Source organism: Gimesia fumaroli (genome assembly GCF_007754425.1).
In the GTDB taxonomy this organism is placed as follows: Bacteria; Planctomycetota; Planctomycetia; order Planctomycetales; family Planctomycetaceae; genus Gimesia; species Gimesia fumaroli.
In genome coordinates this window covers 6170506-6285848 of sequence record NZ_CP037452.1, presented here as the reverse complement: position 1 = coordinate 6285848, position 115343 = coordinate 6170506, and the positions used below count along the sequence as shown (strand labels likewise).

97 protein-coding genes and 1 tRNA gene (1 of these 98 running past the window's edge) are annotated in these 115343 nt (G+C 50.5%); 43 read left to right on the top strand and 55 right to left on the bottom strand.

Features of this window, described 5'->3' with window-relative positions; all coding sequences use genetic code 11:
- Positions 1 to 322: 322 nt before the first annotated feature.
- The gene (locus tag Enr17x_RS23845) at positions 323 to 1648 is read right to left on the bottom strand and encodes an acetylxylan esterase (protein WP_145312179.1); all 1326 of its coding nucleotides are present in this window, start codon (positions 1646 to 1648) and stop codon (positions 323 to 325) included.
- Positions 1649 to 1844: 196 nt separating this feature from the next.
- Here Enr17x_RS23845 and Enr17x_RS23840 point away from each other — a divergent pair, with 196 nt between their 5' ends.
- Both Enr17x_RS23840 and Enr17x_RS23835 read left to right on the top strand, forming a co-directional pair.
- Positions 1845 to 2609, top strand: coding sequence for a DUF4396 domain-containing protein (locus Enr17x_RS23840; protein WP_145312178.1), 765 nt, complete (start codon positions 1845 to 1847; stop codon positions 2607 to 2609).
- A gap of 323 nt (positions 2610 to 2932) precedes the next feature.
- Entirely contained in the window at positions 2933 to 3391 is a 459-nt protein-coding gene (locus Enr17x_RS23835) for a hypothetical protein (protein WP_145312177.1), read from the top strand.
- Positions 3392 to 3425: 34 nt separating this feature from the next.
- Here Enr17x_RS23835 and Enr17x_RS23830 read toward each other — a convergent pair whose 3' ends face one another.
- The 7 genes from Enr17x_RS23830 to Enr17x_RS23800 form a co-directional block, all read right to left on the bottom strand.
- On the bottom strand, positions 3426 to 5153 hold the full coding sequence (locus Enr17x_RS23830; protein WP_145312176.1) for a CocE/NonD family hydrolase: 1728 nt from the start codon (positions 5151 to 5153) through the stop codon (positions 3426 to 3428).
- 63 nt (positions 5154 to 5216) lie between these two features.
- Positions 5217 to 5765 carry a formaldehyde-activating enzyme gene (gene fae, locus Enr17x_RS23825; protein WP_145220514.1) on the bottom strand — a complete coding sequence of 183 codons (549 nt, stop codon included), beginning with the start codon at positions 5763 to 5765 and terminating at the stop codon, positions 5217 to 5219.
- A gap of 357 nt (positions 5766 to 6122) precedes the next feature.
- A complete protein-coding gene (locus tag Enr17x_RS23820; protein ID WP_145312175.1) occupies positions 6123 to 7325 on the bottom strand; it encodes a hypothetical protein in 1203 nt (400 codons plus the stop codon).
- A 310-nt stretch (positions 7326 to 7635) separates the two neighbouring features.
- On the bottom strand, positions 7636 to 8205 hold the full coding sequence (locus Enr17x_RS23815) for a hypothetical protein (protein WP_145312174.1): 570 nt from the start codon (positions 8203 to 8205) through the stop codon (positions 7636 to 7638).
- 253 nt (positions 8206 to 8458) lie between these two features.
- Positions 8459 to 9784 (bottom strand): Gfo/Idh/MocA family protein, encoded by a 1326-nt coding sequence (locus Enr17x_RS23810; RefSeq protein WP_145312173.1) that lies wholly within the window; start codon positions 9782 to 9784, stop codon positions 8459 to 8461.
- A gap of 258 nt (positions 9785 to 10042) precedes the next feature.
- A complete protein-coding gene (locus Enr17x_RS23805) occupies positions 10043 to 10531 on the bottom strand; it encodes a GNAT family N-acetyltransferase (RefSeq protein ID WP_232100833.1) in 489 nt (162 codons plus the stop codon).
- Positions 10532 to 10724: 193 nt separating this feature from the next.
- Positions 10725 to 11462: a class I SAM-dependent methyltransferase gene (locus Enr17x_RS23800; protein WP_145312172.1), complete on the bottom strand. Its 738-nt coding sequence runs from the start codon at positions 11460 to 11462 to the stop codon at positions 10725 to 10727.
- Positions 11463 to 11712: 250 nt separating this feature from the next.
- On the opposite strand from Enr17x_RS23800, the gene Enr17x_RS23795 reads away from it, so the two are divergent.
- On the top strand, positions 11713 to 13311 hold the full coding sequence (locus Enr17x_RS23795; protein WP_198000763.1) for a mechanosensitive ion channel family protein: 1599 nt from the start codon (positions 11713 to 11715) through the stop codon (positions 13309 to 13311).
- Between the two features lie 13 nt (positions 13312 to 13324).
- Here Enr17x_RS23795 and Enr17x_RS23790 read toward each other — a convergent pair whose 3' ends face one another.
- The 3 genes from Enr17x_RS23790 to Enr17x_RS23780 all read right to left on the bottom strand — a co-directional run bounded on the left by Enr17x_RS23790 (position 13325) and on the right by Enr17x_RS23780 (position 15716).
- Positions 13325 to 14344 (bottom strand): carbon-nitrogen hydrolase family protein, encoded by a 1020-nt coding sequence (locus Enr17x_RS23790; protein WP_145312171.1) that lies wholly within the window; start codon positions 14342 to 14344, stop codon positions 13325 to 13327.
- A gap of 68 nt (positions 14345 to 14412) precedes the next feature.
- Positions 14413 to 15177 (bottom strand): DUF3050 domain-containing protein, encoded by a 765-nt coding sequence (locus tag Enr17x_RS23785; RefSeq protein WP_145312170.1) that lies wholly within the window; start codon positions 15175 to 15177, stop codon positions 14413 to 14415.
- Positions 15178 to 15332: 155 nt separating this feature from the next.
- On the bottom strand, positions 15333 to 15716 hold the full coding sequence (locus Enr17x_RS23780; RefSeq protein WP_145312169.1) for a VOC family protein: 384 nt from the start codon (positions 15714 to 15716) through the stop codon (positions 15333 to 15335).
- A gap of 322 nt (positions 15717 to 16038) precedes the next feature.
- On the opposite strand from Enr17x_RS23780, the gene gntH reads away from it, so the two are divergent.
- Together gntH and Enr17x_RS23770 are read left to right on the top strand one after the other, a co-directional pair.
- Positions 16039 to 17487 (top strand): guanitoxin biosynthesis MBL fold metallo-hydrolase GntH, encoded by a 1449-nt coding sequence (gene gntH, locus Enr17x_RS23775; RefSeq protein ID WP_145312168.1) that lies wholly within the window; start codon positions 16039 to 16041, stop codon positions 17485 to 17487.
- Between the two features lie 68 nt (positions 17488 to 17555).
- Complete coding sequence (locus Enr17x_RS23770; protein ID WP_145312167.1) at positions 17556 to 18593, top strand: CobW family GTP-binding protein; 1038 nt, start codon at positions 17556 to 17558, stop codon at positions 18591 to 18593.
- Between the two features lie 15 nt (positions 18594 to 18608).
- On the opposite strand, the gene Enr17x_RS23765 is transcribed toward Enr17x_RS23770, so the two are convergent.
- A complete protein-coding gene (locus Enr17x_RS23765; RefSeq protein WP_145312166.1) occupies positions 18609 to 19850 on the bottom strand; it encodes a hypothetical protein in 1242 nt (413 codons plus the stop codon).
- A 356-nt stretch (positions 19851 to 20206) separates the two neighbouring features.
- Between Enr17x_RS23765 and Enr17x_RS23760 the strand changes: the two genes are divergently transcribed.
- The 3 genes from Enr17x_RS23760 to Enr17x_RS23750 all read left to right on the top strand — a co-directional run bounded on the left by Enr17x_RS23760 (position 20207) and on the right by Enr17x_RS23750 (position 22766).
- Positions 20207 to 20656, top strand: coding sequence for a beta-lactamase hydrolase domain-containing protein (locus tag Enr17x_RS23760; protein ID WP_145312165.1), 450 nt, complete (start codon positions 20207 to 20209; stop codon positions 20654 to 20656).
- A gap of 27 nt (positions 20657 to 20683) precedes the next feature.
- Positions 20684 to 22090, top strand: coding sequence for an MBL fold metallo-hydrolase (locus tag Enr17x_RS23755; RefSeq protein ID WP_145312164.1), 1407 nt, complete (start codon positions 20684 to 20686; stop codon positions 22088 to 22090).
- 64 nt (positions 22091 to 22154) lie between these two features.
- Positions 22155 to 22766 carry a class I SAM-dependent methyltransferase gene (locus tag Enr17x_RS23750; RefSeq protein WP_145312163.1) on the top strand — a complete coding sequence of 204 codons (612 nt, stop codon included), beginning with the start codon at positions 22155 to 22157 and terminating at the stop codon, positions 22764 to 22766.
- A gap of 61 nt (positions 22767 to 22827) precedes the next feature.
- Here Enr17x_RS23750 and Enr17x_RS23745 read toward each other — a convergent pair whose 3' ends face one another.
- On the bottom strand, positions 22828 to 23391 hold the full coding sequence (locus Enr17x_RS23745) for a protein-tyrosine phosphatase family protein (RefSeq protein ID WP_145312162.1): 564 nt from the start codon (positions 23389 to 23391) through the stop codon (positions 22828 to 22830).
- 596 nt (positions 23392 to 23987) lie between these two features.
- Here Enr17x_RS23745 and Enr17x_RS23740 point away from each other — a divergent pair.
- The 5 genes from Enr17x_RS23740 to Enr17x_RS23720 all read left to right on the top strand — a co-directional run bounded on the left by Enr17x_RS23740 (position 23988) and on the right by Enr17x_RS23720 (position 29241).
- Positions 23988 to 24731, top strand: a complete 744-nt coding sequence (locus tag Enr17x_RS23740; protein ID WP_145312161.1) for a type 1 glutamine amidotransferase — start codon at positions 23988 to 23990, stop codon at positions 24729 to 24731.
- A 31-nt stretch (positions 24732 to 24762) separates the two neighbouring features.
- A complete protein-coding gene (locus Enr17x_RS23735; RefSeq protein WP_145312160.1) occupies positions 24763 to 26112 on the top strand; it encodes a glycosyltransferase family 4 protein in 1350 nt (449 codons plus the stop codon).
- Positions 26113 to 26242: 130 nt separating this feature from the next.
- Positions 26243 to 27451: a 2,3-bisphosphoglycerate-independent phosphoglycerate mutase gene (locus tag Enr17x_RS23730; RefSeq protein ID WP_145312159.1), complete on the top strand. Its 1209-nt coding sequence runs from the start codon at positions 26243 to 26245 to the stop codon at positions 27449 to 27451.
- A gap of 261 nt (positions 27452 to 27712) precedes the next feature.
- Entirely contained in the window at positions 27713 to 28369 is a 657-nt protein-coding gene (locus Enr17x_RS23725) for a MotA/TolQ/ExbB proton channel family protein (protein ID WP_145312158.1), read from the top strand.
- Positions 28366 to 29241 (top strand): coiled-coil domain-containing protein, encoded by an 876-nt coding sequence (locus Enr17x_RS23720; protein WP_145312157.1) that lies wholly within the window; start codon positions 28366 to 28368, stop codon positions 29239 to 29241. Before Enr17x_RS23725 ends, Enr17x_RS23720 begins: the two co-directional genes overlap by 4 nt.
- 20 nt (positions 29242 to 29261) lie before the next feature.
- Here Enr17x_RS23720 and Enr17x_RS23715 read toward each other — a convergent pair whose 3' ends face one another.
- On the bottom strand, positions 29262 to 30446 hold the full coding sequence (locus Enr17x_RS23715; RefSeq protein ID WP_145312156.1) for a glycine C-acetyltransferase: 1185 nt from the start codon (positions 30444 to 30446) through the stop codon (positions 29262 to 29264).
- 55 nt (positions 30447 to 30501) lie between these two features.
- On the bottom strand, positions 30502 to 31533 hold the full coding sequence (tdh, locus tag Enr17x_RS23710; protein ID WP_145312155.1) for an L-threonine 3-dehydrogenase: 1032 nt from the start codon (positions 31531 to 31533) through the stop codon (positions 30502 to 30504).
- Positions 31534 to 31664: 131 nt separating this feature from the next.
- Here tdh and Enr17x_RS23705 point away from each other — a divergent pair, with 131 nt between their 5' ends.
- On the top strand, positions 31665 to 32282 hold the full coding sequence (locus tag Enr17x_RS23705; protein WP_145312154.1) for a helix-turn-helix domain-containing protein: 618 nt from the start codon (positions 31665 to 31667) through the stop codon (positions 32280 to 32282).
- A 9-nt stretch (positions 32283 to 32291) separates the two neighbouring features.
- Here Enr17x_RS23705 and Enr17x_RS23700 read toward each other — a convergent pair whose 3' ends face one another.
- From Enr17x_RS23700 to Enr17x_RS23680, 5 genes are all read right to left on the bottom strand, one after another.
- Positions 32292 to 33326 (bottom strand): hypothetical protein, encoded by a 1035-nt coding sequence (locus Enr17x_RS23700; protein ID WP_145312153.1) that lies wholly within the window; start codon positions 33324 to 33326, stop codon positions 32292 to 32294.
- Positions 33327 to 33441: 115 nt separating this feature from the next.
- Positions 33442 to 34482, bottom strand: coding sequence for a bile acid:sodium symporter family protein (locus Enr17x_RS23695; protein ID WP_145312152.1), 1041 nt, complete (start codon positions 34480 to 34482; stop codon positions 33442 to 33444).
- A gap of 37 nt (positions 34483 to 34519) precedes the next feature.
- Positions 34520 to 36205 carry a hypothetical protein gene (locus tag Enr17x_RS23690; protein ID WP_145312151.1) on the bottom strand — a complete coding sequence of 562 codons (1686 nt, stop codon included), beginning with the start codon at positions 36203 to 36205 and terminating at the stop codon, positions 34520 to 34522.
- Between the two features lie 160 nt (positions 36206 to 36365).
- Positions 36366 to 37202, bottom strand: coding sequence for a 3-deoxy-8-phosphooctulonate synthase (gene kdsA, locus Enr17x_RS23685; protein WP_145312150.1), 837 nt, complete (start codon positions 37200 to 37202; stop codon positions 36366 to 36368).
- A 47-nt stretch (positions 37203 to 37249) separates the two neighbouring features.
- A complete protein-coding gene (locus Enr17x_RS23680) occupies positions 37250 to 38146 on the bottom strand; it encodes a diacylglycerol/lipid kinase family protein (RefSeq protein ID WP_145312149.1) in 897 nt (298 codons plus the stop codon).
- Between the two features lie 414 nt (positions 38147 to 38560).
- Between Enr17x_RS23680 and Enr17x_RS23675 the strand changes: the two genes are divergently transcribed.
- Both Enr17x_RS23675 and Enr17x_RS23670 read left to right on the top strand, forming a co-directional pair.
- Positions 38561 to 40285, top strand: a complete 1725-nt coding sequence (locus tag Enr17x_RS23675) for a hybrid sensor histidine kinase/response regulator (RefSeq protein ID WP_145312148.1) — start codon at positions 38561 to 38563, stop codon at positions 40283 to 40285.
- Between the two features lie 244 nt (positions 40286 to 40529).
- Positions 40530 to 41837: a Gfo/Idh/MocA family protein gene (locus Enr17x_RS23670; protein WP_145312147.1), complete on the top strand. Its 1308-nt coding sequence runs from the start codon at positions 40530 to 40532 to the stop codon at positions 41835 to 41837.
- Positions 41838 to 42028: 191 nt separating this feature from the next.
- Here the strand turns inward: Enr17x_RS23670 and Enr17x_RS23665 are convergent, their stop codons facing one another.
- The gene (locus tag Enr17x_RS23665) at positions 42029 to 42412 is read right to left on the bottom strand and encodes a hypothetical protein (protein WP_145312146.1); all 384 of its coding nucleotides are present in this window, start codon (positions 42410 to 42412) and stop codon (positions 42029 to 42031) included.
- A gap of 291 nt (positions 42413 to 42703) precedes the next feature.
- Positions 42704 to 43660 (bottom strand): mannonate dehydratase, encoded by a 957-nt coding sequence (locus Enr17x_RS23660; RefSeq protein ID WP_145312145.1) that lies wholly within the window; start codon positions 43658 to 43660, stop codon positions 42704 to 42706.
- Between the two features lie 233 nt (positions 43661 to 43893).
- Between Enr17x_RS23660 and Enr17x_RS23655 the strand changes: the two genes are divergently transcribed.
- Entirely contained in the window at positions 43894 to 45591 is a 1698-nt protein-coding gene (locus Enr17x_RS23655; protein WP_145312144.1) for a formate--tetrahydrofolate ligase, read from the top strand.
- A 16-nt stretch (positions 45592 to 45607) separates the two neighbouring features.
- On the opposite strand, the gene Enr17x_RS23650 is transcribed toward Enr17x_RS23655, so the two are convergent.
- Positions 45608 to 46825, bottom strand: a complete 1218-nt coding sequence (locus Enr17x_RS23650) for a mandelate racemase/muconate lactonizing enzyme family protein (protein WP_145312143.1) — start codon at positions 46823 to 46825, stop codon at positions 45608 to 45610.
- A 31-nt stretch (positions 46826 to 46856) separates the two neighbouring features.
- A complete protein-coding gene (locus Enr17x_RS23645) occupies positions 46857 to 48329 on the bottom strand; it encodes a M81 family metallopeptidase (RefSeq protein WP_145312142.1) in 1473 nt (490 codons plus the stop codon).
- A 147-nt stretch (positions 48330 to 48476) separates the two neighbouring features.
- Here Enr17x_RS23645 and Enr17x_RS23640 point away from each other — a divergent pair, with 147 nt between their 5' ends.
- A complete protein-coding gene (locus Enr17x_RS23640) occupies positions 48477 to 49223 on the top strand; it encodes an IclR family transcriptional regulator (RefSeq protein ID WP_232100832.1) in 747 nt (248 codons plus the stop codon).
- Between the two features lie 17 nt (positions 49224 to 49240).
- Positions 49241 to 49909: an RraA family protein gene (locus tag Enr17x_RS23635; RefSeq protein WP_145312140.1), complete on the top strand. Its 669-nt coding sequence runs from the start codon at positions 49241 to 49243 to the stop codon at positions 49907 to 49909.
- Between the two features lie 10 nt (positions 49910 to 49919).
- Here Enr17x_RS23635 and Enr17x_RS23630 read toward each other — a convergent pair whose 3' ends face one another.
- Complete coding sequence (locus tag Enr17x_RS23630) at positions 49920 to 51395, bottom strand: sulfatase-like hydrolase/transferase (RefSeq protein ID WP_198000762.1); 1476 nt, start codon at positions 51393 to 51395, stop codon at positions 49920 to 49922.
- Between the two features lie 317 nt (positions 51396 to 51712).
- On the opposite strand from Enr17x_RS23630, the gene Enr17x_RS23625 reads away from it, so the two are divergent.
- The 4 genes from Enr17x_RS23625 (at position 51713) to Enr17x_RS23610 (ending at position 54974) form a co-directional block, all read left to right on the top strand.
- Positions 51713 to 52960, top strand: coding sequence for a hypothetical protein (locus Enr17x_RS23625; RefSeq protein WP_145312138.1), 1248 nt, complete (start codon positions 51713 to 51715; stop codon positions 52958 to 52960).
- Positions 52961 to 53032: 72 nt separating this feature from the next.
- Positions 53033 to 54385 carry an NAD(P)/FAD-dependent oxidoreductase gene (locus tag Enr17x_RS23620; RefSeq protein ID WP_145312137.1) on the top strand — a complete coding sequence of 451 codons (1353 nt, stop codon included), beginning with the start codon at positions 53033 to 53035 and terminating at the stop codon, positions 54383 to 54385.
- A 26-nt stretch (positions 54386 to 54411) separates the two neighbouring features.
- Entirely contained in the window at positions 54412 to 54723 is a 312-nt protein-coding gene (locus Enr17x_RS23615) for a hypothetical protein (RefSeq protein WP_145312136.1), read from the top strand.
- Positions 54724 to 54767: 44 nt separating this feature from the next.
- Entirely contained in the window at positions 54768 to 54974 is a 207-nt protein-coding gene (locus tag Enr17x_RS23610) for a hypothetical protein (protein WP_145312135.1), read from the top strand.
- A 2-nt stretch (positions 54975 to 54976) separates the two neighbouring features.
- On the opposite strand, the gene Enr17x_RS23605 is transcribed toward Enr17x_RS23610, so the two are convergent.
- From Enr17x_RS23605 to Enr17x_RS23555, 11 genes are all read right to left on the bottom strand, one after another.
- The gene (locus Enr17x_RS23605; protein WP_145312134.1) at positions 54977 to 55384 is read right to left on the bottom strand and encodes a hypothetical protein; all 408 of its coding nucleotides are present in this window, start codon (positions 55382 to 55384) and stop codon (positions 54977 to 54979) included.
- A 35-nt stretch (positions 55385 to 55419) separates the two neighbouring features.
- A complete protein-coding gene (locus Enr17x_RS23600) occupies positions 55420 to 56250 on the bottom strand; it encodes an oxidoreductase (RefSeq protein WP_145312133.1) in 831 nt (276 codons plus the stop codon).
- 181 nt (positions 56251 to 56431) lie between these two features.
- Positions 56432 to 56878 carry a hypothetical protein gene (locus Enr17x_RS23595; RefSeq protein WP_145312132.1) on the bottom strand — a complete coding sequence of 149 codons (447 nt, stop codon included), beginning with the start codon at positions 56876 to 56878 and terminating at the stop codon, positions 56432 to 56434.
- A 90-nt stretch (positions 56879 to 56968) separates the two neighbouring features.
- Positions 56969 to 57847: a HEAT repeat domain-containing protein gene (locus Enr17x_RS23590; protein WP_145312131.1), complete on the bottom strand. Its 879-nt coding sequence runs from the start codon at positions 57845 to 57847 to the stop codon at positions 56969 to 56971.
- Between the two features lie 162 nt (positions 57848 to 58009).
- Entirely contained in the window at positions 58010 to 59935 is a 1926-nt protein-coding gene (locus tag Enr17x_RS23585; RefSeq protein WP_198000761.1) for a pyruvate kinase, read from the bottom strand.
- Positions 59936 to 60143: 208 nt separating this feature from the next.
- A complete protein-coding gene (locus tag Enr17x_RS23580) occupies positions 60144 to 60743 on the bottom strand; it encodes a hypothetical protein (protein ID WP_145312130.1) in 600 nt (199 codons plus the stop codon).
- A 36-nt stretch (positions 60744 to 60779) separates the two neighbouring features.
- Positions 60780 to 61463 (bottom strand): hypothetical protein, encoded by a 684-nt coding sequence (locus tag Enr17x_RS23575; RefSeq protein WP_145312129.1) that lies wholly within the window; start codon positions 61461 to 61463, stop codon positions 60780 to 60782.
- 102 nt (positions 61464 to 61565) lie between these two features.
- A complete protein-coding gene (locus Enr17x_RS23570; RefSeq protein ID WP_145312128.1) occupies positions 61566 to 62264 on the bottom strand; it encodes a hypothetical protein in 699 nt (232 codons plus the stop codon).
- Positions 62265 to 62374: 110 nt separating this feature from the next.
- Positions 62375 to 62448: transfer RNA gene (locus Enr17x_RS23565), tRNA-Asp, on the bottom strand.
- A 259-nt stretch (positions 62449 to 62707) separates the two neighbouring features.
- A complete protein-coding gene (locus tag Enr17x_RS23560) occupies positions 62708 to 63907 on the bottom strand; it encodes a pyridoxal-phosphate-dependent aminotransferase family protein (protein ID WP_145312127.1) in 1200 nt (399 codons plus the stop codon).
- 74 nt (positions 63908 to 63981) lie between these two features.
- On the bottom strand, positions 63982 to 64563 hold the full coding sequence (locus tag Enr17x_RS23555) for an isochorismatase family protein (protein ID WP_145312126.1): 582 nt from the start codon (positions 64561 to 64563) through the stop codon (positions 63982 to 63984).
- 152 nt (positions 64564 to 64715) lie between these two features.
- Here Enr17x_RS23555 and Enr17x_RS23550 point away from each other — a divergent pair, with 152 nt between their 5' ends.
- Both Enr17x_RS23550 and Enr17x_RS23545 read left to right on the top strand, forming a co-directional pair.
- On the top strand, positions 64716 to 65633 hold the full coding sequence (locus tag Enr17x_RS23550; RefSeq protein ID WP_145312125.1) for a formylglycine-generating enzyme family protein: 918 nt from the start codon (positions 64716 to 64718) through the stop codon (positions 65631 to 65633).
- Between the two features lie 180 nt (positions 65634 to 65813).
- Positions 65814 to 67562: a S1 RNA-binding domain-containing protein gene (locus tag Enr17x_RS23545; RefSeq protein ID WP_198000760.1), complete on the top strand. Its 1749-nt coding sequence runs from the start codon at positions 65814 to 65816 to the stop codon at positions 67560 to 67562.
- 100 nt (positions 67563 to 67662) lie between these two features.
- Here the strand turns inward: Enr17x_RS23545 and Enr17x_RS23540 are convergent, their stop codons facing one another.
- Entirely contained in the window at positions 67663 to 68409 is a 747-nt protein-coding gene (locus Enr17x_RS23540; protein ID WP_232100831.1) for a sugar phosphate isomerase/epimerase family protein, read from the bottom strand.
- A 384-nt stretch (positions 68410 to 68793) separates the two neighbouring features.
- On the opposite strand from Enr17x_RS23540, the gene Enr17x_RS23535 reads away from it, so the two are divergent.
- Both Enr17x_RS23535 and Enr17x_RS23530 read left to right on the top strand, forming a co-directional pair.
- On the top strand, positions 68794 to 69198 hold the full coding sequence (locus tag Enr17x_RS23535) for a hypothetical protein (RefSeq protein ID WP_145312122.1): 405 nt from the start codon (positions 68794 to 68796) through the stop codon (positions 69196 to 69198).
- Positions 69199 to 69378: 180 nt separating this feature from the next.
- Positions 69379 to 69888 carry a hypothetical protein gene (locus Enr17x_RS23530; RefSeq protein WP_145312121.1) on the top strand — a complete coding sequence of 170 codons (510 nt, stop codon included), beginning with the start codon at positions 69379 to 69381 and terminating at the stop codon, positions 69886 to 69888.
- Between the two features lie 18 nt (positions 69889 to 69906).
- Here Enr17x_RS23530 and Enr17x_RS23525 read toward each other — a convergent pair whose 3' ends face one another.
- A complete protein-coding gene (locus Enr17x_RS23525) occupies positions 69907 to 71337 on the bottom strand; it encodes a sulfatase family protein (RefSeq protein ID WP_145312120.1) in 1431 nt (476 codons plus the stop codon).
- Between the two features lie 248 nt (positions 71338 to 71585).
- Between Enr17x_RS23525 and Enr17x_RS23520 the strand changes: the two genes are divergently transcribed.
- The 8 genes from Enr17x_RS23520 (at position 71586) to Enr17x_RS23485 (ending at position 84124) form a co-directional block, all read left to right on the top strand.
- Positions 71586 to 72158: a MarR family winged helix-turn-helix transcriptional regulator gene (locus Enr17x_RS23520; RefSeq protein WP_145312119.1), complete on the top strand. Its 573-nt coding sequence runs from the start codon at positions 71586 to 71588 to the stop codon at positions 72156 to 72158.
- Between the two features lie 65 nt (positions 72159 to 72223).
- Entirely contained in the window at positions 72224 to 75001 is a 2778-nt protein-coding gene (locus Enr17x_RS30155; RefSeq protein WP_145312118.1) for a TolC family protein, read from the top strand.
- 256 nt (positions 75002 to 75257) lie between these two features.
- The gene (locus Enr17x_RS23510; protein WP_232101100.1) at positions 75258 to 76826 is read left to right on the top strand and encodes an efflux RND transporter periplasmic adaptor subunit; all 1569 of its coding nucleotides are present in this window, start codon (positions 75258 to 75260) and stop codon (positions 76824 to 76826) included.
- Positions 76823 to 77536 (top strand): ABC transporter ATP-binding protein, encoded by a 714-nt coding sequence (locus Enr17x_RS23505; protein WP_145312116.1) that lies wholly within the window; start codon positions 76823 to 76825, stop codon positions 77534 to 77536. The genes Enr17x_RS23510 and Enr17x_RS23505 overlap by 4 nt, the downstream gene beginning before the upstream one ends.
- Positions 77537 to 77578: 42 nt before the next feature.
- Positions 77579 to 78919: an ABC transporter permease gene (locus Enr17x_RS23500; protein WP_145312115.1), complete on the top strand. Its 1341-nt coding sequence runs from the start codon at positions 77579 to 77581 to the stop codon at positions 78917 to 78919.
- Between the two features lie 201 nt (positions 78920 to 79120).
- Positions 79121 to 81193 (top strand): thioredoxin-like domain-containing protein, encoded by a 2073-nt coding sequence (locus Enr17x_RS23495; RefSeq protein ID WP_145312114.1) that lies wholly within the window; start codon positions 79121 to 79123, stop codon positions 81191 to 81193.
- Positions 81194 to 81453: 260 nt separating this feature from the next.
- Positions 81454 to 81726, top strand: a complete 273-nt coding sequence (locus tag Enr17x_RS23490) for a 2TM domain-containing protein (RefSeq protein ID WP_145312113.1) — start codon at positions 81454 to 81456, stop codon at positions 81724 to 81726.
- 31 nt (positions 81727 to 81757) lie between these two features.
- On the top strand, positions 81758 to 84124 hold the full coding sequence (locus Enr17x_RS23485) for a heavy metal translocating P-type ATPase (protein WP_145312112.1): 2367 nt from the start codon (positions 81758 to 81760) through the stop codon (positions 84122 to 84124).
- Between the two features lie 3 nt (positions 84125 to 84127).
- Here the strand turns inward: Enr17x_RS23485 and Enr17x_RS23480 are convergent, their stop codons facing one another.
- Together Enr17x_RS23480 and Enr17x_RS23475 are read right to left on the bottom strand one after the other, a co-directional pair.
- Positions 84128 to 84988: an alpha/beta hydrolase gene (locus Enr17x_RS23480; protein ID WP_145312111.1), complete on the bottom strand. Its 861-nt coding sequence runs from the start codon at positions 84986 to 84988 to the stop codon at positions 84128 to 84130.
- A gap of 73 nt (positions 84989 to 85061) precedes the next feature.
- Complete coding sequence (locus tag Enr17x_RS23475) at positions 85062 to 86606, bottom strand: sulfatase family protein (RefSeq protein WP_145312110.1); 1545 nt, start codon at positions 86604 to 86606, stop codon at positions 85062 to 85064.
- Positions 86607 to 86812: 206 nt separating this feature from the next.
- On the opposite strand from Enr17x_RS23475, the gene Enr17x_RS23470 reads away from it, so the two are divergent.
- Both Enr17x_RS23470 and Enr17x_RS23465 read left to right on the top strand, forming a co-directional pair.
- On the top strand, positions 86813 to 88582 hold the full coding sequence (locus Enr17x_RS23470) for an arylsulfatase (RefSeq protein ID WP_145312109.1): 1770 nt from the start codon (positions 86813 to 86815) through the stop codon (positions 88580 to 88582).
- A 338-nt stretch (positions 88583 to 88920) separates the two neighbouring features.
- Positions 88921 to 90228, top strand: coding sequence for a Gfo/Idh/MocA family protein (locus Enr17x_RS23465; protein ID WP_145312108.1), 1308 nt, complete (start codon positions 88921 to 88923; stop codon positions 90226 to 90228).
- Between the two features lie 61 nt (positions 90229 to 90289).
- On the opposite strand, the gene Enr17x_RS23460 is transcribed toward Enr17x_RS23465, so the two are convergent.
- On the bottom strand, positions 90290 to 91420 hold the full coding sequence (locus Enr17x_RS23460) for a leucine-rich repeat domain-containing protein (RefSeq protein ID WP_145312107.1): 1131 nt from the start codon (positions 91418 to 91420) through the stop codon (positions 90290 to 90292).
- Between the two features lie 693 nt (positions 91421 to 92113).
- On the opposite strand from Enr17x_RS23460, the gene Enr17x_RS23455 reads away from it, so the two are divergent.
- Positions 92114 to 94117: an ATP-binding protein gene (locus tag Enr17x_RS23455; protein WP_145312106.1), complete on the top strand. Its 2004-nt coding sequence runs from the start codon at positions 92114 to 92116 to the stop codon at positions 94115 to 94117.
- A gap of 15 nt (positions 94118 to 94132) precedes the next feature.
- Positions 94133 to 95311 (top strand): HD domain-containing phosphohydrolase, encoded by a 1179-nt coding sequence (locus Enr17x_RS23450; protein WP_198000759.1) that lies wholly within the window; start codon positions 94133 to 94135, stop codon positions 95309 to 95311.
- Positions 95312 to 95394: 83 nt separating this feature from the next.
- On the opposite strand, the gene Enr17x_RS23445 is transcribed toward Enr17x_RS23450, so the two are convergent.
- The 7 genes from Enr17x_RS23445 to Enr17x_RS23415 all read right to left on the bottom strand — a co-directional run bounded on the left by Enr17x_RS23445 (position 95395) and on the right by Enr17x_RS23415 (position 100537).
- Positions 95395 to 95808: a PilZ domain-containing protein gene (locus Enr17x_RS23445; RefSeq protein ID WP_198000758.1), complete on the bottom strand. Its 414-nt coding sequence runs from the start codon at positions 95806 to 95808 to the stop codon at positions 95395 to 95397.
- Between the two features lie 261 nt (positions 95809 to 96069).
- Positions 96070 to 97419, bottom strand: coding sequence for a glutamine synthetase family protein (locus Enr17x_RS23440; RefSeq protein ID WP_145312103.1), 1350 nt, complete (start codon positions 97417 to 97419; stop codon positions 96070 to 96072).
- A 52-nt stretch (positions 97420 to 97471) separates the two neighbouring features.
- Positions 97472 to 97927, bottom strand: a complete 456-nt coding sequence (locus Enr17x_RS23435; RefSeq protein ID WP_145312102.1) for a hypothetical protein — start codon at positions 97925 to 97927, stop codon at positions 97472 to 97474.
- Between the two features lie 190 nt (positions 97928 to 98117).
- Entirely contained in the window at positions 98118 to 98540 is a 423-nt protein-coding gene (locus Enr17x_RS23430; protein WP_145312101.1) for a cupin domain-containing protein, read from the bottom strand.
- A 110-nt stretch (positions 98541 to 98650) separates the two neighbouring features.
- Positions 98651 to 99652: a Gfo/Idh/MocA family protein gene (locus tag Enr17x_RS23425; RefSeq protein ID WP_145312100.1), complete on the bottom strand. Its 1002-nt coding sequence runs from the start codon at positions 99650 to 99652 to the stop codon at positions 98651 to 98653.
- 54 nt (positions 99653 to 99706) lie between these two features.
- On the bottom strand, positions 99707 to 100111 hold the full coding sequence (locus tag Enr17x_RS23420; protein WP_145312099.1) for an HIT domain-containing protein: 405 nt from the start codon (positions 100109 to 100111) through the stop codon (positions 99707 to 99709).
- 39 nt (positions 100112 to 100150) lie between these two features.
- Positions 100151 to 100537, bottom strand: coding sequence for a globin domain-containing protein (locus Enr17x_RS23415; protein ID WP_145312098.1), 387 nt, complete (start codon positions 100535 to 100537; stop codon positions 100151 to 100153).
- Positions 100538 to 100830: 293 nt separating this feature from the next.
- Between Enr17x_RS23415 and Enr17x_RS23410 the strand changes: the two genes are divergently transcribed.
- The gene (locus Enr17x_RS23410) at positions 100831 to 101766 is read left to right on the top strand and encodes a hypothetical protein (protein ID WP_145312097.1); all 936 of its coding nucleotides are present in this window, start codon (positions 100831 to 100833) and stop codon (positions 101764 to 101766) included.
- Here the strand turns inward: Enr17x_RS23410 and Enr17x_RS23405 are convergent.
- From Enr17x_RS23405 to Enr17x_RS23395, 3 genes are all read right to left on the bottom strand, one after another.
- Positions 101763 to 102254: a DinB family protein gene (locus Enr17x_RS23405; RefSeq protein WP_145312096.1), complete on the bottom strand. Its 492-nt coding sequence runs from the start codon at positions 102252 to 102254 to the stop codon at positions 101763 to 101765. The genes Enr17x_RS23410 and Enr17x_RS23405 overlap by 4 nt on opposite strands.
- Positions 102255 to 102302: 48 nt before the next feature.
- Positions 102303 to 103001, bottom strand: coding sequence for a PIG-L deacetylase family protein (locus Enr17x_RS23400; protein WP_145312095.1), 699 nt, complete (start codon positions 102999 to 103001; stop codon positions 102303 to 102305).
- Positions 103002 to 103217: 216 nt separating this feature from the next.
- Positions 103218 to 103817: a response regulator gene (locus Enr17x_RS23395; protein WP_145312094.1), complete on the bottom strand. Its 600-nt coding sequence runs from the start codon at positions 103815 to 103817 to the stop codon at positions 103218 to 103220.
- Between the two features lie 685 nt (positions 103818 to 104502).
- Between Enr17x_RS23395 and Enr17x_RS23390 the strand changes: the two genes are divergently transcribed.
- Complete coding sequence (locus Enr17x_RS23390) at positions 104503 to 105801, top strand: Gfo/Idh/MocA family oxidoreductase (RefSeq protein ID WP_145312093.1); 1299 nt, start codon at positions 104503 to 104505, stop codon at positions 105799 to 105801.
- Between the two features lie 579 nt (positions 105802 to 106380).
- On the opposite strand, the gene ppk1 is transcribed toward Enr17x_RS23390, so the two are convergent.
- From ppk1 to Enr17x_RS23375, 3 genes are all read right to left on the bottom strand, one after another.
- Positions 106381 to 108501, bottom strand: coding sequence for a polyphosphate kinase 1 (gene ppk1, locus Enr17x_RS23385; protein ID WP_145312092.1), 2121 nt, complete (start codon positions 108499 to 108501; stop codon positions 106381 to 106383).
- 81 nt (positions 108502 to 108582) lie between these two features.
- Positions 108583 to 110190, bottom strand: coding sequence for a Ppx/GppA phosphatase family protein (locus tag Enr17x_RS23380; protein WP_145312091.1), 1608 nt, complete (start codon positions 110188 to 110190; stop codon positions 108583 to 108585).
- Positions 110187 to 111209, bottom strand: a complete 1023-nt coding sequence (locus Enr17x_RS23375; protein ID WP_145312090.1) for an ROK family protein — start codon at positions 111207 to 111209, stop codon at positions 110187 to 110189. The genes Enr17x_RS23380 and Enr17x_RS23375 overlap by 4 nt, the downstream gene beginning before the upstream one ends.
- Before the next feature lie 393 nt (positions 111210 to 111602).
- Between Enr17x_RS23375 and Enr17x_RS23370 the strand changes: the two genes are divergently transcribed.
- Positions 111603 to 113087 (top strand): MotA/TolQ/ExbB proton channel family protein, encoded by a 1485-nt coding sequence (locus Enr17x_RS23370; RefSeq protein WP_145312089.1) that lies wholly within the window; start codon positions 111603 to 111605, stop codon positions 113085 to 113087.
- Positions 113088 to 113105: 18 nt separating this feature from the next.
- Positions 113106 to 113900, top strand: coding sequence for a PALP domain-containing protein (locus Enr17x_RS23365; protein WP_198000757.1), 795 nt, complete (start codon positions 113106 to 113108; stop codon positions 113898 to 113900).
- A 168-nt stretch (positions 113901 to 114068) separates the two neighbouring features.
- Here the strand turns inward: Enr17x_RS23365 and Enr17x_RS23360 are convergent, their stop codons facing one another.
- Positions 114069 to 115343, bottom strand: the 3' portion of a protein-coding gene (locus tag Enr17x_RS23360) for a PQQ-binding-like beta-propeller repeat protein (protein ID WP_232100830.1). It continues 39 nt past the right edge of the window; 1275 of the gene's 1314 nt are visible here — the last part of the coding sequence; its start codon lies beyond the right edge, outside the window; its stop codon occupies positions 114069 to 114071.

Here is a 115343-nt window from a genome sequence, read left to right as displayed (position 1 = left end):
AGAGAAAACGTAACTTCCAATAAAGTATCCCAGTAGTGAAACAGCCAATTGGGAACGAACGTGTGTCCTGACAGTTTCCTGTTGTCTCCGACAACCCCGAATTCCATACGGGGTTACCCGAAAATAATTGTTCACAACATATTAAAAGAGATTCTGGTGTGGCACTGCTCGGCTTGTCCGACAGTGCCGGTTTTAAGGTAAGGCAAGCACCCGCATTACACCGTTGGGCAAGCCAACGGTGCCATCCAACGCCGGTTTTGTATTGGGATTGCCGTATCCAAACCGGTGGCTAGCGCCATTCCGCTCACATGGTTGTTGCCTTTTATTTTTCCTTCGCCTGCTGCTTCACGTGTTCCAGCACCGCGTCAAAAAATGCTTTGTGAATGTCCGCGGGGGCGGCGTGGCCCATGAGCGGTTTGTTGATCACCTGCTTTTTCCCGCTCAGCTGGTTATAGGCAGCATAGCAACTGGAAGGGGGACAGACGGCGTCGATAAAGCCGACGCTCATGATGCCGTCTGCTTTGCAGCGGGTGGCGAAGTTGACCGCGTCGACGTACTGGGCGGCTTTGAGTTGGGTTGGATCGGGTTTGCCATTCGGCAGTGTGTTGACCAGTTTCGGCCAGCCATTGATCCGACCGGCGGCGCGGCCTGAGTGATCGCAAATCGCCGGCACTCCGGTGGCGATGAAGGTCACGCGGTCATCAATGCCGCCGGCGGCTAACGCCTGGCCGCCTCCCTGGCTGTGGCCGATGACGATCACCGTTTTTCCGTCCCACTCCGGTTGTGCGGTCAGAAAATCGATGGCCCGTACCAGACGCAGAAACATGCCGCGAAAGTAAATCGTCTCGCGGCTCTCGCGTCCCGCGTGTCGATAGCCGCTCAATTCCCCTTGCGAGAGATCTTTATAATATTGGGCCGGCTTACCGTTGGGGATGCCGTGCGCGTTGATGTCCATCGACAACATCCCGGCATTCGCTCCCTTGACGGCGTTCCCCAGCGATGAACTGCGGACCCCTGCCCCATGCACCCAGAGAATCGCAGGCAGACTATTGGGCTTTGCGTCTTTCGGTTTTGCCAGATAACCGGAGACGGGGGCGCCGCCCAGGCAATCGACTTGCACATCAAAACAGTCCAGCTTCGGATCGGCCTGCTTGACCAGAGTCAGTTTCGCTTCCGCAGGGACCGCAGCCAACTGTTTTTTCTGGTCGGCCCAGAACTGATCAAAGTCGTCGGGTACCGGCTGGCTGAGGCCAATCTCTAACGGCGAAAACGCGGCACCGGCAATCTTGGTTACTTTTTTCTTGTCGCCCGCTTGAACAACACAACGCAGGAACCCGGGTTTGTCAGCCTTCACTGAAATTTCCGCCGGCCCAACGCCCATCATCAGGGTCCCTTTGGGAAAACCGGGTGCTCCGGGGATGAAATCATCAACGTAATAAGAGACCTTCTCGCCTGTGGCCGGCTTACCGTCTTTCGTCAGTGAAATCAGAAACCGGGCGGTTTCCCCAGTTTTATAAATCGCATCCGGCCGATCGGTGACCACGTTCAGTTCATATTTCTCAGCAGCAGTAGCGATTTGAATCAGCGACAGACAAATCGCTAATGCAATCATAGAACGCAGAATGGGTTTCAAGCGGGAGTCGTTCATGGTGGGTTCCTGTATTTTTATTCGTGATGAAGAATCAACGGAGTTCAGGCATTGATTCTATCAGACTCTGGCTCAAACGGAAGGGTTTTGCGTTTCAACAGGCAAACTTGGTACTGACCCGATTGCCGGGAATCACTAGAATAGCTCCGGCTTCCGTCTGACAATCAATATCCTTCTGCACCGGGGAAATTCTGATATGTTGACCATCATCGCGACTGTCTCTTTAGTCCTCGCCGTTCTTTGTTCGCTCTGGCTTTTGATCGATGTGATTCGGCATCCCCAGCATATGGCGATCATGAATGTGGTCTGGCCGCTGACGGCCCTGTATGCCGGCCCACTGGCGATTTTAATTTATTACTGGTTCGGGCGAATGAGCATGCACGACATGCCGCACGAGGATCACACTAATCACAGCCAGCATGAGATGCACGGCGAACATCAGATGCACGGCCACAGCGAACAACACGCCGACACAATGCCGTCGATGCCGAAAAAACCGTTCTGGCAGAGCGTGGTTGTGGGGGGGACGCATTGCGGCAGCGGCTGCACGGTCGGCGATATCATTGCAGAAGGGGGAATGCACTTTCTGGTGCCGACGGTCATTAACCTGTCGGGTGCCTCGCTCGTCTGGTTCGCCTGGGGCGTTGACTATGTGCTGGCACTGCTGTTCGGTGTTGCGTTCCAATATTTCAGCATCGTTCCCATGCGGCACCTGGGATTCAAGGAAGGACTCGTGACGGCGTTCAAAGTCGATTCTCTCTCGCTGACCTTCTGGCAGATCGGCATGTATGGCTGGATGGGGCTCTGTCTGTTTGGGATCTTTGGACTTGAGAGTGCGGAAATGGCAAAGACCAGCCCGATCTTCTGGTTCATGATGCAGATCGCCATGCTCTGTGGCTTTGTGACATCCTTCCCCGTCAACTGGTGGCTGATTCGCACCGGCATCAAAGAAACGATGTAACGCCAGTCGGTTGCCGATGGTGTGAAATGGGTCAATTCTGATTACCGGCGGCTCGCGCCATTCCGCTCACGATCTAACTGAGCAAGTCGCGAGTCACTGCTCCATATTGTAAAATCTACACGCAAATCAAACTCCATGCTGCTGCTTGAGACAATTCTTGAGTCTTTCTGGCCCCTTGGTTTCAGAATTCGGACCTCAACAGCCGATAGGATGTATTAGGCCGATTATACGGATCAAGCAAAACAGGCACGGCCGCCTGAAACAGGGCATCTTAATCTGCGCTACAGCCTGTCTGTCGCGCGTTCCGAGGACCAGAAATGAGCATGACGCAACGATGGTTATTGGTGACGGCAGTCGTTTTCCTGATCGCGGGAGTGGTTTCCGCCGCCAGCGAAACCAGCAAGACGGAAGAAGAAAAAAGTGACCAGCAGGGCGCATTGATGCTGGCCAAGCTCGCCTGCAGTCAGAAAATCACCAACGGCCTGGTGACGAAAGATTTTGACCAGATCCATCGGGGGGCCACCGAGCTGGGCAGCATCTGCATCGCCACCGAATGGGCGTCTCACAATGATCCCGTCTATGCGCATCACCGCATGGAACTTCGCAAGCAGGCACAGAAACTGGCAAAGATGGCCGAGGAAAAAAATCTCGACGGCGCCACCTACTCCTACATGCACTCGCTGAATACCTGCATCAACTGCCACGAATACTGCCGCGACGTGTTGAGCATTGTTGACGAATCCAAAGTGAATCTGAAAGTCGTGCCGATTCCCAATAACTGAATCGAAGTGTATTCAGTCAACCACCAAAATGCAGTCACTGCTTGCACGGCAAAATAATCTGCGATGGCCGCACTGCATCGTGATACACGCGTTCGGTCGATATTTTCGTGTCTTTCCCGAACGGTCCTTCGCCTGAATTCGGATTCCGATCAAACAGCGGGAAATACGCGCCGCAGATATCCACCCGCAGCCGGTGTCCTTTGCCGATCTGGGCGGCGATTGGGCCGAGGTCCACGGTGATCTCGTAGACTTCGCCCGGCTTGAGAAGTGTGGGCTGCTGTTCGGAATTGCGGAAGCGGCCGCGTAGAATTCCTACCGCCAGGTTTTGCGAAAAGCCGTTGGGATGCACGTCGATCAGTTTGACCACCCAGTCCGCATCGGGCGTATCTGCCGAGACGAAGAGTTTCGCTTGCGCATTGCCGGCGAACGAGAGCGGCTCCGTATATGGCTCCGACGTATAAACCAGCACGTCGTTTCGTTTTTCAATAGGACGCTGATCCACGGGGGCCCAGGTCGCTGAAATCAGCGGGCGTTTGTCCGTCACCGGACAGGCGGGCGCGGGATCGTTGGGATCAGCCTGAAAGCGGTCGGCTGCTTCATCGGTGGTTGACGGACAGAGATCCAACCTGCCATCGCCGTCACTGGTATTCGCCTTGCCGTTCGAATGCAGATAGAAGGACGTTGCGGTAAAACCCTGTGGCGGCCAGGTGGTCGCGTTAAACCAGACATTGTCTCCCAGCGAAAAATATCGTACGGGAACGTCTGCGCGGTCCTGCTCCGGCTGTTTGCCCAGTAAACGTCGTTCGAACCATTTCAGATTCTCTCCTGCCGCATCAATCACCGCGTTCTCACCAAAATCAACATCGCCCACTTTCGATCGGCCGATGGAACCGTGATCCCACGGACCAAGAATCAATTGCTGTTGTCGACGCGTTTCCGGATCGCGGGCCTCTTGCTGCATGCGTGTGAAATTGTTGACTGATTCGCGCGAAAAGAAATCGTAATAACCGACGATATGCTGCATCGGCAGTTTCAGATCAACAATGTCGTCGGTCAGCTCGGTCCGGTTCCAAAAACCATCGTGCTCTGGGTGCGTCAGCATGCCTTCCAGCCAGGGAATCGACCAGCCAATTTCATTGTCAACTTCGCTCATTGGCAGATGTAGCAGCGTACCCCGCCAGTCTTGGGTGACTTCAGCGCCTTCCGGTTTCTGAGAATTGCCAGATGCCCAGCGGGCGATCAGCGAAATCCGCAACGCACCACCCAGATACAGGTTGCGATAAAAACTGCTGAAGGTGGCCGTCGGTGCGATTGTTACCAGTCCCGGCGGATGTTCGTTTGCCGCCAGCCATTGTGTCGCGCCGACATATGAGGCGCCCCACATGCCGATCTTTCCGTTGCACCATGGTTGTTTGCCCAGCCATTCGATCGTGTCAAATCCATCCTGTCCTTCGTTATCGTAGGGATAAAAAATTCCCTCCGATTCAAACTTCCCGCGACAGTCCTGCACGACGGCAATCAGGCCGGCCTCTGCAAATCGCTCGGCAGCTTTTTTGGCGCGGGCTTTGTTATAAGGCGTTCGCATCAAGACGACCGGTGCCTGTTTCACGTTGGGGCTCTGATACACGTCGGTCGCCAGCAGCACGCCATCCCGCATCGGGACCTGCACTGTTTTGCTGAGAACCGTCGGTTTTTCGGCCCCCATCAGAGTTTGAACGGCGCAGAGCAACAAACAGAAAGAAATGACATGCGAGCGATTCATGTTCACGGACTTTCAAAATCAAGGGGAAGCGAAACAGGGGCAGCCGTATTGATTCTCGCGGCATCAGAGGGTGCCGTCGAGACCCTTTTGATAATACTTATGTGTGATTTCGTCCTGGTGTTCGAGCAACCAGTCAATCGACGGTTCATTGTGCATCGCTTTGTGAATCGCTTGCGCGGTGGCTTTGCGGTGAATCTCGAACAATGCTTTGTGATCGAGGTTTTCATCGTTGGCCACACCCGGATTCAGCCAGACCGAACAGATGATGCCCAGATCGTTTGCTTTTTCTTTGGGAAGATCGCCGGCTCGGACAGCGTCAAGCACACCATTGGCAATCGCGGCCTGGACGGTTCCCATCAGAATATTCGTGTAAGCGCTGCTCTTCACGGTGACCTTACTGACCATCAACGTGACGGGCCGGACTTGAATGTCGGTATTCAAAATCGCAAAGACTTTCGAGTGTCCCGCCGATTGACCGCCGGTGAGCGTGGCAATCGCCGTTCCCACTGGTCCGTCGAGCTCTCCGATGACGACTTCCGGTTCGGCAGCAGTAAAAGGGGGACCACCGGCGACAAGACTTTCGCCAGTACGCATGATAATTCGATCGCTCATTGAAGACTCCTTGCAGGTTAGAATTAAAGTTGAGCTTTAGACTACTCGATCATCAGGAAACGTACAAGGAAGGCCCCTACTATCACAAACGTCATTGTACGCATACCACTGATGAGCGGGTCGGCGCTAGCCGCCGGTTGTGAGTTGGGTTGCTGTATCACAAAGGGTGGCTAGCGCCATTCCGCTCATATCAGGGATGATATTTAGATCACCGATCGAATGCTTCCACTTCGTACCGCGCATAAAAAAGCAGACCAACAGAGGGCCTTCTGTTGGTCTGCCTGGATTGCAATACTTTAGTCGGCACTTCAGTATTGCAGATCAGGATTTTTCCTTTTAACGCAATTCCATTTTTAATTAGTCAGCGATTTCAGCACCAATTCCCGCACCGATTGCTGCGCCACGGTTTCCACCGATGGAACCACCAATTTCAGCTCCAATGGCAGCACCCTGACGACGATCATTATTCATCCGACCACGGTATCCTGAAGACCATTGACCTCGGTCGTTATAGTGTCCGCGGTTTCGCGATCCACGATCATAGCGACGATCGTATCGATTATAGCCATTTCGGTTGCCATAACCGTTCCGGTTACCATACCCGGGGCGGTAATTGTAATACCGGTTCCCGTAGTAACCGTTTCCACGATGGTACCCACGGTTTCCATAGCCGTTGTCGTAATAGTAGTCACTGTCATCGTAGTAGTAACCGTCATCGGAGTAAGTCTGGAAGTCTCCTTCAAACTGTCCTTGCCCCTGAAATTCCTGGTTCATAGGACGGTTCGGCTCACGATAGGTGACTGGGTCAAACGGTTCCCATTGGCCATTGTTATCAATTAACCATTGACCGTTTTCAGTTTTAAACCACCAGTGACCGTTGTGGTGACGATAGCGAGCACGCGTTTCGTCGTCGATATCCAGGTGGGCCGTTCCCTGACGAACCATGTCGTCGATCTCGACTCGTCCCTGTCCCTGGAAAGTTTGACGCTTACCATCGGGAGGCAGAGGAGTATTTCGAAGACGCTTCTGCATTCCCTTCTGTCCGTCACGAACCTGGTTCACACCTTCGCGGACTTGCTTTTTCATCTTGCCAGTCTGCGGCAGACCTTTTCTGATCGCTCCATCAGTCGGACCGATTTTTCGTTCCTGTTCAATCTTGCTTTTCTGATCGTTCAGAGGTGTTCGGCTGGGAGTTTTTAGTTTCCCCTTGGTTTTACTTTTCGCATCGAGATTTGCATCCAGCTTATTGCCTGCTTTGGCATCGGCATCCAGTTTGTTTTTTGTGTCCAGCTGACTATCCAGCTTTTGACCTGGTTTCAGTTGAGACTTCGATTTCAGTTCCGTCTCTGATTTCAGGTTCCCTTTGACACCCTTGTTTTGCTTTGCCCCATCCAGTGGTACCTGTGGTGCATCGGCCTTCGGCGTAACCTGGGCACCCGCTTCAACGCCTGCTCCGACTTTCCCAGCGGCTCCATCAAGAGGTGACTGAGCAGTCAATAATGCAGGACTGATTCCAAAGACAGCAGCAGCTGCCATCACTTTTATACTTCGGCGTAACATTTCATTTCCTTCCGTTTTGTTTCTTGTTGACTAGATGTGGTTTGTTCCTTGCCACGGTAGAGAAGAGACGCAAAGCCCATGCCAACACCCTCAAAAGCGTTAAAACTGGCGGAAAAACACTGTTTTTGTAGTGTTTGAGAGAAACAGGTTCAAGTCAGGCTTTTCGCTCGTTGACCGGACAACGAACAGGCCGGTCCGAAAACCACCAGCGTTTGTGTTACCAGACACCACCGTTGTGTGTGAATAGACGTTCGTGAAACCGGTGGCTATTAACTCCGCTCAATGACAAGAGAGAGTCTTGGTTTGGGGCTTAACGAGATTGATTTAGCCACATCAGATGCTCTTTATTGGCCTGGTATATCTCACGACAATAAGGTTCCAGAATCTTTCGATCTGCTTTGCGGGCACCGGTAATCGTACAAAAGCGTTTGACGATCCCGACAGGAGTCTCGTCACTCAACCACCAGATCTGGCCATCCACAAAACAGACGAAAAAGCCGGGATAGTCTTCTAACCCCAGACCGCCCGGTACATTGATTTGGTCAGGCAGCGTTTCTACATTGAAATCCCCCGGCTGCATCCAGTGCGTCTTACTTTGATACACGTCTGCAAACAGAATCAGATCTTCTTGTAAGGATTTCACCAGCGTTGGATTGGTCTGGTCAAAGGCAGTGTCCGGTCCTCCCATCGCGAACACAAAGGTCTCTGATTCTCCCTCATTGCAAAACAAATACAACGAGACCGATTCTCTGTAGTGTTGATATTCCTTTACAGTCCAGTGGAGATCATGGGGAAGCGGCACAGGCCAGGTTAGGTATTCCGCAAACCGCCAACTGTAAAGTGGTTTACCGCCCTGGTCTTTCCGGTTCAGAGGAGCCATTGCGTAACTCCCGGATTCCCACACCTCAAAACTATGATCATTTTGATCATTGATGTAATTCAACGTGTTGAAATCAAACAGCAAATTCCGGTAAGCATTAAATCGATGATTGGCATCGCTGATGCTGGAAAAAAACCGCGCAGAAGACATAGAGAAAATGGATTACCAGAAATAGCAAAATCGCACAGATCAGAAATATTCCGATTCGTGTGCGACGTTGCATCATAAACCATTCTGCTCACTTCATTTTCGATTAACTCGTGAACTCTTCCCAGCCTTTACGGAACTTTGAGAACAGATATTGTTTGGCGTTGTCGTTCCCCTTTGCGGTCAGCGTGGATGCATCCCAGTCGAAGCCGCCGCCGGCGCGAAAGGCGGTGTTGCCCAGTAGCACGGTTTCGGACAGTGGTCCTGAATAGTCGAAGTTGCAGGTTGCCGGCTGACCTCCCTTGCAGGCATCGGTCCATTCCTTATAGAAGCCGGGGGAATCGGGGATGAATTTCTCTGGTGCTTTGAAGTTGGCAAATGTTTTTTCGGGGAACAGTTTCAATGAGCCGAATCCGGTCAGCAGCATTCCCTTGGAGCCGATGAACAGGTTGTTGGCTCCTTTGAGTTTGAGTCCCTTCTCTTTCAGAATCGCCGGGCCCCCTTTCTGCTGTGACCAGTGCAGCTTGATCGCGCCCCGTTTATCGTTGGCGGGGAATGCGAAGCTGGTCTGCATGTCGCGGGGCGTCTGCTCGGCGTCGAGTTTCGGTCCAGAGGCATCCACGCGGGTTGGGTATTTCAAATCGAGCGCCCAGAATGGGATGTCCAGAATATGACAGCCCCAGTTGCCGGTTTCTCCGGTGCCGTAATCCCACCAGAATCGCCAGTTGTATGGTGCCAGTGCGCCCTCTCCTTTTTTATTCACAGCATATGGCCGAAACTTTGCGGGGCCGATCCATAGATCCCAGTCGAGTGTTTTGGGCGGCGGAACGGTTTTCACTGGTTGTCCTGGCATGCCACGACTGGAACTGACCCAGCTGTAAACTTCACTCACATCGCCGATCGCGCCTGACTGAATCAGTTCAACGGCGCGATGCATGTTCGAGAGTGCGTGGCGCTGCATGCCGAGCTGTGTGGCGAGTTTGTTTTTTGCGGCGAGTTTGGTCATCTCGCGCACTTCCCAGACGGAATGGGCCATCGGCTTTTCGCAGTAGAGATGCTTGCCCATCGTCATCGCGATCATCGACGGATGAAAGTGTGTATGGTCGGGTGTGCTCACCACGACGGCGTCGATCTGATTTTCCATATCGTCCAGCATCCGGCGGTAGTCGGTATATTTTTTCGCTTTGGGATACCGCTCAAACGCTTTCCCGGCTCGCTTTTCATCGACATCACACAGCGCGACAATGTTTTCGGTTTTCCCGACCCCACTCAGGTTCGCTGATCCCCGCCCGCCGATCCCAATCACGGCGACATTCAGTTTCTCATTCGCGGCCGCCCGCGTCGGTTGAGCAGAACTCCCCAGCCAGAGACCGGCTCCCAGAGCGGCGGTCGTCTGTAGAGCTTCGCGACGGGTGATGCGTGAACTGGTCATATTGAATCTCCTCAAAATCGATGCGCAATTTAAAATGACTACTAAAAGTATAACCGGTCTCGGCTGCAAATTTGACCACAGATGATTCTTCAGCGTCGAAAAAATGCGTTTTTATTTCGTAAGAAGTGTAAGAAATTGAGCGAAAGAGAACTGTTTTAGTGAGCGGAATGGCGCTAGCCACCAGTTTGAAAAAAACGCCCATCAATCACAACCGGCGGCTAGCGCCGACCCGCTCACATTTGCTGCTTAAAATAATATTTACACAACAACAGTTCGTTCCATGGTAACAAAATGAAGTTGGTCGTGGATCTCACTGATGCACCAGTTGGCGATTACTTCGTTGACTATTTGAAATCCCAGCTTTTCAAACAGGGGGACGTTGCCCGTTTCTTTGATGGTCTCTATGACAACTTTGTGACGGCCTGTGCTGGCGGAGTGGTCGCAGATCCTATTCAGTAAGTGGCCGGCAATACCTTTTCGTTGAAACTCGGGACGAACGGCTAAACCAATCACATGCAGATGCTCCTCATGGAGATCAAATTGAACGGTTGCCACAATTTGCTCATTGATGACGGCGACGAGCCGGGTTTCTTCCCATGGGTGTTTCGTCTGATGAGATAAAGTTTCTAAGGTCGGGCGATAGATCATCCTGACTGGCGCAAAAGCAGATGCGAAGACTTCAGCGACTTCTTTCTCGTCAGCGCTGGTGGATTCACGGATCAAAAAATCTGAAGAAGAGTGCTTCACATGATTGCCGATTGATATTATCAGGCCTCTGCTTTTTCCGACTGCACATCATAATCATACAGGTTCGAAGTGTCTGCATCGATTTTAAACGAATCAATGACGGGAATGAAGGTCTTCCCTGCGCGAAGTGTATGGTATGCGTCTTCTAAAAATGGTGGATGGCGCCAATTCGTTCTTTAAAACAAGCTGCTGACTACTTCACACACTCAATAAACGCGACGGGTGAATTTTCCATGAGGGGAGCCCAGAAGTCGATGGAGTTGTCTTTGAGCCCGTCGGGTGAAAGCTGGGGCGTGTGCCAGTTGACTTCGCTGAAGCCGGCTTCACGGAATGCGGCTTCGTGGGTTGCGACATTCAGGTGGTAGTTCTCTATATCAAACGGGCCGTCTTCCAGGTGGAACGTCCAGGTGATCGGGGTTCCTTCCCGCCAGTCACCGATGGTGGTGGTTTCAAAACCGTACTGTCGGAATGAAGGCGCACTCGGAAAGTGATACGCGGGACTACTGTTAACTGTGACAAACCGTCCGCCTGGTTTGAGGGCCCGCGCGATGCCGTCGCACATCGTCTGCAGTTCGTCGCGCGTGCGGGCATAGTTCAGCAGATAGGCGGCGATCGCCAGATCGTACTCGTCGGCGACAGGCAGTTCGCGTGCATCACCCACAATATAGTTGATTCCCTGTTGATGCGCGGCTTCCTGTTTTTGGGCGAGCTCGATCATTCCTTGAGAAAGGTCGACGCCGGTCACACGGGCCGCACCCCGTTCGCGAATCATGCGTGTATAAAAACCTTCGCCACAGGCAACATCGAGGACCGTCAGATCGCGCAGGTCGCCGGCCAGCTCCATTAATGTGAAACATTCCACGAAGGTTCGCCACGGCTGCTGTTTAGAGCGTTGATACTGTTCGGCGATGGGATCGTAGTTCGTAGTCATGTTCTGATCGCACTTTCGGTGACGATATGGAAAACTGCTCTGGTAAAAATTTTACGTCTGCTGGAATATAACGTAAGATTGTGAAAAGTACTGCTGAATTTTTTGGTTTTCATAATAAAATAAGTTCAGAAAGCCGCTCGAAACACAGTGTTATGTAATTTTGATGCCATCTTGTCCGTCTGCTGAATCCTGTTATGATTGGCGCGCGTTCGGACCTCCCCTAATCAATTATCAAACTCCGGAGTGAATTGTGAGATTTTCCAAGCTGTTTTTCCTGCTCATTATGTTCTGCTTTCTGCCTGGTTTGACGGCATTAGCTCAAGATACGAAAAAAACGGAAGAGTCAAAACAGGAACAACCGCCTCAAACCGTAAAAGACTTAAAGCCAATTACCACCATCGATCCTTCCATTCCCCTGGATCAGTTGAAGATCATGGTTCGACCTCTCACAAAAACAGAATTAGAGGGCGAAGCGAATGCCTGGTTTGAACTCTTGCGGAACAAAGCCCGTCAGATTGCAGCGGCCCGGCTGGGTGTCAAGAAAACCAACGAAGCCCTGGCGACCAACGATGAAATGCAGGCTATCGATTCTCTGAAAAGAGCCGAACGGGTCAAAGCAACGGCGGATAAAATGGCGCAGAAGACAGAAGAAAAACTGACGCAACAGGCGCAGGAGAATCTGGGGGTGAACCTCGATGATCAGGGGGCGAAGTCGGATGAGACATCTGACGCAAAACAAGAAAAAAAGAAAGACGAGAATTCCATTAAGCAGGCTGAATCGGGAACCGAGGCCCCTGCCCAGTCAGCCGAAGCGATGAAAACCGAGTTTTTGGATAACCTCATGAAGCTGCAGGACGAACGTACGGCGTTGAGTGACCGGCTCGAAGTGGTATTGGCTTCTTTGGAACTCAAAGGGGGAAATGTCGAAACCTATCAGAAATATATGACAGCGGTCTCGGGGATTGAGTTGGATACGTCAGATGCCAGTGCCAGTTGGGCTGGTATCAAAGGCTGGCTTGTTTCCAAAGAAGGAGGCCAGCGCTGGGCTTGGAACCTTGGTAAGTTTTTATTCATCCTGCTGATGACCTGGTTGACGGCCAAAATTGGTTCGTCGATCGTCAAGTGGTTGCTGGATCGCAAAGTCAGGCTGACACAGCTGGCCGAGAATTTAATCAGTGGTACCATCAAAAATGTGATCTTCCTGGTCGGGTTCGCGGTCGCACTCGCGGCTCTGGAAGTGGATATGACCCCGGTTTTAGCGGCGATCGGAGCGACTGGCCTGGTCGTTGGTCTGGCGCTGCAGGGCACGTTAAGTAACTTTGCCAGCGGGCTGATGATTCTGATCAATCGCCCCTTTGATGTGGGCGATGTCGTGACCGCAGGCGGGATTACCGGAACCGTCCGACAGATGAATCTCGTTTCGACCACGTTTCGTACGTTTGATAACCAGACGATTCATGTTCCCAATAACTCCATCTGGAACAATGTGATCACAAACATCACAGCGAATAAAGTCCGTCGGGTCGATCTGGAATTTGGCATCGGCTACGAAGACGACTTTGAGCGTGCCGAAGAGATTATCAAAGACGTGCTTGAAAATCATGAATTGGTGCTGAAAGATCCCAAACCAGATGTCGTGGTGCATGCGTTGATGGATTCCTCCGTGAATATTGTCTGTCGTCCCTGGGCGAAAACGAGCGACTGGTGGGCCGTCAAAACGTCGGTCACCCGGGAAGTCAAACGCCGCTTTGATCAAGAGGGAATTTCGATTCCATTCCCGCAAACGGATATTCACGTTTATTCGACTGACGAGGCGAATGAGAAAAAGTCTGCGTTGGAAAGCAAGTAACGAGTGCCTGGCGTCAGGACTGAAACGTCGGTTTGTCCACATCAGTCGGATCATCGTCCCGGTATTGAAAACGAATCGGGCGCTGCGCCGTTCGATCGACGGTCAGCTGGAAAATATCGAATCGATTGTACCCGCCCACCAGATCGTGCAACTGTTTCGGTTCCACACACGAGGAAAGATCAACGTCGGCATAGAGCAGACCTTCGTCTGCCTGCATGATCTCACTGATCGGAGTGCCGCCCGGGCCGATGGCGACAGAAATGCCGCGCGGACTCGCGTCCAGAATTCGCCCTGCCTCTTTGTCTCGTTTCGCCAACAGGTCTCGCGCGTTTTGATCCAGGTAACCGGCGGCGACGAGATTGAACAGCTTGCCTTCAAACGAATGCGCGCCCGCACGAATCAGGATGGCATTTTTAAGATCATAGTTTTCATGGACGGCGGGATCATGTGACGGCCAGACCGGCGGATACGTCGAAAGGTGAACCTGTTCCCCTTGCGCAAGTAATGCGAACCGAGCGAGCGGATTCGTATTTTCGCCGCAGATCAGCATGCCCACGCGTCCCAGCCGCGTCGGGCAGACTTCCAGCCCCGCACCGTCGCCGGGCGCCCAGATCAGTTTTTCATAAAAGGTCGGCACAATCTTTCTGTGATGACACATAATGTTTCCTGCATCGTCAAACAACACGTTGGAATTCCAGATGCAGCCGCTGCTGACGGTGGTCCCTTCATTGAAGCCCATCGAAACAAACAGCTCGCATTCGCGGGCGGTCTCGGCGATTTTTGCCAGCTCGGGGCCGTCAATCTGGATCGAATTCGCGGCCAGTTCGCAGAACAGATCATGATTGTGAATCGGCGCCTGCAGTGCACACCAGACGGGGAACGCGGGAATATACGTCTCGGGAAACACAATCAGCTCCGCCCCGTTCCGCGCTGCTTCACGGATCAGCGAACAGGCTTTATCGACCGTTGCATCTTTATCCAGGAAAACCGGAGCCACATGCGCCATTGCTGCTTTGAATGAGGGGTAAGTCATGATTGAGCACCGAACGTATTAAAAATATGTATTAGTGAAAGGTAAAAATTTCTTTCAGAATCGATTCCTCAAACTTTCGCCTGAATACTCTCCAACACACCATCCCACAATTGCAACCGAGCCTGAACGGCGGATTGGGCTGCTGCAATCGCTTCCTGACTTTTGGTTTCGTCGCCCGCACACAGTCCGTTGAGCAGGCGAAGTGAGAGCGGAGCGTGGAAATCGCCGTCGAGGTCGATGTGCCGATTCAGGTAATAATGAAACACGGGGGCCTCTGTTTCCGTAACGCCGGAGCGTTTGAGGATCGAGCGAAACATATCAGGAATGATATGTTCGCGTCCCAGTGCAAAGGCGGCGGCGATTTTGTGCGGTGCTCCCTCTTCAATGAAGGCAAACGTTTTCGTGGTGAACTGCCGCGAAGCCTCGGGCACACAAGGCAACGCGAGTGCAGCGTGAATTCCCTCTGTCTGCACACAGGCGATGAATTCCGCGAGCGACTCCGTCTCTGCGCCGACTTCCTGCATCGCCGTCTGATACAGTTCAAAGTGGCTGGAATATGCGCCGTCGGCGGTTTCGTCGCATTCTTCTTCCAATACGATCTCGTTGATAAATCGTCGAACGCTCGCATCGCCCAGAGGCACCCAGGGCGCGCCGGTCGGTGCCACGACCCCTTGCAGATACTTCACCAGCGACATGAAATCCCAGACCGAGTAGACATGGTGCTGCATAAATCGCTGCAGATCGTCCAGCGTGGCGATCGCCTCGTAGATCGGATGGTCTTCCAACTGATTTTTGAACGATTCAATAATTTCTGACGTGATTTGTTGCGACATCCGTTTCCATTCCCTGGATAACTAATTCTGAGCGCCATTCCGCTCACAAAATGTGATTGAGCGCATTTGGGTTCTCAAATTTCAATTCAACTCAGGCGATTATAGTCTGCTCAATCATTTCTGGTAGGGGGCTTGGAAGAATTCTGTGAAACCGATCAGACATCGCCATAGTGTCCGGCAAGGACGACGACATAACCATCCGGGTCGCGGATCCAGATTTCCCGATGGTTGGCATTCGGATTGACCAGCGGCCCGTCCAGAATTTCTGCAGACATGGCTTGAGCCCGCGCAACCGCGTCATCGAAATCATCAATCCGAAACCAGAGCAGCACGCCGTTGCCTTTGGGTTGTTCTGGATCGCTCAGATGAGGATGCTCGTGTACGTCCCAATGATGCAGTTGCAGGATCAGGCTGTCATCGTTTGCGGTCAGCTGTTCATATTCAGTTCCACCATGGCCACTACGACAAATCAGTAAGCTTTGATACCAGGCACTGCTGGCTTCGACATCATGAACGGCAATCATCGGATGCGGCTGCATTTTCGCATACTCCCGTAAAAAGAACGATATGTGAGTTACGATCGATTCAAAATGACGATTATTAAGAAAATTTTAAAATTGCTGTCAAACAGAGTCAGCAAATTGCAATCGTGCTTCGTACAAGTGACATAATCGTATCAATTCGAAAACTCAGAGATTGCATTAGACGGAATTCGATTTGGACGATACTATTAAAGTGCGTTCCTGAAATCAAATAATTTCATTCTGGTGCCGTGATTCCTGTCTGCCGTTAGTCTGCACCTCTACCCAATTCCAACTTCGATTAGCCACGATAACACACCCTGATGTTGAGGAGACTCTCTTGTCTAAAGACGATCAAAAACCAAACGAGCCATCAAGTAATAGTCAAGGTCGACGCAATTTCCTCAAAGGGAGTGCGGCTGCTGTTGGCGCTGGTCTCGCGGCTTCTGTCCCTGGCGTTACTTCGGCGGCAGACAGTGATTGCGAAATGAAAAATCCGTATGGCCCCCGCCCTGGTGGCGGGATCAGTCTCCCCGACTATTACAAACCCTGGCCGGCGATCAAAAATCGCAACGTCTTTATGCCCGGCACCGAAATTCTGCCGAAAAACGAAATGCGAATTTCCTTCCTGGGAAGTACGCCTTGGCCGCCCACACGATTGCAGTCGGGCACTTCGATTCTGGTCGAACTCGGCAATGGGGAATCGCAGCCCAGGCGTTTCTTTTTTGACCTGGGTAACGGCAGCATCTCGAACGCCATCGCCATGCAGGTGCCCGCGCCGTTGATCAATGATATTTTCATCAGTCACCTGCACTCCGACCATTATGCAGACTTACCTTACTTTTACCCCTTCCGTGCTTTTTCCGGCGGCTACACTCCCTTGCGGGTCTATGGCCCTTCGGGCAGAACGCCTGAACTGGGCATCAATCATATGATCAAACATATGAAAGAGATGAACCGCTGGCACGAAGAAAACTTTAATTCCTGCCCCATCGGCGATGGCATGAATATTGAAGTCACCGAATTCGACTGGAAAGAAGAAAACGGCATCTGCTACGACAAAGACGGCGTGACCGTGCGTCACTGGCCGCGTTCGCACGTGAAAGATGGTGCGTCCGCGTATCGCCTCGACTGGGAAGACGCCGGTTTGTCGTTTGTCTGGACCGGCGACGGTCGCCCCGATGAACTCTCGGCCAAGTACGGCAAAGATGTTGACGTGTTTGTCTCGGAAGGGACGATTGATGTGCCTCAGCTTTCGTCAATGAAACTGGGCGCACCGGCGGAACTCTGGGAGTACACCATCGATATCTTCCATACGATGTACTACGCTTCTGGCTACCTGTTCAAGCAGACCCAACCTCGGATGGCGGCGATCTGTCATTACGAATATGCGGGACCCGCGCTGGAAGCAGAGTCGACGGCAGAAGTCCGTTCGAACTGGGACGGGCTGTTTATGTTTGCCGGACCTGATGTGCAGGTGATTAACGTCACCAAAGATGCAATCTGGTCGCGCGAAGCCTTACTCCCCGATGGAGCCGCCCCCGCCTCGATGGACCCGCGCTGGTTGCTCAAACCGGGCGAAAAGCTGCCTGCAGAAATCAAGCTGCCGACACCGCGTCTGCCTCGCGAAATGCAGCAGGAACAGTTCCTGCGTGATCTGGAAATTGATCCGAAGAAATATTATCCGCCCGACGCCTATCGTAAGCCGGTTCAGAAGTGGCCTGGCATTACTTTGAATCCGCGCCAAATGCTCGAAGCACGCGGCATCAAAGTTGACGACGATAAGTAAGGCCACCTGCATCAAGGGAACGCTGCCGCTATCTGAAAAGCGTTCCCTATTTCCATTTTGAGATCAACATGACTGAAGATGAACGCCCCATTCTCGCCCCCGCGCCGCGCCTCGAACCGATTGTGATTCCTGGTCGCGATCCCGTGCCGGTCACTCTGCTCACCGGTTTTCTGGGCGCTGGCAAAACGACGCTCCTGAACCGCATCTTGAACGGCGACCATGGTCTGCGCGTGGGCGTGCTGGTGAATGACTTCGGTGCGATCAATATCGATGCCGAACTCGTCGAAGGCGTCGAAGAGAACACGATCAACCTGACTAACGGGTGCGTCTGCTGTGAAATTCGCGACGATCTGGTCAAGTCACTGGAAGAACTGCTGACGCGCGATGATGTGATCGACTATGTGATTCTGGAAGCGAGCGGCGTGGCCGACCCGGAAGGGATCGTGATGACCTTTCTGAATGCCCGCTATGAAAACCTGCTGCGTTTGGACAGCATCACTTGTATCGTCGATGCGGAAGCGATCTTCACTCACGCCGACAATGACGAGCTGTCGGCACTCAAACTGCGGCAGATCGGCTTTGCCGACATGGTGGTCTTAAATAAGGTGGATCTCGTCGGCCCCGATCACATTGAAGTCATCGGCGAATGGATCGGCCAGCACTTGAACCGGATTCGCATCATCAACGCGGTCCGCTGTGAAGTTCCGCTCGAAGTCTTACTGGCGGTCGGGAGGTTTGACCCGGGGCATCTGGAATCACAAAAACAGGAGAACAGCGAGAACAGCGAACCGCAGAAGCATGAAGCCGCCCACCAGATCTTCAAAACCTGGAGTTATGAAACCGACCAGCCTTTCTCGCTCGAAACACTGGGTGAAATGGTCCGCAGCCGGTTGCCGGCGGATGTTTATCGCTGCAAAGGCATCGTCTATTGTGCCGAGGCACCCGAGAAACGACATGCACTGCAAGCGGTCGGCCGTCGTACTGAAGTGACGGAACTCGATGACTGGGGCACGCGCAGGCCACGCACCCGGATTGTCGCCATCGGTTCCGCCATTGATGCCGCGCAGTTGACAGAATTGTTTAACGCCTGTCTTCAGCAGGAATAGACACAAGATCCTCTGTTAATTAAACCAGAACGCCATCGTGAAGAAGCGGACTCCTCCAAACGTATTGTTGATGCGGCCCAGCATTTCGGGGGACGCAAATTCGGTGATCGTGCCTTCTTCCAGATAGGGGGCAGCCGCAGTTCCCTGAACCCAGAGAAACGGATCGATCTTCCGCGGCTCGGTAAAGACACGTCGTAAATTCACGCCTTGTCCTCCCGACTTGCCACGCCAGAAGGGAATCAGTTTTTTCCCTTTCAACACCAGACCGGTTTCGTCCAGCACGGCCAGCCAGGTATCGACCATTTCCTGACTGACTTTGATTTCCAGCACGCCTGTCTGATTCGGGTTGGGAATCCACTCGTGGTCATCGTCGGTTTCTGTCAGATAATATTTCCACATCGTTTTCGCATTGACCTGCATTGCTTCCAGATGCGCCAAAGCTGCCTGCATCCGCTTCGGTTCTTTGAGTTCAAATCGCCAGAGATGAATAAACGCCAGAATATCTGAAATCAGCGGCCGGTTGAATCGGCGCAGTGAATCGAAATTGCGCGATCCCTCTTGCAGAAACGGATAAGGCGTATCTACTTTTTCAAAAAACAGATGGCTCGTGCAGTTAAACATCTCCTCGCCATCAATGGCGAGTATCACTTCGCCCCAGGCGCATAGAAAGTTACAGTAGCCTGCCAGCCAGCTCGCATCGCCCCGGTCAAAGCCGATCACAAATTTTTGAGCGGCCTCCTGTTGTTTGACATTGCCGACTCGACCTAAGAGAAATGCGGCGTCAATCGGCTTGCCGGTGCCAAATAGATCGACTTTGATTTTTCCTACTTTTAACGGCAGTTTCATATTGGGATCTTTAACAGCAGACAGACTTTGTTCTGCTGCCTTCAGGTCGTTCACCCAGGTCTGCACTATCTGTCGAACATCCGCATAGGAGATTGTTTTCGGATCCGGGTCCTGTGGAACGACGTCGCGCAATGGCTCTGGCAGGCCACGAAAAGCACCTTCGGTTCGCAAACCGTATTCATGCAGACTGCCGCCCAGATGCTCGAATGACTGGAAAAACTGAATCACACCCAGGCCAAACCGAGCTGCATCATCCTCAGGCGACTTCGCAAGCTGGGCTTTGAGCGACGTTTCCCCTGCCGTTAATTGCCCTGATGTCAGATACTGCTCGGCCAGCGGCGCAGCACTAACCCACTGCGTAGAAAGCAGTAACGTACAGAAAGTTGCGGCAAAAATAGTCAGACGACGCATGTGAGGGCTCCCCTTTGAATGTTAAACATCTGTGTTGAACGCGATCCGATGAACACAGTCAACCGGCTCGAGTATGACCTACCCTAAAGCAAGGCGGATTCCTGCACGCGATATCACGGGGAAATAAGTCAATATTAGCAAAAAATAATCAGGGTACTTCCTGAGAACAGAAAACGAGGATGCTGCTTTAGGGGCCGTTGATCACCCAGGCTGGTTTCTGATCAATCAGCAAAACAGTTGAAATGTGGCTGTTTTTGCCTGCGACGGGGGAATTAACCGGCTGGCATGGGTTTTGCGGTTTATGTTTTTCAGATTCAAGCAGATTAAAACCGCAATTTTTCATAAGGAGCACAGACATGGAAAATGTAATGAAAATTAACGATCAAATTACCGTCGGTCCACAACCCAGCAAGGAAGAAATTTACGAATTCGGCCGCGAAGGCTTCAAGACCGTGATTAACTTTCGGACCGAGCATGAAGAGGATCAACCTGTCTCGCCTGCTGCGGAAGGGGAAGCGGTCACAGCAGCCGATATGACCTACCTGCACGTTCCAGTATCGATGAACAATATGGATGAAGAACGCGTGGATCAGTTTCGCAAAAAGTTAGACGATCTTCCCAAACCTGTTTTCGCACACTGCAAGAGCGGTAAGCGGGCTGGTGCGATGGTCATGATGGACATGGCTGTGGAGCAAGGGATGTCGGGAGAGCAGACCCTGAAGAAAGCCGAGGAAATGGGCTTTGAGTGTGACAAGCCGGAATTGAAGGAACTTGTCAAAAACTATGTCGATCATCATACGAAATAGTTTTAGCGAGAACGGAGAGTTATCAACATGATATTCTATGATCGATTTGTACCGGGACTGGCGATCGTCTCCTATCTGATTGGAGATGAGAAAAGTGGAGAAGCGGTGGTCATTGATCCGACTCGCGATGTCGGGGACTTCATGGAATACGCTCGTCAGCATGATCTGCACATCAAACACATTATTGAGACGCACGTGCATGCTGATTTTGTCTGCGGTTCACGCGAACTGAAAGCACGTTTGAATGATGAGCCACAGATTTATTGCTCGTCGTACGGGGGGGGCGACTGGCGGCAGCCTTTCGCTGATCTGCAGGTCAAATCTGGTGACGCGCTGAAGATGGGTGATCTCTGTCTGGAATTTCGCCACGTTCCCGGTCATACGCCGGAACATATTGCCGTACTCTTGTATGACACGACGCGGAGTACCGAGTCTCCCTGGTGCATGTTTACCGGCGATTTTCTGTTTGTCGGCGATGTCGGTCGTCCGGATCTGCTAGGCGATGAAGCCAAACAGGAACTGGCGCACCAACTTTACCAGAGTCTGTTTCAGGAACTGAATGAAGTACCTGATTTCACGGAAATCTTTCCCGCACACGGAGCAGGCTCATTGTGTGGGAAAGCCATTGGTTCGCGACGATCTTCCACGCTTGGTTATGAGCGGCGTTTTAGTGAAGCGCTGCAGAAGCAGGACGAATCGGCGTGGATTGAATCACTGCTGGACGAGATGCCGCTTTCGCCCCCTTATTTCAAACGCATGAAGCAGGTTAACACGGAAGGTCCGGCGATCATTGGTCCTGAACTTCCCGGCTTGAAACGCTGGCAGGCGAAACAGGTTCACGATCGGTCCTGCGAGGGATGCCTGATTCTCGATGTCCGTTCGAAAGAAGCTTACGCCGCCGCGCACATACCAGGCTCGATTAATATTCCCTTTGGTTCCAATTTGCCGACCTGGGCCGGTTGGGTTCTACCGTATGATCGTCCGCTGATGCTGGTCGTCGATGATGCCTCTCAAGTGAAAGAAGTAGTGACGCACTTATTGCGTGTCGGCTTTGATGACATTCAGGGTTATCTCGAAGGGGGCATTGTTTCCTGGGAGACGGCGGGACTGCCTCTGGAAATGCTGGAAACGATCTCGATCAATACGTTGCATAAGAAAATACAGCAGAACTATCCGCTCACCATTCTGGATGTCCGTACCGAGCAGGAATGGAAATCGGGACACATCAAGGGGGCCATCCACATCCATGGTGGCACACTGCAGGATCGATTCGATGAAATTCCTCAGGAAAAACCGATTGCCGTCGTTTGCGGTTCCGGATATCGGGCTTCGATTGCCTCTTCGTTTATCAGGCATGAAGGCTTTGATGATGTCGCAAATGTCATGGGGGGAATGTCTGCCTGGAAAGCTGCTGACCTGCCATTGACGGCGTAATCTGGCCTGATCGAAAACAGCCTCAGTTAATTTGAAAGCAGACACTATCAGACAGGAATTCAGTATGGATCTCACTCAATCACCGGCTAAAAATGCTTCGCCCGTTTCCTCAATGATCCCCTGTTTTCTGCGTGGCTTCTTTGAAAATCCCCTCAAAGTCGCATCCTTTGTTCCCAGTTCCGGCTATTTGCAGGCAAAATTAAGTTCGCTCCCCTGCCTGCAGACGGCCCGAAATGTCGTCGAACTCGGACCAGGGACCGGAGCAACTACATCGGCACTGCTTAACGTCCTGCCTGAAAATTCAAATCTGCTGTGTATTGAAGTTGTCTCCGAATTTGTGAACCAGCTCCAGCAGATGACCGATGCGCGTTTGCTGGTGGAGGAAGGTTCTGCCCTTGATCTGGAAGCGATCCTCAGATCGAATCATATGTCGGCTCCCGATGTGATTGTATCCGGTGTCCCCTTTTCCGTGATGTCACCGGATGAAGGTCGGCATTTGATTCAGAGTATCCATCGCGTTTTAGCGCCCGGCGGTACTTTTGTGACATACCAGTTTCGCAGCAGCGTCTGTGAACTGGCAGAAGACTGCTTCGGTGCGCCGCAACGTCGGTCTTTTATTCTCTGGAACCTGCCGCCCCTGGAACTCTATCTCTGGAAAAAGCAGTCTGACCTGTGAGGTAGAAGAGAGAAAATGTAAAACAGGATGTACTCTGAATCGGCAGAATTAACACCAAAAACTATTCCGACTTCGACTGTGCGGCGATGTAAGCTTTGGCGCGTTCGATGTATCCCGGTGTTTTTAAGCCGACCTGTTTCGCTTCTTTTAATGCGTCATCGAAACTGATGCCGTCATCCAGCACACGGTGTGTCAGCCAGATCGCGCCGACCCGATTGGCAGAAGCACAATGCACAACCATCGGATGTTTGGATTTGTCATTCAGGATTTTTCGACATTGATCGAAGACTGTAGGCGTCAACGTGTCAGGTGCCCGAAACGGAATATTGATGTAATCCAGCTCCAGCATTTTTAAATAGGCGCCTTCGTCCCACCGTTGTTCGGTCATGGGGCGTAAATTGAGAATGGTTTTCACATCCGATTTTTGAACCAGCTCAAAATCGGTTTGCATGGGTTGACCGGCCAGATAAATCTGATCGCTGCGATGCAGAGGAGAGATCGTTCCCAGTCTATGCTTCTGAAGGCTCTTTGTGGAAGTCGCTGGTTTGGATTCACCGAAGAGTGGAGTGGAGCAGGTCAACAGGCCGGCACACAGAATCACTTTGATCGTCTGATGAAGGAGCATGACATTTTCCTGTAAAGAGAATGGGGCGACCGACCTGAATTATACTCCGGTGAGAGAGGGAAGTACAAAAAAAACGCCAGTCAAGACGAGCTGACTGGCGCGGATAATTCATGCATCGAAGAGGTTAAAAAAAAGGAAAACTGATAATCCTCTCGGGAGATGACGCATGAGATAAAAACAATCTCAGTAAACACTACTATCTTTCTAAGAGCCCAAATTGTCAACCCATATATAAATACTAAATGAAATCTTGATAAAAATTCGAATTGAATTTCTGTTCATATCGGTTTATAGGGATAGTGAACTGTTTTCTACAGTTTCAGAATATTTTCATCCCAATGAGAGCGATCTTCAGGTGTCCGATAGTTCGCTCAAAGGCCGTACAACACGCTATGATGCACTCAAAGCAAGGCGAAACTTTGGATTCAAGAGTGTATGACTACAATTCCAGAGTGGGATTTGTACGATAAAGCAATCATAATGTGGATTAATCCACGTTTATGCACTTTGTTCGTTCGTGAGACGATGAGCAGAGAAGTGTGTAAGCGTGAAAAGTAAGGCTGACTTCAGTCTTGTAGGAAATAAACGGGCTCTCCATGTTTCAACAAATTCGTTATCTCTTATTACAGGTTCGCAATTCCGATGATCCCATGCGTGGTCAGGAAGTGAACTGCTTTGCCAAAGCACTGACTGCGAATGTCAGTCAAATTGCAGTATTTGATCTTCTAGGCGGCCCTCTTCTGGAAACGGATCTGGTCAAGTCAGATGTCATTTTGATCGGGGGCAGCGGCCACTATTCTGCAGCCGGCGAAGGACGCTGGCTGGATGTGGCTCTGGAAAGTTTGCGGGTCGTGCATGACTCGCGCAAGCCGACCTTTGCGTCCTGCTGGGGATTTCAGGCCATGGCCAGGGCGATGGGCGGACAGGTCGTCCACGATATCACGCGAGCGGAAATCGGCGTGCATCATGTCGCCCTTACCGAAGTCGGCAAAGCGGATCCGGTATTTGGTCCTTCAGGAGCCGTGCTGCAAGGTCTGATGGGGCATGAAGATACAGTGATCGAACTGCCGCCGGGCACGGAGCTGCTGGCATCAACCGATCGGGTGGAAAATCAGGCGTATCGATTTCTGGATCGTCCGATTTATTGTACTCAGTTTCATCCGGAACTGGACCGCGATTCATTCCTCGGGCGGCTGAATACCTATCCCGAGTATGTCGAAAAAATCGCCGGACTTTCGCTGGAAGAATTCCGCCATTCGATTCATGATACTCCAGAAACCACCGCTTTATTAAAACGCTTTGTTGAACAGATTGCGCCTCTGAATTTGAATCAAACCTGACCCTCCCGCAAGCTACCAGCAGGCACACATTATGCCAGAACCATCCAGTAAAAAATTGCACGTCGCCATTATCACCTCGGGGGGAGCCGGGATGTTTTGTGGTGCCTGCATGCATGATAATACCTGGACCCGGGCGATGATCAACCAGGGAGCCGAGGCGACCCTGATTCCCACCTACACGCCGATCCGCGTCGATGAACAGAACATGACCGGTTCGCCCGTCTTTCTGGGGGGCATCAATGTCTATCTGAATTATCGTTCCCCACTCTGGCGGCGGTTGCCTCGCTTTATGAAGCACTGGCTGAATACTCCCTGGATAATCAATCTGGCGACTAGCTTTGGTGTCAGTAACGACGCCCACGAGCTGGGCGCGTTGACGGTGACCCTGCTGGAAGGAGAGCAAGGCCCGGAACTGATGGAAATCGAAGAGCTGGCGCAGTTCGTCGGAGATCAATTGAAGCCCGATGTGGTCTGCCTGAGCAATGCGCTGCTGTCGGGCACGATCAAAACCATCAAACAACATTTTCAGGGCCCGGTGTATTGTGTGTTGCAAGGCGATGATGTCTTTCTGGAAGAGCTGGGTGAACCGTATCGGGGTCGCTCTCTGGAACTGATTCGTCAGAACGTACAACAGCTGGACGGCGTGCTGGTTCACAGCGATTACTACCGGGACTTTATGTCGAAGTATCTAGATTTACCCGTAGATCATTTTCAGAAAATGCTGCTCGGCATCGACCTCAAAGGCCACGACGGAACGCCGAATGAGAGTCAGCATGAACCCTTTACGATCGGTTTCTTCGCCCGGATCTGTAAAGAAAAAGGGCTCCACAACGTGGTACAGGCGTTTGAACTCTTTCACAAAAAATATCCCGACAGCCGCCTGTGTGTGGGCGGGTTTTTAGGGAAAGAAAGCGAAGCCTATTTTCAGGAAACCACAGAGCCGCTTGCTGCTCTGAATGAGGCGTATCAATATTGGGGCAGTCCCGATACGCGGGAAGAGAAAGTCGCCTTTTATAAAAGTCTTTCGGTTCTGTCGGTTCCAACCGATTATCATGAACCCAAGGGGCTGTTTGTGCTGGAAGCGATGGCCAATGGTGTGCCCGTCGTCCAGCCGGCACACGGTGCGTTTCCAGAACTCATTGAAAAGACAGAGGGAGGCCTCTTGGTGCCTCCTGGAGATCCGCAGGCACTCGCTGATGCGTGGGAAAAACTGTATCGGGACAAGGACTATTGCAGGAAACTGGCGCAGCAGGGCTACGAACGTGTTCGTCAGTTCTATAGCGCGGAATTGATGGCTGAGGAGAGCCTGCAGTTTTTCCAGAAGGTGGTCGAAAACTCCGGTTTTGCACAGAACGAACCGCAATTGACGCCCGAGCCTTGAATGTCGCGTCGTCCTGCTTAACAATGTGATCGGATTGCGGTATGTTATAGCGCAAGCGACGCAAATGCGTTCGTCATTGTCAACCGAACGAATCAATGTAAAACGTTTATCATAAGGTGCTTAGATTTCGATGCCAGACCTTCACGCGTTAATGAAAAAGCTTCAAAAGAAGAATGATTCCAAGATTGTTCTCTTAGTCTCAGATGGATTGGGCGGTCTGCCTCAGGAACCAGGCGGAAAAACAGAGCTGGAAACAGCTAACACTCCCAACCTGGATGAGCTGGCCCGCAAAGGTACCCTGGGACGCAGCATTCCCGTTCTGCCTGGCATCACTCCCGGCAGTGGACCCGGCCACCTGGGACTGTTCGGCTATGATCCCCTGCAGTTCAACATCGGTCGCGGCGTCCTGGAAGCACTGGGCATTGATTTCGAATTAGGGCCCGACGACGTCGCCATTCGCGGCAACTACTGTTCGCTGGATGAGCAGGGAAATATCACAGACCGTCGTGCCGGTCGGATTTCCAGTGAAATCGGCGCCGCGCTCTGCGAAAAGCTCGACAAAATCGAAATTCCCGGTGTCGAAGTTTTTGTGCGTCACGTCAAAGAATATCGTCTGGTGATCGTGCTGCGTGCCAAAGGGCTCGGCGGAAACGTCAACGATACCGATCCACAGAAAACGGGAGTTCCCCCGCTGGAACCGGTTGGTGAAAATGAAGCCTCTCAAAAGACGGCTGAACTCTGTAAGGAGTTTCTGAATCAGGCGGCCGTCATTCTGAAAGACGATCATCCTGCCAACCTGTTGACAATGCGGGGCATCGCCAAGATGCCGGAGATTCCGACCTTCGAAGAAGTCTATGGTACCCGCGCCGCTGCGATTGCCGTCTATCCCATGTATCGGGGACTGGCCCGTCTGGTCAGCATGGATGTGCAGGACGCCGGTCAGACACTGGAATCACAGATGGACTGCCTGGAAAAAATCTGGGACGACTACGATTTCTTTTTCGTGCATTACAAGTACACCGACTCCACAGGCGAAGATGGCAACTTCGCCGCGAAGGTCGCCAAGACGGAAGAAGTTGACACGTGCATTCCCCGCATCAATGCTTTGAAGCCGGATGTGCTGGTTGTCACCGGCGATCATAGTACTCCCTCCAAAATGAAAGCACACAGCTGGCATCCTGTGCCCTTGTTGTTGTCGGCTGAAAATGCTCGGTTCGACGCCTGCCAGAGTTTTGGCGAAGCAGAGTGCATTCAGGGTGGCTTAGGTCAGTTTGAAGCCAAGTACCTGATGTCGATGATCATGGCGCACGCCGGTCGTCTGGAAAAATACGGTGCGTAAAGCTTGAACGCTGATTCAATTCAGTCAGGGATGCAAGACTTCCATGCAGGTCTTGCATCCTTTTTCGTTATATTCGTTGTGATTGGACTCACCCGGGAACTGCGGTTGTTTCTCTGCAGGAAACATCAAGGAACGCAGGGAACGGTGATCGATCCTACTGTTAGAGCCGTTTGTCTGATTGAGACTTTCGTTTTGCGTTGAGAATCAAAACGAGCTAAAATTTGAGAACACGGAAACGATTCACCAGTCTGGAACCAATTGATGTCACAGTATTTAAGCCAGCTATCAGGACTCTCCACTTTTGTGATCATCGCCGCGTGTGGAGCGCATCTGTTTTTGTTCTTTGTGCTCTGGGTCTGGTCGCGCCGCGATTTAAAAGGTATCGCTTCGTCACTCGATGATTTCACACGTGGCCTCAAACATCGCAGCCTGCTCGATTCCTCGGGGCATCTTTCCGATCAGATTGAAGCCTTTCTGGCGGACGTCAATGAGACGCTCGACCCCAAAGCAAACCCGACCGACCGGAAGATTCTTTCGGAGCGAGTGCATATTCTCGATGAAAAACGCCGCTACCTGAATTCGCATTTCTTCGAAACCTGCTACAACATCTGTCGCACGATGATCGAAGCCTATCCGCTGGCAGGCGTCCTGGGAACGATTCTGGCGATGGGCGCTGCCCTGCAGTTGAATACGGGCGCGGAAACCGCCGGCACGATCAGTTCCATTGTCAGCCATTTTGGTGATGCGATCTGGTCCACGTTTGCCGGTCTGGCCGCTGCCATTCTGCTGATGTTTCTCAACAGTATTCTGGAAACTTCATTTCTGGGACTGGTGGAAAACCGTCAGCATGTGCGCGATACGGTGGTACGGGCCAAGCGTGAACTGGCTCTGGCATCGGGAGGCACCGCATCCGAATGATCAGCCGACGCCGCCTCACATTTCAACTGACTCCCCTGCTCGATCTGTTACTGATCGTGATCTTCGCGCAATTCATGGATACGCAGGAAACGACGGCCCGCATCGAACAACGGGCCGAACGGCAGATTGAACAGGCCGAGTCAAAAGCAAAAAAACTCTCAGAACTCAATGATGCTGCACAGCAGAAGAGCATCGCATTAGCCGAACAGAATGCACAAGTCGAACGCAAAGCAGCCCAGACGGAGAAGCTGGCCGTTGAGATGGAACAACGTATGCGAACCATGCAGCAGCTCTCAGAGAAAAAGAATCAGGAACTGTCGGAACAACTCAAAGTGGCGCAGGAACAACGCAACCGGGTGGGCGAACTGGTGCAGGAGCTATTTCAACTGCCCGATTCGCTGGTGGACCCCCTGCTCAAATCAAGGGTCGATCCCGATTCGGAACAGACCAAAGCCAAAATCGAACAGATCCAAAAACAGCTGCAGGACCTCGCGGGGGCGCGCGCCGAAGATGTGATCAGGCATTTTCTGACCTACGACGAACTGACCAAACGCAGCGACATCTGGGAATTGTATCTGACAGAGAACGGCGTTTTTCGTTTGAAAATCGGCCAGCAGACGACGGACTTTCGTGCCGATTCACCAACAATGTTCGTCGATCGTTTATATGCGATTTATAAAACGGTCCCACAACCTAAGAGTCTGGTGATCATTCTCTTCTCATATGGAGACGCGAAGGCGTCCGTTCGTTTCGCCGCCACGCAGGGGTTACCGCTGGTCGCCGAACGCATGCGGGCCGACAGCAGCGGCCGCACCCGCTACGAATACGCGGTCATGGGCTTCGCGCCCGAGAAACCGGAAGTGACGAATTAAATGATCATTGCCGATCTGAGCTAAATCCCCAGATCCTGTTTGACCTCTTTGAATTTCTCAATCGCAAAGTCCAGATCGTCAATTGAATGAGCGGCTGAGATCTGCGTCCGAATCCGTGCTTTGCCTTTCGGGACGACGGGGAACGAGAAACCGATGACATATACGCCCTTCTGCAGCAACGCATCTGCGACCTGCGCTGCCAGAGCGGCATCGCCCAGCATGATGGGCACAATCGGATGTTCGCCCGGCAGCACATCGAAGCCGACCTGAGAAATGCCCGCGCGGAAATGTTTCGTGTTCGCTTCCAGTTTGTCCCGCAGAGCCGTAGATTCGGTCAGCAGATCAATGGCTTTGATCGACGCGGTCACAATTGACGGTGCGACCGAGTTCGAAAATAGATAAGGCCGCGAACGTTGTCGCAAGAGTTCCACAATCTCTTTGCGACCACTGGTATAGCCGCCGCTGGCACCGCCGAGCGCTTTACCCAGCGTCCCCGTCAGGATATCAATGCGTTCGATCACGTCGTGAAATTCAGGCGTCCCTTTTCCGTGTTCACCCATAAAGCCGACCGCGTGAGAGTCATCGACCATCACCAGCGCATCGTATTTATCGGCAAGATCACAGATGGCGGGCAGATTGGCAATATAGCCGTCCATCGAAAATACGCCGTCCGTCGCGATCATGCGGAACCGGGCTGAAGCGGCTGCTTTGAGCTGTTCTTCCAAGTCCTGCATGTTGTTATTTTTATAACGAAACCGCTGCGCTTTACATAATCGCACACCATCAATAATACTGGCATGATTCAGTTCGTCCGAAATAATCGCATCTTCCGCGGTCAGCAGCGTTTCAAACAGCCCACCGTTCGCATCGAAGCAGGATGTATACAGAATCGTGTCTTCGGTTCCCAGAAACGAGCTGAGTTTACTTTCGAGTTCCTTATGAATCGACTGCGTACCGCAAATAAACCGGACGGAAGACAGCCCGTAGCCCCAATGATCGAGGCCCGCATGGGCGGCGGCGATGACGTCGGGATGTTCTGCCAGGCCAAGGTAATTATTGGCGCACATATTGAGAACGGGTTCACCCTCGGCAACGCGGATATGGGCATCCTGTGGCGTGGTGATGATGCGTTCGGATTTATACAAACCCTCTTCACGAATTGAGGTCAGTGTTTTTTCCAGTTCCTGTTTGAACGATCCATACATGAGACAAGTCCTGTTCGATTTTATTTCTATTGAGCCGTTATAAATGGCGCGTTTGTTAAATGTTGTTCCAGTCCAGAATCACTTTGCCTGATTTACCTGTCATCATGACTTCAAATCCCTTTTCAAAATCGCTGGCATGGAATCGGTGTGTAATCACCGGACTGATATCGAGGCCGCTCTGCAGCATCACTGTCATTTTATACCAGGTTTCATACATTTCTCGACCGTAGATCCCTTTGATGGTCAGCATGTTGAATACCACGATGTTCCAGTCGATGGCGATTTCTTTCTCCGGAATGCCGAGCATGGCGATCTTGCCGCCGTGACACATGTTGTCCAGCATGTCGCGAAAGGCCTGCGGGTTCCCCGACATCTCCAGGCCGACATCAAAGCCTTCGGTCATTCCCAACTCTTTTTGTACGTCCGCAATCGATTTCTCGCGGACATCCAATGCGACGGTCGCCCCCATCTTGAGTGCGAGATCCAGCCGATACGGATTCACATCGGTGACGACGACATGCCGTGCTCCTGCATGGCGGACGACGGCTGCCGCCATCACACCAATCGGACCTGCGCCGGTGATTAAAACGTCTTCTCCCAGCACCGGAAACGAAAGCGCCGTATGGACGGCGTTGCCGAACGGATCAAAAATCGAAGCCACATCCCGATCGATCGATTCATCATGATGCCAGATATTGGTCATCGGCAGCGAGATAAATTCCGCAAACGCACCGGGGCGATTCACGCCGACCCCTTTGGTGTGGGCACACAAATGTCGCCGGCCGGCAAAACAGTTGCGACAACGGCCACAAACCACGTGCCCTTCGCCGCTCACAATCTCGCCGGGTGTGTAGTCGGCAACGTTCGAGCCGACTTCGACGATCTCGCCCACAAATTCATGCCCGACCACCATCGGCACCGGTATCGTTTTCTGTGCCCAGTCGTCCCATTTATAAATGTGCACGTCGGTGCCACAAATGCCCGTACGGTCCACTTTAATCAGCACATCGTTAATACCGATCGTCGGAACCGGAACGTCTTCCAGCCAAAGTCCCGGCTTTGACTCTTTTTTGACCAATGCTTTCATGATGCGAATCATTCCCCGAAAAAATGAGAGGGATCGGAACAGAGAATCCTTTATATTGACTCATTATCCACTATAATAGAAAAGTGGTTCCGTTTTGCAAGAGAAATAATCCATTATATCGGATTTTAACAATGTCCTCACATTCCGCCAGAAAACAAAGTGATTCGAGTTCTGCGTCCGAACTTACCCCCGATGAAATCTCCGGTCAGCTTTCGCAGCGTGTTCGCGCATTACGCAAAGAGCGTGGCTGGTCGCTTGATTCCCTCTCGGCTGCTTGTGGCGTGAGCCGCTCGATGCTCAGTCAGATCGAGCGGGGCGAAGCGAATCCGACGCTGGCAGTCACCGTTCGCATTTCGCAGGCCTTCGGGATCGCACTGGGAGAACTGGTCGAGGCTCCGATCTCCACATCCTCGATTGAAGTCATCCGCGCTGATGATCGAACGTTTCATTACCGCTCCGATGCCGAGTGCCGCATCCGTACGCTGTCCCCCTTGCATCTGGAAAAGGATGTCGAATTTTATGAAGTACTGTTACACACCAGCGGTAAATTGAATAGTGCACCCCATTTTAAAGGGACGCGCGAATTTCTGACCGTCGAAAAGGGAAAGATCGAACTGCAGTCAGGCGACGACAGCACACTGCTGGGCCCAGGGGACTCTGCCAGCTATCGCGTTGATGTGCCTCACACTATCAGCAACGCCGGCCGCGGCGAAGCCGTCCTCTTTCTGGTTGTGATTTATCAGAACTGAATACGGCTGTCACTTGAGTGACTGCAGATCAAAATAGTCGTCAGCAATTTCGAAATCACCCGTTTTCACTTTGGTGATTCTGATATTAGTATTCGAGTGTATTCTCCGTTTACTAATTTCAGTACCAACCTCTGATTTCTTGACGATGGTGGTAAAAGAATAGGAATCTGACTCCGTTTCAACATCACTGATTTTGGGATTATGGTAATTATATTCAGACCTCCCCTCTGACAGAAAGAAAATTCCGGGAGCGACTTCCTGGTACTGAGTTTTAATCTGATACGTTTTTTTCCATGCAGAGGCACCTGGGGCTGGCATCTCGACACGTTCAGACTGAACCGGTAAGTAGCCATACCTCGCATCCAGAACGACGCGCCGTACATCGATTCGCCCCGATCCGTCATCTGCCATCGGTCCGGAGACTTCGATGGTATGCAGCGGACCATTAATTGTAATTTGACCGGCAACCTGACTGGAAGCAATGGCTTTGATCAATTTTTCTTTATTGCTGCGAATGAGCTGCAGAATCTGATCACAGAATTCATCAACCGGTTTAATTTCATTCAGCTCTGGCATGAAAAATCTTGAAAGATTGCTTGCAAGATTAGCCTGCCAGTATAAAACAACATGATCGAGAGGGTTGATTACGGTGACATCATTATTGACCTTATAAAAGATCCGGCCATCATTCAGACGATGAACGGTGCGCCGTTCTGATGTTCCGTTTGCTCCTGGTATGAGTACATCCATATCGAGTCGCATTTTTCCGTCGCGCATCACAAGCGTAAACTTACGATTCCCCGGATTGATCACACCTTCCACAAACGCGTTTTGGGGAAATCGATGCTGCTCCCGATAGCGGTCGCGAATCCGTTCCAGTTCTTTCATAAAGGAGTCCAAATCCTGAATAGTGATCCGGTTCTTGCGTTCGACTTCTTGGCCGCATACTTCGTTTCTGCCAGTGAAGACAAGCATGAAAGCAAAGCAAATGAAATAAGAAAGCACGCGTAACCCATTCAATGCGAAACCGGTTTCCTGCTGCATCAGAATAGTTCCTTCTACTAGCTGATTAAATTCTTATCCCTGTAAACAGTGTGCATCAGGATATTTCAATTACAGCATCTAGGGAACAGCAAGTGGTGCTCAGATTGATTCCATATTACTGTTCGCAGGCAGAAACCGGTTGTTTTTCCACCACCGGCGGCTCGATTTCGTCAGCCATAGCGTATTTTTCTCGATGGCGGTCGGCCAGGATGGTGTCGATGAAGAACTGGGATGTGTGGAACATCAACAGCGGAAAGACGGCCGAGGGAATTCCCGCGTCGCCAAACATCGAGGCATCGGTGGCGACAAACACGGCGATCGGCAGGGTTTTCTGGCTGCCGGCAATCGCACTGGCAATGCGATCGCGGGGATGAAACTGAAACGCTTTGCCCAACAGCATGTTCGCGGTGAACCCGCCGATGTGAACCACGATACAACTGATCCAGACGATGGCCACCGCAGCGAGGGAAATGCCGATTTCTGATGTGCGTACGCCGTGGCCCGTTTGTACTGCCGCCAGTAAGACCATAAACAGCACGAAGACCAGGGCAACAGTTCCCAGTTTGGAAGTGATCCCGTCGGCAAATTGTTTGATGCGGGAATTGAGGCGTAAGATCTGCCCGAAAACGACGGGGAGCATGGCGGCGTAGAACAGTTTCTCGACCATGGCAACACGGTCGAACTCAATTTCGCGCGAGGTAATCAGCAAAATCCAGAACGGAACGGTTAAGAAGCAGGCGCCGTTGGTGATCATTGTGACCATTAGCGAAATACCGTCGTTGCCTCCGGCGCGTCGTGTCCAGACCGAAGCGCCGCATAGCGTACAAGGGACGCAGGCCATGATGATCAGCCCGACTGCGAAATCGGGAGTCAGTTGTAACGGCAATAGCGTCCAGGCGATGAGTGGCAGCAAAATGATATTTGTCGCCAGCGACAGTAGCATGGGAGCCGGCTTGCGGACGGATGTTACCAGGTGCTCGGAATTCAGACTGAGTGACATCAAAAACAGAACGATTGCGGTCAGCCAGGAGGGGCGAATGTACTGTTTCAGGCCAGCAAGGATGTCTTCTGATCCCTGATGTCCTGCATAGACGCCAACGATGATTATCAGTGTAACGCAGATCAGAAACCAGCGACGGCGGATAAAGGAAAGCATGTTTCGGATTTCGGTTGAAGTAATGCCGCTGAGGCGTTTATCTCTTTGTCGTTTTGTTGCGAATGGCGCGCCAGCGTTTTTCCAGATAAGGGAAAGACGGTTTGAGCGCTGCAGGAGGATCGTTCTCTGCAACAAATAAGATGGCACTGGATAGTTTTCCGGCTTTTGCGTCACTGATCGCCATCAGATACATGGCGGCCAAGGTACGATTCGGGTCGACGCGTGCGTAAAGTCTCAGGTAATCATTAAAGGAACGCGATGCCGCAGCTTCTTCTCCCTGAATATATTGGCCTAACGCCAGAAAATACGCGGCCTGCTGCGCCGCCATCAGATGAATCAGTCGGGTTTCCTGAGGAACAATCAAGTCTGAAGGGAATCCGGCTTCCAGTCGTGTTCTCACAAAACTTTTAATCGCTTGCCGTTGATCTCCCATCAGTTGGGCTGTTCTGGATTTTAATAATTTGCGTGTGGGAGGGCCCCATTTGACTTCAAACAACCCACCCGGCTTCTCTACTCTGGCATTCACGTCAAAGGGAACCGGTGCTTTAAACGGGAGCTTCATCTGCTTGATTTTTTTCGCTAGTTCCCCCGTGACTGCTTCACTGGCATCCATTTGCGCATCGGGAAAGTCAGAGACTTTGATTGTGGCTTCTTTCAGGATTCCTTTTCCGATGGTTTGAATGTGGCTGATGAAACCAGGGGCTCCTTTAAATTCATCCAGATTCCGAAACAGGACGAATGTCTGTTTGCGTGACAGAGAATCTTCGAGCTGTCGCATGCGGCCCGACCATTGGCTGCTTCTGCCCATGATGATCACTTCTGCTGCTTTCAGCTCTTCTGCCGAAAAACGGTTTTTGGCATCCTCGCCGTAAAAACTGGTAAGAATGTCGGGCGACTCATACACGGCCGCCAACGATGCCGGGGTTTGAATCAGAACCGAGTCAGCGGGTTGCTCTTTGGCAGGAATCGGAAGTCCCAGCACGGGATCAAACAGGTAAACGTCTTCATCTAGCAGCACGCCTACCAGCAACTTGAACGGAGCCGGTTTGGTGGGACGAAGCAGAACTGCATCAATACGCAATTGGCGCAGCACTTCGATGTAAATCCAGGCGCGTTGTTCCGGAGAACCAATTCCGAGAATGCAGAGTTCGTAAGGTGACAGCGGCAGCACGTCTTTCTCATTCGGGATCAGTGCAAGGTTTTCCATGCAATAATAAAAGGCAGCAGTGACTCGTTCCCGATCATTGCTCTGGCCTTCAATCGCGGCATTTTTCATCCCTTGAAAAAGCTGTGAATCGCGGATGAATTTTCCATCAAGCTCGGTAAACCGCGTCAGATCCATTTTCGCCAGCTGTGCTTCGTTCAGATATTTTTTGAGGAACGGCTTTTGAGAATCTGTCAGAACGGGAGGCTTGTCGTCAAAATTGCCGCATTTAGAAGCCCACTGGTTTAACAGGACCAGCGCACTATCCAGGGAAGAACTGATTCCCAGACGCCCCGGTTCGAGCATGCTCATGGCATTGTCGATATAACTGTTACAGTCCGGATCACTCTTCTTAGAATCAGACTCTGCTGCTCCTTCTTCCGATTTCGCTCTCTGTGAAGTCGAAGTTGCTGTTTTTTTACAACTGGGAATGGCTATGAGCAGGCCGACAAAACAAAGACCCAGGAAAACAGACAGGTATAATCTGGTAGTCGGATGTTGCAAAGGGGCAAATGACATATCAATCGTCGCTTCGTGATACTATACACTCCCATCCGAAAGATGGTTGTGTGGCATGAATAATCGGGTCAGTCTCTCTGAAGAACTTCAGATAAACAATATGAAAACAATCCTGTTTCTATACTATAACCTATTTTGATTCAGATGGAATGTCTGTCGGTTATCCGATTTCATTTACCAGCGAGCGGAATTTCTGCAATTGGACCGCAAATTGGGAAAATTCACTCAGCGGCAGCATATTGGGCCCGTCACTGAGTGCCTGGGATGGATCAGGGTGAGTTTCCGCGAAAATGCCATCACAGCCACAGGCGACAGCCGCTCGTGCAAGAAACGGAATCATCTCCCGCTGCCCGCCCGTCGATTTCCCGCCGGGAGTCTGTACACTGTGAGTGGCATCAAAAATGACCGGAGTTCCCATGTTTTGCATGATGGGAATACACCGCATGTCATTGACCAGTCGTCCGTAGCCAAAGGTGGTTCCCCGCTCGGTCAGCATCAGCTGGTCTAAGCCAAACGCTTCACATTTTTTGACCGCATGGATGCAATCTTCCGGCGCCACGAATTGGGGTTTTTTAATATTGACGACGCCTCCATGTTTCAACGCGGCTTTAGAAGCTTCCTCCAGCAGATCGGTTTGACGTGCCAGGAAGGCGGGGATCTGTAGAATCCGGCAGACTTCTGCAGCAGGAGCCGCCTGGCATGGTTCATGGATATCCGTGGTCACTTCCAGACCCGTTTCCTGTTTCACTTTTGCCAGGATCGCCAGCCCTTTTTCAAGCCCCGGCCCCCGGAAACTGTCGACGCTGGTCCGGTTGGCTTTGTCGAAACTGCATTTGAAGATCAGGGGCAGATTGTCTCTTGCCGCGATTTCAGCCAACTGGTGGGCGGTAGTCAGGACCAACTCTTCACTTTCGATCACACACGGGCCGGCAATAAAGACGAGAGGGAGATTGGTACCACATTGAACGTTACCAATCGTGACGGGGTTTCGAGGCACGGGTGAATCCTTTCCTGCTGTATTAAGAGATGATCATCAGGATTGAATTATTGATCATTCGGCAGTGTTGAGCAAGGGACAATAAATCGGCCTGCTGACGGCATGATCTTGATCTCCGCTGGCGTCGAGCCGCAGGCATCCCCGTCTGTCTGAATGGGAACCGGTTCCGCAGACTGAATCCGGATCTGTCGAGCCTGCCGTTTTTGTACGCTTCGTGAATCCAGATGCGTTCCCCGAATGATGCGAAAGACATATTTGAGCATGCTCCAAATCCCTTTCTTCCGCAGTACGATCAGATCGAGCAGTCCATCATGGTCATTTGCCGTCGGTGCAAAATTCAAATTTAATCCATACGCGGGAATGTTCACCACAATTGCATGGTAGGCTGTGATTTCCTCCGCTTCCCCATCAATCGTAATCTGCAGCGGCTTAAAGGGATAAGCGCACAGCGTATTCCAGATCGGTTTCAGATAACTCAAATGGGTAATATTACCGGTCCGGTTGCGGGTCAGCGTTTCCACAACCGCCGCATCAAAGCCGATACTGGCCATCAGAATGAACTTACGTTGGTTCATTTCGCACAGATCGACCTCCCGCGTATTTCCAGTCGCGATCATTTCTGCAACAAACTGGCCGGACTTTTCGATGCCAAAATAACGGGCCAGTAAATTCTCCGTACCCAAAGGAAGAATGGCAATTTTGTGGTTCGGATACCGATTTACCACGTCCTGAACGGTTCCATCGCCCCCCGCTGCGACCACACAGACTGGTTGATCTTCGGCTGAACGTGCTGACAGAATCGACTGCAGGCGATCCCGGTTGGAAAACAGACGCGGACGAATCCCGTTCTGCTTCAAATGGAAGATTAAATCCATCAGCAGTGCGGCTCGATTTCCCGTTCCGGAAATCGGGTTTCGTTGAATGGCGACCCAGGGATTAGTCATTTTGCTTGATTGAATTACCTCAATGAGGAAACGTTTCGGCGGGGGTACCAGAGATTACCGATATTGAGAACAGGCGTAGAAACTTGAGAAAAAGTATTCAAAATGGATCAGAAATTGGGAAAAATTGAAGATTCCTTGTGTTGGATCTTAATTTTGACTGACAGAAAGCCGATTTCATAGGTACGATATGATTACAGTTTGCGTGTAAATTAATATTTTAGCGAAAAAGCACAAAAGCTGAGTAGGTATTCTATCATTCGCTCGTAGAAATACGTAATAAAAGATTGATACGGCTTGTTTCTCAACGAATTTTCGTGCTCATTGAAATTTCACAGAAACAACGGGTATCCTGAATTGATGATACCGTTTTAAGTCAAGCATCAACTGTCCTGGTGGACAAAGGCTGATTTTGTAGTGACCAATCCGCAAAAAATTCTCTTCTGTGGGCCCGCTGACGACCAGACATCTGAGTTGAGAGAACAATTCTCATCAGACAACTATCTGGTGGTGACCCCGGAAAATCTGGCGGAAGGGATTGCCGAATTTGATCAGGGAAATGTATCTGCTCTGATTGTCCCAGCCTCTCCTGGAGTCTTGCCCCTGGCGTTAATCCAGTCGGGGAGTCTGCTCGAGTTTTTACCTCACGCGGTGGTGGTGCTGGATGCCGACTTGCGGATTGTCTGGTCGAATCATCAGCTTGCGACCCTCTGTGGTCAGGAAACGTCGCTGGTCGGTTCTTCGTTCTACGATGCCTTTGGTGCACCTGAAATATTGGGACCGGACTTCAGCCCGTTCCATAGCGCGTTTTCCACACGTAAGATCGCGAAGAGTGGTTTGCGTGTCGGAGATAAGAGCTACTACGATGTGGAAGTGATGCCGGTTTTGACCAGTGGTGATGAAACACAGGTACCAGCCTATCTTGTAGCCAGTGTCAGAGATATCTCCGATGAAGTTCTGCAGCGGCAAAAACTGAATGCCATTTATCAGGCCGGTCTGGAACTGGGAGATCTTTCGCCGGAAGAAATCTTCGAAATGACGATCGAAGATCGAATCGAATTATTAAAAGCCAAAATCCTGCACTACACGCAGGACCTGCTGGAATTCGAAACGGTGGAAATTCGAATTCTCGATAAAGCCACGAATCGTCTGGATGTCCTTCTAGCTGTCGGGATGGAGCAGGTGGCTGCTGACCGAACTCTCTATGCAGAGCCGGAAGGAAACGGCGTGACCGGCTTTGTGGCGGCGACCGGGAAAAGTTATCTGTGTGAAGATACCGCACACGACCCCCTGTACATGACAGGGGCACCAGACGCTCATAGTTCGCTGACCGTTCCCCTGAATCTACATGATGAGGTCCTCGGCACATTTAATGTGGAAAGTCCGCATGCCGGAGCCTTTGATGAAAACGACCTCCATTTCCTGGAACTATTCAGTCGTGAGGTAGCGATTGCGTTAAATACTCTTGAATTACTGGTGGTCGAAAAATTAACGACAGCGTCCGCCAGTACGGAATTAATTATGCGTGGGGTCGTCGATCCCGTCGATGAGATCCTCAACGATACTGCCTGGATTCTGGAGCGGTATATTGGACATGAGCCTAATGTGTGCGAGCGATTGCAGCGTATCCTTAAAGACACTCGCCATATTAAGCAACTGATTCAACAGGTGGGAGACAAAATTGCTCCCCAGACGCCCCATCATCACAAAGTGCCCACGATGAGACAGGTGAATCCCAAGTTGCTCAACAAACGGATTCTAGTCGTTGACAGTGATGCCTCCGTCAGACGGGCCGCTCACGAACTCCTTGGTCGCCTTGGGTGTGAAGTGGAAACCGCCCATGACGGGGAAGAAGCATTTCTGATGGTCCGTAGTTTTCACTACGATGTGGTCATCGCCGATATCCGCTTGCCCGATATGAACGGGTATGAGTGCTTCGCCCAGATCCGGGAAATTCACGAGCACTTGCCGGTTATTCTGATGACGGGCTTCGGTTATGACCCCACGCACTCGATTGTCAAAGCACGCCAACTCGGCCTCAAATGTGTGCTCTACAAACCTTTCCGCCTCGATCAGCTGGTTACCGGCGTTGAAAAAGCCGTCAGCATTTCTGAAGACATGACCTCGGAAACCTCCAACTGATCTTGCTCCTCATTTCAGCCTTTCTCTCACAGACTGAAATTTTACGCCTTGTATCACAATAGTCTCGATTTCCGTTTTCTCAGGCGATATAGTAAAATAAATTAATATATTGCCGCTGATGAACAGAGTTTACCTGCAGTGAATCGGGAAGCATCTAATCAAGCAGCTTCTTTCGTTGTTGATCAGGTCAGTTGATGATCGATTCCACAAGCACCCCGGACTACCCACCACGAGGAGAATTTCCATGTCAAATTCTGTCGACCGCCGTGAGTTTCTCAAGAAAGCATTGATCGCCGGAACCGCCGTTCCCGCCTTCGCTAATGCACTGCCTCTGGAATCAATCGAAGCCGCTACGAAAAGCAAAAGTCCCAACGAAAAATTGAATCTGGCAACGATTGGTGTCGCCGCCCGGGCGTACTCCAATATCACCGGCACCAAGTCAGAAAACTTCGTGGCACTCTGCGACATCGACGCGCAGCGTCTGGATAAAGCGTCCAAAGAATTCCCTCACGCTGATACCTATGATGATTATCGCAAAGCCCTGGATCGGGAAGACCTGGATGGCGTACTCGTCAGTACTCCCGATCACATGCATGCCCCTGCTGCTGCGATGGCACTGCGAAAAGGCTTGCCCGTCTACTGTGAAAAACCGTTAACGCATTCCGTCTACGAAGCACGTGTGCTCACCGATCTGGCTGCCAAAGCTGGCGTCCCGACACAAATGGGAAATCAGATTCACGCCAGTGACAACTACCGCAAAGTGGTGGAAATGGTTCAGTCGGGTGTGATCGGTCCTGTCCGCCGTGTCCATGTCTGGGTCGGCGGCGGCGTACGGATTGAAGGTAAGCGGTCCAAGGAAAATCATCCCCCCGCTTACGTCAACTACGATCAGTGGATCGGACCTGCACCATTCCGCCCTTACAATGAAACAAGCTTCCACTTCAACTGGCGCTACTGGTGGGATTTTGGTAACGGTCAGTTAGGTGACTTCGGCTGCCATTACATGGATCTTCCCTTCTGGGCCTTGAAGCTAAAGTATCCCAAAACTGTGGTTGGCGTTGGTGAAAAAGGACACGGTGGCGAGAACGATTGCCCCAGTCAGATGCGCGTCGATTACGAATTCGCCGAACGCGAAGATCTGCCCCCCGTGCATATGACCTGGTATCACGGCGGCTGGAAGCCCAAAGGCGCCGAAGTCTACAAGAAAAACAGTGCCGTGCTGTTTGAAGGCGAAGACGGTCGTTTGCTCGCCGATTACGGCACCAACAAAGTCTTCATGGAAGCCGGCAAAGAAGCCAAACCGGTTGAGCCTTATCTGACTCGTCCCAAGACGCACCACATCGAGTGGCTGAATGCCATCCGTAGCGGCACCCCCACAGGCAGCAACTTCGGTTACGCCGGTCCGCTCACCGAAACCGTGCTGCTCGGGAATGTTTCGTATCGTGTCGGTCAGAAGAAGCTCGAATGGGATGCGGAAAACCTCAAAGTAACCAACGTCCCCGAAGCCGCCCAGTACATCCAACGCGAATACCGTAAAGGCTGGACACTGTAGTCTGATCACACAAATAATGACGCAAGGAAACTGATAATGTGTGGCACTGTTGGCTTGCCCAACAGTGAGATAAGACAGGTACAACGGTTGAAAAAAGGGTCAGGTTTCCATTTCAAGAAACCTGACCCTTTTTCTGTATCTGAAATGTAGGGATGGGGCTATGTGCCCGCCCCTATCATGCCATGGATCGCTTATCGATATTTCACAACGGTTTTATAATTCGGGGCGAGGAAACGTGGTCCCCGTGTTTTGTAAACAACTTTGCCGGGGGCGTAATAAGTTGCGGCTGGTGCATAGTAGGTTGTCGTAGGCTGCACATAAACGGGAGCCGGCTGATAATACACGGGAGCGGGAACCACAGGTGCCGGTACTAATGCCGGCGCATAATATGCGTTCATTGCAGGTACGTAGTAAGCCGTATTGACGGGAGCGGGAACGGCGTACACGGGAGCCGGTCCGACGACGGGGAACGGCGATGCATAATAAGTCACCCGTTTCCCGGCTTCAGATGTTTGAGGCTGCATAGTGAAACAGGCGACAACGGCGACCGCGGCTAACAACATTTGGAAACGCATGAGACTGACTCCTGATCAGAGATTGTTCGAGTGAAGTGGCAGACACGTGTAGCCACCTACGTTCGTTTGTGCCTCCTGCTCGTCAGCCAGCGAATTCTGACTCTTCCTCTCACATCCTGTGAGTCTCGTTTTAATCTACGTTAGTGGGGCAATATTTTCTGCTGATTACGATTATACAAAGAATCAAGCCTGCAGCCACCAGTCAGTTGCCTTTTTTTATCATCGTACCCTATTGGGTAGTGGTGATATGGAAAAGTCCGAAACTACCGACTGCGCGGGGAGTTAGGCTTCTCAGTCGTGTCCCGCTGCCTCAATCAGGCCCTGAAGATACCCAAATGCATGCAGCCGCCCCAGCATCGTATATCCCGGTTCTCCCGCTTCCTCACCCACCAGTTGAGGCACATGATCGGGGCGAATCGGGCCTGTGAAGCCGATCTGCTGATACGCTTTGACCGCAGCAAACATATCAGTCGGCCCATTATCGTGAAACGTTTCTACAAATCGTTCGCGGTTTCCCTGGATATCACGAAAATGCACATATTTGATATGCGGGCCGAGTCGCTCGATCGTCGACGGAATGTCCACCCCCATTTCCGCGAACGTTCCCTGACAGAAACAGACGGCATTCGCGGGGCTTGGTTTTAGATGGACAAGTCGTTCAAAGCTCTCCACCGAATTCATGATGCGAGCTTTTCCCATGAAGGAATCGAGGGGCGGATCATCAGGGTGCATCGCCAGGGTTACGCCGCACGCTTCTGCCACGGGAATCAGTTCGTTGAGAAATCGTTCCAGATTGATCCAGAGTATATCAGCGGTAATCGAAGACTCATTTTTCTCCCGTGTCGTTTCTGACAGCGAAACCGCCTGCTCAGCCTGTTCTACATCAAAGCCGGTCACCAGAGCGCCCCCCCGTTCGCGCACGTCCAGTTTGGTTCGTACCCAGTCGGTACCCGCCATAAAGTTGTAACAGACAAACGGAATGCCAACGGTCTGCATATTTGAAAGCAGTTCCCGCATCTCCTCGATCTCGGCATCGAAGTGTTCATTTCCCAGCTTGATGTTCTCGATGGGTAGATACCCTTCAATGGCAGCGATCTGCAGGCCAGACGATTCAACTTGTGCTTTCGTCGCTTCCAATTGATCCAGTCCCCTGCCCGGGTAGCGAATTGTCACATGCGTCACACCAATTTGCGCAAGTAGCCGCAGGTTATCATCGGTGAACGGCGTCACCACAGATGTCAGTTGCATGGCTGGTTTCTTTCCCTCTTCTTCATTCATTGGTATCGCATTCGCGGCCGCATTGAGCCCGATTCCTGCAGCTTCTTGCAGGACAGCGTTTTTACCCTTAAATTCTGGACATTTATTTTGAATTTCACAATGACTGCTGGAAAGAATTCGAAGTTCACTCACTTGAAAAGTCGATTTTCCTCATAGTACGCTGATTTGAACCGACCAGACGAGATTCTCTCAGGAAGACGCTCATGAATCAACCAGGTCAATCTGTCACCGGTGATCCAGGATTGCAGGAAATCGATACCATCGCGGAACAACTGAGGCTGAACCGCAATGATTATGAGCCTTATGGCCGCTATAAAGCCAAACTGGTTCACGGTCTCGCCGAACGACTCAACGATCGTTCCCAGGCAAAATATATCGGCGTGACCGCAATCAACCCGACCCCGTTGGGAGAAGGCAAAACCGTGACCGCGATCGGACTGGCGATGGCGTTGTCTCAACTGGGCCACACCACCATCGGCACATTGCGGGAACCCTCGTTAGCGCCGGTATTCGGTATCAAAGGGGGTGGCGCCGGCGGGGGAAAGTGTACTCTGGAACCGCAGGCCGACATCAACCTGCACTTCACCGGCGACATGCACGCGGTGACCGCGGCGACCAATCTGCTGGCCAGCATTATTGATAATCATCTCAAGCGAAAAAAGTCGCCGCAAATCAATCCCGCGACCATCACCTGGAAACGCGTCCTGGATTTATGCGATCGTGGTTTGGCGCACGTGATCACCGGACTGGATCAGGTGCCCCAGGCTCCCTTACGCGAAACCGGCTTCGAACTGTCGGCCGCTTCCGAAGTCATGGCGATTCTTGCACTGGCTACCGATCTCGCAGATCTCAGGCAGCGTCTGGGACGCATCGTGGTCGGCATGACTTATGAAAAGCAGCCGGTCACCGTTGAAATGTTAGGTTGTGTCGGTGCAATGGCGGCACTTCTCGTCGATGCCTTACGGCCGAATCTGGTACAAAGTTGCGAGCAGACGCCGTTTCTCGTACACACGGGCCCTTTCGGAAATATTGCCCACGGCAACAGTTCCATCGTGGCAGACAAAATCGCTGTCCGTCTGGCCGATTACGTCGTCACCGAAAGCGGTTTTGGTGCTGACTGCGGTGCGGAAAAATTTTTCGATATCAAATGTCGTAGCAGCGGTCTGAAACCAGACGCCGAAGTCCTGGTCTGCACGGCCCGGGCATTGAAGCTGCAGAGCGGTCTGTTTGAAGTTCATCCGGGTAAACCGTTGCCTGCAGCACTCCTGGAAGAAAACCTGGATGCAATTCGCGCCGGTGCCGTGAATCTGAAAGCGCACCTCGATATCATCTGCCAATACGGCCTCCCCACTGTCGTGGCCATCAACGCCTTTCCCGATGACAGCCAGAAGGAACTCGCAGAAATTCAGCAGATTGCTCTGGAGCAGGGCGCCTCAGCGGCCGTCGTGACTGACGCATTTGCACGAGGCGGACAAGGCTCAATCGCACTGGCTGAAGCCGTCGTGAAAGCGGCTGGCAAGCCGAATCAATTTCAATATCTCTATCCGCTCGAAATGTCGATCGCAGACAAAATCAAAACGATTGCCACTAAAATTTACGGTGCGGCAGCGGTGGAATATGATCCCAAGGCCCAGCGGCAAATTCAGGAATACGAACAGCTCGGTTATGGCAGGTTGCCCGTCTGTGTCGCGAAAACCCAATATTCGCTTTCACACGATCCGAAGTTATTGGGACGCCCTCAGGGCTTCACGTTTCCCGTGCGCGATTTGAAACTCTCTGCCGGTGCCGGGTTTCTGTATGCCTTATGCGGCGAAATTCGTACGATGCCCGGTCTCCCTTCCGAGCCTGCGGCATTACGCATCGACATTGACGAACAGGGAAAAATCACCGGACTGCAATAACGTTCTTGAGAGCCGACTATGCGAGTTCCGTAATACGGTACTGGTTTTCCCCTGGCTGAAACAATTCCGGTAACCAGGCCACACCCAGACCCGGCGTTTGGGGGATCACAATCCGACCGTCGTCCACCTGGATTTGTGTGTCGATCAATTGTGGATACAGGATTCGCAAGTGCGCTCTTAAGCTTTCCTGCCAGGCCACATTATTCGAACACGCCGCCACATGCACGCCCGAGAGCAGCGTCAGCGGTCCCGTACAGTCATGCATCACAACGGGAATGTTATAAAACTGCGCCAGCCGTGTGATGTTTCGGGTTTGCGAGATCCCGCCGACCCACGTCGGATCGATCATCACAAAATCCGCGGCCCGCTTTTCGAGTGCCAGCCGATAATCATCGGGGCCGTTAAACATCTCACTGACCGCCAGTGGGATCTGGGCTTTGTCGCGAAAATCACTCAGCGTATCCACGCCATCCACCCGCAGCAGATCTTCCGCCCAGAGAATATCATATTCGCGTAGCCGCTTGGCGATCCGCAGTGCCGGGGCGAGTTGAAAAAAACCGTGACCGTCGATAATCAATTCGATGTTGTTGCCCAGCGTTTCACGGATTTTCTGAAACGGCTCCAGTGCCTTGGTAATATCCTGATGAGTAATATGCAGCGGCCCGTTTGTTTTATGCGCCGCGAAATCGAGCGTCCAGACTTTCAGTGCCTGGTAACCTTCCGCAATCAACGATTCCGCCAGCGCGACCGGCGAATTGACGGCGGACCAGTAATCGTTTAACGGCCCCTGATTTCCCACACAGCCATGACCGGGCCAGGTATGTTTGCTTTCGGAATCACTTGTGCCGCCATAAGAGGGACCGCCACAACTGTTATACGTGCGGATCGATTCCTGCACGCAGCCCCCCAGTAACTGCCACACCGGTTGAGCAGTGACCTGTCCGAAGATATCCCACAGCGCCAGATCGATGGCGGAAATCGCTCGCAGCTCGGTTCCCCGCGAACCAAAATTCGTGGCACGTTCATAAAGAAACCGCCAGTGCGCTTCGATATCAAGCGGGTTCTTTCCCATCAGATAGTGCGACATCCAGTCGTGAATCATGGCGGCGACCGCATGTGGTGCGTAATAGGTTTCGCCACAACCGACAATTCCTTCGCTGGTATGAATCCGCACCAGTAGCAGACCGGGCATGATCGATTCCGCAATCGAAGTTTCGATTTTTGTGATCTGCATGGGATTTCCTTTAGTGTGAAAGAGATTCAAGTTAGTCGATCGATTCAAATGGAAACAGAGGTTTTCTGCGATACTGATACTCAAACTGTTCCATGTCGGCTGAAGTCACGCCCGGCGTATTCACACGAATCAGATTCGGGCAGACCGGTTTGTAAGCCGCCAGCGGAGCCTGCACTCCCTTCGCGACCAGAATATGATAATCGGCGGGTTCAATTCCGCAAGACGTGAGTTGCCCGAGACTGAAAGGAGGCGTGCGATGACTGTTGAGCATGATCGTCAATCCAAAATCAGTCTGCACCACCGCCGTCGGTCCCATCTGATATTCGGTTTTACCGCCATGACGGACCTCTGATTCCGTGAAATTGCCATCGTGCACGCTGACAACCGTCACATTAGCAATCAGCGGTGCCCCATGCTGGTCATCGGTCTTGCCTCCCATCGCCAGCCCCGATAACGTGGCTCCTGGTCCGGCTGCAATCGCCGTTTGGGCTGCTTCAGGATCGTACAGACAGGCAAAGCTGCTCGGTCCCTGACGCTGCTGAATGGCATGTAAAATGGTCGTGCCATCCGCGGGAGAACCGCCGCCGATGTTGTCTCCCATATCTAGAAAACAGATCGGACCTTCCAATTCCTGGGCCTGGTCGAGTGCCTCTTCAATGCCAGTCAGGTGCGCCACAAATTCTTCGCGGCGCGTGATTAATGTTTCTCCCAGTTGATTCGCCAGCTCTTGCGCACGATCCGGGTTATTATCCGTCACCACAATAAACCCGGAACCCATCTCCGCGACATCCGCATAAGGAAAGCCCAGAATCACGCTGTTGGAAAGCACGCCTGGTTCTTCCAGCATCTGATCCGCTTGTTTGTATAACGACGCGCACGGCTCGGACGAGGTATGCTGCCGTTCAATATTAATCGCGACCGGCACAAAACAGGCGGCTTGCGTCGGTTTGACCTCTCCCTTCAGAATCCGCTGCATCAGTCGCGCCGCTTCAATGCCCCGGTCCTTCTGATCAATGTGCGGATTCGTCCGATAGACAATCGTTGCGTCGCAGGCATCGATCATCGCTTGTGAAACATTCGCATGCGCATCCAACGTACAAACAATGGGCAGTTCCGGTCCGACCTGCTCACGCACCAATGTCAGCCAGTACCCGTCCAGGTCGCGTTCGTTTTCACTGACGCCTGCACCATGCGGCGCCACGAGCAAACCGTCCAGAGGTCCCACCTGCTGCAGTGCGTACAGCATCTTTTGAATCAGCGTCTCAACGGTTTCCGCGGTGATCGTGCCTCCCGGCAGCGCACGGGCGACAAAAATCGGCACCACTTCGAGGTCCGTCTCCTCCAGGCCAGCGAAGAATCCGCCGATCTCATGTGCCGAGTCTTTGAAAATCGGATAAATCTCATCGCCGGTTGCCAGCACATCATGCTCAAAATCAGCCAGCATGGTCGCCGATTGAATAAACGTATTGGATTCGTGTTGCAGAGCAAGTATTCCGACACGCATCACAGGCCCCTCAGTAAAAAACGTGAAAAAACTTCAGCTCCATATCTTATAGTGGAACGTTGTATTCACTATAATGAAACGCATGGTGTGTTGCAAGCAGCGGTCACATTAACGTTTTTTTCACTCTTTTTGCGGATCAAATTCGGCATGTCTTCCACGATCGAAGCATCATCACTCGGCAAAGCCCTGCATGTTCTCGAAGTGCTGGCTTCTTCGGGCGGTGCGCTGACGTTGCTCGAAATCGTCCAGGAACTGGGCCTGCATAAACCGACCGTGCATCGCATTCTCGGAGAGCTGATCGAGTTGGGCTACGTGAGCCGCGTCGAAAAAGGGGTCTACCAGATTACGCCGAAGTTGCGACGCCTGGCTTTGGGCGAAATGGAAGACCGCTTGACGGAAATCGCCGACCCCGCGTTGCGTGTCTTGCATCAGGAAACGGGGGAAACCGTCAATCTCGGTGTGTTGCGGGGAACCAACGTTCGTTATCTGCGCGTGATCGAAAGTACACATCCCTTACGACGCATCGTCGAGCCGAACAGTACCGACCCGTTTTATTCCACTTCGTTGGGCCGTGCTATCACATCAGAATTGAGTGATGCCGCCTGGGACGCTTTAATTGCCCGCACGCGGCTCGTGGCCCGGACGAGCGAAACCGTGATCGATCAAAAACAGCTCCGCAAGATTCATCAACGCGCGCAACAGGATGGCTACGCGGTCGAGCAGGATCAAAACGATGTCGGCGTTACCTGCATTGGGGCGCCCGTTTACGAGGACGGCGAAATCGTCGCCGCTATTAGCCTGAGTGTGCCGACCGCCCGTGCAGATGCGAAAGCGTTACAACGATTTATCAAAGCGGTTATCAAAACAGCCCAACAGATTTCAAGCCAACTTTAACAGAGCGTGAGTGAATTATGAATCAATCCCAACCGGAAACAATCACCCTGGATATGATGCGTCAATCTTTGCATTCCGCCATCATCTGTGATGCCCTGGATTCCATCGGCCTGACGAATCAGTCGCCCCGCAAAGAGTTATTGCCGATGACGGTCGAGGAAGTCGTGGTCGGACGCTGCAAAACCAGTCTCTGGGCCGACATGTACCACAGTGATCCCAGCCCGTATGAACTGGAGCTGAAAGCCGTCGATTCGATCAAGGCCGACGAAGTCTTCATCGCGGCTGCCAGCGGCTCGATGCGATCCGGCATTTGGGGCGAATTGCTTTCAACGGCGGTCAAGCACCACGGTTGTACGGGGGCGATCATTGATGGTGCCGTCCGCGATGTCCGTCAGATGCGAGCCATGCCCTTCCCGGTCTGGGCCGTGGGAACCTCACCCTATGACAGCAAAGACCGCCAGCGGATCATTGACATCGATGTCCCGGTAGAAATCGGCGGCGTTCTCTTTTCTCCCGGCGACCTGGTGTTTGCCGACGTCGATGGCATCGCCGTTGTCCCGCAGAAAGTAGAAACCGAAGTGATTCAGCTTGCCTGGAAAAAAGTGCACGAAGAAAACACATTCCGCGACAGCATTAAAGCAGGCATGTCCGCCACGGAAGCCTTCGCGAAGTACGGCATTCTCTAAACAAACAGGCTTAATCAGAGGCTTCGGGGTTCCACCATGCATTCAGCAGCGTGCGGAGTTCTGCCAGCGCAGCCGCCTGGTTTGGATCGTGCATTAAGTTCTTCGTTTCCTCGGGATCTTGTGATAGATCAAACAGGACATCGCCGCGCGTGTAGTCGTTCCAGGTCTTTCCCTGTGTATTCGCATTGTGCGCGGTGATTAGTTTGAGATTCCCTTTGCGAATCCAGCGATGCGCCACGTCCTGCTCCGGATGTCCCAGCGAACTGGCATCTCCCGGAAAAATTTCACCATACACGGCCCGGTCTGTAGGTAGTTTCGCTGCGCCTTTCGCGGACGGCAAGAGATTTACTCCCGGCAATTTTTGTGCGGCACTCCCCTGCCCGGCAGCATGCAGCAATGTCGGCACAACATCCACACTGCTGACAAGTGCCGTGTGCGTTGCCGGTTTTGTTACTCCGTCCCAGCGAATCAGGATCGGCGAACGCAGCCCGTCTTCAAAGGGCGAACGCTTGCTTGCTTTCGTGTGATGATAATTCTCGCGATACTGCATCGGCCGGGTTCCCGGAGTCCAGCCATTATCAATCACAAACAGAAACAGCGTATTTCTGGCATCCGATTCCCGTTCGACGAACTGAATCAGCTCGCCGACGGTATCATCGAACTGCGAACAACTCGCATAGTAGGCGATTTCCTCTTTCGAAACACGCGGGTTGTCACGATACCGGTCAAAATATTTCTTGGGCGAGTCGTGCGGCTGGTGCGGCAGATAGGGTGCATACCAGACCAGCCAGGGAGTTGACTTCTGTTCGCAGTCGCGCACGAAATCGTAAATCGGCTGCATCGTTTCACGACCGATCTTGAGGCCCCAGTCCCCGTTTCCATGTGCGGCGAGTTCACCGTTGGCCAACTTGCGATTGCCTCCAAAGCTCTGGCCGGGCACCGGCTGGAAAACCGTCATGCCTTCTGTAAAACCGGCGTTGCGATAATGGCCTTCCCAGAATTTGCCCGTTTGCAGGCAGCGATAACCGTGTGCCGCCAGAATTCGGGGCAGCGTCTCCACGTTTTGAATCAATCGAAAGGACTTGCTGCGCGTACTTTCATATTCCTTCAGCGATGTCATCTTGTTAAACGCACCATTACCCGGCGGCGGATGATTATAGTGAATGCCGCTCTGGTGCGGATACAGGCCCGTCAACAACGTCGCCAGCGAAGGGCTGCAGACACTCGTCGGCAGATACCCGTTCACATAGCGGGCCGACTGCTGAGCCAGTCGATCGATGTGCGGCGTTTGAATTTCTTTGTTGCCCATGAAACCAAAGTCGCGGAAGGTCTGATCGTCTGAGATGATCATCACGATGTTGGGCGAGCGTATTTCTTCTGCCCGCACGTACGCTGCAGAAAAACCAGTACCGCTAGAGAGCAGGCAGCAGATTATGGTCAACACAGCGATCCCGTTCCCGTTTCGCGAGTTTGAAATGCCTTTCATCCCTCTCCCAATCCCTCTACACATCAAAGCTATGACTTGATACAGTACACTCAGCATAGTCCACCAGGCACACGAAGTCATTCCGAATTTGCGTTATCCTGTTCTGCTTTTCCGGAACGAAGCTTGTTTTGTGAAGTTTTGCGTTGGAAAATGGTCCACGAAAAAAGGAAAAGAAACGGGAACCAACATTACAAAATTTGATCGATGCAGTAACATAAGCATATGTAGGCGGCCTGACGGAGGTTCAGAACCGCCTGCAGTTCCTTTCATACGATTCTTCAGATCTATCAAGGCATACTAAGTAAAGGGAGTTTCCAGTGAGTATCAATCCATTAGAGTATCAACCGGGTGGCGACAAAAAGAACTCTGAATTTTTTGACGAATATCGGATGAAAATCTACGAACGCCGCCAGAGCAGCGGGGTTGACGATTTACTGAAAACCATGCGCGGCATCGTAGTCCAGGTCGAACATGGTGATGCCCTGCCTTACCTGCATGAACTCTATCTGATGGGCCCCTACCGGTACACCGCCTCGTTCTGGAATACCACGCATAAAGTCTACGTCCTCACATCCGAGCCTGAATTTCCACGGCTATTCGTACTGGAGCCACTGGAAAAAGATTACGAGGATGAGATCACGATGTACAATCGGCTGTATCCGCTCTCCAGCCAGAAACCGAATGCACGCTACATCGGCGAAATCTTCAGCACGAAAGATGTCGCGGAGACACAGAAAACACTCGAATCGCATAACATTCGCTTCAATTATCACCATGAAACGAAAAACCCGTTCTTCACGGAATCCCATTTCGCGTTTACCTTCCCGTCCGACTTTACCTGCAATCGTGTCGGTTATACTCAGGTCGAGATTGACGACTTTAATGCACTGCAGTTGGGAACGCCTTTCGAACTGGATGCCTCGGTCGTTGATTCCTTAAATCAGGTCGTCGAATTTGCCGAAGCGGAAAAGCTCAATTCGCTGGTGCTGGGAGTCGATCATCTGGCGACCCGTATTCTAGCGGGCGAACGGGAAGATGCCATCCTTGAATTTTTGACGATGTCCAACCACTATTTCTGGGGTGCTTATAATATTTCCGCCATGAATTCGTCCACAAACGTCACGCGGAACGGCTATGTTGACGATGATAAAAAATCGCCCGCGAAAGTCTTCACCGCCAACAACACCCCTTCCTTTGTGAATTCCTTCGACAATCTGCCGATGCCCACCGAAGACTTCGTGCGCAACTATGGTCGCCGCCTGCATCATGTGGCCTATGAAGTCGTCGACGGCAATCACAGGGCCGGCGAAAAGAATGTCGATTATGTGGTGAATACGCTGAAAGACAAAGGCATTCCCTTCCTGGCCCACGTGGTCGGCGAATGTCTGGATGAACCAAACCTGAAGCAGATCTTCTCGAAGCACTCCGATTATTCCATTCTGATCACCGAATATGTGGAACGCTGTCACGGCTACGAAGGGTTCTTCACAAAATCCAATGTTGCCGCACTCACCGAGGCAGCCGGAAAAGACGAACGCTACGAACACGGCCACGTCTTTGACTAAAGGCGGATTCCGGTTCGAACCGACATTCAAAGTAGACAGCGCTTCCGTACTCAAACCAGGGATTTGCAAACTATGAATCGTTCTTCGAATTTGCCAAGGATTGTCATCATCGGAGGCGGCTTTGCCGGCATCAATGTCGCCAAGTCGCTGAAGGACGCCCCGGTTGAGATCGATCTGGTCGATAAGCACAATTACCACCTGTTCCAGCCGCTGTTGTATCAGGTCGCGACGGGAGAGCTTGATCCGGCCAATATCGCTGCCCCGATTCGCAAGATTCTGTGGAAGCAGAAAAACGTGCATGTCGCCCTGGGCGAAGTCACTGCCATCGATTTCGACAAAAAACTGGTCGACTTTGACGGCGGCGAGTTGGATTATGATTATCTGGTGATAGCCTCCGGCGCACAGCAGTCCTATTTCGGCCATGACGAATTTCGGGCCCATGCGCCGGGCTTGAAGTCGATTGACGACGCGCTCGAAATTCGCCGACGTCTGTTCCTGGCATTTGAAGAAGCCGAGTGGGAAGCCGACGAAGAAGCCCGTCGCAAAAAACTGACGTTTGTGATCGTCGGCGGCGGACCGACGGGCGTCGAACTGGCGGGCGCCGTCAAAGAAGTCGCCACAGAAACACTGCCCCGGGAATTTCGTAACATTCATAGCGACATGGCACGCGTGATTATCGTCGACGGCGGTCAGCGACTTGTCGGCCCCATGCCCGAAGACCTCGGCGTGCGGGCACAACACGTGCTCGAAAAAATGGGCGTCGAAATTCATCTGAATGTGCATGTGACGGACGTGACTGCCGAAGGAGTCAAAATCGGAGATGAGACGATTCCCGCCGAGAATGTCTTCTGGGCCGCCGGCGTACAGGGACAGGATCTCGCCAAAACATTAGATACGGAAGTGGATCGCGGCAGCCGAATTGTCGTAGGCCCCGATCTTTCGATTCCCAACCACCCGGAAGTCTTCGTCGTGGGAGACGCCGCCCATGCGACCGATGCTACCACCGGAAATCCGGTCCCCGGTCTCGCACAGGGCGCCATCCAGACCGGCCGCTTTGTCGCCGAAATTATTAAAGCCGAAATCGCTGGCAACGCACCGAAAGAACGGCCCCAGTTCAGTTACCACGATAAAGGTTCGATGGCGATGATCGGCCGCGGCAACGCCATCGCCGCGATCGGCAAAATCCATTACGGCGGCATTCTGGGCTGGATTTCCTGGAACGTGTTACACGTGATGTTCCTGGTCGGCTTCCGCAACCGCTTCAAAGTCATGCTCGACTGGCTCTGGAATTACATCTGGAAAACCCGCCGCTCCCGCCTGATCACCGGCGACCCCGAAGTCCACATCAAACAACTCTACTCCGAGCACCAGCAACCAGTCATCAAACCGCGCCGGGGAAAACGTGATAATACAGACGAAGGATGAAACCAGTTCAATCACCGGATACTCAGATGAACTTTCTGATCGCAGGCTTCGTAGCCGCCACTTTGATACTGGGCATGTTTCTCTTTATCAAGATCATCGATTACGAATTTCGCAAGTTCATACAGGATCTGGGAGGGAAGTGGGAACCAGATTACGGCATGGAATTTCCTGGTGGAACATTGATCTGGATTTCGATCGCAAATCTTTTGCGGAACTACCGGGTGCTGTTTTCAATCCTGATTCTCTGTATTTGCTTTGGCATCGCTTTTTTCTGCGGGAGTTCAGGAGAAACTGTTGATCCTGAAACGAGAGCAGTAAGTGAAACTCAATCTAATTAGTCAGCGAAAATTCTCATGTCATTTTCACAATAAGGAGTCCTGTTATGAACGAAGTCGATCAAAAAGCGGAAAAAAAAAGAGGCACTGCAGAAGCGGGGCTGGTTTATTTTGGTTCCATTCTGACTGGTGTTATCGGAATATACGGTGCTTGCTACGTATTGTCATCAAAAGACTATAGTGGCGGCGGGATGTATCTGTTGGCCTCGGCATTTGCATTTGGATTACTGGCGAATGCCTTGTTTCGTCATTAATATCACGCATTTTGAATTGTAATCTCATTTGTTTTCTTTGTTTCAAGAAACTGAATGAGCGCTTTCAGATCATCTGCTGTGAGCCCCCAAGGTGATTCCTGAATGTCTGGATCGACTAATTGGATACTTCGAATCGTTTCCTCGATATCGCCAATGACAGAAGGCACTCCATCCATATCGCAAAATCCGAGCATCTCGTTCCATTCCTTGACAATTTGCAAGTAGGGGATTATTTTGTCTTCAAAGCACAAGGAAAATAAAGAACCAAAAAGATTATCAAATTCCCACTGGTGCATTTCAAATTTAGAATGACACTCGTTCGTTTTTGATTCAAGAATCACAAGATCTGGTGGTTGACCATATACTAGATCTTCTTGAGCCCATTTCGTTTTATAATATTTGATTTGCATGCTGTTATGTCGCCATCATTGATTGTTCAGAAACGTTACTTCATCTGACTCAGCACAATTTTATCAAATAGTTTATCGGAAAAGAGTCGTTTGACGCGGGGGAGCAGTTTGGAGTCCATTGTGGTGGCGTAGCGGGTTTTGGGGGACTTCGCTTCGATGGCTTTGATCACCGCGTTCGCCGTGCTTTCGGGCCCCGGGCTTTTGGAGTACAGTTTGCCGGTGAATTTTCGGAAGGCGGAAACCAGCGGCTGATAATCTTCTGCATGATCCAGGCTGTCCAGTTTGGCAAAAGCGACTTCGTCGAATTCGGTTTTGACGGCTCCCGGCTCAATCAGGACCACATCAATGCCAAACTGTTTGACTTCCATCCGCAGTGCGTCCGAAAAACCTTCGACCGCAAATTTTGTCGAAGCATACCAGCCCAGGACCGCGGTCGAGACATGCCCCACGACGGATGCGGTATTGATAATACGGCCACTGCGCTGTTTTCGCATCTGAGGCAGAACCGCCTGCACCAGCCGTGCCAGGCCGAAGACGTTCACGTCATATTGATACTGAATTTCGTCGAGCGGAATACATTCAATCGTTCCATACGATCCGTAGCCGGCGTTGTTGAACAGCACGTCAATCCGTCCCTGCTCAGCCAGCATCTGATCCACGCCGGCTTTGACCGATTCGGTATCCGTGACATCCATGTGCAGGATGTGCGCCCCTTTCGCTTCAATGTCCCGCATCTTCTCCACCCGCCGGGCGGCTGCGTAAACAGTGTGCCCTTTTGCCAGCAGTTTTTCGGCGACCAGCTTGCCAAACCCGGCCGACGCGCCGGTGATTAAAATACATTGTTTGATTTCTGGTTGAGTACTCATGAACCGATCCCTGGAATATTAGCGAGTGCTGGAAGGTGAAGCCGTTGTTTCCGCGATGCAGGAACCGAAATCGTACTAAGCTGAGGCAGTCTGTCAACAGAGGATCTCAGTTCATAAATCTTCTGGATAAAGATAATCGGTCTAAGACCAGAACGAGAACAACACTGCTTTATGATGGTTGCTACTGCTGCTCCTTGAGCATCTTCGCCACGGAGATTGGAAAATAAAACCAGGTTAACAGTTCCTGCTTGCCGGTTCGTGGATTGGTCAAGGTCTTGAGTTGGAGCTGGGCACGTTCTGCCAGTTCCTTATTCAGATGCGCCCGTACATGCAGTTTTCCATTCATCTTTTTTGTTTCCAGGGATACCAAAAGATCCGGTCGGGGCGTTCCGTCTTTCGATAAAATTACTAAGTCGATGGAGTTGAGTGCCTGCAGTTTTCCCGTATCGTCTATGATCAGATTAACGGTGACGCGGCCGGTGCCGTGATCGACGACGGAGAGTTCATATCGCAGGTTGAGTTCTTCCTTCGATTGACTGATTTCGAAGCCGAGTGCCCAGGCGACGTCTGCTGTGAACAACAGACCGAAAAATGGTAATAACAACAAAAGAGATTTTCGTGCAGACATCAGAAGGTTCCTTCAAACGAGGGATATTGGCAATGTTCGATTCCTGCAAAGTTCATGAGTTTCCGTCAATGATAAAAGTATGATCCGAGATCAGTCTTTTTTCTGTGACTTACAAAACTGACTGATCTTATCCAGAGTCTGGCGGTGTTGTTTTTCCTCTGTGGATCTGTCGGGGGCTTTTTCAATCGTTTTAATGGTCTCTTGAATTCGTGTTTGCAGTTGTTCGTCATTGGTATTAAGTGCGTCGCGCAATGCGGGCAGAGCCGGCTCGGCCTGCTTGCCAAACGTTGCTAATGCTCCTGCCGCATTTCGGCGGACCCATATTTCTTTATCCTGCAGTAATTTGGCAATCGCCTCCAAGCTGGGTTTGCTATAGGGATCCAGCTTTGCCAGTTGTCCGGTGCTCCAGCCGCGCACCGTGGTGTCGGTGCTGGTTAGTCCTTGGGAATAGCGTTGTTCCAGGTCGGCCAGTTGCAGCAGGTTGATTCCCTGGGGAATTTTGATTTTGTCCAGCTGAATCGCACCGCCGACATAAACCGTTAAGATCGGGTGCTTGTTCCAGATCAGACTGCCCTGGTCTTTTTGTGACATGGCTCGCGCGATTCCGCCAACCAGATGCAGGCTCCAGTTAAAGTCCATGGTTTGCGTTTTTCGAAACGAGCTGACTTTAGCCGGCCCCGGTCGCAGGACAACCTCGTGTACTTTTTCTTCGGTAGCCGCAAATTTCTGTAAGACATCGTTGAGCGTCTCGGTGTCTCCGTGATAGAAACAGTGTTCGTTGCCATTGATCCAGCGGTGGTAAATGCGGCTCTGATGATTGACGACCGGCATAATGCCCGGCCAATCCCGGAAATTCGCTGCATTTAAGGGCTTGTTGCCGAAATCCTCTTCGCCCAGTGCCCAGGCGTGTGAAGCCAAACTGCACAAAGTCAGCAGCATACCCAGTGAATTGAAACAAAACTGCCGCATGATGAATTTCCTTATTGGAGTAACTGGTACGTACCCTTTAGAGACGGTACCGACGATGGTATTGTTTCAGTGATTTGCGAATCATTTCAATTTTCTTCAAACTCGAAATTTAGCATTTACAATTAAGTCAAACGCAATAGTAGAGGCCGCGTTAAATTCAGTCTAAGTTTCTGCCGGATCAGACGTATTACTTATTTTCTCTGACGGCGTATGAGTGGCCAGTCGTAATTCGCGGAGCATGGCCCGTTTTTTGGTTTGATGAGACTGCATCCGTCGCAGGATATCGTCGAGAGTGCGGACGGCGTGGAGTACGTGCTGGCCTTTGTTAAGCATGACGCACTCAGCCCGGTGGCCCATCGCCGCATCGGTGATTTCTGCACGGGACGGCATCCCTTCTTTCGCAAGCGACTCTAATACCTGAGTGGCCCAGATGACGGGAACATGGGCGGCTTCGCAGATCCAGAGAATCTCTTCCTGAACTTCAGCCAGCCGTTCAAAGCCGCTTTCGACGGCCAGATCGCCGCGGGCAATCATCACGCCGCAACAGGGAGAACGCATGGCAGTGAGCAACATGTCCGGCAGGTTTTCAAAGCCCCGCCGCGTTTCGATCTTCAGGACGATTGCGGGCTGGCGACCATCCAGGCGTGTCAGATACTGCTGAAGCATTTCGACATCTTCCGCGCGATTGGCGAACGACATCTCGACGACATCGGCGTGTTGTGCGACAAAGGCCAAGTCTGCGAGATCTTTGTCGGTTAAGGCATTCAAACTCAGATTACTTTCGGGCAGATTGATGCCTTTGTCGGCGCGTAGCTTCGCGCCGCTCAAACGCGCCTGCGTGATGCGAACGAGTACGCGTGTGCTGTCTACTTTTTCAATGACGCCGCCAATCTTGCCATCATCGAACCAGATGGACTGACCGGCACGAACGTCGTTAAACACATCGGGAATCGTACAGCCAATTTGCGCCGGAGTGAGCACCTCTCCCGCACTGTCATGGGTCACGGGCCGCCCCGGTTCGAGGTTCCTAGTTATAATGAGCTGGTCGCCCTGAAACAGCGTGAGATCGTTTTCCGTAGCCGCTATGTCGCCGACCGCTGCTTCGCGATGCTTTGCCTTTGCGACTTTGTGTTCGTGTTTCAGGACTGTGCCGGGAATGACGTATGTGGTTTGAACCGCCTCTGCCCAGCACCCTTCATCGGTGAGATCAACGATGGTCAAAGTGCGCCGGGAGCCGCGTGCGTCCGTGAGTTGGATTTCTTCTCCCTGATGCATCCGAGAGAGCCAGGGTTCCGGAACGGGCAGGCAGGCATCGGCGGGGGAAGGCGACGGTTGGGGATTGGTTTCGGCAAAGAGCCAGACCCGCGCGGGAGCAGTGACCTGTCCCAGGAGATCGCGGCGTGGGCGAATCTTGACGACCGCCGGTCCTGGCTCCAGAGGCCCGGTGCGCAGCTTGGGGCCTGCCAGATCCATAATGACCTGGCACGACCGCCCTAATGATTTTTCCGCCCGTCTGAGGTGTTCAATCATCCGCAACCACGCAGTCGCATCATCGTGTGCGCAATTGATTCGCATACAATCCATGCCTTGTTGCAGCAGGTCGTGGACCAGATGGTAATCGTCGGCCGCCTCGCTCGGCATGGTGACCATGATTCGCACCCAGCGTCCGGGGACGGCGGGACCGAGCAGCGTTTCGGTGTGTTCGACCAGCAGGCGTTCCCCGGTCGCAAAATTGATGACCGCAGGTTCCGCAGCAGACTGTTCCAGAGAGTGTCCCGCCAGACGGTGTAATACATCGAGCACCGCATCGACGGTCGCCATCACATGCGACTCAGCGCGCCCCAGCGAGGACAGCCCGAGCGCTGCCAGGCGGATTTGTAACGGTCGGATGTCGTGATGCCGGAGCGCCAGGTAATGTAAGAGGTTGCGGGCACTTTCCCGGTAGCAGGGGTGAACCTGATCCAGCAGAGACCGGGAGCGATCTGCCTCAATGACCATCTCGGAGCGGATGGTGGCAAGTTCTTTGAGTACCGGTTCATAGTCTTCCGACGTCAAGTCAGAACTGGTCGTGCTGTGTTCCAAAGTCAAAGGGCATCCTCTCCGGAAGCCGAATTTGTGATGAAATGAAAAAAATCCACTTCTGATCGTAGATCGTTCTAAGTGTGGCGCGATTTAAAAATCGTATCAGACTGAAGTCGTCTGTCAACGGCGTGCTTCATTTCAGAGTTGTTCTTAACAATCATTTCATCAAGAATCATTTTGGTGTTGTCTGGAATAAGGAAGTCGGAAGAGGGTTTCAGCTGTCTCTGGAAAATGTCAAACCGGCTTGTTTCAGTGACAAGTCAATTTGAGGAAGTAGAGACGGATCGTGTTTCAAGCCGAGTAAACCAACGAAGAGAGTGACGCCATCGTCTGAAGGAGTCATTGAGAGCAGGTAAGATCTCAATTCATCTTGAAATTCAAGCGCGCCGGCAGTCAGGTCGTCGGTTGATGACGGGAGAAAGGTGACAGCCGAGTCGCCGAATTGAAGATGTCCTGAGTGATCGGGTGTGAATAACCGTGACTTGAGAGTGGAAAGAGTGATGGCGGGGAAATGATACTGGATGATGTCTTGTGTCTGCGCATCAAGCCAGAGTTCGCTGCCTGTTGATAAATCAGTTTTCGTGAGATCTTCCCCCAGCAGGAGCGATATGCAGGCCCGTTCTGGGGCCCCTCCCATGATCATTTCGATCGCGCGCACATAGGATTTGTGAACCGTTCCGTCAGGCTGTTTCAGTTTCAATGGATCTCCGACTGTGACACGAAGGCTGGAACCACTTGGGATTCCTGGGGCGATCACGAAACCGTGGCCCTTAATATCAAACACATCTTCAATCCGTGACAGGAGCGTATGCATTGGGGGGCCTTACTCAATCGTATTCAAAAGGAAATCTTATCGGACAGCATTGAGTTTCTGGTTTAGCATCGTTTGCTGTTGTTTTGTGAAAGCGGGCGCTGACTGGGGGATCGGCGGGATATTTCCCCAGACGGAGAGTTCCTGGTTTTTATCTGGTAGTCGATCGAAAAACGCAGAAGGGACGCCCGCCCATTCACCTGTTTCACTCACAACATTACCACCTATTACCAATTTGCCGCTTGGTAAAAACCAGGAGCCCTGCATGAGAATCGCGGGTGCGTAGGGAACTGTCCCCCCGGAAGGAATGGGACGTAGTGCGCCCCACTCTTTGTCCCAGCGTCCGCGAAAGATCCAAAGTCGCTGATAGCGATCCACAGAAACAAACCAGTCCCGTTCCGCTTCAAATGTGATAGGTCTGTCTGCAGCTAACCTTGAGTAAATGGGGGTGGAAAAAAGTTCGACCTCCATAATCCGCCGATGGAACATGATGTGTACGATGTTGTCCGCCGTTTCTTTGATTTCCAACTGATGTCCGCCCGCAGGAAAGCGATAAACGCCAACCTGATCGATCACCTGCCCTGCCTCAAGCTTGGGGGGAAGACGCAAAATTGCGACGACAACGATCGCCAGCAGCAGGCAGCCCACACCAAAGAGTAAGCGAAGGCGAAAACTCAGACGCGGTCGTTGTTCAACGATCGGAGTTTGGTCTTCGACTGTCACGCGATCACCTTGAATCTGTTGGTAGCTTCGATGTTTTCAGTCCTCGTATTCAACACAAATGATCTATCACTACGACTGCCATGTCATATGTTTGCATCGGCGTTAGTCTTTAACCAGACCAATTGAACGTAAACCACGTTTTAGCGGACGTACCCATTGGGAGATAAAATAGAATTTGAGTGCACCTTTCAGTGTATACCGCCAGACCAGCCCCTCGTCGTCGGTATAATAAGCGTCCTTCACTTTGACGAGTCGATCCGCTTTCATTTTTCTGATCTCGAAATAGCCAGCCAGTGGTTTGTCTGCTTCAAAAGGTTCAATCGCAATTTCTTTCAGCCTCTGCATATGTTTTTTATGGAGTTCTTTGAATCCGTAATCTGTCCAGGTTGATTGTTCCATGACGCCGGAAATGTCCTGCTCCCCGATTTCATTCGTGGTACAGAGAATACGACCATCTGCAGATTTTGAATAAAGCCAGATCCCTTTACAGGGAAGTTTGGCGACCTCACCACCACTGACGGTGGCGATCATTGAGCAATCGGGGGTGATCCAGAAGTCATATCGCACTCGATACATTTTTGCCTTTCCAAAATGACAAAGGCAGCCGTATTCAAAGCCAAGCTTAGCAGCTTCCTGGTTTGCCTCAGCGGCGGCATCGACGAGTGGATATTCTTCACCGTCATCTGGAAAATAAAACGGCTGAATCGCCTGTTTTTCCCACATGCAGACTGAAACAATCAGGATAAAAAAGAAGCCAAGTAAGGCTCCGATCCCCAGGAGCAATAGTTGATACTCAGGCATCTTTAGCTCTCCCTGGTCTTAGTGGGTCGTTCAGGAGCAGGCTGATTTAAAAAAAAGAAAGGGACACCGAATCAATAATTCGATGTCCCTTAATCAGATAACACTATAAGCGAGGCCGACGGGACTTGAACCCGCAACCCCCGGATCGACAGTCCGGTACTCTAACCAATTGAGCTACGGCCCCTTACAGGTGGTCGGAAATGATAGGCAAAGATTTTCGCGATTGCCACTCATTCGACACAAAATTCGTGAGAATGTTCGAAAATTCTCTCGACGGCACGCAAAGGATACTTCCCTTGCGTGATGATCCCAATATAACGCGACCTGCGATGGTCGGCAAGTCATATGAGAATCGTATCTTAGGAATCGGAATTCTCGTCGGAACTCATTAAATATAACCGTCTTATTCGATCAAAAAAACGAAACTTAGCGACCGCCTGGGGTTAGTCTGTAATTGTTGTGCGGTAAAAATCATTTGCAGCAGCTACGCCGGCGCCGGGTGTCAGCTGGTAGCCCGCATGCAGCAGACATTGATCCAGGGCCGCCAGGAACAGCAGCACATGCGAACTCTGGCTGCTCTCTCCCATCAGGCCGATCCGCCAGGTTTTGCCCTTCATCGGGCCGAGGCCGCCGCCGATTTCGATGCCAAACCAGTTCAAGAGCTGGCTGCGAATGGTGGCATCATCGATTCCATCGGGAATCTTGACGGCGTTGAGCATTGGAAGTTGATGGTCATCGGCGACCGCGAACTGAATTCCCATCGCTTGCAGGCCTGCTTTCAGAGCACAATGATTGGCATAATGACGCGAGAATCGGTTTTCCATACCTTCGTCGAGTACCAGTCGCAGTGCCTGATGCAGTGCAAAGTTCATGTTAATCGGTGCAGTATGATGATAGGCCCGTGAGCCACCCCAGTAAGCACGGACCATGGACATATCCAGGTACCAGCTCGAAACCTTGGTCTTACGGGCATCCATGGCGGCAGTGGCGCGAGAACTGAATGTGACAGGCGCCAGGCCGGGAGGACAGCTCAGGCACTTCTGTGTCCCACTATAGGCGGCGTCGATATTCCATTCATCAATTTTCACAGGCATTCCTCCAAGTGAGGTCACGCAGTCAACCAGCAGCAATGCATCCGCTTCGTGGACAACTTCGGAAATTTCTTTCAGCGATTGTACGGCTCCCGTAGATGTTTCTGCATGCACAATGCCGACCACTTTCGGTTGTTCTTTTTTGACGACTTCTCCCACTTCTTCAACGGAAAAGACTTCGCCGAAGGGGCGCTCAATCTGAACGACTTCCGCACCAATGCGGCTGGCAACATCCGCCATCCGGCCGCCAAACACACCGTTCGTGCAGACGACGATTTTGTCTCCCGGTTCGAGCAGGTTGACTACGCAGGCTTCCATACCGGCACTGCCGGTGCCACTGACGGCCAGCGTGAGTTCGTTTGTGGTATGGAAGAGCGTTCTGAGCATATCTTGAACTTCATCCATGATTTGCAGGAAATACGGATCAAGATGTCCGACAGTCGGTGAGGCCATGGCTGACAGAACGCTGGGAGAGACATCACTGGGACCAGGGCCCATCAGAGTGCGACGTGGGGGTTGAATCGGGCTGTGAAGATGATGTTCGGTGATCATGGCTTTGGCTCTTTATGCTTTGAAAATGCTCAGAAAGGATTTAATTTTTCGCAAACGATATTCCAGGTCGGTGTTTATTTTCCAGTCACCAGGCGACTGATCTGTTTAAATTCATCGGTGCCTGCAACCTCACACCATTCAAATAAGAGGGATTCAGCGGTTGTAATACACGCTCCCGAATTCTCCATGCGTTTGATGGCGAAGTTCCAATCCAGTTGATTGCGGCTGGCAATCGCATCTATGGGAATGATAACGCGATAACCGGCTGCTAACAAATCCAGAGCGGTTTGCTGCACACAGATATGCGCTTCAATTCCCGTCAGCACGATTTTCGTACGATTATCGACGGTGTTAGTAGCCCCTCCCCAACCTAAGCACTCGGCGGCACTGAATCGCAGTTTTTCAATGGGAGTCGGCAGCAGAGAGGCGAGTTCCGGAATCGTGGCGCCCAGTCCTTTGGGATATTGCTCGGTAGAGCTCACGGGGATTTGAAACAGGGTGGCTGCCTGTACTAATTGTTGAAGTCTGTGAATCAGTTTTTTCGCGACGGGAATGGCGGGGACCAGCTTTTCCTGCACATCGACGACAACCAGTTGGCATTCCTGATGCGAAACCAAATCAATGCTGCGAGGAAACGAAGGAACTGATTCTGACATGAATTAACCTGACTGGCAAAACAGAAAAGAGCGAGAAAGAATGGATTGAAGCAGGCACACGAATCGTCACTCCACTTTCGGATTCCATCCCGCATTGATAAAATAGGATTCAAAAGAGTACCCTAACAAATTCAGAAGCAGTAGTGAAGCACATGAAACATTACAAACCAATTGCCGCGTCTCTTGAACCGTTCCTCCTGTTAGGAATATTTCTGTCTGTGTTCGGAGTGGGCCTGCTGTTTGCTGACAAAAAGCAGGAGGCAGCCGCGGGAGTTGCTCCCAATGCAAAACAGACCGCATTACTCAAACAGTTTGTTAAAGAACTGGTGCCGATCACGCCTGGAAAAGGAAAATTCCCGAAATCGTTTCAAATGGGCTCTTCAAAAGGCGCGCCCGCGGAAATGCCTGTTCATAAGGTGACTTTGGGTGAAGATTTCTGGATCGCCAAGTATGAAGTCCCGCAAAATTTGTATCAGGCCGTCATGGGAGAGAATCCCAGTCGCTGGAAAGGGCCACGTAATTCCGCAGAAATGTTCGACTGGCGGACCGCCAATCAGTTTTGTCAGAAATTGACGAAATTGCTGCGGAAAAACAGACTTATCGCCGCCGATGAAGAAATCCGGCTGCCCACCGAAGCCGAGTGGGAATACTGTTGTCGTGCTGGAACGACGACAGAATATAGTTTCGGTGATGTAGCCCAAAAACCGGGGGATGTCGGCAAACAGGCTGGAAACCTCGACGAATACGCCTGGCATACCGGAAATGCAGCCGGAAATGATCCCCCCGTTGGTGCTTTGAAGCCAAATCCGTGGGGATTGTATGACATGCACGGATACCTTTGGGAGTTCGTTGCAGATCCCTGGCACGAGACCTATAAAAATGCTCCCGCGGATGGTAGTGTATGGGGCTTCGGGGCTGCTGATTCGCCTCGCGTGATACGGGGAGGCTCCTGGATGGATCGCTATGACGGCCTGCGATCGGCATTTCGAGCGAAGATAGCACCTAGAAGTACCAGCCCTGCATTGGGGTTACGTTGCGTGAAAGCAAAAGTGAAAAAATCGGAAAACTAGGCTCTGCGAATTGCAGGGGCGTAGCAGCGGTGATACTCTTTTACATAGTCCAGATGGCTTTTCGCATGAAATTTGAGGTCCCCGCAAAAAGTGGTATCCTGTTCGTGATGAGCCAGGCAATTCGGTTTCAAATCAATCCTGTTTTTAATGTATGTAATTAGGCGAGAAAGTTCATCTCCCATGAGTTCAGAACAACCATCAACTGAAGAAATCAAAACCAGTGAAGAAGCAGTGGAAGCGAATGCGCCCGCCGATCAAGGACAGTCTGCCGATGCAGCTGGTGTGACGGAAGAAGCTGCTGCCTCTGCGCCACAGGAAGAACCTCAGGCCGAACCGGTTGCTGAATCGGCAACGACTGCAGAAACAGGCAATGAAGAGAGCCCACAAGCGGCAGAAGCTTCCGAGCAGTCGGAGCCTGCTAAAACGGAACGTAAAGTCCAGCTGAAGCCTAAGGTTGATCCGGAACAGTTCAAAGCAAAGCCTTCGCCTGGTACGAGTCTGCCTCCTCAATCGAAAGCAGCGGATGGGGAAGAAGCAGCGTCATCTGAAGAGGTTTCGCAGGAAGAACTTGACGAAGCGGCGATGCTGCAGATTGCCGAAGCAGCAGTTCCCATTGATATTCCACCTGAAGTTGATGATCTGGGCGAAGGACTGGAAGAAGAACTGGCTGCTGCTCTGTCAGCACAGGGAGGCCAGGAACTTCCTAAGACATTGAGCGATGAAGAAGCGGCAGCGGAAGCAGCCGCCGCGGGCACAGCGGCGAAACCAGCAGCTGCAACTCCCGCTGATGAGGGATTGGCTGAAGGCGATCGCCTGAAAGGGATTGTTGAATCCATCAATAACGACGATGTCTTTGTTGATTTGGGGAGCAAGGCTCTGGGAACTCCCGGGATCGTACCCCTGCGACAATTTGGTGATAAGCCACCTGAAGCAGGACAGGAAATCGACGTCAAAGTCACCAGCATTAAAGAAGCAGAAGGTTTGATTCAACTTTCATTACCACGTGGACATCACAAACCCGCTGGTGACTGGGATGCCGTTTCTGCCGGACAGGTCGTTGAGTGCGTCGTCAATAAATCCAACAAAGGAGGACTGGAAGTGAATGTCGGAAGCCTCAGAGGCTTCCTGCCCGCCAGTCAGGCCGATCTGTATTTCGTGGGAGACCTGGAACCGTTTGTGGGTCAGAAACTGACCGTACAAATTACTGAAGTGAATCCCAAGAAACGAAATCTGGTTGTCAGCCGCCGAAAATATCTCGAAGCAGAACGTGAAGAAATTCAGAAAGAACTGTGGGAAAAGCTGGCCATTGGTCAAGAGCATACGGGAACGGTCAAAAACATTAAGGACTATGGTGCGTTCGTAGATATCGGTGGAATTGATGGCTTTCTACACATTGGCGAGATTAGCTGGAACCGCATTAAACATCCCAAGGATGCCTTGAGCGAACAGCAGCAGATCAATGTGAAAATTCTCAAGATTGATCGCGAGAAAAACCGCATCAGTCTGGGCATGAAACAACTGCAGCAGGATCCGTGGCAGCTGGCGGAAGATCGTTACGCAGCTGATTCCACCGTGACGGGAAAAGTCACCCGGACCACTGACTTCGGAGCATTCGTCGAATTGGAGCCCGGTCTGGAAGGATTGATTCATATCAGTGAACTGGATCACCGTCGTGTGAAACGGGTCACGGAAATTTTGACCACAGGTCAGGAAACAACGGCGAAGGTGCTCGAAGTTGATCCGAATCGAAAACGAATCAGCCTGTCACTCAAAGCATTGAGTGATAAGCCAGATTCTCCAGCCGAACAAGCAGAAGAGCAACCAGCCTACGAACGGAAACGTAAAGGGCCGCTCCTCGGCGGCAATGCAGAAGATACTTCCGGTTCCAGTGGTGGTGGTTTGTTTGGAAATCCCAACGATTACAAATAAACCTGACACGGCGTAATACAAATACAAAACGGCATCTCAATTGAATATGAGATGCCGTTTTTTCTTTGTTGTCATGTTGTGGTTGGAAAGCGATGAGAGATTAGATCACTACGGATTCCAAAAGCATTCGCAACTTACGCAATTCCAGGGCGCGGTCGACATCTTTCAATAAAGCCGGAAGAATCTCCACTGAGAGGAACTGGTGATATTCCTGTCGTTCCAGCATGCTGATCAGACGGCTGTAATCGATTTCTCCTAAGCCGACTGGAACCTGAATTTGATCGCTGGTCGAGTCCCGCAGGTGCACATGGCAGACATAGGGAAAGACCAGATCATAAGACGTATTACTGTAAGGTCCGCAGGTATAATAACTGGGATCTAAAGTAAGTCCTAACCCTTTCACGGACTGACAGAGTTCCGTCGCCGTTCGTGGATCTTCGGTCAGTTGCCCCGTCTTGGTTTTGATCGACAGGCAGATTCCGTCACGGCTGGCAATTTCCAGTAACGCCTTCAGGCGATCAATTTCAGAATTAAACGGCGTTCCCAATGGAGAAGCGGGAATCGTAATCTGGGCGATTCGCATCAGCTTCGCTGTTTTACACAACGATTGAAACGAATCGGGGTCAATGTCATTTTCCAGACAAAAGGCAATGGGAGTCAGCCGAGTGACTTCCTTAAAACGCGAATAAAAGTCTTCTGGTGAATTAGCCACTTCAGATGGCTTCAGGTGATCACTCTCTTCATCCATCCAGATTTCGATTTTATCGAACTCCAGATCGGTGAGTCGCTCACAACTGACTTCAAACGATTCATCAGAAAAACAACGTGATGATGCAGCTACAAACACGCCGAACACTCCCTTGTTGGCAAAGATCAAATCAAAATGAGCACTTCGTCACTGACGGTGTCTTGCCTAAAAAACTCAAACTTTTAAATAACCCACTTTAACTAATTTACATAAATCGAATCATAGAGTGGGAAACCATGATAATCTATCCCGGTTTTAACGATTCTGCAAGGTCGATCAGTTTTGAATATTACACCGGTTTTCCATTTCTTGGGGATTTTAACTATTGTTTGCGACCAACTGACCGATAAAAGAAATAAGTCATCTGCTGAATATGGTTGGATCTCTCAAATCCCATGTCAGCGTTAATTGCATCAGTTCTCGACGTTGTGAGCAGAATCAATGATTTGTTCATACGCAGAAATTCAGGGGGAAGGGAAGCCAATGAAGCCTCAGTTGTTATGTAAAATGGCCGCTTGTTTGATTCTACCATTATGCGTGGGATGTTCGAATAGCCAGGTCATTCGAGGTCAATCGAGCGACGGGGAATTCATGATGCAGCAGCAGGCTGAAATGGTGAAATACCAGCAGCTCATGCATAAGCAGTATGCTGGTCAACAGGCTCCGATTCAGCAAATGGGCCACAACCGACATGGTGGTGCCTACTGTCCGCCCGGCTGGAATAATGGCCATAAAAACGTCTATACTCACAAGCAACGTCCCAAACATTACCAGACATACAAATACATCCCTCCTGCGGCAGTCTATCCTCAGCAGAATCAGCCCCTGGGCATGGTGCAATATCCCTATTACACACATAAGGGACCAGATGACTTCTTCCTGAAATAGGAAGACGCTTTCCAAAACGATTAATAGATTCAGGAGCTGATGGAGTTGAACTCTGTCAGCTCCTTATTTTATTGGACGAAAGAGACTGTGTTTGTTCTCTTTGTTGAAAAAGAAACGGGGGGTATAATGGCGGTACTTGTAGAAACTGTTTCCATTCTTGAATGAGTCTAGCCGCCGATTATGAATACCAGAAACAAAGTAATTGCCAACGCGATCAAAACCATTGAGTCTGTTGCACCAGACGGATATGGAAGAATGTCGATTCCTAATGAGACAGACGAAGTACTCTACGAGCAAATTCAATTTGCCCTGCAATCAGAATCCAGAGCTGATTTTCTGCTCAATCAGCGGGGCGTGAATAATCTATTGAAATTTGTAGAACGAATGGCAACGCAGTGTCTGCGCGAAACGGAGTTTCTTCCTTGTAAACAGGCGGCAGAGTCGCTGGAACTTCTCTTGTCACAGCCCGAATATGACGAGCACATGTTGCTGGTGGCTCTGGCATTGGCCCATGATGCCTACGAGCGTCTGCCCGAGCCGCAGCCGGAATTTGATGAAAAACAATTGCCTCGCTTCTGCGAAGCATGGAACCACTTTTTTTCAGACTTGGATCACCACAAATCCATCTCTTCTGTCCACTTTCGAATTGGAGAGGAAAAAGACGGCCCACGCTATATCTGTTACTGGTGAGCCGTCTTGTATAGTGATTTATGATGATTTCTTGAGCGGAATTTCCAGCTGGGAAGGCACCGGTTTGACCGTTTTTTGATGCTTTTCCGCGGCTGCCTTTAATTCCTTGATCACATCGGGATGATCTTTGGCAATGTCATATTTTTCCGATGGATCATGCTCAAGGTGATACAGCACTGGAGGATCATGTTCTTGAAAAGGTTCTCTTCCATAAGCGGGCTTCGTAATGAAATGTGCTTTCCAGGGGCCTTTGCGGAGTGCCATCAGTTTTGTCCCTCGATAATAGACCATTTCCTCTCGAGGACCTTTGCCGCTATCCATTAAAACGGGGGTGAGATCTACGCCATCAATCACACGATCTGCGGGAACTTTGCCGCCGGCAAGTTTGATAGAAGTGGTAAAGATATCCATTGTACTGCCCAGTTCCTGAGATACGGTACCCGCGGGAATATGACCAGGCCACCAGGCCAGTGTTGGTTCACGCATTCCACCTTCCCAGGTACTGCCTTTTCCGTCACGCAATAGCCCGGCAGAGCCTCCCTGCTGGTTGAAAATCAGCCAAGGGCCATTGTCGCTGGAGAACCAGACGATCGTATTTTGATCCAACCCCTGTGTTTTCAGTTCCTGCAGTATTTGTCCGACACTCCAGTCAATCTCTTCAATCACATCGCCGTACAGGCCACGCAGACTTTTATCCACAAACTCTTTCGAACGAAAGAGCGGAACGTGTGGCATGCTGTGCGCCAGATAGAGATAGAAGGGTTGTTTTTGATTCTGTTTAATGAATTTGACGGCTGCTTCAGTATAGCGTTTCGTAATCGTGGTCTGGTCTGCCGGGCGTTCGATGACTTCGGTATCGCGCATTAAGGGGACATCCCAGTATTTGACTTTGGGTTCCAGAAAGATGCTGCGCCCCAGTTTTTTTTCTGCCACACGATCCATGTCATTGGAATAAGGAATTCCATAATAGGAATCAAAACCATTACTGGTAGGCAGAAATTGAGGGAGGTGGCCCAGATGCCACTTTCCGACACAGGCCGTTTTGTAGCCGGCGTCCTTGAGCGCTTCCGCCAGAGTGACCTCACTGGCAGGAATGCCGCCGCCGGAATTGGGAAACAGCACCCGGCGTTTGTCGCTGCACATTCCGGAACGAATCGGATAGCGGCCTGTGAGCAAAGCGGCTCGGCTGGGAGTACAGACCGGGGCTGCTGAATAGAATTGAGTCAATTTCATCCCCTCCTCCGCCATCTGATCCAGGTGAGGCGTTTTAATTGTGGGATGCCCAAAACAGGCCAGGTCCCCATATCCCAGATCGTCGGCGTAGATCACAATCACATTCGGTTTAGATTCTGCACGGACTTCGGTGAGTGTGAGGCACAGGGTGAATAGGGGGAATAATGCCAATAGGGTGTGCTGTGTTTTACGACGAATGAGTGCGGTCCGTTTCATGTAAAGCTTTCTCACGAATGGGTTTTGGGTTTGAAGGATAAGGGATTGTCCCTCTGATTGTTCACGCTTTCTCGCTGAAGTGCAACCTAAAAATAAGATTTTGCTTATGTAAAACTTTTCCGGTTATGCCGATAACTCCTTCAGATACTAATACTTCACGTCCGAAATATTAGTAAGGGCAACCTCTGTGCTCGAAGAGGCGTGGTGTCATTATTTGAACGAATTATACAAGTTTGAGGCTGAAGCGTATGGAACAGGACAGCAAATCCAATTCAGAAGCTCCATCTGGTTCGACAGACTGGAAGTCATTGCATCACCATGAATGTGTGGAACAGATTGATTTATTAATCCGCACCGCGCATCTGGTCAGGGCGGCATTGAATAACAGTTTTGCGAATCTGGAAATCAATGAAGTGCGCTACTCTGCTTTGAAAGTGATTGATGACATTTGTGAGACCGGTTGTTCTCAATCAGAGTTAGCACGAAGACTGGGACAGTCCGAATCAAATATTTGCACATTGATCGAACGGATGGAGGGCGATCAGTTAGTCATTCGCAGGCAGTCACAACAAGATCGACGCAAACGCGTTTTGCAGGTAACCGAACAAGGTGCCCGCATTCTGGAACAGGTCAAGGCCTATCACGGGTTGGTGTCGCATCGGCTGTTAGGACCATTGAACCCCGATCAAAGACGTCAACTGACCAGCATTCTGCAGGCGTTATTGAAATCGGCTTCGATTCAACGTTCCCAGCGTGAAACAGTTAAAACATTTCAGGATGTTTCCAGTCCATATCCCTATCAGGGTGCACCAGCAGCTTAACGAAATCGTTTCTTATCTTTTTACCACTCCAGGCATTTTTAAATTTCTGTAACGGATTTCCCTCTATGAGGCGCACAAGACTGATTCCATTTTGTGGCAATCTCAAACCATATTTCACGGTCGCATTGATTTTTTCGATGACCGCGGTTCACTCTGGTTGCTCTCCGACATTCTGGTTCGATCAGGCGAATCAGGATACGTATGAAATTCTTGCCGAGAACGCGAACGATCCTGCCTGGCACGTTCCTCGTTTCGATGTGGAACCCGATCCGCGCAGTCGGTTTTATGATCCCTACGATCCTAACCACGAACCTCTACCTCCGGATGACCCAGCTGCGAATGTTTACATGCACTGGTTGCAATGCAAAAAAGGTTATAAAAGCTGGCACAAATTCGGCCGCGCACTTAGTATTGAAAATCCCGACTGGCTTGTGCAATATGGCATCAGTCCGGAACTCAGTGCGGAAATCGCCGCCTCTGGTGATGCATTGGAAGGAGTCGAATTACCCTCACTCGATAATTTAACACTTGCCGAAACCATCGATATTGCCAATATCAACAGTCGGGAATACCAGTTTCAAATTGAAAATCTGTTTCTGGCAGCCTTGGATTTAACCTTCGGTCGATTCCAGTTTGATGTCCGTTATCTGGGTGTCGGCGGACAAAATCCTCAGGCGGAACTCAATCGTCGTCGTTTAGCAAATGGTACACAGGAGCTGGATCTGGCCAGCCGCATCGGCGTCAATCAGGTGCTCCCCAGTGGTGCGCAATGGGCCGTCGAACTGGCCAACAATACGCTTTGGCTCTTTTCCGGTTCGAACCAAACCAACTCGGTCAGCTTGCTGTCTTATTCGCTGGTACAACCCCTGCTCCTCGGTGCAGGTCGAAAAGTCGTGTTGAATAATCTGACACAAGACGAACGGAACGTGCTGTATCAGACACGAACACTGGCGCGCTTCCGAAAAGAATTCTTTACAGATAATGTCGCTGGAGGGAATGGCTTTTTACAGTTGCTACAGCAGATACAGGTCATCGAAAACGAACGAGGAAACATTCAGCGACTTGAGCGGCAGGTGGAAATTCTGCGTGCCCTCTCTTCTCAGAAACCCAAAGTCCAATCAGAAAAACTCGATGAGCTTCCTCCCAACTGGATCATTCCGCCGGCACTGGTCGATAAGCTCGAATTCGATGACGAATCTCGGATGCTTTCCTGGAAAGGCGAGATGACGTCAGAACAGGAAAAACTTCTGCTGGCTTTGAGTGACGCTGATTCCTTCCAGGTAACCGCGAATGAACTCGTGTCTCGGATTCGTACCGAGGTCGTGACTTTGGATGTGGCACAGTTGGAAACACGACTCGCACAATCGATAAACCGTTTGAGAACGTTTGAGCGGCAGTATCAGGATTCATTGGGTTCGTTCAAAATCTTTCTGGGACTCCCACCCAATATGCCGATGACCATTGATGACTCTTTGTTGAAGCCATTTGAACTGATCGACCCCCTGCTCCCTCAAATCGAACAGGAAATTTATGACTATGTCGAAGTCTGGGCGAAAGTCTATGTCGAGAATTGGGATGACCCGAATCTGGTCCCACCAACGACGGCGGAGTTAAAAGAGGTCGTCGCAGGGCTGCAGCAACTCCTGGCGAAACTCCGTGTCGATGCCTTGTCAACCTTAGAGCAGGACATCAAAAACGTGGAATTGCTGCTGGGGGATTCTGATGAAGGGGTTACTGAAGAATTGCTGGCTTTACGCCAGCGTCGTTTCCAGTCCGAAGAAGATCGGGAGCGGGTTCGCGAAAGTACAAAAAATGATATACGGTTGTACTCAAGTATTCGCAAAGAAATGCAGAACATTGAAAGTCGTCTGGCCGGTCTACAGAGCTTCTTGAGTGAGGACAAACTGACCAATGAGCAAAAAAAGCGAATTATTTTAGAGATGGCCAATTTGCGCGAAGATATGTTGAGAACCTCTCAGGGAATGCAGGTGATCGAGATTGGCCTTCGCGTGGAACTTATTACTCTGGAACCATTTAGGATGGATATTGGCGAAGTGGTTCGGATTGGATTGGATAATCGCCTGGACCTGATGAACCAGCGCGGAATCGTAATGGATGCACGAAGATTGATGGAAGTGCGGTCTAATTCTCTGGAAGCGGTGTTAAATGTGGTAGTCGACGGGGATATAAGTACGCCTCTGGGCAGAAACAAGCCGCTGGACTTTCGCGGTAGTCAGGCTGGTTTCCGTGCGGGAGTGGAGTTTACAGCCCCTTTAGCATTAGTACAGGAGCGAAACGCGTATCGAGAGTCTCAGATCGATTACCAGCGAGAACGGCGTGACTTTATGGCGGCAGAAGATTCTGTGAAGTTCGAAGTTCGTCAAAGCTGGCGTCAACTGTCGGTCTTAAGGCAGAACTTTGAGACATCTCGGGTTCAGATTCGTTTAGCTGCTTTACAGTATGACAATGCCGTTGAGGCGACCTCAGATCCTTCCCAGGCAGGACGAAATCAAGGGTTAAATCTGTTAAATGCGTTAAATGCGGTATTAGACGCACAAAACAGTTTAATCAGCAACTGGGTAAATTATGAGCAAAACCGACTTAACATCTATCTGGATATGGGTATTATGGAGATAGATGAAAATGGAATTTGGAAAGACGATTTCTATCAACACCGCGCGGGAAGAATCAGGCCTACCAATGAGCACCGCCAACCCACCCCAGAAACAACCGAAACCGGAGTCACTGCAGAAGAAGTCATCAGACCCGTTGTCTTCCGACCAGCAGCAGAACTCAACGCACTCTCCGCAGACAGCGAAGAAGAAACGCAAATTGCCCAGTAAAACAAGATTGCTGTTGTTGGCAAGTGCTGTAGCTGTGATTGCAGTTCTGACCGTACCTTCATTGCGTACGACCCTGCTCTCTGCAATAACATCGGGACCGAAAAAAAATACGACTTACATTACCGATCTTGCTTCACGAGGACCGTTTCGCGTTACCGTGACGGAGCGTGGTCAGCTTGACAGCTTGAATAATGTCACACTCACCAGCAAGGTTAAAGGTTACACAACGATCATCAGCATCGTGCCTGAGGGAACCATGGTCAAAGCCGGCGATCTGGTTTGTGAGCTGGATTCCTCCCTGTTGGTCGATAAAGAAAAGCAGCAGCAGATTCAGGTCACCCAGGCGGAAGCCGAACAGAAACAAGCTGAAGAAAATGTCGCCATCCAAAAGACACAGAACGACAGCGACAACTCGGCGGCTACACTGGCATTGGAATTAGCCAGGCTTGATCTGCAGAAGTTTCAAGAAGGGGAATCGCAGCGCGATCTGAATGTCAAAGAAGGGGCAATTACCAAAGCCCGTGAAGATCTGCAGCGCGCGGAAGAAAATTTCGAGTTTTCTAAACGTATCGCGAAAAAAGGTTATAAAAATCAGAACGACGTCGAAGCAGATCGCATCAATGTCGTGAAAGCGGAAATTGATCTGGAGATTGCCAAAGAAGATCTCAAAGTTGAAAAAAACTATGTTCAGAATCGTAAGCTGATTGAGCTCAAAGCAGACGTTAAAGAAAAGGAACGGAATCTGGAACGCGTCGAGCGCAAAGGAATCGCGACCTTAGCGCAATTCGATGCCCGGCTCAAAGCCAGCCAGTTGACCTATGAAGTCGAGAAAAGTGAATTAGAACGGATTCGGGAACAGATTATTGCCTGTAAACTGATCGCACCGCAAAATGGTCAGGTCGTGTATGCCAACCAGGGCAGCAGCCGGCGCAGTAGTGGCGAAGACGTGATTGAAGAAGGAACGGAAGTCCGCGAGCGTCAATCAATTATTCAATTGCCCGACTTCAGCCAGATGAAGGTGGATGCTCGCATTCATGAATCCAAAATCAGCATGATTCAACAGGGACTCCCCGTTGATATTCGCGTTGATGCCTTCCCCGAACAGCTTTACCAGGGGGAAGTCGATCAAGTTTCGTCCGTGCCGATTTCTTCAAACTGGATGCGTCCTGACCTCAAAGAGTACAAGGCAACGATCAAAATTATCCCGAATGGTGCGGATATCACAAAACTCAAACCGGGTTTGACCGCCGAAATCGAAATCCGCATCGAAGAACGAGATAATGTTCTTCAGGTGCCGGTGCAGTCTGTCATCACAATTGGCGATCAACGTTATATGTTCGTGCTGGCGGAAGAGGGAGAGCCTGTCAGAAGAGAAGTCAAAATCGGCCAGGCCAGTGATACGATGATTGAGGTTCTGGACGGCGTCAAAGTGGGTGAAGAGGTGATTTTGAATCCTCGAACTCACTTTGCTGATGAATTGATTGATCTGGAAGAACAGTTGGCAATCGAAAAGAAAAATCAGGCAGAAAAACAGGGCCCCGCAAAATCACCCACTCCAGCAAAAGCAGGTGGAAAACCAAAGGGACAAACGGCAGCCAAAGCGAAGCCTGCCAGCGGCGGTGGTTCGGCTAATATCCTGAAACGCATCGATAAGAACTCAGATGGCAAGGTCTCCAAAGATGAAGCCCCTGAGCGGCTGCAGGAACGTTTCGATACACTGGATGCCAACAAAGATGGTTTTCTGGATGCGGGTGAGCTCAGCAAACTTAAACCCCCTTCAGGAGGTCCCGGAGGCTCCCGTCCCGCGGGAGAAAAACGACCATGAAGTTGGCGGCGCAAGTTGTTGACCTCACCAAATTCTATGATCTGGGTTCTGTTGTGGTCAAAGCATTACGGGGAGTCTCAACTGATTTTCCAGAGGGTGACTTTGTCGCCATTATGGGATCTTCCGGTAGCGGAAAGAGTACGCTCTTAAACCTTCTGGGAGCACTCGACCGTCCCACCAGTGGTCAGTATATTCTGGGCGGCCGCGATGTTTCGACTCTGAATGATGACGAACTTTCGGAAATGCGGAATGACATGATTGGGTTTATTTTCCAGTCATTCAATCTCATTGCCCAGTACACGGTACTCGAAAATATTGAGGTCCCTCTGCTCTACCGAGCCGGCTATCCCGCCATCGGCCGTGAAGAACGCGAATGGTGTATGGAACTGGCTCGCATGGTAGGTCTGGGAGACCGCATGGATCATCGCCCGTTCCAGCTTTCCGGTGGTCAGCAGCAACGTGTATCGATTGCACGGGCACTGGTGAATGATCCGCAAATCATCCTGGCAGACGAACCCACGGGGAACCTGGATTCCGCCACGGAAGCCGAAATTATGGAGATCCTTCACAATTTAAATGCAGAAGGACGTACAATAATTATGGTGACGCACGAACCCTCTATTGCCCAGCAGACCAAACGGCAAATTAATATGAAAGACGGCCTCATCGAAACAGAGACTGTCATAGAGCACCCTCTCTCTTCAACATAAACGATTCACACCTTTTAATTTCGTTTCACTCAGGTCACTCCCATGACTCGCATCATCCGTATCGTTCGACTCGCACTGAAAAGCTTATTGCTGCATAAGCTGCGGTCCGGCCTGACGATGCTGGGGATTGTGTTTGGTGTGTTTTCCGTGATCGCGATGCTGGCGATTGGTGAAGGTGCCAGCGCCCAGGCGCAGAAACAGGTACTGGAACTGGGAGCGACGAATGTCATCGTGCGGAGTGTGAAACCCCCGCATGAAGTAACGCAGTCTTCCACCCGTAGCCGTGTGCTGTCTTATGGATTACTTCGTTCCGACTATAAAATATTAACCAAGACCCTACCCACCATTATCCGTGCCGCGCCAATTCGTGAAGTCGATCGTGAAATTCGGTATCTGAAGGAAGCGATGAATGCCCGTGTGGTCGGTTGTACTGCCGATTACCTGGAGATGAATCATCTTACCTTATCGCAAGGTCGTTTTCTGACAGACAGTGATCAGGAAAAACTGTTGAATGTCGCTGTGATTGCCAATGAAGTCGCCAACAATCTATTCAAATTTGAAGACCCGGTCGGAAAATCGATTCGTGTTGGCTCTATGTTTTATACGGTGATCGGTGTGACCAAAGACCGGACTGCCTCCGCCGCGATTGGCGGTAGTCTTTCCGGCCAGGATTATAACAAAGACGTTTATGTTCCCATCAAGACGCTACAGGCGCGTGAAGGGGACCTTGATATCAAAACACAAGCCGGTAGTAATTCGGCAGAACAGATTGAACTGCATCAGATTACGTTACGAGTGAACGACAAAGACGCAGTTCTGCCTACCGCGCAGGCCATCAGAGAAACTTTGGAACAATCTCATCCGCGCACGAAAGACTATGCGGTTGTTGTGCCGCTGGAGTTATTAAAGCAGGCAGAACAGATTCGAATGATCTTTAATGTTGTATTGGGATCGATCGCTGCCATCAGTCTGGTAGTAGGAGGCATCGGCATTATGAATATCATGCTGGCTACCGTCACGGAACGCACACGGGAAATCGGGGTTCGTCGTGCACTGGGGGCGCGGCAGCGAGATATTGTCGAGCAGTTTCTCACTGAGACCATTGTACTGGCTGGCTCGGGAGGATTAATTGGCGTCGTGTTTGGTTTGCTCACGCCCATCACGTTTTTAGGAATTCAATGGTTTGTGCAGAATTTCGTGATGGAAGGCAGTACGGCTGGGTCTGAGGTCGGACGCATGTTCTTCGATCTGCAACCGCAAATCGCATTCTGGAGTCTGCCTGTCGCATTCGGAATTTCCGTAACCATTGGAATCATCTCGGGTATTTATCCTGCGATTTCTGCAGCAAAGCTCGATCCGATTGAAGCACTCAGGCACGAATAACCGTTCAGGTTTTCATCTGTTTCATACCAGTTTCGAGTAAATTAACCAATCGATGAATCTTGATTCGTCTTGTGAAAATTCGACTCTGAACTGTTTCCCTCAATTTACGGGCGCCTACAATAGAAGAGTGTTCTTTCAAAGTCATCGAATCTCAAATGTGAACCTACCTCAAGTCGCCAACCAAGACAGGGAGAATCAGGCATGCCGGGAAAGCACGCTTTTCTGAATCGAATCTACTTCTTTATTGCAACGATCGCATTTCTTCTGGCCGGCAGCGGAATCCTAAACTCATCTGTGTTCGCAGATGAAAAAACTCCTGCAAAAGAGACGAAGCAGGCAGAGCAGGACAAAGAACTGGCTGTGAAAAATCCTTTTCCGAACCGTCCCAAGGCACCCAGTCTGGATGGCGGAAAAGAATGGTTGAATACAGCAGGTGAGATCACGCTCAAGGACTTACGGGGCAAAGTCGTTCTCATTGATTTCTGGACTTACTGCTGCATTAACTGCATGCACGTGCTCCCCGATCTGGCGTATCTGGAAGCAAAGTATCCCAACGAACTGGTTGTCATCGGTTGTCACTCCGCTAAGTTTGATAATGAAAAAGAGACCGACAATATCCGCCGGGCGATTCAACGCTACGAAATTAAACACCCGGTCATCAACGATTCCAATATGACGGTCTGGCGGAAGTATGGCGTGCGGGCCTGGCCTTCGATGGTTCTGATTGATCCCGAAGGAAATTACTGTGGGCATCTGTCCGGTGAAGGGAATCGAGAATTGCTCGACAAAGTTCTGGAACGGGTGATTGCCTATCACCGTGCGAAAGGGACCCTCGATGAAACCCCCGTGCATTTTGAACTGGAAGCGGCCAAGCTGAAACCAACGCCGCTCAAATTTCCCGGCAAACTGCTTGCCGATGCTCCCAAACAGCGACTGTTTATTTCCGACAGCAATCACAATCGCATTGTGATCACCTCGCTCGATGGAAAACTGATCGACGTCATCGGCTCCGGTCAGATTGGTAAGAAAGATGGCGACTATAAATCGGCGTCCTTTGATCACCCGCAAGGCATGGCGCTGGTCGGCAACACACTGTATGTTGCTGATACCGAAAACCATATGATCCGTACCGTGGATCTCGATAAAAAACAGGTCTCAACTCTCGCAGGAACCGGCGAGCAGGCCCGTTATCGTTCGGCTGGTGGCAAGCTCAGAGCATCTGCACTCAACAGCCCCTGGGCGCTCACTGAAATTGATGGCGTGCTTTATATCTGCATGGCAGGGCCCCATCAAATCTGGCAGCACAAGCTGGGTACCAACGAAATCAGCGTTTATGCCGGCTCAGGGCGTGAAGATATCATCAACGGGGCCTTGGATGAGTCCGCGTTTGCCCAGACGTCTGATATCACCGTTGACGGCGATGTCTTTTACGTCGTGGACAGTGAAGGCTCTGCAGTACGCAAAGTCGACACAAAGAAAAAGAATGTGACCACGGTCGCAGGTACATCCGATCTCGAACGAGGTCGCTCTCTGTTTGAATTCGGTGATAAAGACGGCATTGGCGATCAGGCACGATTACAGCATCCGCTGGGGGTTCTGTATGACAAAGGCCGTCTGTTTGTCGCGGATACTTACAACCACAAACTGAAAACCATTGATCTCAAAACAAACGAAGTCAAATCTTTCCTGGGAACCGGCAAAGACGGAAACGCCCTCAATCCGGTTCAGTTCTCGGAACCATCGGGACTGGCGCTTGTGGGCAATCGGTTGTTCGTCGCAGATACCAATAATCATCGCATCTGCGTTGTGAACCTGGATGATAACAAGGTCAGCGAATTCAAAGTGCAAGGTTTAACGCCACCCAGTCTGCCGAAAAAGGCGGATGACAGTTTTGCACCTGCGAAAAATGCACTCGCGGTCTCTGCTCAAACTGTCGCATCAGGCAAACCGTTCAAAATTACGGTCACGCCCAAGCTGCCGGCTGAATATAAACTCTCGCCACTGGCACCGGTGAAGTTTTCCTTCAAATCCGATGCACAGCAGGCGTCCGTCAAAGGCAAGGGGACAGTGCAGGGAAATCAACTGGTTCTGGAACTGCCCGCTTTAAAAGATCCTTCAGGAGCTTACACACTCAATCTGAGATTCGGCTACTGTCGCGACGGTGTCGGCGGGTTATGCAAACAACATTCTGCTCATTGGAGTATTCCCGTTCAGACTGCTGCAGGGAGCAAGACAACCGAGATTTCGTTACCGTTGGATCTCTCAAAAGAATGAATCCCAGTTTAACAATGGAAATAACCAACGGTTGCTGATCTTTCAAAAAGACTGATCAGCAACCGTTTTTTTCTAGATCATCGGCACGTTCGCATCATTTTCGTTTCAGAACTACAGGATTCGAGCAGGCTGGTTGCTCCTCATCCTGTTGGCATGGCACTTGCATTTCAGAGAGTGCAGGGGAGTTCAAAGAATAAACTGAGCTGTTTTTTTACAACAGACTGCGGTATAAAATCATGATGCTGACAGGAGGATGAGCTATGGCAAACAAAGATAAAAACTATGAACAGGCCAAAAGTCGGGTTGAGAAAAAAATTGGTTTTATGATTCACGTTGGCGTTTACGTAGTGGTGAATGCCGGTTTGATTACGTTAAACCTGACGCGATCCCCCGAAAAATACTGGTTTATTTGGCCTCTGGGAGGCTGGGGGATCGGGCTGGCGTTTCACGCTTTCAAGGCTTTCAGTTCCGGTAGTGCAGTGAACTGGAAAGAAAAGATGATTAAGAAAGAGCAAGAGAAGCTCGATCAGTAACGTTGAATACTCAGTAGGAAGCAGGGGACGCATGACAGCAATTGATCCAATTTGCCACATGGAAGTCGACGAGTCCACAGCGCTGCAGGAAACCGTTGACAATCAATCCTGGTATTTCTGCAGCCAGGGCTGCCGCGACAAATTTCTGGCACAACATGCGGATGAAGTGAGCGCTCCCGAGCCGAAAGCAGAAGCGGAGCACTCGTGTTGTCATCACGACGGCGAAGATAAGGGACATCAACACGGAGAGAAAAAAACAGCAGTCAATGCACCGGAAGGGACCATCTATTCCTGTCCGATGCATCCGGAAATCGAGCAGGTCGGCCCCGGCAGTTGTCCGATTTGTGGCATGGATCTGGAACCGATCATGCCTCAAAAAGAGGAATCGCCTGAAGAAATCGCTGAATACGAACAGATGGCCCGCCGCTTCTGGGGTGGTCTGGCGCTCGGCTTACCGGTCTTTTTGCTGGCGATGCTGCCGATGACGGGACTGCCGATTCACCAATGGATTCCCGTCAAAGTTTCTGGTTGGATTCAATTTCTGCTCAGTACGCCCGTTGTGTTATGGGCGGGATGGCCTTTGTACGAACGCGCGTATCGTTCGATTCTCAGTATGAACCTGAATATGTTCACGCTGATTGGTATCGGCACTGGAACCGCCTATATTTACAGTATCATCGCACTGATCTTCCCTGGCATTTTCCCGGAGTCATTCCGTCACGAGGGGACTGTTGAACTCTATTTTGAGGCGACGGTGGTGATTACTGTGCTCGTCTTATTAGGGCAGATGCTGGAGTTACGGGCGCGGAAACGAACCAACAGTGCCATCCAGGAATTGTTGGCGCTGGCACCTCCCACAGCGCATCTGGTCGAAAATGGTGAAGAGCGGGAGATTCCGCTGGAAGAAGTGCAGGCGGGCAATTTGCTCCGCGTGCGTCCGGGAGAAAAAATTCCCGTCGATGGAATCGTCCAGGAAGGCAAGAGTCTGATCGATGAGTCGATGATTACCGGAGAACCCGTACCGGTTGTCAAAATGCAGGGTGACGAAGTGATTGGCGGTACTGTGAATCAGACGGGCTCGTTCCTGATGGAAGCACAGAAAGTCGGCGGCGAGACTCTGCTATCACAGATCATTCAAATGGTTTCCAGTGCGCAGCGGAGCCGCGCGCCGATTCAACGTGTGGTTGATACCATCGCCGCGCGCTTTGTTCCCGCGGTGCTACTGACGTCTGTGATCACCTTTATCCTCTGGAGTTGGCTGGGGCCCGAACCCCGATTCGCGTATGCGTTGATCAATGCGGTGGCGGTACTGATTATTGCCTGTCCTTGTGCGCTGGGTCTGGCGACGCCGATGTCGATCATGGTGGGCGTCGGACGCGGCGCCAAAAGCGGCATTCTGATTAAAAATGCCGAAGTGCTCGAGACACTGGAAAAAGTCGATACGCTGATCGTCGACAAAACAGGGACACTGACTGAAGGGAAACCCAGACTGACCGAATGCATCACGGCTGGCACGCTGAGTGAAAACGAACTCCTGCAACTGGCGGCTTCCGTGGAACAGCATAGTGAGCATCCTCTCTCGCAGGCCGTGGTCGTGGCAGCGAAAGACCGGGAATTGAATTTGTCTGACGTGCAGGACTTCGATTCAATCACGGGCGCGGGTGTGAAGGGCACCATGAATCAAAAGACGGTCCTGATTGGTAGTGCGGCTTTTCTGAACGAGCAATCCGTCACCATCAAAGATGAATTGATGACGCAGGCCAACACACTCCGCGAACAGGGGCAGGGGGTGATCTTTGTTGCCGTTGATGGAGCGCTGGCGGGACTGCTGTCTGTCTCTGATCCGGTCAAGGAGACGACGCCACATGCGATCGAGAAACTGCATGAACTCGGGCTCCAGATTGTGATGCTGACCGGGGACAACGAAAAAACGGCCAACGCGGTCGCGCAGTCGCTCAACATTGATGAAGTTGAAGCGGGCGTGAAGCCGCAGGATAAATATCAGAAGGTCAAAGATCTGCGTGCAGCCGGGCATAAAGTGGCGATGGCCGGTGATGGCATCAACGATGCACCGGCGCTGGCGGAAGCCGATGTGGGAATTGCGATGGGGACAGGCACCGATGTCGCCATTGAAAGTGCCGAGGTGACTCTGGTCAAAGGGGACTTAAGAGGTGTCGCCGACTCGATCTATTTGAGTCGGCTGGTGATGCGTAACATTCATCAGAACCTGCTGTTTGCCTTTGGCTATAATGCACTGGGGATACCGATTGCAGCCGGAATCCTGGTGCCTTTCTTTGGCATCCACGCGCTCTTAAGCCCGATGATCGCAGCGGCAGCGATGAGCTTCAGTTCGATCTCTGTGATCAGCAATGCACTCAGGCTCAGAACGCAGGCGTGATGTTTACTTTTCAGATTTATTTTTCGCTTTCACAATCCGCTTGATTTCGTCCAGTAATAGAAAATGCCCCGGTTTCACCATGTTTCCGTGCGTGAAACCGTCCAGTTCGAATAGCTGGACCTGCTCGTGTCCCACGACATTCAGCAGACTGTGCATGTAGGCATTTTCTTCGTAGCGTGTTGGAAATTCCAGTTTGCGATCCCCGGTAATCAACAGGATAGGTGGTGCGTCTTTCCGAGCGTGGAAGAGGGGAGCCATGTCGTCAATAATCGGTTGATCCCGTTTGATGCCCATTTCTTCGCGGACCGTCATGTGTGTGATGCAGTGTCCGCTGTAAGGAATCAGTCCGGCGATCTGGTTGGGATCAATTTTATAGGGTGCAAGCCAGCGTCGATCGAGACCGATCATGCTGGTCAGATAGCCGCCGGCCGAATGGCCCGCGACAAAAATCAGATTCGGGTCGCCGCCATATTCGGCGATATGCTGGAACGTCCAGGCGACAGCGGCCGCTGCGTCTTCCAGGTACGCCGGTTTTTTTGCTTTGGGAAACAGTCGATAATTCACAGCGACGATTGCGATGCCCTTCTGTTTCAATTCTTTAGGAATACTTTTACTGCCCCCTTTTAATCCGCCACCATGAAACCAGACAACGGTTGGATAGTTTTGGATAGACGTCGGGTAATACAAATCGAGCTTGCAGCGTTCCTGCCGATATTCTGTTTGATCGGGCGTTTCGGGCGCGTAATACGAAAGATTGGAAATGGTCTCATAGCCTTGATCTGGCTCCGCAGCTTGAAGTGCCTGAAATGTGAAACTCAAGCCGATGGTAAATAAAACAGTGAATTGAACCAGACGTTGTCTCATGATAGTGGCCTCTTGTTGTATGTTGAAATCTTTGATGTTGTGTTTGTAATGCGGAATGAATCCACTGGTTAGATCACGATGCATTCAGGCGTGCTTTCAGTTCCGGATAGCGTTCGTCTGTGTCCCCCACCTGTTGTTTGAGCTGTTTTAACTGCTGTTTGAGTTTCTTCACAATTGGCGCATAAGCGGGATCGGCGATGACGTTTTGCATTTCGTGGGGGTCTTTCTGCAAATTGTAAAGTTCCCAGTGCGGAGGCGTAGGGGTTTTCACGGCACCCCGCGCATCCAATGGAAGCCCGTAGAAGAAGATTAACTTATAGTCTTTCGTCCGGATGCCATAATGAGCGGGATTATCGTGATGGGCCATATGCATCCAGTATCGATAGTACGTTGCCTCAGGCCAGTCAGCGGGAGTTCCTTCTCCTTTCAGAATGGGTAAAAAAGAGCGTCCCTGCATGAATTCCGGTTTCTTGACGCCCGCCATATCGAGCAAGGTCGGAGCAAAGTTGACATTGTTGATGATGGTTTCGTCTTTCGAATTGGCTTTGATCCATTTCGGATAACGAACAATGAACGGCATCCGTAGCGATTCTTCATACATCCAGCGTTTATCGATGTAGTCGTGTTCGCCCAGCATGAAGCCTTGATCGGCCGTGTAGACGATGATGGTGTTATCGAGTTCGCCTGTTTCTTCCAGATGCTCCAGCAGCCGTTTCACATTGTCGTCGACACCGCGGACACAACGCAGAAATTTTTTCAGATAACGCTGATAGGCTTCACGAGTATATTCCTCACTCGAAAGACCAGGATCCACAAACATGTGATGGCCCATGTTACGTCGTTGGTTGCGCTGTCCGACGGATGTACCATAGAGAGGCTGATTCATCGGTCCGTGATTTTTGCGCTGCCAGAGTGATTCAGGTTCCGGGATCGTCACATCCTGATACAACCAGTCGTAGCGTTCTGCGTTTTCAAAGTTGTCATGGGGTGCCTTGAAGTGATGCATCAGAAAAAACGGTTTCTTTTTCTGTTTCCGATTTTTGAGCCACTTCAGTGAGATATCCGTGATCGCATCGGAGGAATGTTTGGAGTCATACCGGCTGACGCGAAATTCATTCTTCGGCCAGGGTTTAGGACCACGTACGCGGAACACGGGATTGAAATAACTTCCCTGGCCGGGGAGCACTGTATAAAAGTCAAACGCAGCCGGTTCTTTTTTGAGATGCCATTTACCCACCATGGCTGTTTCATAACCGGCGGACTTCATGAGCCGCGCCAGATGCTGCTGTTCAGGGCCAATCGCGCCATTCAACGTTGTCACACCATTCACGTGTGAGTATTGTCCCGTCATCAATGTAGCCCGGCTGGGCGTACAGATGGAATTGGTACAGAATACATTCTTGAGCAACATCCCTTCGCTGGCCAGACGATCTAACGTGGGTGTCGGATTGACAGCAGCCAGACGGCTTCCATAGGCACCAATGGCATGCGCGGCGTGGTCGTCTGACATGATAAATAAAATATTGGGTTGCTGCTCGGCTGCCTGCAGAGCGGGCAGGGGAGCCAGAAAGAGAGCAATGCTGTACAGGATCAGACAGTTGAAGCGCATAGATGGCATGACGAGGCTCATGTTTTCGGGGAAAGAAGTTATTACCTTTTGGTCATCGGCTCATCAATCTGTTTGCAGTAGCCTCACCAAAAGCATAAACTGAGATTATAGCATGCCGGATCGGGGGTTTTAAATCATGGAATCCCGATGATCCTGAGATTCACCATTTATTCTTGTATTCCCTCGTTTCCATCCTTGCCTCTGGATCAGACAACATGACATTCTGCAAATCAATCTGCCTGCTGAGTTATTTTATTGTTTCACTGTCATTCTGCCGTCTGGCTGCTGATGCGAATGCCGCCAAACACACCAACGTGATTCTGATCATGACCGACGATCAGGGGGGCTGGGATTATGGTTTCATGGGAAACAAGATTCTGAACACGCCGAACCTGGACGCCATGGCGGCAGGGGGCGCCCGCTTGAGTCGATTTTATGTCAGTCCCGTATGTACGCCGACGCGCGCCAATCTGATGACGGGCCGCTATAACTATCGCACGCGTGCCATCGATACTTACATCGGCCGGGCGATGATGGAACCGGAAGAGACCACCATCGCCGAAGTCTTAGCACCCGCAGGTTACAAGACCGGGATTTTCGGGAAATGGCATCTGGGCGATTCCTATCCGATGCGACCGCAGGATCAGGGCTTTCAAGAAGTGCTTGTGCATCGAGGTGGTGGCATCGGTCAACCCAGTGATCCGCCGGAAGGAGCTGGTAAATATACGGACCCGGTTCTGTTTCATAATGGCGAACAAAAGCGGATGAAAGGTTATTGCACCGATATTTATTTTGATCACGCGATGAAATTCATCGAACAAAATGAATCTCAGGACAAACCCACGTTTATTTATCTCGCCACCAATGCGCCGCATGGACCCTTTCATGATGTGCCGGAAGATTTGCGTCAAAAATATAAAGCCATGGATCTGAATGATGCCTACGGTTTTGACTTGAATAAAAGACGAAAGAACGAGAAGCTGTTCGACGATACCTCTCGCATCTTTTCGATGATCGAGAACATTGATCAGAATATCGGCAAGCTGTTTCAGCATTTGAAAAAAATTGGTGCTTACGAGAATACACTGGTTCTGTTTCTGAACGATAACGGCCCTAATGGACCTCGTTTTGTAGGCGCCCATCGTGGCATGAAGGGACGAGTAAACGAAGGCGGCATTCGGTCTGTGCTGCTGGCACACTGGCCCGCACAGCTCAAAGCAGGAACTGTTAACAATCGGATCGCTGCTCACTATGATGTCTTTCCGACGATTCTGGCAGCCACGGGCGTGGACAAGCCAGAGGCTCTGAAGCTGGATGGCGTGAATGTGCTGCCGTTGCTTCAGAATCAGGCAGAGAGTTGGCCCGAACGCGCATTGTTCCTGCAATGGCATCGCGGCGATGAACCGACGCCCCGTACCAATGCTGCGGTTGTCACACAAAACTATAAGATGACGTTTTCAAAAGAGAATGAACCGGGCAAACTGTTTGACCTGACGAAAGATCCGGCGGAGAGCAAAGATCTTGCCGGCAAAAAAGCAAAGCTGGCGAAGAAATTGACACGTCAATATAACAACTGGTTTTCCGACGTCAGTTCGACACGTCCTGACAACTATGCACCGCCACGAATTCATGTGGGCAATTCCAAAGAGCCGACGACCGTTTTGACACGTCAGGATTGGCGGTATTCCGGTCCCAAAGGTAAGGGCTGGACGCGAGACGCACGCGGCAACTGGCTGGTGACGGTAGAACAGGCGGGGGCGTACGACATTAAAGTCCAGTTCCAGAAACAGGAAGATCGAGTCGCGACCGAGCTGACAGTTCAGGTCGGCGATGATCAGTTCCAGGCGAAGGTTCCTGCAGATCAGTCAGAATTCGTCTTCAAAAATGTATCTCTGCATCAGGGAAAACAGACAGTCGATGTCAAAGTGGCCGAAGGCAGCATCGAGCGGGGGCCGATGTTTGTTTATCTTACGAAAAACAAATAAGCGGCTGAACTCTGTGTTCGAACATCATCTGGCACCTGTTTACCTCTGATTCTTTCTGAAAGAAAGTACAAAAGTAACCCGATCTGGAATGGTCACAGGTGTCGATTCAAATTACCATAAATAAGGAACATTAAGTTAGGGACGCGCAAGTTCGATGGCCGCTGGCTTTTCTGCTTCTTCTTCACAAATATCCAGCATAATGGAAGTGGAGACGTAGGAAGCCTAAGGCAACCGCTATGTCAGGCTCGTTCGTCTTATGTTCGATGTAACAATTACTCTAAGATCACTCCCAATTGCCGATGCTTCCATCGGCCTGCCTTTTTTTATAGGACTGATTAATGCAACAGAATTCAAATTTCAGCCGACGTGAGTTTCTTAAATCGACGACTGCCGGAGCAGCCGCCATTTCCACTGGTATTTGGACCGGTTTTGCCCCTGCTGCCACGAAGTCTGCCAATGGCAAATTAAACATCGCCTGTATCGGAACTGCCAACCGCGCTGCGGCAGATGTTGACGGAGTGAAAGGCGAAAATATCGTTGCACTCGTTGATGTCGACAGCAATTATCTTGACCGAGCCGGAGCCAGCTTCCCGGGGGCTCGTCGTTATGCTGATTACCGCGAGATGCTGGAAAGCGAAGATGGAAAAATCGATGCCGTTGTGATTGGAACGACCGACCATCATCACGCCCCGGCATCAATTCGTGCGATTCGTAAAGGGCTGCATGTTTACTGTGAAAAACCACTGACGCATACCGTTCAGGAAGCACGCATCATTGCAGAGGAAGCGAAAAAGCAGGGCGTCGCGACTCAGTTGGGAACCCAGATTCACGCCCGCGATAATTACCGACGCGTCGTGGAAATCGTTCAGTCAGGTGCACTGGGTGATATCGGTGAAGTCCATGTCTGGGTTGGAAAGGGCTGGGGAGGCGACGACCTGCCCACAAAGACTCAGGAACCTCCCAAAAATTTGAACTGGGATCTGTGGCTTGGCCCTGCACCTGTTCGGCCTTATGCCGCCGGTCGTTATCACCCCGCACAATGGCGTCGCTGGTGGCAGTTCGGTCAGGGAACATTGGGCGACATGGCGTGCCATTATATGGACCTGCCTTTCTGGGCGCTGGATCTACGTCATCCCACACATTGTGAAGCAGAAGGTCCGGAAGTGCATCCAGAAGCCTGTCCGCACGGTTTGACTGTACGGTATCAATTCCCCAAACGGGGCGATCTGGTTCCTGTCAATCTGACCTGGTACGACGGAAATATGATTCCCAAGAAAGTAGCCGGCCAACGTGTTCCCGGTAGTGGTGTGATGTTTGTGGGAACGGAAGGCAGTATGTTTGCCAATTATGGCAGCTACAAATTATTCCCGAAGGAAAAGTTCGCCAACTTCACGCCTCCGAAGCAATCGATTCCGAAATCGATCGGCCATCACGCCGAGTGGATCAAGGCCTGCAAAGATGGTTCACCAACCACCTGCAACTTTGATTATTCGGGTGCGTTGACCGAAGCCGTCTTGCTGGGCAATGTGGCCTATCGTTCGAAGTCACCCCTGGAATGGGATGCGGCGAATCTGAAAGCCACCAACTGTCCCACAGCTGACCAGTACATCTCAAAAGAGTACCGTGAAGGCTGGGAAGTGGCTTAGTAAAGCACAGAAATGAAACAGAAAAGCCCGGCTCCTCACTGGTGAGTGAGCCGGGCTTTTTTTATTGGCCTTCGATGTACTTTAGTTGAATTTCCGTGTTGGGTAGCTTCTTTTTCAGCTCTGCAACACCCTTTTCCGTGACTGCGGTGCGGGTCAGCTTCAAGTCTTTGAGACTCGTCAGGCCTTCCAGCTCAGGCAAGCCGGCGTCTGAGACGGCTGTCGAACCCAAATGCAGAAATTCCAGTTGCTGCATATCTTTCAGGTATTTGAGACCGGCATTTGTTAAACGCGTATTGTCCAGATTGAGCCACTCCAGCACCGTTAAGCCTTGTAATGGTTCCACGCCTGCATCGGTCAGACCGACGCGCCACAGGTTGAGCTTCTTCAATTCACCCAGGCCGGAAAGATGCTTCATTCCCGCATCAGATAGCAGGCTGTTTTCACTGAGATCCAATTCTTCGAGTTGCGGAATTTGGGACAGTGCTTTTAATCCCTCGTCAGAAATCTGATTCTGTGAGAGACGTGTTTTTTTCAGTTTGGGAAACTGGCTTAATGTGGCCAGCCCTTCGTCGTCGACAAGTGTCTTGGCCAGATAGAGCTCTTCCAGATTGTTCAGATCTTTCAGTTGAGAAATTCCATCGCCGCTGACCCAGAGGAAATCAAGCATTAACGCTTTGAGATTTGTCAACTGATTGATGTCCGCCATCGCATCGTCGTCGATATCCGAATTGCCGGAGAGCCGCAATGCTTTGAGCTTCGAGAGGCCAGTCAGGTACGAGATCGCTTTATTATTCAAGGAGCAGTTGCGCAGATCCAGGTTTTGCAGGGTAACGACTTTTCCCACCGGTTCCAGAGCAGCGTCGGTAATCTCTGTTTCATTTAATAGTAGCGATCGCAGGCGAGATAAGCCGGTGATGTCTTTAAGGGCTGCATCATCGATTTTCGCTTCCCGAAAATCGACTTCGATCACATGCCCCTCTTTGTCTCGCTTCAGTTTGGCTCCCAACCCTTTCAATGAGTCTGCCAGTTGAACTTCTGTTTCGGGAACAGGTGCTTTCGCCGTGGCTTTGGGTTTTGTTTCCTCAGCCGTTTTTTCCGAACTGAATTGTTTATCTGCTGGCTTTTCTGAAGCACAGCCGGCAAAAAGTGAAAGAAACAAAACGAGAATCAAAGGTTCCCGAAACGGTTTCATAGCAGATTCCTTAAAATCATAAGTAGCAAAGAGTTTCATTCTTATCTAAGCATACCGTTTGCAGAATTGGCTCAAAACCGATGGTGGCGACTCAATTGGATATTTTGAGGAATTGCCCATTAAAACGCCGTGCTGACTCACTCTAAAACAGCTGGCGGCAACGCAGGAGTCCAGAGTGAGCCATCTGAAGTCATATCGATTGAGTTAGGATCATCTGCAATCAATTTTCTCTGGTGAGACGTGCCAGCAGGAATGTCAGTGATACTGGAGAGGAATGAAATTGTCCCATTGGCCCCAACATGGCAGAAACGAAAAAGGGTCGTCTATGATCAGTAGGGGTTTTACGTAGTAATCTGGATTGCTTTGACAATGTACCCCAGAGGCTTCCATTTAAGAGGAATCCCTCCTGACGTATTCTGGTGCTAAGGAACCATTGTTAAGTCCTGAAATGACAATAGTTATCATCTCTTCCCTGTTTAAAGAAATCTGTCGGCTATGAGCCCCGTCTGTGAAATTGCTAAATCCTTACATTTGGAGTGAGGATTAATACTACTTTTTAAGTGTGAAAAGAACACAACTCCGGTGAGGGCTTGTTCTTTCCCCACAGCAGATGAAACAAACAAATGGTTCGCTCTATTTCGAGCTGATTCCCGTAAAAGTCACTTAAGCCTACTGCATTCGAGAACCAAGTCGATGACACCAAATGTAAATACCTTGACGGCGTATTCAACGTTAGCCGATCTTGAGTTACAAAATGAATCTGTCACGCCAAATACATTGATCTCAGAGGTTGGCGTTTACTTTAAGTGTCGACCGGAAGTCGTTGGCTTGCTGGTTCAGGACGACCAGGAGTTTTATGGGCTTCTTTCAAGAAATTCCTATTTTGAGCATATGTCGCAAGTTTTAAGTGGATCGGTTTTCTCTCGCAGACCAGTGTCAAAATTACTATCTCGTATTAATTCCACAGCTCTGGAACTCAATGATACTTCTCCGATTGTCGACGCGGTCCGGGAATTATTTAATCGTCCCCCATCACAGCTTTATGAGCCTCTGCTTATCAAATGTGAGGGAGGGGAGTATCGGTTTCTGGATGTTGCGAGACTGGTTCAATTTCAATGTCAAATTCTGCTGGAACAGAAAACCATTGCCGAAATTGCCAATCATGAAAAAAGCCATTTCCTGGCGAATATGAGCCATGAGATTCGAACTCCTTTGAACGGCATTATGGGGTTTACCGACGTCTTACGCCGGGGCGTTGGCTCGGAAACGCAGCAGCAGGAATACCTGGATGTAATTTACAAAAATGGAGAGCACCTGCTGGGGTTGATCAATGACATTCTGGATCTGTCAAAAATTGAAGCCGGCCGTATGGAGTTTGAAAAGAGAAACGATTCGCCGCATAAGATCATTTCGGAAGTGCTTTCCACGATGCGAGTACAGGCGAAGGAGAAAGGGCTCTCTCTGGAATGTCAGTGGACCAGCAGCGTTCCCGAAACGATTCACACAGATCCAATGCGGTTGAAGCAAATTCTAATCAACCTGGTTGGTAATGCATTAAAATTTACAAAACAGGGAAGTGTGAAATTGATTGCGACTCTTGATCAGAGTCACGCTAACCCGCGGTTTGTTGTCGAGGTACACGACACGGGTATTGGGATTGACTCCCAGAACCTGAAAAATATCTTTTCGCCCTTTACGCAAGCCGACTCTTCTATCACGCGCAGTTTTGGCGGCACCGGTTTAGGACTGACGATTTGTCGTCAAATAGCCGAAGGACTGGGAGGCGATTTAACAGTCAAAAGTGAAGTTGGGAAAGGAAGTACCTTCAACTTGTGGGTGGATGCGGGATCACTGGAGAATGTACGAATATTTGATACACCTCCTTCTGAAGTATTTACGACGAATGAACAATTCAAAGCAGGATCTCCCGAAAGTAGTTGTCTGCGAGGTATTCAGGTATTACTGGTCGATGATGGGAAAACGAACCGTGATTTGATTTCGCTGGTGTTGGAAAACGCGCATGCGTCGGTCACGTGTGCTGAAAATGGAGAAGAAGCCCTACAGAAATATGGCGGCGGCGAGTTTGATTTGATTTTGATGGATATGCAGATGCCGCTCATGGATGGTTATACGGCGACCAGGACCTTACGTTCGCGTGGCTGCTCGCTGCCGGTGATTGCGTTGACCGCGAATGCGATGCGGGGAGACCGAGATAAGTGTCTGGCAGCAGGTTGTTCAGACTTCCTGACGAAACCAATTAACATCGATAGCCTGTTACAGACTATCGGGTTGCATTTACCAGAGATCAGGCCTTCAGCTGGCACTGAGCTGATACAAAAACCTTGTTGTGTGACATCAGAGGAAATCACGCCGATCCTTTCTGATCTGCCAACCGAGATCCCCCAGATCTTTGTCATTGTGGAAGATTTTATAAAGCGGCTATCAGTGAAAATGGAAGAAATGCGGACCGCCTTGAAAGCCTCCGACTGGTGTCGACTGGAAGATCTGGCCCACTGGTTAAAAGGAACGGGTGGGACAGCCGGGTTTAGTTGTCTGACGGAATTTGCCCTGCAATTGGAGCTGTCAGCAAAACGAAAAGAAAAAGAGCCAGCATCAGCATTACTGGATGAACTAGCGCAACTGGGAAAACGTCTCACAGCGAAGAACCCTGTTACAAGTGATTTACAAAGTATTTAAGGAATGAGAGAAGCTATGATTCGTTCAGCTTTGGATAACCCGGTAATTGAAAATCAGAAAACGTTCATTGATCGCAATCAATTCGAACAATGCTGTATTGCCATTATTGATGATGAAAGCATCAATATCGACATGATCAAGTATTATCTGGAGATGGAAGGTTTCAGGAACCTGGTTTCGACAGATAAGTCTGCGTCTGCGTTTTCGATGATTCAGGCTGAACAACCGGATTTGGTATTGTCCGACATTAATATGCCTGACGTGTCCGGGCTGGATCTGCTGGCACAGATTCGGGGACATCAGGAATTTGAGACAACTCCGGTGATTATTTTGACTGCCAGTTCCGATAATGAAACAAAAATATCTGCATTGAAGCAGGGGGCAACTGACCTGCTGGCTAAACCCATTCATCATGGAGAGCTTGTTGCCCGAATTCGCAATGTGTTGAACGTCAAGATTTATCAGGACCAACTCAAAGCGAATTCCGAAACACTCGAAGAAGCAGTGCGTCTGAGGACGGCTGAACTGGAAGCGTCACGGTTGAGTGTGATCCAGTGTCTGGCACGAGCTGCAGAATTTCGAGATGATGATACGGGGCAGCATGTGATCCGCGTGGGTAAATATGCACGCATTATTGGTGCCGAACTGGGGTTATCAGAGAAAGATCTCTGTTTACTGGAACCGGCTGCCCAGTTGCATGATGTGGGTAAGATTGGCGTCGAAGATTCCATTCTGCTTAAGCCAGGAAAACTGACGCCGGAAGAATATGACGCGATGAAAAAACATTGTGGCTTTGGTAAAAAGATCGTAGATTGTCTTCCCGAACGTGAGGCACAATTAATCCGGATGCATACGGAGATGGGGGCAAAAATCATGGATATTCCTGATTCCCCGATTCTGACCCTGGCAAAAATTATTGCCATGACTCACCACGAACGCTGGGATGGATGCGGGTATCCGTTGGGATTGAGTGGCGAAGATATTCCTCTGGAAGGACGGATTACTGCCGTTGCTGATGTGTTTGATGCGCTGATGAGTAAGCGTTCTTACAAACCGGCATTCCCACTGGCCAAATCTCTGGAGATACTTGAGGAAGGGCGGGGAACTCAGTTTGATCCGAGTGTACTGGATGCGTTTACAAAGCGACGCCAGGAGATCATCCAGATCCAAATTGACTATGCAGAAACCGATTAAGAATCGGACAACGCTACACCGACTGTTCTGGATTTGGTTCGCCGTCTTTCTGGTGAATGATGTTCTCTGTCCGTAGAGTGCTGTCAGACATCGATTCGCGCCAGGAATTGAACGCCATACTCCCAGAAATCATCCACAACTTTACGCCGACGGACAATTCTCGAACTGAACCAGGTGTGGATCGGGCTGTTTAAGGGAAGCTTGATGAAGATTTCCTCTTGAGGAATCACATCAGGGCATACAATTGAGATGCCAGATTGAGAGAGTGAGCGACCCAGCACAGTGACCATTTCGCCGGAATAGATTTCGATGGCTTTGGAGAAGCCTTCCGGAACCGAAATGACAATTAAGCCGCGATAGTCGATTCGTTTATGTGCTCGCTGGTCAGCATAGATCCGTTTCGCACGCTCTTCCACGAGAGCGAGAACGTTGAGTGCTTTGCTGAGTAAATGTTTTTGCTGGGGAGAATACTGATAGTAGTCTGTAAATCTCTTCAATACTGTTTGCCCTTTACTGTTGAACTGAGAAATAAACCTCCAGTCACCACAAATTATTTGCTACATCGAAATCTATGCTACGAGTACTAAAAAGCAAGTGAAAACACTCTCAGGATCACCTGATTGTACACTGGGGAATTACTGCAGCCGACATACTTTTCCAGATAACGTATTTTTGTTGAATCTGTGAATCGGACGGATTCTATCGATTGATCTCTTACTACATGAGGACAAGTCAGGAATCGGCCAGGAATCGGAAGATCAAAAACGGAACAGATAGGCTTGCTGTTCGGCATCTTTGCCCAGAGAATCGATCATTTCAATTTCTGACCGTTTCATAGTGACATAGTCAGTAACGCGACGTGCTCCCAGTCCCGTGCGTAATACGTCGTTCTGTTCCAGTGCAGTGAGTGCTGTTGCAAGGTCAATCGGGTATCTTGTCAAACCACGAGACTCACGTTCTTCTGTTGAAAATAAAGCGGGGTCGGTTAAGATCGGTTCTCCCGGATCGAACGCATTCTTGATCCCATCCAGACCCGCACAGACGAGGCTCGCTAATGCCAGATAAGGATTACAGGTTGGATCGGAAGGCTTAAACTCCAGATTGACAGTGGCAGATTCGTGCCCTCGAAACCCGGAGGCTGCACGGACAGTTGCTTCACGATTATCGGGCCCCCAGCAAACGTAACACGAACTCCAGCACCGCTCGACAAATCGACTGTAAGAGTTGGTTGTCGGTGCTGTGAACGCCATCAGTGCGGGGAGGTGCTTCAAAATGCCTGCCATGAAATGGCGAGCAGTCTGAGAAAGACCATACTTGCCGTCGGCATCGTAGAATAAATTCTGTTCACAGCTGGAATCCCACAAACTAAAATGGATATGACACCCATTACCGGCTGATTCCGGTGAAGCTTTAGGCATAAAAGAAACACGAAAATCATTTGCTTGCGCCGTGCCGCGGACAGTTTCTCGGAATACAACCTGCTGGTCTGCGGCTTGCAAACCGGGTTGATGCCGAACGGGGATTTCATGCTGTCCGTGACCGGCTTCCGGATAATATTTTTCCACGATCACGCCCTGTTTTTCCAGAGCCGAAATGATGGGGAGAATATAGGGGCTGGCCAGATCCATGGCAGCAGAACTGAAACAGTTTAGCTGGTCCAGTGGCTGCCATTCTCCATTCACATTAATAAAAATCGTAAATTCGTTTTCAAAAGCGGCACGAATGACCATTCCCTGGTCAGCGAGTTTGCTGAGGAACGATTTAAGTAGATTCCGCGGACAGAGTTCCCAAGGCTGCCCATCAATCGTTTCAATGTCTGAAAGCATTCTGGCATGCCCCGGAAGGTACGGCAATACCTGAAATGTTTCGAGATCTGGACGAATCCGAACTTCACCCACTGGTTGAAATTTACTTTCCGGGGGCAGGTGATCGAACACGGTTACAGAAGCCTGTGCCTGGGTCAGCCCCAGGCCGGATTCCAGGATTTCATCAAGGCTACCTGGCCGAAATGCTTTGCCGCGAGTGATCCCGTCGGGGCCGACATAAATAGCACGGATCAGCTCTACGTTCTGTTCGGCTAATTGTATCTTCAATGCTTCCTGCTGCATCTGCGACTCAATGCTGATAAGGGTTCGGTTTGTGAACGGCTGAAACGAGGCGTCACTTCATAACAACAACACTTTTCTTGATCTGTTTGTGACAGGCGATGCAGGTCATTGTCAGGTGCAGGTAACTGAGAGAGGCCCCATCGACATTTTTTTTCTTGGCATAATTCAAGACTTCTTTTGCCGCATTGCGGAATTCGGCACTTTGTTGAGCAAAGATCGGCCCTTCGACGACCTGCCATTCCGTGGCGTTGCTCATTTCGATCATCTTTTTTGTTCCTTTTTCGATGAGAGCGAAATCTTCCGTTACGAGGCCTTCCAGGACATCTTTAGAACTGTCCAGCTTGGCTTGCATGAATTTCGAAATGTTTTCCTGCGTTGGATTTTTCCCCTTAAGGCGTTCCGCGACTTTCACTTTTTCTTTCGCCTGAAGCGAGGAAACGTGATCTGCCTCATCTCCCCAGACGGTAATCAATACTCCACAGGCGATGATTGCTATAAGACTTCTCATGGTTTGCTCCTCAATGTGTGCCTGACTGACAAAAATACGGACTTTGTTGTAACTGAATATTCTGATTCTGAATAAGAAACAGATCATAGTGAAATTGAAAAAAACAATCTTAATTTGAGACAGAAAAAATAGTTTTTCTGAAATACGATTTCCATCGTGACTCTATCGCATCGCCAGTTGCCCATTCAGTCTATGATCCCTTTGTTCCTGTCCAGGCGGGAGGGTCACTGGCCGGAAATGATTCTTCAGAAGCTTCATCAATTTGATTGAGTGGCGGCGTGGGATTGTGCGAGCGAACAATCGTCAGTAACAGAGCAGCCGACTCCAGACACTCCACGGCGTGGGGTTCTGTATCCGGTAAGTGCAGTAATTGCCCCGCGGTCAGTTCATGCTCTTTTCCAAGCGCTTTGAAGCTGACGCGTCCTTCAAGGCATTGAACTGTGAGAATTCCTTTAGCAGTATGATTAGGGAGAGATTTCCCCGCTTTGAGGATCAGGCGAATGATTTCCAGATCGTCGGTTTTGACCAGCGTTGTCGTTTTCGTTGACTCCAGTGCATCGCCTAAGGGGCCAAGATCGATCACTTCACCCGCCTCTGTATATGATTGTGTCATGATTTTCAATCCTTTTATGAGAGTCTAGTGAATCTTCCTTTATTCTATGACTCTCCGGCCAGGAGTAAAAGCCCCTGTGTGGAAAAACCACTGTGACACTTGTGATCAACTTAGTTTATCTGCTGCACTCCCGCCTCCAGAATCCGCTGGGCTTCCAGACTGGTTTCAGGGCTGCAGAGCCCCCAGGGGGCTTCACCTGTTCTGACGCAATGGGCAAAGTGTTCGGTTGCGGTCTGCAGATAGAGCAACGGACATTGGACTTTGACCTCTTCTCCTTGAGGCTGGTCTTCAGTCGCCAGCATTAACCGGCCTTTCTTTTGAGGCTCGACGATGAGTGTGCCTTTTGTGCCATATATTGCGGTTGCATAGGCGGTGAGTTTACCGATTTGTGACCAGGAACCTTCTGCAGTCGCGATCGCATTAGGATACTGCATGACGATGAGAGCGTTATCTTCAACCCCGAGCGGCTCTTGTCGATACACGCCGGCAATTCCGGTAATGGTTTCAGGCATTCCCAGTAAGACGCTGGAGAGCACGCAGCCATAACAGCAGTAGTCCATCATCGCACCGGCGCCGTTTAATTCGGAATCAAACAACCAGTCACAAAAGTAATCACTGCAGCCCAGTTCTTTGGGCCCCGCATGGGCGGCCCGATATTTGACCTGCCAGATCTCACCGATTTCACCTGCTTGCGCCATCGTAATCGCATGTTGCATTTGCGGCCACCAGGCGAACGGCCAATTCACCATCAGGCTGACATTTTTGTCGCGTGCTGCTGTCTGCATTGCCTCCGCCTGAGCCAGATTCGCTGCCATCGGTTTTTCGATCATGACGGGAATGCCACGGTTGATCGCTGTTAAAGCCAACTCGGATCCCTGCTTATTGCTGCTGAAAATATACACGCCATCCAGTTCATGTTGTGCAAATAATTCATCAGGAGTCGCATAGGTGGGGCAATCGTATTCTGCTGAAATGCGGTCGCGGAGAGCCTGGTTACTGTCAAAGGCGGCGACCAGTTCTGCATTCTGGGAATGTTGTAATTGTGGCAGATGATCCCAGACGTGATCATGGATGAGACCGAGAATTCCGATGCGTAATGGCTGATTGGTCATAGTCTTGTTCAATCTCTGACGAGGTGTTTGAGTTTCAGGTTAATGTGATTGATATCAGGGTTGAGACTGATGGAATTGCTCAAACGCGTTTTTGATCTTTGTGATATCCGAATTGGTGTAAGCTCGTGATTCAGCTTGTCCCCATACAGGAGCAGGCCAGTACGGGTCGCTCTGTTTTCTACCGATGACATGAATGTGCAACTGGCTGACTACATTACCCAGTGTGGCGATATTCAGTTTATCTGGTGCCAAAGTCTGCTGGATGAAACGGGCCACCAGATTGACTTCCTTAAAAATAGCTGTCTGCTGTTCAAACGAGAGGTTGGTTAATTCAATTTCTTCACAGCGAGGGACCAGGATAAACCAGTCGACCAGTGCGTTATTCATTAAGAGTAACGTTGATTCTGAGAGTTCACTGATCTGTTGACAGTCCGCCTGCAGTCGGTCATCCAGTTTCATATTCAAATCCATTTCTTAGTTCACAGGAAAGACAGAATATCAGTCGGCTCGATTGATTAGAAAAGTTGCCATCTGGTCAAAAAATGCTTCAAGAGTCTGTCTGAGGTCAGCGGGTAGTTCCGTTTGGTCCATCGCACGTTTCATTAACTCCATCCAGCGATCACGGGCAATCTGATTGATGGCAAAAGGGGCGTGTCGCATTCGCAGAGCAGGGTGCCTTCGTTCATCAAGATAGCGTTGCGGGCCACCCAGTCGATAAACCAGAAATTCCTTTAAGCGATATTCGGCCCCTTCAAAATCATCGGCTGGATACATGGGTTTCAGGATTTCGTCTGTTTTCACACCCTGATAAAAGGCGGCGATCAGTTGCTGGAGTTTCTCTTCGCCCAGGTGATCGTAAATGTCTTCAACGGCAATCTGGCTCATCTTTATTTGTGTTCTGTAACCTGGTATGTGTAAATATATGTGTTATCTGAAAGAATACTGTAAATCGTGTTTTCATCATTTAATGAGATTATGGTATCTTAGAAATTGATTCAGAATATTCCTACCCTCTCGCTACTTCATCCTGTGGGAGTTTTTGAACTGATCCATTAAGGCCCAGTGGTATGCAGCGCCGATGTACCTGTTTGACTCTATTTATTAGTTTGCTTTGTTACTCCGTACTGTTGGCCGCAGAAACGTCGCCTTCTGTCTGGCCTGGCTTTCAGATAAGTCCCTTGTTTGATGAGCAAATATCCTATCTGTCACTAGAGCCGGAAGTCCGTTCGATTATTGTTGCGCCCGGGCCGGAGCGAATTGATCCAGATAAGCCGAGTCGTGTGGTTCTGTTTTCGACTCCGAATGGTAGTACGATCGAGCAGACACTGGGGTGTCAGCAGCAAGAAGGACGCGATTGGCATTTTGATATCCAGCATATCGCTGCCCAGCACCGGAAATGGCAGTCTCTGAACCAGCGCGAGAACCTGATCCTGGTCTGTCTGGAAGCAGAGGGTCTCAGTTGGCCTCGTTGGCGCGCCAGGCATCCCGATAATCCAAAGCGGATTCGAACTGTGATCAATTCCATCCTAGAAGCGATTCCGCTCAAAGAATCACAGCTCACACTCGCCTGTCATAGCGGCGGGGGAAGTTTTCTATGGGGATTCCTGAACAGATCGGCAGAAATACCGGATCAGGTTGACCGTTTTATTTTTCTGGATGCCAACTATTCTTTCAGTGAAAAAGACCAGCATGGCAAGAAGTTTCTAAACTGGTTGAAGGGGAGTAAACAACGACGGCTTGTGGTTCTGGCGTACGATGACCGGAATGTTTTATTTCGCGGCAAAAAAGTAGTCAGTCCCACGGGGGGAACCTATCGTGCGACGCAGCGGATGCTGGATCGCTTCAAACAGGATCTCAAATTCAGCGAGTCCACAATTGGGGACTTTCAGACTTATACCGCGTTAGAAGATCAGGTCCGTTTACTGATTCATCGCAATCCTCAAAATAAGATTCTCCATACGAGTCTGGTGGGTGAGATGAACGGCTATCTGTTTGCTGTGACATGGGGGACACCAGAAGGGAAGCAGGGCCGTTTGCTGGGAACGCCGCGCGCATATACGCAGTGGATTCAACCCGAGCCGTTTCAGCGACCTGAAACAGAAAAATCTTCTTAAAACAGTGGCGGTTTCCCCAGTTTTCTTCTAACAACCGCCCACTGGCCGGCGTGCATCATCCAGTGTGTGGATTCCCCCGCAAAAATACAGCCTACGGTTGGTCCCAGGTAGCGTACCGATTCGGGAGCGGGCTGCATCAGTTCATGATCGCTCAGCCCTGCGAGCACTTTGAGCGACCCCTGACGTTGTTCCTGCATCAATTGCAGGTAGTCCGCTTTGGTATGAAAATCGGCGGGGTTCTCATTGGCTGCGGTTTCTTTTGTATATTTTTCCTGAAAACCGTCAGGCAGCCCTGGCATCGAATCGGGGAAGACCTGCGTTACATGAAAGTGCTCACTCTGAATTAAATGGCCTAACTGCCAGGCGATGTGGTTCATTTTTTCAGCCGGTCTGACAAACAGATCGGCATCGGTTAAGTCTTCGAGATATTTTGTGACAACGAGTGTCGGTAGTTCCAGAGTCGTTTTGATATGTTCTGCGAGACTCATGGGAATCCTTTCGTGATGTTGGCCAGAATGAAAAATCTGAGTGGACTACTATAAGATCTCAACGGGTTGTTTTCGGGGAGCCCAGAGTGCTTCCGCATATTTCACATGACAGGTTTGTCCACGATAGCGCGCCAGTGTTTCTTTTCCCTGGAGGGCACCGTTAGTTTGTGTCGGATTATAGTCGACATTCCGCTGCAGAGCCATATAGCGTCCGAGCCACTCCATTGATTTGTTCCAGTAGTCAGTTACATCTACAAATGTGTCCGGTTCAAAACCAACTGTGTGTCCCGGGCCGTTATCATAATGATATATTTTACGGGGGCGTTTAAAGCGATCCTGATTCAGAACCCGTCCGCCATGATTGAGGGCAATTTTACTGAGTTGGGAGGCGACGGTGTGATCGTGATGGTGATCGTACTCCCACATCTGCAGTGCGATATCCGGCTTGATGTCATGGACTGCCGCAGCCACCTTTTGTTTCGTTTTTTCATTCGTATCATATTGATGCGAGGCGAAATCGAGGAAGCGGGTTTCGATACCATATTCACGGGCGATCGTGGAGACGGCTTTTCGGAAGGCTTCTTCCCGTCCTTTCGTGGGCGGCCAGTTACTGTAGTCGCCGATCAGAATTAACTGAACCACACGATAATTTTTGGCGACTGCTTTCAGCATCAGACCGGGGACACCATACACACAGTCGTCAAAGTGCGCACCAATTGCCAGCAATGTCTTTTGATCAGCCATCATCGTGTTTTCTTTGCCAGGAGTTTGTGTGGAAGCAATTTCGACAGGGAATCATACTACGTATGACTCATGTCGATGATACTAGGGGCGAAGTCAAAACGCCATCAAAAAGGCGGGATTGCCGAGGGGATGAGAGATGACATTAATCGAAAAGATCAGCCTGCACCGCAATTACGGGGCAGGCTGATCTTTTTTGTTGCTGGAGAGTCGTAGAAACTGCTAAGCCATTTCAGCGACTTGTCTTGAATTGGCAATGAAATATTCCAGGTATTCCGCCTGGCACGTCATGAGGTCATAGAACTCTTCGGCGGCTTCCACGTTTTTGGTTTCTATGATATCTTTAATCACTTCACACAGTGATTGGGCCGGTGTGTAGATGTCGATGGGGGTTGCTTCAGAGAGTTCGCCTAAGGTATCTTTTAATGTGTCAGCGAATGCATGCTTCAGTTCTTCCCGATCACGGGTTTTATAGATGACACCGGTGATCCCCAGTTTCTTGGCAAGTTCCAGTCGTTCTGTCTGACGACATTGTGCTTTGTTGGCAGGCTGAATACTGGTCATCAAGAAATACATGGGCGCTTCCAGTTGCCCGTCATCATTGTAGTGTTCCTGTTGCTGGACCTTCAGGAATAAATCCAGGCCGTCGAGCTCCCGCATGACAAGTTCGGAGAAAACAATTTTTATATCACTGTTTTTCTCCAGGATAGACAGTGCTTCAAATCCGGAAGAGGCACAGAGGACTTCATAGCCAAGCTCTTCTAGAAGTCTGGTGTGCACGTAGCACGTGTATCCAACATCATCGACTACTAGTACTTTCATAGGCCCCTTTTTCTACTAAAAAAATGCAACAGTAAAATGTTCCTGTTTCAAACAAGTAAGTGATGAATGACGTTTGCCATTCGGTTTAAAATGCCTTTTGCATCACTGTTCAGACTAGTGTGGAATGCCACCTCATGAAACACACAAAAAAACTCGTCCCTGCAGAAGGAGCGAGCATTCCCAATAAAGTTATTTCACAGTGGTCGATTCTGCGTTCAGGCAGGAATCGATTATTCGTAAAATGATACAGGTTTTGTATTTATTTTGATTCATAATTTATCCCTCGAAAGTATAACACAAATTCTTTCTGAGACGGGATTATTTCAGCAAAGCAGATGCGGGATCACTTGTGTTGATCATAAGAAAACCCGATTTTGATGAATGAAAACTGTCGACCAAAATCAACAATATGCCACACCTCTAGAGCAGAGAGATCAGTAATTGATGATTAATTCAGCATTTACAGCACACTGCATTATGTTGCGATAATGAATCAATGAGATGCCCTTACAGTCGGACCCTCTTTTCAAGAAAATTCTGTCGCGGTTATTTAAGTGGAAGGCGATTCATTGTCTGGACATTGCCTGACTGTCTACTTACGATGAGCTATATACAGAAACGAGCTGTGGAGGTGGTCTGTTTTCTGTTTTAAGGTATTTCCTGTAAACCAATTAAAGGATAAATCATGAGTGAAGTCACACGACGTAATTTTCTTCAAACCAGCGCAGGGGCAGTGGCGGCGACGTCGTTGCTGGGGAACACGGCACGCGCCGATGTGAACGGAAAAATCAGAGTTGCCGTTCTGGGAGTCAATGGCCGCGGTCGTAGACATATCAAAGCCATTGGCGATATTGAAGGCGCTGATGTCGTGTTGCTCTGCGATCCTGACGAACAGGTTCTGGCAAAACGTGCTGCGGAATTTGAGAAAACATACGGTCGGAAAGTCGAAACGGAAACGGACATGCGAAAGGTGTTCGACCGGGATGACATTGATGTTGTGACGGTAGCGACTCCCAATCACTGGCATTCGCTGGCAACGATCTGGGCCTGTCAGGCCGGTAAAGACGTTTATGTGGAAAAACCGGGTTCACATAATCTGTTCGAAGGTCGCAAAATGATTGAGGCGGCAAAGAAATACAAACGGATCGTGCAGCACGGCGTTCAGCTTCGCAGTCAGCCTGCGATCCAGGAAGGTGTGGAACATCTTCGTAAAGGGACTATTGGAGATGTGTATATGGCCCGCGGTCTGGTCTTCCGCTGGCGACCCTCAATCGGACACAAACCGGATGAGAAGGCACCAGATTTCCTTGACTGGAATCTCTGGCAGGGGCCGGCTCAGGAAACCAATTTCTCCCGCCGTCTGGTGCACTATAACTGGCACTGGACCTGGGATTATGGGAACGGCGACGTCGGAAACCAGGGCGTGCATGAAACTGATATGTGCCTGTGGGGACTGGATGTCAAGCTGCCATCGCAAATCACCGCCATGGGAGGCAAGTTCCTCTGGGATGATGATAAGGTGACTCCGGAAGTGCTTTCCACCAACTACTTCTATCCTGAAGAAAACAAAATGATTCAGTTTGAAGTACGACCCTGGATGACCAACAGCGAAGGGGGCGCCACAGTGGGGAATATCTTCTATGGTTCTGAAGGTTATATGGTTGTGAAGGGATATAACTCTTATGAAATCTTCCTGGGACAAAAAGGAGAACCTGGTCCCAAGAACAGCGGCGATGATCCCGTCGACCTGCACTTTACGAACTTCCTGGACGCCGTCCGTTCACGTAAAGCAGAGACTTTAAATGGTCCTGTCGAGACGGCTCACACCAGTTCCGGAATTGCCCATCTGGGGAACATTGCGTTTCGCTTGGGACGTCAACTGAACTTCGATCCCAAGACGGAGCAGTTTGTGAATGATTCGGAAGCAGATAAATATCTGACACGTGAATACCGCAAGCCCTTTGTTGTACCCAACGAGGTCTAAGGCAAACACGCCACCTCAGAAGAATAGTAAAACAAAACAGCATCGGATCGAAAATCCGGTGCTGTTTTTTTGCAGGCACTTCATACATTAAAAAAGAGAGGCTGACCTACGCTCAGGCAAGTCAGCCTCTGTTCAATTTTCGTTAGGATCGAGGTGATCCTCACGAGTGGTGGTTGTCGATGACAACCCGCCAGTAGTCGCTAAGAACAACCACCTTTCTGGCTACAACAATAACTGTCCACTCAATCACCTCCTTTTCTTGGATAAACTCCCTGTTTCTTCATCGGTTTGTAGCTCCAACTAGAACACAGGCTTTAGTTTTATCGCACTGCGTGGGTGCGATACATGATCTACTTGTATTTTTACCATTCCCCCAAAAGAGGCAATACCTTTTTGTAGTGAACCGCAGGAAATTCTCGGAACCGGGAATTGTTGTCAGCCGTAACTTATTCTGTCTGAATGGGATATGGATTTATCAATTCATCAGAAATTCACGGAGATCAATAATCAGGGGATTCACTCTGCAAAAAAGTACTGATTTCCTGTGTACTGACACGAGCGGACAGAAAGTGGTTCGGGCTATTTCTGATCTTCAGGCGCCATGTGCGGTTCAAACACAGTACGGCCCGCTTTTTCTGCCTGCTTGATTGCCGCCACCGCTTCTTCATACAGCACTTCTTGACAGCGGACGAGGTTCTTTTCCTTGCTCGGCGTAATGCGTTCGTAAGCGCCGTCACTTTTCAGCACACGGGCCTTGGCGTTATCTTCAAAATAGGTGTTGAGAATTTTGACGACTTTGCGGTGACAGTTTTCTTCTTCAATGGGAACCAGTAGTTCCACGCGACGATCCAGGTTGCGTGGCATCCAGTCAGCACTGGAAATGAAAACCCGCTCGTCTCCGCCGTGATAGAAATACAGAATCCGCGCGTGTTCCAGGAAGCGGTCGATGATACTGACGACTTCAATATTCTTGCTCAATTTAGAAACACCCGGTCGCAAACAGCAGATGCCGCGAATGTTCAGTTTGATTTTCACACCCGCTTCGGACGCTTCGTATAAGGCATCGATGATTTCCGGGTCAACCAGTGAATTGACCTTGGCGATAATCCGCGCTTTCTGTCCCTGTTTTTTACGTTCGGTTTCGTGGTGAATCAGATCTAGAATTTTATCCCTCAAGCTGATGGGAGCTGCTTCCAGCTTCTGATATTTCTGGGGTAAAGAATAACCGGTAATCGAATTGAAGAAGTTGATCGCATCTGAGGCTAAAACTTCATCGCGCGTAAAGTAACTGATGTCGCTGTAAATTTTCGAGGTGGCATCGTTGTAATTGCCCGTACCGAAGTGCAGATAGCGCTGAATTCCCTGTGGCTCCCGGCGGACGATGCAGCAGATTTTGGCGTGTGTCTTGAGTCCTTTGACGCCGTAGATGACCTGCACGCCGGCATGCTCAAGGTTTTTGGCCCATTCGATGTTGCGTGCTTCATCGAAGCGTGCTTTCAGTTCCACAATGGCGGTGACGTGCTTGCCTTGTTCGGCAGCACGAATCAGGGCAGCGACGATCGGGCTGCGTTTACTGGTCCGATATAAAATCTGTTTAATCGCCAGGACGTCCGGGTCCATTGCAGCTTCTTCAATCAAGCGGACAACCGGTTCGAAGCTTTCATAAGGATGGCATAACAGAATGTCCTGACGGGAAATATTCTCGAACATGCTGATGCGAGGATTTACTTCCGGTGAAGGTTGAGGCGGCCAGTTCACATCTTTTTGCGCATCGAATCCGGAGATATCAGTCAGTCTCATATACGCGGTGAGATCCAGCGGCCCGGGTATCCGGTAGACATTTTCATCCAGGACGCCTAAGCCACGTTCCAGAAATTCCAGCGTCTCTACAGAAACGGCTTCGGCGATTTCCAGCCGAATGCAGTCTCCCTGTTTCCGTTGATCGAGCATATCCTCCATTTGATGCAGCAGATCTGATGCGAATTCATCCTGCAGGCTGACGTCAGCATTTTTGGTGACACGGAACGGGATGCTCTCCAGTACATGCTCTCCCCGAAAATACTGTTCGATAAACAGGCAGACAGCATCTTCCATTGGCAGATATTGATAGCCGCCTTCTGAGGGGAGTGTGATAAACCGAAATTCTGTTCTTCCAAAAGGGATGACGGCAAACCGATCCTGTGGCGTTTCTGACTTTTCATCGGGCCCCAGCCGGACCACGATATTCAAGGTATGATTTACAAGATACGGAAAGTCTGTTTCAGACGTCACCGCCATCGGTGTCAATACGGAATAGATTTCATCTCTGAAAACATGTTCGACAATCCGCCGTTGCGCGTCTGTCAGTTCTTGTGGGTTGACCCTTTGGAAGCCGGATTCTGCCAGCGGAGGTTCAATTTCCTCAAGTAAACACTGATATTGTTCCACCATCATTTTATGTGCACGCAGGCTGATGGCGTCCAGTGTTTCTTTAGGCGTCATACCTGACGGATCGGTACTTTTATTTCCGCTGGCCTGTAATAAATTGAGCCCCCCCACTCGGACCATGAAGAATTCATCAAGGTTCGAACTGGTAATGGCCAGAAATTTCAGGCGTTCCAGTAGCGGAATTTGGGGATCATGGGCTTCATCCAGTACCCGCTGATTAAATTCCAGCCAGCTTAATTCTCGGTTGAGATATTTCGAAGCTTTAGGGGCCATGCGCAACCTGTAATATAAGTAAGTTTATTCTGTTCATGGGGCAGCGACAGGAGCTAATGTCGCTGCTACGAATTGTTCTTGTTATTTTTTCCGCAAATGTACCTGGAGTCCGAAGACTTCTTCAAACAACGGACCTTTTTCGACCAAGGCGATTTGTTCCAGAGAGACATCTTCTACATGGGGAATGGAGATGATTAACTGCCCTTTCACGATCTCGCACTCAATTTCCTGAACGCGTTGACTGTAGGAATAATCCAACGCATCGGCGACCCGCAGGATTGCTGCCATCTTGGCGATGGCGATCCGGCTGAAACGATCCAGCGTGGAATAGCCTTCATGCGTTGCTTTGGGGGAGGCTCGCCGATGGTAGCGCGCGATTAACGCAACCAGTAATAAATCGGACTGTCCCAGTCCAAACAGATTCCCATTACTGATTAAATACATCGAGTGTTTATGGTAACCGCGTTGATTCACATAGATTCCGATTTCATGCAATAACGCGGCCGTGTATAGCAGTAGTCGATTCCGTAAATCGAGCTTGTGTTCATTTTGCAGTGACTGGAACAGGGTATCAGCCAGAAATGCGACATGGCGTGCGTGCGTTTCATCAAAATCAAAACGCTTACCAAAGTCGATCGTCGAACGGATGACCTGTGTGTAAAATTCGTCCGACCAGGTGCTCTGGTCTGCCATTTCTTTGAGCAGCCCGTCTCGAAAGTTGGCTTTGGTGACGTAAATATATTTCAGCTTATAGGCCTGGGCCAGTTTGGTGTAAGCCAATAGAGCCGGCCCCAGCGTTTCTGCGTCGGTGAACGCCAGATGGTAATTTTGGACCAGCTCATCTTCATTTTTCTGCAGAATTTTATCCGTAAACTTACTGAGTTCGGAAACTTTGAGCCGATCCAGTTCATCGGGGGAATTCCCGGGATCGGGGATTTCATCTTCAGGGCGTAATTGTGCCAGTGCAAATCGCACATCGCCGCCCAGCACGACCAGTTTGATGGATTTATCGGGCGGTACTTCATGGACAATCTGCTGAATGACGCGTTCGATCTGGTTTTCCATGATCGTGCGTTCTTTCGACAATGGTACGCGATAGCCTTTCAGCATCTCTCGCAGACGCAGTGCCCCCAGGCGATAGTTACTGGAAAATAAAACGTTCCCGTTTTGCACCAGCAGCAGTTCTGTGGTTCCACCGCCGATTTCGGTCACAATGGTCTGCGCTTCATCCAGATTAGGCTTTGCTGCCAGATAGGGCCGAATCCCCTGGTAGGTGATGCGGTTGACTTCTGCTTCATCCAGCGGAGAGACTTCAAAACCGGTGGCAATGAAAATCCGGTCGGTAAAAGCCAGTCGATTGTCTGCTTCACGGACTGCACTGGTAGCGACGACGCGAATCTGGTCGTCACGGGTGATTTGATATTCATCCAGGCGTCGGCGGTAACTTTTGAGAATCCGAACGCATTCTTCCATTGTCGGTTTCTGAATGTTGCGCGTCTGGAATGTATCTTTCCCCAGTGTGACTGCCTGTGACAGCCTTTCCAGTGCGTAGACAGTTCCATCTTCTTTGATTTCAGCGATTGCCATACGAATCGCGCCCGTACCGATATCGATGACCGCAATCAGGCGATTGTCAGTACGGTTGGAACTGGTCGTTGTTTCAGTCAGCGTTGAATCTTTTGTATTCATACTCTGGTTTCATTTTTTATCGACATCGTTTCCTGAATGACGGTTCGAGCCCAGGCTGCAACCCCCATGACTGAGGAATCATCTCCCAATTGTGCGGCGACCACTTTAAATGAATCTTTAAAAGTCGGCATCACATTGCGGCGAGTTGCTTCTGCAACAGCTGGAACAAACAGGTCGGGCATTGCTTCCACCAACCCGCCTCCCAGTACAATGACTTCAGGAGAAAAAATATGAACCATATTTCCGGCAGCAATACCAATGTATTCAGCCGCTCGGAGAATAATTTTTTCGACGCTTCGGTCACCGCCCTTAATTGCGGAGGCAAGGATCCCGCTTCGAATGTCCGAAATATCGGTTCCGACCATGGATCGCAGGGTCGGGGCATCTCCCCGGTAAGCGGCCTGGGCGGCGGCGGCGGAGATCGCCAGTCGGCTGGCGAGAACTTCCAGACAACCATGCTGGCCGCAACCACATTCCGGTCCTTCGGGTAATATTTTAATGTGTCCAATTTCCATGCAGGAGCTTTTACTACCCTGGATCAGATGCCCTCGGTAGACGGCTCCCCCTCCAATCCCTGTACCGGGAAAGATGCCAATGGTCGAGGTTGAACCTTTTGCTGCACCAAAGCGATACTCACCGTAGACGCCGGCGTCCACATCATTGCAAATGACGACTGGGCAGCCGAACGCTTTTTCCAGAAGATCCTTCACAGGGGCGTTGTACCAACCCAGGTTGGGAGCTTCAAAGATAATCCCTTTGTCCAAGTCCAGAGGTCCCGGGCAACCAACGCCGATTCCCGCTAAGTCATTGGGTGTCAGCCCCGCTTCTTCCAGTGCCTGATGGATCGTCTGAACCATCCGTTCCAGGCCTTGTTCGACGCCTGCATGACCTTTGGTTTTTTTTCGCTTTTTTCCGAGTGTTTTGTATTGTGAATCGAAAATTTTGGCCAGCATTTTAGTGCCGCCCAGATCGAACCCGGCCCAGTAGCGGTTCGTCGTTTCTGGTGATTCAGTAGACATGTATTAGATTTCTATTAGTAAGGATTTTCTCTCCGCTCGAAACGTGTCGGGTAAAGAACAGATGATGTATTGATGAAATTACTTCGAGCTGTCCCCAGTATAACGAATTGTTCTTATCTCGTGTATTCTGGTGAATTTAGATCACAATTAACAAGCTTGAAGACAGATTTTTCATAATTGACTTACGGGAAGTGTCTGTTTGTATAATGTGGTCAGGTCAATCTTGGGGTGGACCCTTGTAAAACAAGGTCTTTGTTCCGTTTCAGAGAATGCGATGTCCGGTTGACTTTAGACTCTGCGACTGCTTGGATAGACTGGTAAGAATGATTTCGGCCCGAAATCTTTATCAAATGTCACTGCACTAAACGATTACAGCTCCCTGGGGTTCCTTCCATGTATTTCCAGTTTCCCTGTGAAAAATGCTCTAAAAAACTCAAAGTTCGCGATGAAAATGTAGGGAAAAAAGTTCGCTGCCCTTACTGCCATCATACGATGCTGGTCAAAAAACCGGAAACGCCGATGATCGACACGTCCGTCGATGTCTCGTCTTCGTCTTCCGGTTCGAGTACTGGGTCAAGATCCACCGGTACATCATCTTCTCGTGCGGGAGGCAAAAAGAATGTCTCCAGCGGTTGGGCTGATGGCACTGAAGTGAGCCTCTCCAAGAGTGGGGGCATTGCCATTGTGGCTTCGATTATCTTTCTCGTACTGATGTTCCCTTTCCGGAGCTATTACCTGGGAGAATTGTTTTGGAATCGGGGTTGGGTGCCATTCGCGTTGGTCTTTTTGATGAGTTGGTCTGGTACGATTCTCATTTTGAAATCGCGTAAACTGGCCAAACAGAAAGATTCGATGCTGTTTGATACTTTACCGACAGATATCTCAGAAGAGATTTCCGAAAAGACCGTTCCCAAATTCATCGAGCATGTGAAAAACCTGCCCGTTGATCCACGTGAAAGTTTTCTGGTGAACCGGGTACTTCGCGGACTGGAGCATTTCAGTGTCTTGAAAAGCAGTGCCGAGGTTTCCAGCCGATTGCAGTCGCAATCTGAAATTGATGCGACTGCCGTCGATTCCAGTTATACCATTCTCAAAGTCTTCATCTGGGCGATTCCGATCCTCGGGTTCATCGGTACTGTGATCGGGATTAGTGCCGCCGTGGGTGGTTTTTCTGGTGGTATGGATGCGGCTGAAGATATTTCTGCGCTGAAAGATTCACTCGGGAGCGTAACGGGTGGATTATCAACTGCCTTCGATACCACACTGGTCGCGTTGGTAATGAGTATGCTGGTAATGTTTCCCAGCAGCTCCATGCAGAAGTCAGAAGAGGATCTGCTGAACTGGGTTGATGAGTACTGTAATGAAAACCTGTTGAAACGCCTGAAGGAGAGCGATCATGTTGGCGGTGGCGGTGATGAAAAAGATCATCGACGCCTGATCCAGCGGACCATCGATAAAGCAATGGCGAATCATCATGCCGAATTGCAGACCTGGATCGAAAAACTGGAAGGGATCGGCAGTACCCTGTCGCAGTCCGTGATGAAATCCTGGGGTAAAATTGACGAGAAGATTCGTGCCCAGCAGGAAGAACAGTTGAATCAGGTACAACAGGTGGTCAAGCAGCTGGAAACCGTTGAAGAGAAAATGACCGAAATTCAATCAGCGCATGCGGTAAATCTGGAAAAAATGAACGGTGAAGCGACGGAAATGGCCGAAGCTGCTGGTGTGTTAACTCAGTCCTTTAATGGGGTTCAGCAGGGCTTGAACGGATTGAATACGGTTTTGACGGATCTGGGGGAGAAGCAGGTTCTCATTCAACAGGTAGAAGCCCCCCGTAAACGCTGGGGACTGTTTGGAAATTCCAGAAGAGCACGATAACCAGAGTGTGGTGATACGGTGGTAAAGAAAAAGAAAAGCGAATCCGAAACGGTTTCACTGTTTCCGTTTCTCAGTATTCTGGCGTGTGTCATTGGAGTTCTTACCTTGATGATCACAGCCATGGCACTGAGTCAGATGGATCAACAGGATGATGTCTGGAAACGGGTTGAAGAGTTTGAATCAGAGCAGAAAAAAATCACGGAGAAACAGGAGAAGATAGACGATGTCAAAAGTCAGATCGAAGATTTGTCAAAATTGAACCGTGATTTAATTCTGGCACTGGAAGAGTTGAAGAAGCTCAAACAGGAAAAGAAGAAAATTCCGGATGATATTTCTCCGGAAGAAAAAATAAAACTTCTGGCAGAAGCGAATCGTCTGGAAAAGCGGATTGAAGAGATTAAAGACGATCCGATGGAGCTGCAAAAGGAAATTGATAAGCTCAAAATCGAATTAAACAAACGGGAAAACCCGGTTGCTGCAGAGGTCAGAATTCAGCCAGGCGGTACGGGCGTTGATTTGAATCCCACGTTTATTGAATGCACGAAAAACGGAATTCTGGTTCTGGATGGTCCTTCAAAAGACTTACGGGTTCGTCGAGACGATTTGCGGAAGAGTCTGCCTTTTGTGGAATTGCTCGACAAAATCGGGGCACAGAACAAAGGGACTGTGATTTTTCTGATTCGTCAGGATGCCGTTTACACTTATAATATCGCCTCAAGCGTTGCCCGTTCTCGCTATTGCCCCAACGGAAAATTGCCCGTAGAAGGGAACGGAAAAATTGACCTCAGCAAATTTAAGAACGCGGCAGGTTAAGCTGTTTCTGAAAACATCAGTCACGCAAAGCCCTCTCAACAGGGACTGCTTTGATTTTGAACGCGCCACTGAGATTCATAGGGGATCTGCTGACGATACAATTTAAAAACGCTCTGTCGAGATGTTTCGACAGAGCGTTTTTTATTTGACCGATCTCTTGATCGAGGATTATTCTTTCACGTCGTAACACATCAGAACATCCTGTTCGCGCAGATAAAGTTTTCCGCCACAGACCACCGGATGTGCCCAGGCTTTTCCTAAAACCTGATCTGCTTTGAAGCTGCCCTTTAGTTTATAGCCTTCAGGGGTCGCTTCTATCAAAGCCAGGTCTCCACTCTCGTACCGGAAAATCAGGTGCCCATCGGCCAGGGTTGTTGCCGCAGAACCAGATCCTTCGCCTCGAATTTTATCTTCTCTTTTGCCCCAGACGATCTTGCCTGTTTTCAATTCTACACAGATCGGAAAGCCTTTGCCGTGTCCGTGTCCACAATAGATATGATCTTTATACAGGATCAGACCACCGTGGTGATTTTGCAGCGTTTTGGGATCAAGGAAATAAACTTCTTCGGCTTTAATTCCGTCACCCTCTTTTGAAAGTTTCACCAGGGCACTTCCCGTGCCGTACCCCGTTGAGGTGAAGACATAGTCTCCGGAAACAATGGGTGTGGGGATGTTGGCAACGCCGTTCGCAACCGGATTATAGTTCCACAACAATTTTCCATCACTGGCACGAACGCCAATCAGCCCACGTCCAGTGAGTTGGACGTATTGCTTTACACCGCCGGCATTCGAAATCACGATCGAAGAATAACCGGCACCGTCTTTGCCTTTTTCCCCCAGATCGGAGACCGAGGTTTTCCAGACTTCTTTTCCCGTTGTTTTATCTAAAGCGACCATCATGGCATCTTTTCCACCGGGTGTGCAGATCACGAGGTCGCCATCGACGAGGGGAGATTCCGAAAAACCCCATTTGGACATCATTTTTCCGTCCCATTCCTCTTCGAAGTTCTTCGTCCAGATGATTTCCCCGTCTTCAACACTCAGGCAGGAAATCGCACCATTGGAAGAAATCGCATACAATCGATCTCCGTCGATGGAAGGAGTGCAGCGTGCGCCGGGATAGCCGTGTTTTGGGTTCAAATCCAGCAGGTTTGTTTTCCACAGAATTTTCCCGTCATCAGTATTGATGGCGATTACAGCCTGGCCTTCCGGAAGATTCCCCGTAGTAAACAGGCGGTTGTCCTTAATGGAAACACTGGCGTAGCCTTTACCCAGACCAGTGGCGGTCCAGACGAGTTTTGGGGGAGTCGCATTCCAGTCTTTCAGAAGTCCTGTATCAGTGGAATGATTCTGGCGATCAGGGCCTCTCCATTGCTCCCATGACTTTGAAAGTTGAGTGGGCTCAGCCGCATTGGATGACAGGGAAAGTCCGCAAACCAGTAA

What these genes read in the sequence shown, in the direction of transcription:
- Enr17x_RS23545 (WP_198000760.1), top strand. Translation starts at nt 65,814, where the DNA reads ATGAGTTCAGAACAACCATCAACTGAAGAAATCAAAACCAGTGAAGAA.
- Enr17x_RS23760 (WP_145312165.1), top strand. Translation starts at nt 20,207, where the DNA reads ATGGAAAATGTAATGAAAATTAACGATCAAATTACCGTCGGTCCACAA.
- Enr17x_RS23725 (WP_145312158.1), top strand. Translation starts at nt 27,713, where the DNA reads ATGTCACAGTATTTAAGCCAGCTATCAGGACTCTCCACTTTTGTGATC.
- Enr17x_RS23830 (WP_145312176.1), bottom strand. Translation starts at nt 5,153, where the DNA reads ATGAATCGCTCGCATGTCATTTCTTTCTGTTTGTTGCTCTGCGCCGTT.
- Enr17x_RS23655 (WP_145312144.1), top strand. Translation starts at nt 43,894, where the DNA reads ATGAATCAACCAGGTCAATCTGTCACCGGTGATCCAGGATTGCAGGAA.
- Enr17x_RS23820 (WP_145312175.1), bottom strand. Translation starts at nt 7,325, where the DNA reads ATGTTACGCCGAAGTATAAAAGTGATGGCAGCTGCTGCTGTCTTTGGA.
- Enr17x_RS23780 (WP_145312169.1), bottom strand. Translation starts at nt 15,716, where the DNA reads ATGCAGCCGCATCCGATGATTGCCGTTCATGATGTCGAAGCCAGCAGT.
- Enr17x_RS23680 (WP_145312149.1), bottom strand. Translation starts at nt 38,146, where the DNA reads ATGACTAATCCCTGGGTCGCCATTCAACGAAACCCGATTTCCGGAACG.
- Enr17x_RS23630 (WP_198000762.1), bottom strand. Translation starts at nt 51,395, where the DNA reads ATGAAAGGCATTTCAAACTCGCGAAACGGGAACGGGATCGCTGTGTTG.
- Enr17x_RS23490 (WP_145312113.1), top strand. Translation starts at nt 81,454, where the DNA reads ATGGCAAACAAAGATAAAAACTATGAACAGGCCAAAAGTCGGGTTGAG.
- Enr17x_RS23395 (WP_145312094.1), bottom strand. Translation starts at nt 103,817, where the DNA reads ATGAAAGTACTAGTAGTCGATGATGTTGGATACACGTGCTACGTGCAC.
- Enr17x_RS23420 (WP_145312099.1), bottom strand. Translation starts at nt 100,111, where the DNA reads ATGAAACTGGATGACCGACTGCAGGCGGACTGTCAACAGATCAGTGAA.
- Enr17x_RS23405 (WP_145312096.1), bottom strand. Translation starts at nt 102,254, where the DNA reads ATGAGTCTCGCAGAACATATCAAAACGACTCTGGAACTACCGACACTC.
- Enr17x_RS23430 (WP_145312101.1), bottom strand. Translation starts at nt 98,540, where the DNA reads ATGACACAATCATATACAGAGGCGGGTGAAGTGATCGATCTTGGCCCC.
- Enr17x_RS23705 (WP_145312154.1), top strand. Translation starts at nt 31,665, where the DNA reads ATGTCCTCACATTCCGCCAGAAAACAAAGTGATTCGAGTTCTGCGTCC.
- Enr17x_RS23435 (WP_145312102.1), bottom strand. Translation starts at nt 97,927, where the DNA reads ATGAGAAGTCTTATAGCAATCATCGCCTGTGGAGTATTGATTACCGTC.
- Enr17x_RS23485 (WP_145312112.1), top strand. Translation starts at nt 81,758, where the DNA reads ATGACAGCAATTGATCCAATTTGCCACATGGAAGTCGACGAGTCCACA.
- Enr17x_RS23750 (WP_145312163.1), top strand. Translation starts at nt 22,155, where the DNA reads ATGGATCTCACTCAATCACCGGCTAAAAATGCTTCGCCCGTTTCCTCA.
- Enr17x_RS23770 (WP_145312167.1), top strand. Translation starts at nt 17,556, where the DNA reads ATGACTGAAGATGAACGCCCCATTCTCGCCCCCGCGCCGCGCCTCGAA.
- Enr17x_RS23590 (WP_145312131.1), bottom strand. Translation starts at nt 57,847, where the DNA reads ATGCGGCAGTTTTGTTTCAATTCACTGGGTATGCTGCTGACTTTGTGC.
- Enr17x_RS23380 (WP_145312091.1), bottom strand. Translation starts at nt 110,190, where the DNA reads ATGAATACAAAAGATTCAACGCTGACTGAAACAACGACCAGTTCCAAC.
- Enr17x_RS23810 (WP_145312173.1), bottom strand. Translation starts at nt 9,784, where the DNA reads ATGACCAGTTCACGCATCACCCGTCGCGAAGCTCTACAGACGACCGCC.
- Enr17x_RS23535 (WP_145312122.1), top strand. Translation starts at nt 68,794, where the DNA reads ATGAAGCCTCAGTTGTTATGTAAAATGGCCGCTTGTTTGATTCTACCA.
- ppk1 (WP_145312092.1), bottom strand. Translation starts at nt 108,501, where the DNA reads ATGGCCCCTAAAGCTTCGAAATATCTCAACCGAGAATTAAGCTGGCTG.
- Enr17x_RS23470 (WP_145312109.1), top strand. Translation starts at nt 86,813, where the DNA reads ATGACATTCTGCAAATCAATCTGCCTGCTGAGTTATTTTATTGTTTCA.
- Enr17x_RS23510 (WP_232101100.1), top strand. Translation starts at nt 75,258, where the DNA reads ATGGTCAAAGCCGGCGATCTGGTTTGTGAGCTGGATTCCTCCCTGTTG.
- Enr17x_RS23645 (WP_145312142.1), bottom strand. Translation starts at nt 48,329, where the DNA reads ATGCGTGTCGGAATACTTGCTCTGCAACACGAATCCAATACGTTTATT.
- Enr17x_RS23600 (WP_145312133.1), bottom strand. Translation starts at nt 56,250, where the DNA reads ATGAGTACTCAACCAGAAATCAAACAATGTATTTTAATCACCGGCGCG.
- Enr17x_RS23700 (WP_145312153.1), bottom strand. Translation starts at nt 33,326, where the DNA reads ATGCAGCAGGAAACCGGTTTCGCATTGAATGGGTTACGCGTGCTTTCT.
- Enr17x_RS23640 (WP_232100832.1), top strand. Translation starts at nt 48,477, where the DNA reads ATGTCTTCCACGATCGAAGCATCATCACTCGGCAAAGCCCTGCATGTT.
- Enr17x_RS23790 (WP_145312171.1), bottom strand. Translation starts at nt 14,344, where the DNA reads ATGACTTACCCCTCATTCAAAGCAGCAATGGCGCATGTGGCTCCGGTT.
- Enr17x_RS23595 (WP_145312132.1), bottom strand. Translation starts at nt 56,878, where the DNA reads ATGTCTGCACGAAAATCTCTTTTGTTGTTATTACCATTTTTCGGTCTG.
- Enr17x_RS23665 (WP_145312146.1), bottom strand. Translation starts at nt 42,412, where the DNA reads ATGCGTTTCCAAATGTTGTTAGCCGCGGTCGCCGTTGTCGCCTGTTTC.
- Enr17x_RS23845 (WP_145312179.1), bottom strand. Translation starts at nt 1,648, where the DNA reads ATGAACGACTCCCGCTTGAAACCCATTCTGCGTTCTATGATTGCATTA.
- Enr17x_RS23740 (WP_145312161.1), top strand. Translation starts at nt 23,988, where the DNA reads ATGTTTCAACAAATTCGTTATCTCTTATTACAGGTTCGCAATTCCGAT.
- Enr17x_RS23425 (WP_145312100.1), bottom strand. Translation starts at nt 99,652, where the DNA reads ATGACCAATCAGCCATTACGCATCGGAATTCTCGGTCTCATCCATGAT.
- Enr17x_RS23670 (WP_145312147.1), top strand. Translation starts at nt 40,530, where the DNA reads ATGTCAAATTCTGTCGACCGCCGTGAGTTTCTCAAGAAAGCATTGATC.
- tdh (WP_145312155.1), bottom strand. Translation starts at nt 31,533, where the DNA reads ATGAAAGCATTGGTCAAAAAAGAGTCAAAGCCGGGACTTTGGCTGGAA.
- Enr17x_RS23480 (WP_145312111.1), bottom strand. Translation starts at nt 84,988, where the DNA reads ATGAGACAACGTCTGGTTCAATTCACTGTTTTATTTACCATCGGCTTG.
- Enr17x_RS23785 (WP_145312170.1), bottom strand. Translation starts at nt 15,177, where the DNA reads ATGTCGCAACAAATCACGTCAGAAATTATTGAATCGTTCAAAAATCAG.
- Enr17x_RS23560 (WP_145312127.1), bottom strand. Translation starts at nt 63,907, where the DNA reads ATGATCACCGAACATCATCTTCACAGCCCGATTCAACCCCCACGTCGC.
- Enr17x_RS23690 (WP_145312151.1), bottom strand. Translation starts at nt 36,205, where the DNA reads ATGTCATTTGCCCCTTTGCAACATCCGACTACCAGATTATACCTGTCT.
- Enr17x_RS23390 (WP_145312093.1), top strand. Translation starts at nt 104,503, where the DNA reads ATGAGTGAAGTCACACGACGTAATTTTCTTCAAACCAGCGCAGGGGCA.
- Enr17x_RS23720 (WP_145312157.1), top strand. Translation starts at nt 28,366, where the DNA reads ATGATCAGCCGACGCCGCCTCACATTTCAACTGACTCCCCTGCTCGAT.
- Enr17x_RS23555 (WP_145312126.1), bottom strand. Translation starts at nt 64,563, where the DNA reads ATGTCAGAATCAGTTCCTTCGTTTCCTCGCAGCATTGATTTGGTTTCG.
- Enr17x_RS23370 (WP_145312089.1), top strand. Translation starts at nt 111,603, where the DNA reads ATGTATTTCCAGTTTCCCTGTGAAAAATGCTCTAAAAAACTCAAAGTT.
- Enr17x_RS23505 (WP_145312116.1), top strand. Translation starts at nt 76,823, where the DNA reads ATGAAGTTGGCGGCGCAAGTTGTTGACCTCACCAAATTCTATGATCTG.
- Enr17x_RS30155 (WP_145312118.1), top strand. Translation starts at nt 72,224, where the DNA reads ATGAGGCGCACAAGACTGATTCCATTTTGTGGCAATCTCAAACCATAT.
- Enr17x_RS23730 (WP_145312159.1), top strand. Translation starts at nt 26,243, where the DNA reads ATGCCAGACCTTCACGCGTTAATGAAAAAGCTTCAAAAGAAGAATGAT.
- Enr17x_RS23465 (WP_145312108.1), top strand. Translation starts at nt 88,921, where the DNA reads ATGCAACAGAATTCAAATTTCAGCCGACGTGAGTTTCTTAAATCGACG.
- Enr17x_RS23570 (WP_145312128.1), bottom strand. Translation starts at nt 62,264, where the DNA reads ATGCCTGAGTATCAACTATTGCTCCTGGGGATCGGAGCCTTACTTGGC.
- Enr17x_RS23635 (WP_145312140.1), top strand. Translation starts at nt 49,241, where the DNA reads ATGAATCAATCCCAACCGGAAACAATCACCCTGGATATGATGCGTCAA.
- Enr17x_RS23835 (WP_145312177.1), top strand. Translation starts at nt 2,933, where the DNA reads ATGACGCAACGATGGTTATTGGTGACGGCAGTCGTTTTCCTGATCGCG.
- Enr17x_RS23605 (WP_145312134.1), bottom strand. Translation starts at nt 55,384, where the DNA reads ATGCAAATCAAATATTATAAAACGAAATGGGCTCAAGAAGATCTAGTA.
- Enr17x_RS23650 (WP_145312143.1), bottom strand. Translation starts at nt 46,825, where the DNA reads ATGCAGATCACAAAAATCGAAACTTCGATTGCGGAATCGATCATGCCC.
- Enr17x_RS23375 (WP_145312090.1), bottom strand. Translation starts at nt 111,209, where the DNA reads ATGTCTACTGAATCACCAGAAACGACGAACCGCTACTGGGCCGGGTTC.
- Enr17x_RS23745 (WP_145312162.1), bottom strand. Translation starts at nt 23,391, where the DNA reads ATGCTCCTTCATCAGACGATCAAAGTGATTCTGTGTGCCGGCCTGTTG.
- Enr17x_RS23415 (WP_145312098.1), bottom strand. Translation starts at nt 100,537, where the DNA reads ATGAGCCAGATTGCCGTTGAAGACATTTACGATCACCTGGGCGAAGAG.
- Enr17x_RS23450 (WP_198000759.1), top strand. Translation starts at nt 94,133, where the DNA reads ATGATTCGTTCAGCTTTGGATAACCCGGTAATTGAAAATCAGAAAACG.
- Enr17x_RS23815 (WP_145312174.1), bottom strand. Translation starts at nt 8,205, where the DNA reads ATGGCTCCTCTGAACCGGAAAGACCAGGGCGGTAAACCACTTTACAGT.
- Enr17x_RS23660 (WP_145312145.1), bottom strand. Translation starts at nt 43,660, where the DNA reads ATGCAACTGACATCTGTGGTGACGCCGTTCACCGATGATAACCTGCGG.
- Enr17x_RS23500 (WP_145312115.1), top strand. Translation starts at nt 77,579, where the DNA reads ATGACTCGCATCATCCGTATCGTTCGACTCGCACTGAAAAGCTTATTG.
- Enr17x_RS23525 (WP_145312120.1), bottom strand. Translation starts at nt 71,337, where the DNA reads ATGAAACGGACCGCACTCATTCGTCGTAAAACACAGCACACCCTATTG.
- Enr17x_RS23840 (WP_145312178.1), top strand. Translation starts at nt 1,845, where the DNA reads ATGTTGACCATCATCGCGACTGTCTCTTTAGTCCTCGCCGTTCTTTGT.
- Enr17x_RS23495 (WP_145312114.1), top strand. Translation starts at nt 79,121, where the DNA reads ATGCCGGGAAAGCACGCTTTTCTGAATCGAATCTACTTCTTTATTGCA.
- Enr17x_RS23735 (WP_145312160.1), top strand. Translation starts at nt 24,763, where the DNA reads ATGCCAGAACCATCCAGTAAAAAATTGCACGTCGCCATTATCACCTCG.
- Enr17x_RS23620 (WP_145312137.1), top strand. Translation starts at nt 53,033, where the DNA reads ATGAATCGTTCTTCGAATTTGCCAAGGATTGTCATCATCGGAGGCGGC.
- Enr17x_RS23580 (WP_145312130.1), bottom strand. Translation starts at nt 60,743, where the DNA reads ATGCATACGCTCCTGTCACGGATTGAAGATGTGTTTGATATTAAGGGC.
- Enr17x_RS23615 (WP_145312136.1), top strand. Translation starts at nt 54,412, where the DNA reads ATGAACTTTCTGATCGCAGGCTTCGTAGCCGCCACTTTGATACTGGGC.
- Enr17x_RS23455 (WP_145312106.1), top strand. Translation starts at nt 92,114, where the DNA reads ATGACACCAAATGTAAATACCTTGACGGCGTATTCAACGTTAGCCGAT.
- Enr17x_RS23715 (WP_145312156.1), bottom strand. Translation starts at nt 30,446, where the DNA reads ATGTATGGATCGTTCAAACAGGAACTGGAAAAAACACTGACCTCAATT.
- Enr17x_RS23755 (WP_145312164.1), top strand. Translation starts at nt 20,684, where the DNA reads ATGATATTCTATGATCGATTTGTACCGGGACTGGCGATCGTCTCCTAT.
- Enr17x_RS23440 (WP_145312103.1), bottom strand. Translation starts at nt 97,419, where the DNA reads ATGCAGCAGGAAGCATTGAAGATACAATTAGCCGAACAGAACGTAGAG.
- Enr17x_RS23550 (WP_145312125.1), top strand. Translation starts at nt 64,716, where the DNA reads ATGAAACATTACAAACCAATTGCCGCGTCTCTTGAACCGTTCCTCCTG.
- Enr17x_RS23520 (WP_145312119.1), top strand. Translation starts at nt 71,586, where the DNA reads ATGGAACAGGACAGCAAATCCAATTCAGAAGCTCCATCTGGTTCGACA.
- Enr17x_RS23475 (WP_145312110.1), bottom strand. Translation starts at nt 86,606, where the DNA reads ATGCCATCTATGCGCTTCAACTGTCTGATCCTGTACAGCATTGCTCTC.
- Enr17x_RS23800 (WP_145312172.1), bottom strand. Translation starts at nt 11,462, where the DNA reads ATGACTACGAACTACGATCCCATCGCCGAACAGTATCAACGCTCTAAA.
- fae (WP_145220514.1), bottom strand. Translation starts at nt 5,765, where the DNA reads ATGAGCGATCGAATTATCATGCGTACTGGCGAAAGTCTTGTCGCCGGT.
- Enr17x_RS23400 (WP_145312095.1), bottom strand. Translation starts at nt 103,001, where the DNA reads ATGATGGCTGATCAAAAGACATTGCTGGCAATTGGTGCGCACTTTGAC.
- Enr17x_RS23460 (WP_145312107.1), bottom strand. Translation starts at nt 91,420, where the DNA reads ATGAAACCGTTTCGGGAACCTTTGATTCTCGTTTTGTTTCTTTCACTT.
- Enr17x_RS23610 (WP_145312135.1), top strand. Translation starts at nt 54,768, where the DNA reads ATGAACGAAGTCGATCAAAAAGCGGAAAAAAAAAGAGGCACTGCAGAA.
- Enr17x_RS23765 (WP_145312166.1), bottom strand. Translation starts at nt 19,850, where the DNA reads ATGCGTCGTCTGACTATTTTTGCCGCAACTTTCTGTACGTTACTGCTT.
- Enr17x_RS23530 (WP_145312121.1), top strand. Translation starts at nt 69,379, where the DNA reads ATGAATACCAGAAACAAAGTAATTGCCAACGCGATCAAAACCATTGAG.
- Enr17x_RS23695 (WP_145312152.1), bottom strand. Translation starts at nt 34,482, where the DNA reads ATGCTTTCCTTTATCCGCCGTCGCTGGTTTCTGATCTGCGTTACACTG.